General features: G+C 66.6%; 102 protein-coding genes, 1 tRNA gene, 1 rRNA gene and 1 pseudogene (1 of these 105 cut by a window edge). 71 read left to right on the plus strand and 34 right to left on the minus strand.

From position 1 onward, the window contains the following. Window positions 1-10 precede the first annotated feature (10 nt). From rrf to CFB46_RS06530, 3 genes are all read left to right on the plus strand, one after another. Window positions 11-123 (plus strand): 5S ribosomal RNA (gene rrf / locus CFB46_RS06520). A gap of 375 nt (window positions 124-498) precedes the next feature. After that, entirely contained in the window at window positions 499-2,574 is a 2,076-nt protein-coding gene (locus tag CFB46_RS06525) for a molybdopterin-containing oxidoreductase family protein (RefSeq protein ID WP_089499567.1), read from the plus strand. Between the two features lie 136 nt (window positions 2,575-2,710). Continuing rightward, window positions 2,711-4,384, plus strand: coding sequence for a long-chain fatty acid--CoA ligase (locus CFB46_RS06530; RefSeq protein WP_089499568.1), 1,674 nt, complete (start codon window positions 2,711-2,713; stop codon window positions 4,382-4,384). Window positions 4,385-5,097: 713 nt separating this feature from the next. Here CFB46_RS06530 and CFB46_RS06545 read toward each other — a convergent pair. Further along, complete coding sequence (locus CFB46_RS06545) at window positions 5,098-6,249, minus strand: porin (protein ID WP_089499569.1); 1,152 nt, start codon at window positions 6,247-6,249, stop codon at window positions 5,098-5,100. Between the two features lie 276 nt (window positions 6,250-6,525). On the opposite strand from CFB46_RS06545, the gene coq7 reads away from it, so the two are divergent. The 18 genes from coq7 (at window position 6,526) to lpxC (ending at window position 26,858) form a co-directional block, all read left to right on the plus strand. Then, complete coding sequence (gene coq7, locus CFB46_RS06550) at window positions 6,526-7,152, plus strand: 2-polyprenyl-3-methyl-6-methoxy-1,4-benzoquinone monooxygenase (protein ID WP_089499570.1); 627 nt, start codon at window positions 6,526-6,528, stop codon at window positions 7,150-7,152. A 386-nt stretch (window positions 7,153-7,538) separates the two neighbouring features. Then, window positions 7,539-7,967: a division/cell wall cluster transcriptional repressor MraZ gene (gene mraZ, locus CFB46_RS06555; protein ID WP_006487094.1), complete on the plus strand. Its 429-nt coding sequence runs from the start codon at window positions 7,539-7,541 to the stop codon at window positions 7,965-7,967. Between the two features lie 23 nt (window positions 7,968-7,990). Further along, window positions 7,991-8,932, plus strand: a complete 942-nt coding sequence (gene rsmH / locus CFB46_RS06560; RefSeq protein WP_027783449.1) for a 16S rRNA (cytosine(1402)-N(4))-methyltransferase RsmH — start codon at window positions 7,991-7,993, stop codon at window positions 8,930-8,932. Further along, window positions 8,929-9,270, plus strand: coding sequence for a cell division protein FtsL (ftsL, locus tag CFB46_RS06565; RefSeq protein WP_006487110.1), 342 nt, complete (start codon window positions 8,929-8,931; stop codon window positions 9,268-9,270). Before rsmH ends, ftsL begins: the two co-directional genes overlap by 4 nt. Next, window positions 9,267-11,114 (plus strand): peptidoglycan D,D-transpeptidase FtsI family protein, encoded by a 1,848-nt coding sequence (locus CFB46_RS06570; RefSeq protein ID WP_089499571.1) that lies wholly within the window; start codon window positions 9,267-9,269, stop codon window positions 11,112-11,114. Before ftsL ends, CFB46_RS06570 begins: the two co-directional genes overlap by 4 nt. Further along, complete coding sequence (locus CFB46_RS06575; RefSeq protein WP_089499572.1) at window positions 11,111-12,658, plus strand: UDP-N-acetylmuramoyl-L-alanyl-D-glutamate--2,6-diaminopimelate ligase; 1,548 nt, start codon at window positions 11,111-11,113, stop codon at window positions 12,656-12,658. The genes CFB46_RS06570 and CFB46_RS06575 overlap by 4 nt, the downstream gene beginning before the upstream one ends. Then, window positions 12,655-14,061: a UDP-N-acetylmuramoyl-tripeptide--D-alanyl-D-alanine ligase gene (locus CFB46_RS06580; protein WP_089499573.1), complete on the plus strand. Its 1,407-nt coding sequence runs from the start codon at window positions 12,655-12,657 to the stop codon at window positions 14,059-14,061. Before CFB46_RS06575 ends, CFB46_RS06580 begins: the two co-directional genes overlap by 4 nt. A gap of 16 nt (window positions 14,062-14,077) precedes the next feature. Continuing rightward, window positions 14,078-15,247 carry a phospho-N-acetylmuramoyl-pentapeptide-transferase gene (mraY, locus tag CFB46_RS06585; RefSeq protein ID WP_006477019.1) on the plus strand — a complete coding sequence of 390 codons (1,170 nt, stop codon included), beginning with the start codon at window positions 14,078-14,080 and terminating at the stop codon, window positions 15,245-15,247. A 28-nt stretch (window positions 15,248-15,275) separates the two neighbouring features. Then, complete coding sequence (gene murD, locus CFB46_RS06590; RefSeq protein ID WP_089499574.1) at window positions 15,276-16,787, plus strand: UDP-N-acetylmuramoyl-L-alanine--D-glutamate ligase; 1,512 nt, start codon at window positions 15,276-15,278, stop codon at window positions 16,785-16,787. After that, on the plus strand, window positions 16,784-18,067 hold the full coding sequence (gene ftsW / locus CFB46_RS06595) for a putative lipid II flippase FtsW (RefSeq protein ID WP_027783454.1): 1,284 nt from the start codon (window positions 16,784-16,786) through the stop codon (window positions 18,065-18,067). Before murD ends, ftsW begins: the two co-directional genes overlap by 4 nt. Next, window positions 18,064-19,167, plus strand: a complete 1,104-nt coding sequence (murG, locus tag CFB46_RS06600; protein ID WP_089499575.1) for an undecaprenyldiphospho-muramoylpentapeptide beta-N-acetylglucosaminyltransferase — start codon at window positions 18,064-18,066, stop codon at window positions 19,165-19,167. Before ftsW ends, murG begins: the two co-directional genes overlap by 4 nt. Continuing rightward, entirely contained in the window at window positions 19,164-20,561 is a 1,398-nt protein-coding gene (gene murC / locus CFB46_RS06605; protein ID WP_089499576.1) for a UDP-N-acetylmuramate--L-alanine ligase, read from the plus strand. Before murG ends, murC begins: the two co-directional genes overlap by 4 nt. Window positions 20,562-20,642: 81 nt before the next feature. Then, entirely contained in the window at window positions 20,643-21,584 is a 942-nt protein-coding gene (locus tag CFB46_RS06610; RefSeq protein WP_027783457.1) for a D-alanine--D-alanine ligase, read from the plus strand. Between the two features lie 19 nt (window positions 21,585-21,603). Further along, window positions 21,604-22,356 carry a cell division protein FtsQ/DivIB gene (locus tag CFB46_RS06615; protein WP_006477014.1) on the plus strand — a complete coding sequence of 251 codons (753 nt, stop codon included), beginning with the start codon at window positions 21,604-21,606 and terminating at the stop codon, window positions 22,354-22,356. 26 nt (window positions 22,357-22,382) lie between these two features. Beyond that, entirely contained in the window at window positions 22,383-23,615 is a 1,233-nt protein-coding gene (gene ftsA, locus CFB46_RS06620; protein WP_006487138.1) for a cell division protein FtsA, read from the plus strand. Window positions 23,616-23,807: 192 nt separating this feature from the next. After that, window positions 23,808-25,004: a cell division protein FtsZ gene (ftsZ, locus tag CFB46_RS06630; RefSeq protein WP_006477012.1), complete on the plus strand. Its 1,197-nt coding sequence runs from the start codon at window positions 23,808-23,810 to the stop codon at window positions 25,002-25,004. A gap of 188 nt (window positions 25,005-25,192) precedes the next feature. After that, complete coding sequence (locus tag CFB46_RS06635) at window positions 25,193-25,699, plus strand: peroxiredoxin (RefSeq protein WP_089499577.1); 507 nt, start codon at window positions 25,193-25,195, stop codon at window positions 25,697-25,699. A 241-nt stretch (window positions 25,700-25,940) separates the two neighbouring features. Continuing rightward, window positions 25,941-26,858, plus strand: coding sequence for a UDP-3-O-acyl-N-acetylglucosamine deacetylase (lpxC, locus tag CFB46_RS06640; RefSeq protein WP_006487145.1), 918 nt, complete (start codon window positions 25,941-25,943; stop codon window positions 26,856-26,858). An 80-nt stretch (window positions 26,859-26,938) separates the two neighbouring features. Here the strand turns inward: lpxC and CFB46_RS06645 are convergent, their stop codons facing one another. Then, window positions 26,939-27,415, minus strand: a complete 477-nt coding sequence (locus tag CFB46_RS06645) for a DUF721 domain-containing protein (protein WP_027783459.1) — start codon at window positions 27,413-27,415, stop codon at window positions 26,939-26,941. A 256-nt stretch (window positions 27,416-27,671) separates the two neighbouring features. Here CFB46_RS06645 and secA point away from each other — a divergent pair, with 256 nt between their 5' ends. From secA to CFB46_RS06670, 4 genes are all read left to right on the plus strand, one after another. After that, on the plus strand, window positions 27,672-30,470 hold the full coding sequence (secA, locus tag CFB46_RS06650) for a preprotein translocase subunit SecA (protein ID WP_027783460.1): 2,799 nt from the start codon (window positions 27,672-27,674) through the stop codon (window positions 30,468-30,470). A gap of 144 nt (window positions 30,471-30,614) precedes the next feature. Next, window positions 30,615-31,856, plus strand: a complete 1,242-nt coding sequence (gene argJ, locus CFB46_RS06660) for a bifunctional glutamate N-acetyltransferase/amino-acid acetyltransferase ArgJ (protein WP_027783461.1) — start codon at window positions 30,615-30,617, stop codon at window positions 31,854-31,856. Window positions 31,857-31,875: 19 nt separating this feature from the next. After that, window positions 31,876-32,745 carry an ATP-binding protein gene (locus tag CFB46_RS06665; RefSeq protein ID WP_027783462.1) on the plus strand — a complete coding sequence of 290 codons (870 nt, stop codon included), beginning with the start codon at window positions 31,876-31,878 and terminating at the stop codon, window positions 32,743-32,745. Beyond that, window positions 32,742-33,185: an NUDIX domain-containing protein gene (locus CFB46_RS06670; RefSeq protein WP_089499578.1), complete on the plus strand. Its 444-nt coding sequence runs from the start codon at window positions 32,742-32,744 to the stop codon at window positions 33,183-33,185. The genes CFB46_RS06665 and CFB46_RS06670 overlap by 4 nt, the downstream gene beginning before the upstream one ends. A 58-nt stretch (window positions 33,186-33,243) precedes the next feature. On the opposite strand, the gene CFB46_RS06675 is transcribed toward CFB46_RS06670, so the two are convergent. From CFB46_RS06675 to CFB46_RS06715, 9 genes are all read right to left on the minus strand, one after another. Further along, complete coding sequence (locus CFB46_RS06675) at window positions 33,244-33,444, minus strand: DNA gyrase inhibitor YacG (protein ID WP_089499579.1); 201 nt, start codon at window positions 33,442-33,444, stop codon at window positions 33,244-33,246. Window positions 33,445-33,472: 28 nt separating this feature from the next. Further along, the gene (gene zapD, locus CFB46_RS06680) at window positions 33,473-34,228 is read right to left on the minus strand and encodes a cell division protein ZapD (RefSeq protein WP_027783465.1); all 756 of its coding nucleotides are present in this window, start codon (window positions 34,226-34,228) and stop codon (window positions 33,473-33,475) included. 109 nt (window positions 34,229-34,337) lie between these two features. Then, window positions 34,338-34,946 (minus strand): dephospho-CoA kinase, encoded by a 609-nt coding sequence (gene coaE / locus CFB46_RS06685; RefSeq protein WP_089499580.1) that lies wholly within the window; start codon window positions 34,944-34,946, stop codon window positions 34,338-34,340. A gap of 1 nt (window position 34,947) precedes the next feature. Further along, window positions 34,948-35,859 (minus strand): prepilin peptidase, encoded by a 912-nt coding sequence (locus CFB46_RS06690; RefSeq protein WP_089499581.1) that lies wholly within the window; start codon window positions 35,857-35,859, stop codon window positions 34,948-34,950. Between the two features lie 45 nt (window positions 35,860-35,904). Then, entirely contained in the window at window positions 35,905-37,116 is a 1,212-nt protein-coding gene (locus tag CFB46_RS06695; protein ID WP_089499582.1) for a type II secretion system F family protein, read from the minus strand. Next, a complete protein-coding gene (locus CFB46_RS06700) occupies window positions 37,113-38,390 on the minus strand; it encodes a GspE/PulE family protein (RefSeq protein WP_089499583.1) in 1,278 nt (425 codons plus the stop codon). The genes CFB46_RS06695 and CFB46_RS06700 overlap by 4 nt, the downstream gene beginning before the upstream one ends. Before the next feature lie 122 nt (window positions 38,391-38,512). Continuing rightward, window positions 38,513-39,805 (minus strand): HlyC/CorC family transporter, encoded by a 1,293-nt coding sequence (locus CFB46_RS06705; protein WP_089499584.1) that lies wholly within the window; start codon window positions 39,803-39,805, stop codon window positions 38,513-38,515. A gap of 139 nt (window positions 39,806-39,944) precedes the next feature. Further along, window positions 39,945-40,021: transfer RNA gene (locus CFB46_RS06710), tRNA-Pro, on the minus strand. A gap of 149 nt (window positions 40,022-40,170) precedes the next feature. Then, window positions 40,171-41,166 (minus strand): polyprenyl synthetase family protein, encoded by a 996-nt coding sequence (locus CFB46_RS06715; RefSeq protein WP_059500917.1) that lies wholly within the window; start codon window positions 41,164-41,166, stop codon window positions 40,171-40,173. Window positions 41,167-41,376: 210 nt separating this feature from the next. On the opposite strand from CFB46_RS06715, the gene rplU reads away from it, so the two are divergent. The 4 genes from rplU to proB all read left to right on the plus strand — a co-directional run bounded on the left by rplU (window position 41,377) and on the right by proB (window position 44,484). Continuing rightward, on the plus strand, window positions 41,377-41,688 hold the full coding sequence (gene rplU, locus CFB46_RS06720; protein ID WP_027783472.1) for a 50S ribosomal protein L21: 312 nt from the start codon (window positions 41,377-41,379) through the stop codon (window positions 41,686-41,688). A gap of 24 nt (window positions 41,689-41,712) precedes the next feature. Further along, on the plus strand, window positions 41,713-41,976 hold the full coding sequence (gene rpmA, locus CFB46_RS06725) for a 50S ribosomal protein L27 (protein ID WP_027783473.1): 264 nt from the start codon (window positions 41,713-41,715) through the stop codon (window positions 41,974-41,976). A 187-nt stretch (window positions 41,977-42,163) separates the two neighbouring features. Then, entirely contained in the window at window positions 42,164-43,276 is a 1,113-nt protein-coding gene (gene cgtA / locus CFB46_RS06730; RefSeq protein ID WP_089499585.1) for an Obg family GTPase CgtA, read from the plus strand. 89 nt (window positions 43,277-43,365) lie between these two features. Continuing rightward, complete coding sequence (gene proB, locus CFB46_RS06735; RefSeq protein WP_027783475.1) at window positions 43,366-44,484, plus strand: glutamate 5-kinase; 1,119 nt, start codon at window positions 43,366-43,368, stop codon at window positions 44,482-44,484. Between the two features lie 95 nt (window positions 44,485-44,579). On the opposite strand, the gene CFB46_RS06740 is transcribed toward proB, so the two are convergent. Further along, window positions 44,580-45,188: a CNP1-like family protein gene (locus tag CFB46_RS06740; protein WP_089499586.1), complete on the minus strand. Its 609-nt coding sequence runs from the start codon at window positions 45,186-45,188 to the stop codon at window positions 44,580-44,582. A 13-nt stretch (window positions 45,189-45,201) separates the two neighbouring features. Then, window positions 45,202-45,846, minus strand: a complete 645-nt coding sequence (locus CFB46_RS06745; protein ID WP_027783477.1) for an RNA pyrophosphohydrolase — start codon at window positions 45,844-45,846, stop codon at window positions 45,202-45,204. A 218-nt stretch (window positions 45,847-46,064) separates the two neighbouring features. Between CFB46_RS06745 and CFB46_RS06755 the strand changes: the two genes are divergently transcribed. Beyond that, window positions 46,065-47,801, plus strand: coding sequence for a proline--tRNA ligase (locus tag CFB46_RS06755; RefSeq protein ID WP_089499587.1), 1,737 nt, complete (start codon window positions 46,065-46,067; stop codon window positions 47,799-47,801). 21 nt (window positions 47,802-47,822) lie between these two features. Next, entirely contained in the window at window positions 47,823-48,425 is a 603-nt protein-coding gene (locus CFB46_RS06760; RefSeq protein ID WP_027783479.1) for a MarC family protein, read from the plus strand. 81 nt (window positions 48,426-48,506) lie between these two features. On the opposite strand, the gene CFB46_RS06765 is transcribed toward CFB46_RS06760, so the two are convergent. After that, window positions 48,507-49,058, minus strand: coding sequence for a hypoxanthine-guanine phosphoribosyltransferase (locus CFB46_RS06765; protein WP_006489240.1), 552 nt, complete (start codon window positions 49,056-49,058; stop codon window positions 48,507-48,509). A gap of 94 nt (window positions 49,059-49,152) precedes the next feature. Continuing rightward, window positions 49,153-50,520 carry a signal recognition particle protein gene (gene ffh, locus CFB46_RS06770; protein ID WP_027783480.1) on the minus strand — a complete coding sequence of 456 codons (1,368 nt, stop codon included), beginning with the start codon at window positions 50,518-50,520 and terminating at the stop codon, window positions 49,153-49,155. Window positions 50,521-50,609: 89 nt separating this feature from the next. Here ffh and CFB46_RS06775 point away from each other — a divergent pair, with 89 nt between their 5' ends. The 7 genes from CFB46_RS06775 (at window position 50,610) to CFB46_RS06815 (ending at window position 58,544) form a co-directional block, all read left to right on the plus strand. Then, window positions 50,610-51,503: a cytochrome C assembly family protein gene (locus CFB46_RS06775; protein WP_027783481.1), complete on the plus strand. Its 894-nt coding sequence runs from the start codon at window positions 50,610-50,612 to the stop codon at window positions 51,501-51,503. Window positions 51,504-51,516: 13 nt separating this feature from the next. Beyond that, window positions 51,517-51,837, plus strand: a complete 321-nt coding sequence (locus tag CFB46_RS06780) for a PP0621 family protein (protein WP_089499588.1) — start codon at window positions 51,517-51,519, stop codon at window positions 51,835-51,837. After that, window positions 51,834-52,424: a 1,6-anhydro-N-acetylmuramyl-L-alanine amidase AmpD gene (gene ampD / locus CFB46_RS06785; protein WP_089499589.1), complete on the plus strand. Its 591-nt coding sequence runs from the start codon at window positions 51,834-51,836 to the stop codon at window positions 52,422-52,424. The genes CFB46_RS06780 and ampD overlap by 4 nt, the downstream gene beginning before the upstream one ends. Window positions 52,425-52,876: 452 nt before the next feature. Then, the gene (locus CFB46_RS06795) at window positions 52,877-55,882 is read left to right on the plus strand and encodes a ribonucleoside-diphosphate reductase subunit alpha (protein ID WP_089499590.1); all 3,006 of its coding nucleotides are present in this window, start codon (window positions 52,877-52,879) and stop codon (window positions 55,880-55,882) included. A 365-nt stretch (window positions 55,883-56,247) separates the two neighbouring features. Then, window positions 56,248-57,459: a ribonucleotide-diphosphate reductase subunit beta gene (locus CFB46_RS06805; RefSeq protein WP_089499592.1), complete on the plus strand. Its 1,212-nt coding sequence runs from the start codon at window positions 56,248-56,250 to the stop codon at window positions 57,457-57,459. A gap of 82 nt (window positions 57,460-57,541) precedes the next feature. Further along, the gene (locus CFB46_RS06810; RefSeq protein WP_011544525.1) at window positions 57,542-57,868 is read left to right on the plus strand and encodes a hypothetical protein; all 327 of its coding nucleotides are present in this window, start codon (window positions 57,542-57,544) and stop codon (window positions 57,866-57,868) included. A gap of 28 nt (window positions 57,869-57,896) precedes the next feature. Further along, a complete protein-coding gene (locus CFB46_RS06815) occupies window positions 57,897-58,544 on the plus strand; it encodes a histone H1-like DNA-binding protein (RefSeq protein WP_011544526.1) in 648 nt (215 codons plus the stop codon). Between the two features lie 240 nt (window positions 58,545-58,784). Here the strand turns inward: CFB46_RS06815 and CFB46_RS06820 are convergent, their stop codons facing one another. The 10 genes from CFB46_RS06820 to CFB46_RS06865 all read right to left on the minus strand — a co-directional run bounded on the left by CFB46_RS06820 (window position 58,785) and on the right by CFB46_RS06865 (window position 67,090). Continuing rightward, window positions 58,785-59,258 (minus strand): glycine zipper 2TM domain-containing protein, encoded by a 474-nt coding sequence (locus tag CFB46_RS06820; RefSeq protein ID WP_027783487.1) that lies wholly within the window; start codon window positions 59,256-59,258, stop codon window positions 58,785-58,787. 19 nt (window positions 59,259-59,277) lie between these two features. Continuing rightward, the gene (locus CFB46_RS06825) at window positions 59,278-60,216 is read right to left on the minus strand and encodes a carbohydrate kinase family protein (protein WP_006490717.1); all 939 of its coding nucleotides are present in this window, start codon (window positions 60,214-60,216) and stop codon (window positions 59,278-59,280) included. An 85-nt stretch (window positions 60,217-60,301) separates the two neighbouring features. Further along, window positions 60,302-60,805 carry a thiol peroxidase gene (gene tpx, locus CFB46_RS06830; protein ID WP_027783488.1) on the minus strand — a complete coding sequence of 168 codons (504 nt, stop codon included), beginning with the start codon at window positions 60,803-60,805 and terminating at the stop codon, window positions 60,302-60,304. 69 nt (window positions 60,806-60,874) lie between these two features. Next, window positions 60,875-62,299, minus strand: coding sequence for a zinc-ribbon and DUF3426 domain-containing protein (locus tag CFB46_RS06835; protein ID WP_089499593.1), 1,425 nt, complete (start codon window positions 62,297-62,299; stop codon window positions 60,875-60,877). Between the two features lie 45 nt (window positions 62,300-62,344). Further along, complete coding sequence (gene prmA / locus CFB46_RS06840; protein ID WP_089499594.1) at window positions 62,345-63,247, minus strand: 50S ribosomal protein L11 methyltransferase; 903 nt, start codon at window positions 63,245-63,247, stop codon at window positions 62,345-62,347. Window positions 63,248-63,249: 2 nt separating this feature from the next. Beyond that, window positions 63,250-64,617 carry an acetyl-CoA carboxylase biotin carboxylase subunit gene (gene accC, locus CFB46_RS06845; protein WP_027783491.1) on the minus strand — a complete coding sequence of 456 codons (1,368 nt, stop codon included), beginning with the start codon at window positions 64,615-64,617 and terminating at the stop codon, window positions 63,250-63,252. 85 nt (window positions 64,618-64,702) lie between these two features. After that, the gene (accB, locus tag CFB46_RS06850) at window positions 64,703-65,173 is read right to left on the minus strand and encodes an acetyl-CoA carboxylase biotin carboxyl carrier protein (RefSeq protein WP_027783492.1); all 471 of its coding nucleotides are present in this window, start codon (window positions 65,171-65,173) and stop codon (window positions 64,703-64,705) included. Window positions 65,174-65,239: 66 nt separating this feature from the next. After that, window positions 65,240-65,692: a type II 3-dehydroquinate dehydratase gene (aroQ, locus tag CFB46_RS06855; protein ID WP_027783493.1), complete on the minus strand. Its 453-nt coding sequence runs from the start codon at window positions 65,690-65,692 to the stop codon at window positions 65,240-65,242. A gap of 194 nt (window positions 65,693-65,886) precedes the next feature. Beyond that, the gene (locus CFB46_RS06860) at window positions 65,887-66,438 is read right to left on the minus strand and encodes a TlpA family protein disulfide reductase (protein ID WP_089499595.1); all 552 of its coding nucleotides are present in this window, start codon (window positions 66,436-66,438) and stop codon (window positions 65,887-65,889) included. A 7-nt stretch (window positions 66,439-66,445) separates the two neighbouring features. Further along, complete coding sequence (locus tag CFB46_RS06865; RefSeq protein WP_027783495.1) at window positions 66,446-67,090, minus strand: UDP-N-acetylmuramate--alanine ligase; 645 nt, start codon at window positions 67,088-67,090, stop codon at window positions 66,446-66,448. A 246-nt stretch (window positions 67,091-67,336) separates the two neighbouring features. Between CFB46_RS06865 and mpl the strand changes: the two genes are divergently transcribed. The 18 genes from mpl to CFB46_RS06960 all read left to right on the plus strand — a co-directional run bounded on the left by mpl (window position 67,337) and on the right by CFB46_RS06960 (window position 87,245). Then, entirely contained in the window at window positions 67,337-68,722 is a 1,386-nt protein-coding gene (mpl, locus tag CFB46_RS06870; protein WP_089499596.1) for a UDP-N-acetylmuramate:L-alanyl-gamma-D-glutamyl-meso-diaminopimelate ligase, read from the plus strand. After that, a complete protein-coding gene (locus CFB46_RS06875) occupies window positions 68,719-69,288 on the plus strand; it encodes a YqiA/YcfP family alpha/beta fold hydrolase (protein WP_089499597.1) in 570 nt (189 codons plus the stop codon). Before mpl ends, CFB46_RS06875 begins: the two co-directional genes overlap by 4 nt. A gap of 80 nt (window positions 69,289-69,368) precedes the next feature. Continuing rightward, a complete protein-coding gene (locus CFB46_RS06880) occupies window positions 69,369-71,462 on the plus strand; it encodes an RNB domain-containing ribonuclease (RefSeq protein ID WP_089499598.1) in 2,094 nt (697 codons plus the stop codon). Continuing rightward, window positions 71,459-72,325, plus strand: coding sequence for a shikimate dehydrogenase (aroE, locus tag CFB46_RS06885; protein ID WP_027783499.1), 867 nt, complete (start codon window positions 71,459-71,461; stop codon window positions 72,323-72,325). Before CFB46_RS06880 ends, aroE begins: the two co-directional genes overlap by 4 nt. Window positions 72,326-72,339: 14 nt before the next feature. After that, window positions 72,340-73,077 carry a monofunctional biosynthetic peptidoglycan transglycosylase gene (mtgA, locus tag CFB46_RS06890; RefSeq protein WP_089499599.1) on the plus strand — a complete coding sequence of 246 codons (738 nt, stop codon included), beginning with the start codon at window positions 72,340-72,342 and terminating at the stop codon, window positions 73,075-73,077. Between the two features lie 426 nt (window positions 73,078-73,503). Beyond that, window positions 73,504-75,114: a S10 family peptidase gene (locus CFB46_RS06895; RefSeq protein WP_027783501.1), complete on the plus strand. Its 1,611-nt coding sequence runs from the start codon at window positions 73,504-73,506 to the stop codon at window positions 75,112-75,114. Between the two features lie 74 nt (window positions 75,115-75,188). Further along, on the plus strand, window positions 75,189-75,581 hold the full coding sequence (locus CFB46_RS06900) for an EF-hand domain-containing protein (RefSeq protein ID WP_089499600.1): 393 nt from the start codon (window positions 75,189-75,191) through the stop codon (window positions 75,579-75,581). 350 nt (window positions 75,582-75,931) lie between these two features. Continuing rightward, on the plus strand, window positions 75,932-76,831 hold the full coding sequence (locus tag CFB46_RS06910) for an IclR family transcriptional regulator (RefSeq protein WP_027783503.1): 900 nt from the start codon (window positions 75,932-75,934) through the stop codon (window positions 76,829-76,831). After that, window positions 76,828-77,853, plus strand: a complete 1,026-nt coding sequence (locus CFB46_RS06915; RefSeq protein ID WP_089499601.1) for a 2-dehydro-3-deoxygalactonokinase — start codon at window positions 76,828-76,830, stop codon at window positions 77,851-77,853. The genes CFB46_RS06910 and CFB46_RS06915 overlap by 4 nt, the downstream gene beginning before the upstream one ends. A gap of 22 nt (window positions 77,854-77,875) precedes the next feature. Then, complete coding sequence (locus CFB46_RS06920) at window positions 77,876-78,553, plus strand: 2-dehydro-3-deoxy-6-phosphogalactonate aldolase (RefSeq protein ID WP_027783505.1); 678 nt, start codon at window positions 77,876-77,878, stop codon at window positions 78,551-78,553. After that, window positions 78,553-79,332: an SDR family oxidoreductase gene (locus tag CFB46_RS06925; RefSeq protein ID WP_059791982.1), complete on the plus strand. Its 780-nt coding sequence runs from the start codon at window positions 78,553-78,555 to the stop codon at window positions 79,330-79,332. Before CFB46_RS06920 ends, CFB46_RS06925 begins: the two co-directional genes overlap by 1 nt. A 111-nt stretch (window positions 79,333-79,443) precedes the next feature. Continuing rightward, a complete protein-coding gene (locus CFB46_RS06930; RefSeq protein ID WP_027783507.1) occupies window positions 79,444-80,439 on the plus strand; it encodes an arabinose ABC transporter substrate-binding protein in 996 nt (331 codons plus the stop codon). A 67-nt stretch (window positions 80,440-80,506) separates the two neighbouring features. Beyond that, window positions 80,507-82,018, plus strand: a complete 1,512-nt coding sequence (araG, locus tag CFB46_RS06935) for an L-arabinose ABC transporter ATP-binding protein AraG (protein ID WP_089499602.1) — start codon at window positions 80,507-80,509, stop codon at window positions 82,016-82,018. Window positions 82,019-82,087: 69 nt separating this feature from the next. Next, a complete protein-coding gene (gene araH / locus CFB46_RS06940; protein ID WP_089499603.1) occupies window positions 82,088-83,104 on the plus strand; it encodes an L-arabinose ABC transporter permease AraH in 1,017 nt (338 codons plus the stop codon). A gap of 28 nt (window positions 83,105-83,132) precedes the next feature. Further along, the gene (locus CFB46_RS06945) at window positions 83,133-83,939 is read left to right on the plus strand and encodes an SDR family NAD(P)-dependent oxidoreductase (RefSeq protein WP_089499604.1); all 807 of its coding nucleotides are present in this window, start codon (window positions 83,133-83,135) and stop codon (window positions 83,937-83,939) included. Between the two features lie 49 nt (window positions 83,940-83,988). Continuing rightward, window positions 83,989-85,050, plus strand: coding sequence for an aldose 1-epimerase (locus CFB46_RS06950; RefSeq protein ID WP_027783511.1), 1,062 nt, complete (start codon window positions 83,989-83,991; stop codon window positions 85,048-85,050). 39 nt (window positions 85,051-85,089) lie between these two features. After that, window positions 85,090-85,932: an orotidine-5'-phosphate decarboxylase gene (gene pyrF / locus CFB46_RS06955; RefSeq protein ID WP_027783512.1), complete on the plus strand. Its 843-nt coding sequence runs from the start codon at window positions 85,090-85,092 to the stop codon at window positions 85,930-85,932. A 254-nt stretch (window positions 85,933-86,186) separates the two neighbouring features. Then, the gene (locus tag CFB46_RS06960; RefSeq protein ID WP_027783513.1) at window positions 86,187-87,245 is read left to right on the plus strand and encodes a hypothetical protein; all 1,059 of its coding nucleotides are present in this window, start codon (window positions 86,187-86,189) and stop codon (window positions 87,243-87,245) included. Between the two features lie 33 nt (window positions 87,246-87,278). On the opposite strand, the gene CFB46_RS06965 is transcribed toward CFB46_RS06960, so the two are convergent. From CFB46_RS06965 to thiL, 3 genes are read right to left on the minus strand one after another with little or no spacing between them, the layout of a single operon-like run. Then, window positions 87,279-87,779 carry a CinA family protein gene (locus CFB46_RS06965; protein WP_027783514.1) on the minus strand — a complete coding sequence of 167 codons (501 nt, stop codon included), beginning with the start codon at window positions 87,777-87,779 and terminating at the stop codon, window positions 87,279-87,281. A 40-nt stretch (window positions 87,780-87,819) separates the two neighbouring features. Beyond that, window positions 87,820-88,365 (minus strand): phosphatidylglycerophosphatase A family protein, encoded by a 546-nt coding sequence (locus tag CFB46_RS06970; RefSeq protein WP_089499605.1) that lies wholly within the window; start codon window positions 88,363-88,365, stop codon window positions 87,820-87,822. Then, complete coding sequence (gene thiL, locus CFB46_RS06975) at window positions 88,355-89,353, minus strand: thiamine-phosphate kinase (RefSeq protein ID WP_089499606.1); 999 nt, start codon at window positions 89,351-89,353, stop codon at window positions 88,355-88,357. Before thiL ends, CFB46_RS06970 begins: the two co-directional genes overlap by 11 nt. A 134-nt stretch (window positions 89,354-89,487) precedes the next feature. On the opposite strand from thiL, the gene CFB46_RS06985 reads away from it, so the two are divergent. The 3 genes from CFB46_RS06985 to CFB46_RS06995 all read left to right on the plus strand — a co-directional run bounded on the left by CFB46_RS06985 (window position 89,488) and on the right by CFB46_RS06995 (window position 93,219). Further along, the gene (locus CFB46_RS06985; protein WP_027783517.1) at window positions 89,488-91,830 is read left to right on the plus strand and encodes an NADP-dependent malic enzyme; all 2,343 of its coding nucleotides are present in this window, start codon (window positions 89,488-89,490) and stop codon (window positions 91,828-91,830) included. Between the two features lie 377 nt (window positions 91,831-92,207). Then, window positions 92,208-92,639 (plus strand): ribonuclease domain-containing protein, encoded by a 432-nt coding sequence (locus CFB46_RS06990; protein ID WP_031398890.1) that lies wholly within the window; start codon window positions 92,208-92,210, stop codon window positions 92,637-92,639. A 16-nt stretch (window positions 92,640-92,655) separates the two neighbouring features. Then, complete coding sequence (locus CFB46_RS06995; protein ID WP_027783519.1) at window positions 92,656-93,219, plus strand: barstar family protein; 564 nt, start codon at window positions 92,656-92,658, stop codon at window positions 93,217-93,219. A 230-nt stretch (window positions 93,220-93,449) separates the two neighbouring features. On the opposite strand, the gene CFB46_RS07000 is transcribed toward CFB46_RS06995, so the two are convergent. The 3 genes from CFB46_RS07000 to speE form a co-directional block, all read right to left on the minus strand. Further along, on the minus strand, window positions 93,450-94,217 hold the full coding sequence (locus CFB46_RS07000; RefSeq protein ID WP_089499607.1) for a 16S rRNA (uracil(1498)-N(3))-methyltransferase: 768 nt from the start codon (window positions 94,215-94,217) through the stop codon (window positions 93,450-93,452). A gap of 17 nt (window positions 94,218-94,234) precedes the next feature. After that, the gene (locus CFB46_RS07005; RefSeq protein ID WP_027783521.1) at window positions 94,235-94,651 is read right to left on the minus strand and encodes a VOC family protein; all 417 of its coding nucleotides are present in this window, start codon (window positions 94,649-94,651) and stop codon (window positions 94,235-94,237) included. Between the two features lie 84 nt (window positions 94,652-94,735). Continuing rightward, window positions 94,736-95,593, minus strand: a complete 858-nt coding sequence (speE, locus tag CFB46_RS07010; protein ID WP_089499608.1) for a polyamine aminopropyltransferase — start codon at window positions 95,591-95,593, stop codon at window positions 94,736-94,738. A gap of 215 nt (window positions 95,594-95,808) precedes the next feature. Between speE and tkt the strand changes: the two genes are divergently transcribed. The 6 genes and pseudogenes from tkt (at window position 95,809) to CFB46_RS07040 (ending at window position 105,240) form a co-directional block, all read left to right on the plus strand. Beyond that, the gene (tkt, locus tag CFB46_RS07015) at window positions 95,809-97,881 is read left to right on the plus strand and encodes a transketolase (protein WP_089499609.1); all 2,073 of its coding nucleotides are present in this window, start codon (window positions 95,809-95,811) and stop codon (window positions 97,879-97,881) included. 87 nt (window positions 97,882-97,968) lie between these two features. Beyond that, the gene (gap, locus tag CFB46_RS07020) at window positions 97,969-98,979 is read left to right on the plus strand and encodes a type I glyceraldehyde-3-phosphate dehydrogenase (protein WP_027783524.1); all 1,011 of its coding nucleotides are present in this window, start codon (window positions 97,969-97,971) and stop codon (window positions 98,977-98,979) included. Window positions 98,980-99,279: 300 nt separating this feature from the next. Continuing rightward, window positions 99,280-101,757, plus strand: a pseudogene (locus tag CFB46_RS07025) (type VI secretion system Vgr family protein); the annotation flags it as partial. A gap of 1,075 nt (window positions 101,758-102,832) precedes the next feature. After that, on the plus strand, window positions 102,833-103,168 hold the full coding sequence (locus tag CFB46_RS07030) for a hypothetical protein (protein WP_143751593.1): 336 nt from the start codon (window positions 102,833-102,835) through the stop codon (window positions 103,166-103,168). 36 nt (window positions 103,169-103,204) lie between these two features. Then, window positions 103,205-104,608, plus strand: coding sequence for a LysM peptidoglycan-binding domain-containing protein (locus CFB46_RS07035; protein ID WP_179235048.1), 1,404 nt, complete (start codon window positions 103,205-103,207; stop codon window positions 104,606-104,608). Continuing rightward, window positions 104,608-105,240 (plus strand): hypothetical protein, encoded by a 633-nt coding sequence (locus CFB46_RS07040; RefSeq protein WP_089499613.1) that lies wholly within the window; start codon window positions 104,608-104,610, stop codon window positions 105,238-105,240. Before CFB46_RS07035 ends, CFB46_RS07040 begins: the two co-directional genes overlap by 1 nt. 92 nt (window positions 105,241-105,332) lie before the next feature. On the opposite strand, the gene CFB46_RS07045 is transcribed toward CFB46_RS07040, so the two are convergent. Beyond that, the gene (locus CFB46_RS07045; protein ID WP_089499614.1) at window positions 105,333-106,241 is read right to left on the minus strand and encodes a LysR family transcriptional regulator; all 909 of its coding nucleotides are present in this window, start codon (window positions 106,239-106,241) and stop codon (window positions 105,333-105,335) included. Window positions 106,242-106,391: 150 nt separating this feature from the next. On the opposite strand from CFB46_RS07045, the gene CFB46_RS07050 reads away from it, so the two are divergent. Both CFB46_RS07050 and CFB46_RS07055 read left to right on the plus strand, forming a co-directional pair. Beyond that, window positions 106,392-107,165, plus strand: coding sequence for an SDR family NAD(P)-dependent oxidoreductase (locus CFB46_RS07050; protein ID WP_089500364.1), 774 nt, complete (start codon window positions 106,392-106,394; stop codon window positions 107,163-107,165). Between the two features lie 13 nt (window positions 107,166-107,178). Beyond that, complete coding sequence (locus CFB46_RS07055) at window positions 107,179-108,237, plus strand: L-idonate 5-dehydrogenase (protein ID WP_089499615.1); 1,059 nt, start codon at window positions 107,179-107,181, stop codon at window positions 108,235-108,237. A 117-nt stretch (window positions 108,238-108,354) separates the two neighbouring features. Here CFB46_RS07055 and CFB46_RS07060 read toward each other — a convergent pair whose 3' ends face one another. Continuing rightward, window positions 108,355-109,554, minus strand: a complete 1,200-nt coding sequence (locus CFB46_RS07060; RefSeq protein WP_089499616.1) for an MFS transporter — start codon at window positions 109,552-109,554, stop codon at window positions 108,355-108,357. Window positions 109,555-109,866: 312 nt separating this feature from the next. On the opposite strand from CFB46_RS07060, the gene cynR reads away from it, so the two are divergent. Beyond that, window positions 109,867-110,757 (plus strand): transcriptional regulator CynR, encoded by an 891-nt coding sequence (gene cynR, locus CFB46_RS07065; protein WP_089500365.1) that lies wholly within the window; start codon window positions 109,867-109,869, stop codon window positions 110,755-110,757. A gap of 39 nt (window positions 110,758-110,796) precedes the next feature. Here cynR and CFB46_RS07070 read toward each other — a convergent pair whose 3' ends face one another. After that, the gene (locus CFB46_RS07070; protein ID WP_027783530.1) at window positions 110,797-111,519 is read right to left on the minus strand and encodes a FadR/GntR family transcriptional regulator; all 723 of its coding nucleotides are present in this window, start codon (window positions 111,517-111,519) and stop codon (window positions 110,797-110,799) included. A gap of 210 nt (window positions 111,520-111,729) precedes the next feature. Here CFB46_RS07070 and CFB46_RS07075 point away from each other — a divergent pair, with 210 nt between their 5' ends. The 3 genes from CFB46_RS07075 to CFB46_RS07085 form a co-directional block, all read left to right on the plus strand. After that, on the plus strand, window positions 111,730-113,049 hold the full coding sequence (locus tag CFB46_RS07075) for a C4-dicarboxylate transporter DctA (protein ID WP_027783531.1): 1,320 nt from the start codon (window positions 111,730-111,732) through the stop codon (window positions 113,047-113,049). A 105-nt stretch (window positions 113,050-113,154) separates the two neighbouring features. After that, on the plus strand, window positions 113,155-114,162 hold the full coding sequence (gene alc, locus CFB46_RS07080; RefSeq protein WP_089499617.1) for an allantoicase: 1,008 nt from the start codon (window positions 113,155-113,157) through the stop codon (window positions 114,160-114,162). Window positions 114,163-114,176: 14 nt separating this feature from the next. Continuing rightward, on the plus strand, window positions 114,177-114,688 hold the 5' portion of the coding sequence (locus tag CFB46_RS07085; protein ID WP_027783533.1) for an ureidoglycolate lyase. The gene runs 22 nt beyond the window's last position; 512 of the gene's 534 nt are visible here — the first part of the coding sequence; the start codon lies at window positions 114,177-114,179; its stop codon lies off the right edge, out of view.

Genomic DNA, 114,688 nt, shown 5'->3' on the forward strand with positions numbered 1-114,688 from the left:
ACCCTCTTTGCCTGATGACCATAGCGAGTCGGTCCCACCCCTTCCCATCCCGAACAGGACCGTGAAACGACTCTACGCCGATGATAGTGCGGATTCCCGTGTGAAAGTAGGTAATCGTCAGGCTCCCTAAGCCAGAAACCCCCGCCCGACAAGGCGGGGGTTTTTGCATTGGCGCGGCGGAAATGTGCGCGCGAGCGGAAGAGCATTACCCCGCCTATCTGCGTTAGCACTTCACCCACGTAATCAATTGCCGCATCAAATTCCCTCAATCGGTTGCATCTCCAGCGATTCAATCGATTATTGATCGTATCTTCGACCAAGGCCGCAACTTGCTTTCCCCAGCGTGTCGACAAGCGGGATTGTGCGACCAGCTTTCTGCTTGCTGAAGCCCCCACCTCGCCCTTCTTCGGTCAGGTAATCCAAAATCGGTGCGAAATGGGCGCTTTATTCGGCGTGTCCACGTAAAATTTGCGAATCCCCATCTCCGCATTCAAAACGATGAACGCCGCCACCCAGGTAGCCCGGGCAGTTTGCCCGCATGATTGTCCGGACACGTGCGCAATGCGGGTGACCGTCGAGAACGGCAAGGCAATCAAGGTCACGGGCGATCCCGACCATCCGCCGACGCAGGGAGTGTTGTGTACGAAGGTCAGCCGATACGCGGATCGCGTTCATCACCCCGATCGCCTCACTGTCCCGCTCAAGCGTGTCGGCACGAAGGGGGAAGGGCGCTTCGTGCCGATCAGCTGGCGCGAGGCCTTCGACGAGATCGGGCGTCGCCTCGGTGAAATCGCCGCGCGCGCGCCGGAAGCGATCGTGCCGTACAGCTATGCGGGAACGATGGGGCTAGTGCAAGGCGAGGGCATCGCCCAGCGCTTCTTTCACAAACTCGGCGCCTCGCGGCTGGAGCGGACGATCTGCTCGGCAGCCGGTGCAGCGGGGCTGCGATACACATACGGCGGCAGTGTCGGCATGCACCTCGAACACTTCGAGGAAAGCGAGCTGATTCTGATATGGGGCGCGAACCCGATTGCATCGAGCCTGCACTTCTGGACCCGCGCGCAGGAAGCGAAGCGCCGTGGCGCGCGTCTTGTCGCGATCGACCCATATCGCTCGCTGACCGCGGAGAAATGCCATCAGCACATCGCACTGAAGCCCGGTACCGATGGCGCGTTCGCGCTCGGCATGATGCATGTGTTGATGACCGAAAACCTGCTCGATCACGATTACATCGCCGACCATACGCTCGGCTTCGACGCGCTCAAGGCGCGCGCGATGTCCTATCCGCCGGAACGCGTGGCGCAGATCTGCGGCATCGATGCGTCGGAACTGGTCGATCTTGCGCGTCGCTACGGCGCCACCCGTAAGGCATCGATCCGCCTCAACTACGGCATGCAGCGCGTTCGCGGCGGCGGCAATGCCGTCCGCGCGATTGCCGGCCTGCCGGCGCTGACGGGGGCGTGGCGCGATCGGGCAGGCGGCCTGCTGCTCTCGTCGTCGGAATCGGCGCCCGTCAATCAGGCGGCGCTGCTGCGTCCGGACCTGATGCCGGGGTGGCCGCACAAGCTGCCTCGCATCATCAACATGAACGCGATCGGCGACGCGCTGCTGCATCCGGGGGACGCGACGTTCGGGCCGAAAGTCGAAGCGGTGATCGTGTACAACTCGAATCCGGCGGCGGTTGCGCCGGACTCGTCGAAGGTCGCCGCGGGCTTCGCACGCGACGATTTGTTCACGGTCGTTCTCGAGCACTTCAAGACAGATACGGTCGATTTCGCCGACATTGTATTGCCGGCGACCACGCAGCTCGAACATCTGGATGTCCACAAATCGTATGGCCATACCTACGTGATGGCGAACCTGCCGGCGATTCCGCCGGTGGGAGATGCGCGGCCGAACACGGAGATCTTTCGTGGGATCGCGCGCAGCATGGGACTCGACGAGCCCGCGCTCTATCACAGCGACGAAGAGGTCGCGCGCGCGGCGCTTCGCTGGGACGATCCGGCGCTCGACAGCGACTGGGACACGCTGAAGCGAGCCGGCTGGCTGAAGCTCAAGCTGCCGGAGGCGCCGTTCGCGAACGGCGGTTTCCGCACGCCCTCCGGCAAGTGCGAGTTCTACAGCCCGCGGCTCGAACAGATGGGCATGGACCCCGTCCCCGACTACCTGCCGCCGTTCGAATCGGCCGAAGCCGCGCCCGAGCTCGCCGCACGCTATCCGTTGGCGATGATTTCGCCGCCGGCCCGCCACTTCCTGAACAGCACTTTCGTGAACGTCGACAGCCTGCGTTCGACCGAAGGCGAGCCGCACCTCGACATGCATCCGTCCGACGCCGGCGCCCGCGGCATCGCAGAGGGTGACGCCGTCCGCATCTTCAACGACCGCGGCTCGATGCAGGCGCTGGCGCGAATTACCGACCGCGCGCGTGCCGGACTCGTCGTCGGGCTGTCGATCTGGTGGAAGAAATTGTCGCCGGACGGCAGGAACGCGAACGAGGTGACGAGCCAGGCGCTGACCGATCTGGGCAATTCGGCGACGTTTTACGATTGTCTTGTGGAAGTTGAGCGGATTTGATCGAATATCGCCGTATGATCAGACGAAATTGAGATCAAGTTCGAAGTGGACATCTAACCCTGTTGTCTCGGGGCGGGGGAGCCGTTACGATGCCTTTTAGCACGACCATTCGAAAATCAGTGAGGAGACGCGCGGTATGGACAAAATTTGGCTGAAATCGTACCCACCCGGCGTTCCAGCCGAAATTGACCCCTCTCCTTATCCGTCCGTCCCGGACCTGCTCGACGAGAGCTTCCGGCAGTATCGCGACCGTACCGCGTTCGTCTGCATGGGCAAGGGCATCACGTACGGCGAACTCGACACGCTGTCGCGCCAGTTCGGCGCGTGGCTGCAGTCCCGCGGCCTGGCTCGCGGGGCGCGCGTCGCGATCATGATGCCGAACGTGCTGCAGTACCCGGTGACGATCGCCGCGGTCCTGCGCGCCGGCTATACCGTCGTCAACGTCAATCCGCTCTATACGCCGCGCGAGCTCGAGCATCAGCTGAAGGACAGCGGTGCGGAGGCGATCGTCATCCTCGAGAATTTCGCGTCGACGTTGCAGGCCGTCATCGCCAATACGGCCGTCAAGCACGTGGTCGTCGCATCGATGGGCGACCTGCTGGGCATCAAGGGGTGGCTCGTCAACTACGTCGTGCGGAACGTGAAGAAGATGGTGCCCGCGTGGCAACTGCCCTCGTTCACGCGCTTCAAGGCGGCGCTCTCGGAGGGCGCGCGACAGGCGTTCAAGCCGCAGAAGATCGGCCCCGACGACGTCGCGTTCCTGCAGTACACGGGCGGCACGACCGGCGTTGCGAAGGGCGCGACGCTGCTGCACCGGAACATCGTGTCGAACGTGCTGCAGGCCGGCGCCTGGCATCAGCCGGCTCACGACAAGTATCCCGACGTGAAACAATTCGTGACGGTCGTCGCGCTGCCGCTGTATCACGTGTTCGCGCTGACCGTCTGCGGTTTCCTGACGATGCGTACCGGCGGCATGGGCATCCTGATCCCGAATCCGCGCGACATCGCCGGCATGATCAAGGAACTGAAGGGTTACCAGATCTCGACGATTCCCGCCGTCAACACGCTGTACAACGCGCTGCTCAACCATCCCGAATTCGGTCAGCTCGACCTGTCGAAGCTCGTGATCGCCAACGGCGGCGGCATGGCGATCCAGGAAGGCGTCGCGAAGCGGTGGTATGAAAAGACCCGCACCGCGATCATCGAAGGATACGGGCTGTCCGAAACGTCGCCGGTGGCGACCTGCAACCCCGTAACGGCCACCGAATACAGCGGGACGATCGGCTTGCCGCTGCCGTCGACCGAGGTCGCGATCCGCGACGATGCCGGCAATGACGTCGCGCTCGGCGAGCCCGGCGAGATCTGCATCCGCGGGCCGCAGGTGATGGCCGGCTACTGGAACCGGCCGGACGAGACCGCGAAGGTCATGTTCGCGGACGGCTTCTTCAAGACGGGCGACGTCGGCGTGATGGATGCGCGCGGCTACGTGAAGATCGTCGATCGCAAGAAGGACATGATTCTCGTGTCCGGCTTCAACGTGTATCCGAACGAAGTGGAGGACGTGGTGGCGTCGCATCCGGGTGTGTTCGAGGTGGCGGCAGTCGGCGTGCCGGACGAGCATTCCGGCGAAGCCGTGAAGCTGTTCGTCGTGAAAAAGGATCCGGCGCTGACCGACAAGGACATCCTTGCTTACTGCAAGGAGCGGCTCACCGGATACAAGCGGCCGAAGCTGGTCGAGTTCCGCACGGAACTGCCGAAGACGAACGTCGGCAAGATCCTGCGGCGCGAACTGCGCGACGGACGAGCGTAACGCGCGACGATACGGTTGAACGCAAAGCCCGGCCCGTGCCGGGTTTTTTGTTTGCGGCTGCGGGTAGATGAGCGCAAGCGCTTGTTTCGTGCGGGAGGTGGCGGCAATCCTTGTTTCCAACTGATGGCTCGGGGCGGCGCACGCGACGCGCGTCTACCGCCATCCGCTAGCCGCTAGCCGCTAGCCGCCAGCCGCCAGCCGCCAGCCGCCAGCCACCAGCCACCAGCCACCAGCCACCAGCCACCAGCCACCAGCCACCAGCCACCAGCCGCCGACCGCCGCCCGCCGCCCGCCGACCGCCCGCCGACCGCCCGCCGACCGCCAGCCGCCAGCCGCCAGCCGCCAGCCGCCAGCCGCCAGCCACCAGCCACCAGCCACCAGCCACCAGCCACCAGCCGCCGACCGCCGACCGCCGACCGCCGACCGACCGCCGACCGCCGACCGACCGCCGACCGCCGACCGCCGACCGACCGCCGACCGCCGACCGACCGCCGACCGCCGACCGCCGACCGACCGCCGACCGCCGACCGCCGACCGACCGCCGACCGACCGACCGACCGACCGACCGACCAACCGACCAACCGACCAACCGACCAACCGACCAACCGACCAACCGACCAACCGACCGACCGACCGACCACCCCCGTCTCCCCAGAAAAGAAAAAGGCGCCCGAAGGCGCCTTCAATATGCTGCGGCTTGTCAGGCAAGCTGGTTAGAACTTGTGACGGATACCGACGCGTGCCGCGACCTGGTTGCTGGTGCTCGACCCGGCCAGACCGTTGATCGCTGCCGTTGCCTTCAGGACGTTGCCGTTCGAATCGAGCACGTTGCCCGTTGCGTGCTGGTACACGCCGATCGCGTAGACGTCGGTGCGCTTCGACAGGAAGTAATCGACGCCCAGCGAGCCCTGGTGGTACTTGGCTGCCGAATTGCCGTCGATCTTGCTGCCTTGCGTGTAGTCGTACGCTGCGCCGAGGATCAACGCCGGGGTCAACTGGTACTTGAAGTTGATTTCGCCGTTGTTGAACGTCGCGGTCTGGTTCACGAACGGGCCTGCCGAGAAGCCCTTGAACTTCGTGTTCGAGTACGTCGCGCCGATCGTCGCTGCGCCGAACGTGTACGCGCCGCCTGCACCGATGACCTGGTACGTGTTCGCGTTGTTGGCGTACGCGCCGTAGACCGGCGACGAGACCGACGACGACGTCGACCCGTTGTTGAACATGCCGCCGAACTGGTTCGGCGTGCGTGCGTTCAAGTAACCGACGCCAAGGACCAACGGGCCGTTGTTGTAGCCTGCGCCGAGCGACCAGACCTGGTTCTTCGAGAACTGGCCTGCCTGACCGCCGAAGCTGTACAGGCCGCCGAACGTGAAGCCGCCGTAGCTCTGGCTCGTGAACTTGACCGCGTTGTTCACGCGATACGCGTTGTTGAAGTTGTCGAGGTCGCCCGGGTGAGCGGCGATGTAGCCGCCCCACTGGTCGCCTGCCTCGAGCGGGCCGACGAAGTCGACGACGGAGTCGTACTGACGACCCAGCGTGACCGTACCGTACTGGCTCGACAGGCCGACGTAAGCCTGACGACCGAACATCAGGCCGCCCTGACCGAGCTTGCCGCTGTTCACGTCGAAACCGTTTTCGAGGGTGAAGATCGCCTTCAGGCCGCCACCGAGATCCTCGGTGCCGCGCAGGCCGAAGCGGCTGCCTTGCATCACGCCGCTGGCCATGCTGTACAGGTGCTTGCCGCCTGCGTTGTTGTTGAAGAGCAGGCCTTCATCGATGATGCCGTAAAGCGTCACGCTGCTTTGCGCGTGGGCCGCGCCAGCGAACGCACCCAGCGCGACGAGCGCGAGAAGCGACTTTTTCATTAACGGATCTCCAAGAATCACTGAATTTTTTTGGCGGGGCGGATAGTTATGTTCTGTTGACGGGCCCCATCAACTTCGCAAGAAGTCGCACGTAATGTAGCAAAGCCGTTTTTTGCCACAAAGCGAAATACTGCAGCTCAACGCCGCCATGTTTCCTTTATGCAACAATGGTTAAAATCACGGGTTAACCGCAATTTCCGCTGAATAATCAAGTCGGTTACGCGGCGGACCCATGCCCTTGCCGCGCGCAGCGGTACCTGCAGCCAGGAGAACAGGATGGTGTTGGATGAACTGATCAGCGAATTCGATCGCGGCCTGCGATCGCTGACCGGCATTAGCCGGATGAGCCGGCCGGTGCCCGTGCCGGCCGATACGCCCGACGTCGAACTGACGCCCGCCGAGCGCAAGCACGCGGCCGGGCTGATGCGCGTGAATCACGTCGGAGAGGTCTGCGCGCAGGCGCTCTACCAGGCGCAGAAGCTCACCGCGCGCACGGCGTCGGCGAAGGCGATGTTCGAGGAGGCCGCGCGCGAGGAGGAGGATCACCTCGCGTGGACCGCGCACCGCCTGAAGGAACTCGATTCGCGCCCGAGCCTGCTGAACCCGCTTTGGTATGCGGGCGCGCTCGCGATCGGCGTGGCGACCGGCACGCTCGGTGACAAGGTCAGCCTCGGCTTCATGGCCGAGACGGAGCGACAGGTCGAGAGCCACCTCGAAGGCCACATGTCCGAGTTGCCTCCGACCGACACCGCGTCGCGCGCGATCGTCGACCAGATGCGCATCGACGAGGTAAAGCACGGCAAGGCCGCGACCGACGCCGGCGGAATCGAGCTGCCGCTGCCTGCGCGGATGCTGATGCGCGCCGCGTCGAAAGTCATGACGAGCACTGCGTACCATCTCTGAGATTTGGGCCGGGGTGGCGTGGGACGCCGCCCCGGTTCACCGCCCCCGATACCACCCGCTCACTCCTCGTTTTCCCGCCCCCGAAAGCCCCGTCCGCACGCCCGTCTGGCCCATCTTTCTCACGTATCACCTTCACAAGTTGCACTAGCTCTTTCATTTATAACGGTTTTTGGAATGAGGGGCCGCATGAGCATGTGCGCGTAAGTCCTTGTTCTAACTAACAAAATTCGTCAAAAAAGCGGGCCGCTCCCTTGACCGTGCCACACCCTTCCTCTAAAGTGGGAGACAGTGTGAGAAAGTGTATTTTTGTGTGATTTAGCAGGCTGTTCCGGCTAAATTCTCAGCATTGAGCGGGTGCTTCGGTGCCCTGAACGGGAGAGCGGAAAGTGTTCCAAGGGGCGTCGGCGCTGACGCTCGATGCGAAAGGCCGGATGTCGGTGCCGGCTCGCTATCGCGAAGCGCTGCAAGGACAGGCAGAAGGACGGGTGACTGTGACCAAGCACCCGGACGGCTGCCTGTTGCTGTTTCCGCGCCCCGAATGGGAAGTGTTCCGCGCCAAGATCGCCGCGCTGCCGATGGACGCGCACTGGTGGCGGCGAATTTTTCTCGGCAATGCGATGGACGTCGATCTCGACAGCGCGGGCCGGATTCTTGTATCGCCCGAGCTGCGCATGGCAGCCGGACTGGAAAAGGAAGTCATGTTGTTGGGAATGGGTAGTCACTTCGAGCTGTGGGATTCGCAGACCTACAACGCGAAGGAGCAGGCAGCGATGGCGCAGGGCATGCCCGACGCGCTGAAGAATTTCACGTTCTGATTGCGGTGACGGAGACGCCCGCGATGGGAAATGAATTGCGGCATCGGACGGTGCTGTTGGATGAGGCGGTCGAGTCGCTCGTGACGCGGCCGGACGGCGTGTATGTCGACGGCACGTTCGGGCGCGGCGGCCATAGCCGCGCGGTGCTCGCGCGGCTGGCGGCGGCCGGGCGGCTGATTGCGTTCGACAAGGATCCGAGGGCGATCGAGACGGCGCAGGGCATCGAGGATGCGCGCTTCTCGATCGTGCATGACAGCTTTGCATCGATGCGCGACGCGCTTGCGGCGCGCGGCGTCGAGAAGGTGTCGGGGGTGTTGCTGGACCTGGGCGTGTCCTCGCCGCAGGTGGACGATCCGGCGCGCGGCTTCAGCTTCCGCGCCGATGGTCCGCTGGACATGCGAATGGATCCGACGCGTGGCGAGTCGGCGGCCGAATGGCTCGCGCGGGCTTCGGTGCAGGAATTGACGGAGGTGATACGGGATTATGGGGAAGAACGGTTTGCTTTTCAGATTGCAAAGGCGCTTGTTGCTCGCCGGGCAGAGTCCGACCGTCTTGGGCCTCTCGACACCACGGGCGAGCTTGCCCAAATCGTGGGTCACGTCGTCAAAACCCGTGAGAAGGGCAAGGATCCGGCAACCCGCACCTTTCAGGCTATACGGATTCACGTCAATCAAGAGCTTGCGGACCTGCAAGTCGTACTAGACGCGGCACTGTCGTTGCTGGAGCAAGGGGGGCGGCTGGTGGTCATCAGCTTTCATTCACTCGAGGACCGGATCGTCAAGCGATTCATGCAGGCGCACGCGAGTGCGCCCGCGGTCGATCGTCGTCTGCCGATCCGCGCCGTCGACCTCCCGAGCCCGCCGCTCAAGATCATCAGCCGCCAGTTTCCGAGCGAAGCGGAAGTCGCCGCGAATCCGCGCGCCCGCTCGGCCGTGATGCGCATCGCGGAGCGCGTCACGCCATGAGCCGCCTCAACATCTTCCTGCTGATCATCGTGATGGGTTGCGCGCTGTCGGTCGTCAACTCGACGAACCAGCAACGCCAGATATTCATCCAGCTGCAGCGCGCGCAGTCGCAGGAGCGTCAGCTCCAGCAGGACTATGCGCAGCTTCAATATCAGCAGAGCGCGCTGTCGAAGACGTCGCGCATCGAGCAGCTCGCGAACGATTCGCTGAAAATGCAGCCGATCTCGACCGGCCGCACGCAATACCTGACGCTGCCGCCGGGCGCCGCGAAGGCGATCGACGCGCCGATCCCTGCTTCGGCCGATACGGCCGGCAAGGGCAAGGGAGGCGCGCGATGAAACCGTCCCCGAAGCGCCAGAACGTGAAATTCTCGTCGAGCCCCGTGCTGGGCGTGCATCTGCCGATGTGGCGCTCGAAGCTCGTCGTGTTCATGCTGTTCATGGCGTTCGTCGCGCTGGCCGCGCGGGCATTCTGGATCCAGGGGCCCGGCAACGCGTTCTACCAGAAGCAGGGCGAAAGCCGCTACCAGCGCACGCTGGAGCTGCCGGCCACGCGCGGCAAGATTCTCGACCGTAACGGGCTCGTGCTCGCGACGAGCTTGCCGGTGCGCGCGATCTGGGCAATTCCCGACGCGGTGCCGGACGATCTCGGCGCCGACAAGATCAACCAGCTCGGCAAGCTCCTCGGCACGACGCCGAAGGAACTGCGCGTGAAGTTGTCGGAAGACAAGGGTTTCGTCTACGTGAAGCGCCAGGTGCCGATCGACGTCGCCGACAAGGTCGCCGCGCTCGACATTCCCGGTATCTATCAGCGCAACGAATATAAGCGCTTCTATCCGGAAGGCGAGATCACCGCTCACCTGATCGGCTTCACGAACGTCGAGGACGAAGGGCAGGAAGGCGTCGAACTGGGCGACCAGAAGATGCTGTCCGGCACGTCGGGCATGCGCCGCGTGATCAAGGACCGGATGGGGCACATCATCGAGGACGTCGCCGAGCAGATTCCGCCGCACAACGGCACCGATGTCGACCTGTCGATCGACAGCAAGATCCAGTACATCGCGTACGCGAACCTGAAGGCTGCCGTCGAGAAGTTCAAGGCGAAGGCCGGCGCGGCGATGGTCGTCGACGTGCGTACCGGCGAAGTGCTCGCGCTCGTCAACTACCCGACGTACAACCCGAACGACCGCTCGCGCATGACCGGCGAGCAGTTGCGCAACCGGATCATGACCGACGTGTTCGAGCCGGGCTCGATCATGAAGCCGTTCACCGTGTCGCTCGCGCTCGATCTGCACCGCGTGACGCCGAACACGCTCGTCGAAACGGGCAACGGGCATTTCGTGCTCGACGGCGCGCCGATCACCGACGACGCGGGTTTCGGCACGCTGACGGTCGGCGGCGTGATCCAGAAGTCGAGCAACATCGGCGCGACGAAAATCGCGATGACGATGCGGCCCGAGGAAATGTGGAATATGTATACGAGCATCGGCCTCGGCCAGGCGCCGAAGGTCGGGTTTCCGGGCGCGGTGGCTGGTCGTCTGCGTCCGTGGAAGAGCTGGCGCCGCATCGAGCAGGCGACGATGTCGTACGGCTACGGCTTGTCGGTGTCGCTGTTCCAGCTCGCACGGGCGTACACGGCGATCGCGCACGACGGCGAGCTGATGCCCGTGACCATTTTCAAGACTGACCCCAATCAGCCGATCGCGGGCACGCAAGTGTTCAACCCGACCACCGCGCGCGAAGTGCGTGCGATGCTCGAGACGGTGGTCGCGCCGGGCGGCACGTCGCCGGACGCGGCCGTGCCGGGCTACCGCGTCGGCGGCAAGAGCGGTACCGCGTACAAGCATGAAGGTCACGGCTACACGCGCAAGTACCGCGCGTCGTTCGTCGGGATGGCGCCGATGCCGAATCCGCGCATCGTCGTCGCGGTGTCGGTCGACGAGCCGACCGCCGGCAGCCACTTCGGCGGTCAGGTGTCCGGCCCCGTATTCTCGGCGATCGCCGGCGACACGATGCGTGCGCTGAACGTCCCGCCGAACATGCCGATCAAGCAGCTCGTCGTGTCCGATGATTCGCCGGAATCGGCTGCCGCAAAGGGCCCGCAAAAGCTGGCCGCGGGGAGCGGCGCGAAGCATATGATCGTGTCCAGCACGACGCGTAATTCACCAGGAGTTGTTCGATGAGCGCCGCCCGCAGTTCCCATCCGGCGCATCAGCAGATCGCAGCCGCGCTCGCGTGGCTGCGCCAGCATGTGGCCCCCGCGGCGCAACTGCATGCCGATACGCGCAGCCTCAAGGCCGGCGACGTGTTCGTCGCGTATGCGGTCGACGGGGCGGATAACCGCGCTTTCATGTCCGATGCCGTTGCGCGCGGTGCGGCCGCCGTGCTGTATCAGCCGGAAGGGCTGACCGACGCACCGGCCGCGCCGGCCGTGCCCGTCGCGCTCGCGGTGCCGGCGCTCGACCAGCTCGCCGGCGAGATCGCCAGCGGCTGGTGCGGCGATCCGAGCGACAGCCTGCTCGCGATCGGTGTCACGGGCACGAACGGCAAGACGTCGTGCACGCAGTGGATCGCCACCGCGCTGACGGCGCTGCACCAACCGTGCGCGGTGATCGGCACGCTCGGCAGCGGGATGCCCGGCCAGCTCGTGCCGACCGGCTTCACGACGCCCGACGCGCCGCAACTTCAGCGCAGCCTCGCGCAATTGCACGAGGCGGGCGCGCAGGCCGTGGCGATGGAAGTGTCGTCGCACGCGCTGCACCAGGGGCGCGTGAACGGGACGGCGTTCGACATCGCGGTGTTTACGAATCTCACGCAGGATCACCTCGACTATCACGGCACGTTCGATGCGTACGAGGCCGCGAAGGCGAAGCTGTTCGCGTGGCGCGGCCTGCGCGCGGCGGTGATCAACCGCGACGACGCAGCGGGCCGCCGCCTGCTGGAGAAGCTGGCCGGCCGCGTGCGCACGATCGCGTACGGGATCGGCGACGCACCGGCGCCCGACGCCGATCGCGAACTGGTCGCGCTCGACGTGCGCGCGACCGCGACGGGTACCGCATTCCGCCTGCATTCGTCGTGGGGCGACGCGGACGTCGAGGTCGGCACGCTCGGCACGTTCAACGTCAGCAACCTGCTCGCCGTGCTCGGCTCGCTGCTCGCGGCCGACGTGCCGTTTGCGGCGGCCCTCGCCGAGATCGGGCGGCTCGAGTCGGTCAACGGCCGGATGCAGCGGCTCGGCGGCAGGCTGCAGAACGACGAGCCGCTCGTCGTGATCGACTACGCGCATACGCCCGACGCGCTCGAAAAGACGCTCGACGCGCTGCGCCCGATCGCCGCGGCGCGCGGCGGCCGGCTCGTCTGCATGTTCGGCTGCGGCGGCGATCGCGATGCGACGAAGCGTCCGCTGATGGGCGCGATCGCGGAGCGGCTCGCCGACGAAGTCGTCGTCACGAGCGACAACCCGCGCAGCGAGGATCCGCAGCACATCATCGACCAGATCGTCGCGGGCATGACCGCATCCGATCGCGCACGCCGTATCGAGGATCGCGCGAGCGCGATCCTGCAGGCGGTGCGTGGCGCCGCACGCGAGGACGTCGTCGTGCTGGCCGGCAAGGGCCACGAGGCCACGCAGGAAATCATGGGCAAGAAGCGGGCGTTCTCCGATCAGGATCACGCGCGGCTCGCGCTCGCAGCGCGCGCGACGCACGGCAAGGGAGGCGCGGAATGACGATGCTCAGCCTCGGCGAAGCCGCCCGCCTGATTCCCGGCGCCACCGTCCGCGGCGACGCGGGCATCACCTTCGACCGCGTGTCGACCGACAGCCGCACGGCCGGCCCGGGCGACCTGTTCGTCGCGCTGAAGGGCGAGCGCTTCGACGCGCACGACTTCCTCGGCGACGTCGCCGCGCGCGGGGCTGCCGCGGCGCTCGTCGCGCATGCGCCGGCAGGCGTCGCGATGCCGATGATCGAAGGCGGCGAAACGCGCGCCGCGCTCGGCGCGCTCGCGCACGGCTGGCGGATGCGATTCCCGCTGCCGCTCGTCGCGGTGACGGGCAGCAACGGCAAGACGACCGTCAAGGAAATGATCGCGTCCATCTTCGCGGCGGCGGTCGGCGCCGACGCGCGGCTCGCGACGGCCGGTAACCTGAACAACGATGTCGGCTTGCCGCTGACGCTGCTGCGCCTGTCGGCCACGCATCGTCTGGCGGTGATCGAGATCGGCATGAACCACCCGGGCGAAACCGAAGTCCTCGCGCGCCTCACCGCGCCGACGGTCGCGCTCGTCAACAACGCGCAGCGCGAGCACCAGGAATTCATGGCGACGGTCGAGGCCGTCGCGCTCGAACACGCGGCGGTGATCCACGCGCTGCCGCCGGACGGCGTCGCGGTGTTCCCGGCCGACGACGCGTACGCGGGCATCTGGCGGGTCGCGTCGACCGGCAACCGGATCCTCGATTTCGCGCTGCACGACGCCGAACGTCAGAACGACGCGCAGGTCGTCGGGCGCGTGCACGGCGGCGAACTCGCGATCGACACGCCGGTCGGCGCCGTCACGGTGCGGCTGCGTGCACTCGGCGAGCACAACGCGCGTAACGCGCTGGCCGCGACGGCTGCGGCGCTCGGCGCCGGCGTCGCGCTGTCCGCGATCCGGCAGGGTCTCGAATCGTTCGAGCCGGTCAAGGGCCGGTTGCAGGTGAAGCAGGCGAGTGTCGGCAGCCTCGCGGGCGCGACGGTCGTCGACGATACGTACAACGCGAACCCCGATTCGATGCGTGCCGCGATCGACGTGCTCGCCGCGCATCCGGCGCCGCGCGTGCTGGTGATCGGCGACATGGGCGAAGTCGGCGACGAAGGGCCGGCATTCCACCGCGAGATCGGTGCGTACGCGCGCGAACGCGGGATTGACGCGCTGTTCGCGCTCGGCGACGCGTCGCGCGACGCGTGCACCGCATACGGCGACACGGCGCGCCATTTCGACGACGTCGGCGCGCTCGTGTCGGCGCTGCTCGCGGCCGGTCACGGCGCGCAGGCGACGGTGCTCGTGAAGGGCTCGCGGTACATGAAGATGGAGCGCGTGATCGACGCGCTGACGAACCAACCCGCGGCGGGCACCGTGCCCGCCGCACACTGAGTAGAAGGAAGGAAGCATGCTGCTGGCGCTGGCGCAATGGCTGCAGGGCGACGCAAGCTTTTTGCGCTTGTTCACGTACCTCACGTTCCGTGCGGTGATGGCCACCATCACCGCGCTCGGGATCGGGCTCGTGTGCGGACCGTGGGTGATCCGCAAGCTGACGCAAATGAAGGTCGGGCAGGCCGTGCGCAAGGACGGCCCGCAGACCCACCTCGTCAAGTCCGGCACGCCGACGATGGGCGGCGTGCTGATCCTGATCGGCATCGCGGTCGCGACGCTGCTGTGGGGCGACCTGACGAACCGTTTCATCTGGATCGTGATGCTCGTCACGTTCGGTTTCGGCGTGATCGGCTGGGTCGACGATTACCGCAAGGTCGTCCACAAGGACCCGCGCGGGATGTCGTCGCGCGAAAAGTATTTCTGGCAGTCGGTGATCGGGCTGTTCGCGGCCGTCTATCTCGCGTTCAGCGTGTCCGAGGCGAACAACGTGCGCGTGTTCGACCTGTTCATGGCGTGGGTGAGGAGCGGCCTGTCGATGGGGCTGCCGGCGCGCGCCGACCTGATGCTGCCGTTCCTGAAGTCGATCAGCTACCCGCTCGGCGTCTGGGGCTTCATCGTGCTGACCTACTTCGTGATCGTCGGGGCGAGCAACGCGGTGAACCTGACCGACGGCCTCGACGGCCTCGTGATCATGCCGGTCGTGCTGGTCGGCGCGTCGCTCGGTGTGTTCGCGTACGTGATGGGCAGCGCGGTCTATTCAAAATATCTGCTGTTCCCGCACATCCCGGGCGCGGGCGAGCTGCTGATCTTCTGTTCCGCGATGGGCGGGGCAGGGCTCGCGTTCCTCTGGTACAACACGCACCCCGCGCAGGTATTCATGGGCGACGTCGGCGCGCTGGCGCTGGGCGGCGCGCTCGGCACGGTCGCGGTGATCGTGCGCCAGGAAATCGTGCTGTTCATCATGGGCGGCATCTTCGTCGCGGAAACGCTGTCGGTGATGCTGCAGGTTTCGTGGTTCAAGTACACGAAGAAGCGTTACGGCGAAGGGCGACGCCTGCTGAAGATGGCGCCGCTGCATCATCATTTCGAATTGTCCGGCTGGAAGGAAACGCAGGTGGTGGTGCGTTTCTGGATCATCACGCTGATGCTGTGCCTGTTCGGTCTGACCACCCTCAAGCTGCGGTAAAGGAAAGGTAACAAGGATGTCTGGCGAGATGTTTGGAGATCGGCAACGGCCGATGGTGCTCGTACTGGGGCTCGGGGAATCGGGTCTCGCGATCGCGCGATGGTGCGCGAGGCACGGGTGCCGGCTGCGCATTGCCGATACTCGCGAGGCGCCGCCGAACCTTGCCGCGCTGCAGGCCGAAGGCATCGACGCGGAATTCGTCGGCGGCGCGTTCACGCCCGCGCTGCTCGACGGCGGCATCGAGATCGTCGGGCTGAGCCCCGGGCTGTCGCCGCTGGAGCCGGCACTCGCGGCGCTGGTCGCGGCCGCGAACGAGCGCGGCGTCGCGGTGTGGGGCGAGCTGGAATTCTTCGCGCAGGCGCTGCGCGCGCTCGGCACGAGCGGCTACCAGCCGAAGGTGCTCGCGATTACCGGCACCAACGGCAAGACCACGACGACGAGCCTCACGGGCCTGCTGTGCCAGCGCTCGGGCAAGAAGGTCGCCGTCGCGGGCAACATCAGCCCGGCGATGCTCGACCGGCTCGCGAGCGCGATCGACGAAACCGCGCTGCCCGACGTATGGGTGCTCGAACTGTCGAGCTTCCAGCTCGAGACCGCGCGCACGTTTGCGCCCGATGCCGCGGCGATCCTCAACATCACGCAGGACCACCTCGACTGGCACGGCAGCTTCGGCGCATACGCGCAGGCAAAGGGCCGGATCTTCGGCGCGACGACGACGCGCGTGCTGAACCGCGACGACGCGGCCGTGATGAAGTTCGCGCCGGCAGCCGGCGCGGCCGACGCGCCGCGCACGGTCACGTTCGGCCTGAACGAACCGACGCAGGACGGCGACTACGGGCTGTCGCGCGACAACGGTATCGCATGGCTGGTGGAAGCCGTCGATCGCGACGCGCCGGATGAAGCGATGCCGACTCGCCGGCGCAAACGCGACGCCGCGCATACGCCCGATATCGCGCAGAAGCGCCTGATGCCGGCCGACGCGCTGCGCATCCGCGGGCTGCACAACGCGGCGAACGCGCTGGCCGCGTTCGCGCTCGCGCGTGCGATCGACTTGGCCGCAGCGCCGCTGCTGCACGCGCTGCGCGAATACCGCGGCGAAGCGCATCGCGTCGAAGTGATCGCGACGATCGACGACGTGGATTACGTCGACGACAGCAAGGGCACGAACGTCGGCGCGACGGTGGCCGCGCTCGACGGGCTCGCGCAGAAGATCGTGCTGATCGCCGGCGGCGACGGCAAGGGGCAGGATTTCGCGCCGCTGGTCGCGCCGGTCGCGCGCTGGTGCCGCGCGGTGATGCTGATCGGTCGCGACGCGCCGGCGATCCGCGACACGCTCGCCGAAACGGGCGTGCCGCTCGCCGACCACGCGACGCTCGAAAGCGCGGTGCACGCGGCGGCCGACCTGGCCGAGCCGGGCGATGCGGTGCTGCTGTCGCCCGCCTGCGCGAGCCTCGACATGTTCCGGAACTACGCCCATCGCGCGGATGTGTTCCGCGCGGCGGTCGACGAAATCGCCATCGACAAAGGAGCGACGCCATGAGCTGGTCCGATCGCCTCGTCTCCCGTTTCAACGACCGGCGCGATGCCGGCGGCAACGCCGCGGGCGGCCGCGTCGCGTCGGCCACGCGCGCCGCGACGGGCGGCCTCGCGAGCGTCGTCAACGGCGTGCGCCCGAGCCGTTCGCGGATGCTCGATTTCGACTATTCGCTGCTGTGGGTCGCGATCGCGCTGCTCGGGCTCGGCGTCGTGATGGTGTATTCGGCGTCGATCGCGATGCCCGATTCGCCGAAATACGCGTCGTATCACGATTACGCGTTCCTGATGCGCCACTGCGTGTCGCTCGCCGTCGCATTCGTCGCGGCGGTGATCGCGTTCCGCGTGCCCGTGTCGACCTGGGACAAATACGCGCCGCATCTTTTCCTGATCGCGCTGGTCGGCCTCGTGATCGTGCTGATCCCGCACGTCGGCAAGGGCGTGAACGGTGCGCGCCGCTGGATTCCGCTCGGCATCACGAACATGCAGCCGTCGGAAATCATGAAGCTCGCGGTGACGATCTACGCCGCGAACTACACGGTGCGCAAGCAGGAATACATGCAGAGCTTCGCGAAGGGCTTCCTGCCGATGGCGTTCGCGGTCGGCCTGGTCGGCGCGTTGCTGCTGCTCGAGCCCGACATGGGCGCGTTCATGGTGGTCGCCGCGATCGCGATGGGCGTGCTGTTCCTCGGCGGCGTGAACGGCAAGCTGTTCGGCGGCCTCGTCGCGACGGCGGTCGGCACCTTCACGATGCTCGTGTGGCTGTCGCCGTGGCGTCGCGAGCGGATCTTCGCGTATCTCGATCCGTGGGACGAGCGCTACGCGCAGGGCAAGGCTTACCAGCTCACGCACTCGCTGATCGCGTTCGGCCGCGGCGAGTGGTTCGGCGTCGGCCTCGGCGGCAGCGTCGAGAAGCTGAACTACCTGCCGGAAGCGCATACCGACTTCATCCTCGCGGTGATCGGCGAGGAACTCGGCTTCGTCGGCGTGCTGGTCGTGATCCTGCTGTTCTACTGGATCGTGCGCCGCGCGTTCGAGATCGGCCGCCAGGCGCTCGCGCTCGATCGCACGTTCGCGGGCCTGATGGCGAAGGGCATCGGCATCTGGTTCGGCGCGCAGACGTTCATCAACATGGGCGTGAACCTCGGGCTGCTGCCGACCAAGGGCTTGACGCTGCCGCTCGTGAGCTACGGCGGTTCCGGCATCCTGCTGAACTGCGTCGCGCTCGCGGTGCTGCTGCGGGTCGATTACGAAAACCGGGTGCTGATGCGCGGAGGGAAGGTATGACCGCGTCGCAACGCACGCTGATGGTGATGGCAGGCGGCACCGGGGGCCACGTGTTCCCCGGCCTCGCGGTCGCGCACCGGATGGAAGCGGCGGGCTGGCGCGTCGTATGGCTCGGCAATCCGGCCGGGATGGAAGCGACGCTCGTGCCGAAGCACGGCATTCCGATGGAGTACGTGCGGTTCGGCGGGCTGCGCGGCAAGGGCCTGAAGACCAAGCTGACGCTGCCGGTCAACCTGCTGCGTGCATGCTGGCAGAGCCTCGGCGCGCTGCGCCGCGTGCGACCGGACGTCGTGCTCGGGATGGGTGGCTACATCACGTTCCCGGCGGGCGTGATGACCGCGTTGTCGGGGCGCCCGCTCGTGCTGCATGAACAGAATTCGATCGCGGGCCTGACGAACAAGGTGCTCGCGAAACTCGCGAAGCGCGTGCTCGTGGCGTTCCCCGGCGCGCTGCCGCACGCGGAATGGACGGGTAACCCGATTCGCGCGGAACTTGCGCACACCGAACCGCCCCAAGCACGCTATGCGTCGCGCAGCGGCGCGCTGAACGTACTGGTCGTCGGCGGCAGCCTCGGGGCGGCCGCACTGAACGAAGTCGTGCCGCGCGCGCTGGCGCTGCTGGCGCCGGGCGAGCGCCCGCGCGTCGTGCACCAGGCCGGCGTGAAGCACATCGAGGCATTGAAGGCGAATTACGAAGCGGCCGGTTTCGCGGCCGGCGAAGACGTGCGGCTCGTGCCGTTCATCGACGACATGGCGGCCGCGTATGCGGCGGCGGATCTGGTGATCTGCCGGTCGGGCGCGATGACGGTGTCGGAGATCGCGGCGGTGGGCGTGGCGGCGCTGTTCGTGCCGTTCCCGTACGCGGTCGACGATCACCAGACGACCAACGCCGCGTTCCTCGCCGATGCGGGCGCGGCCGTGCTGGTGCAACAACGCGACCTGTCGGCGGAACTGCTCGCCGACTGGCTGCGCGGCCAGTCGCGGGCATCGCTCGCGGCCATGGCGGAACGTTCGCGCTCGCTCGCGAAGCCCGAGGCCACCGACGAAGTCGCGCGCGTCTGCGCGAAGGCGGCCGGCGCGAACCTGGAACAACTGCAATGAAACACATCGTCAAACACATTCATTTCGTCGGGATCGGCGGCGCGGGCATGAGCGGCATCGCCGAAGTGCTCGTCAACCTCGGCTACGCGGTCAGCGGCTCGGACCTGTCGCGCAATGCGGTGACCGATCGCCTCGCGGCGCTGGGTGCGCGGATCGCGATCGGCCACGACGCGGCGAACATCGAGGGCGCGAACGCGGTCGTCGTGTCGACGGCCGTGCGTTCGGACAACCCGGAAGTGCTGGCCGCGCGTCACGGCGGCGTGCCGATCGTGCAGCGCGCGGTGATGCTGGCGGAACTGATGCGGCTGAAGCAGGGCATCGCGATCGCCGGCACGCACGGCAAGACCACGACGACGAGCCTCGTCGCGAGCGTGCTCGCGGCGGGCGGCCTGGACCCGACCTTCGTGATCGGCGGCCGGCTGATCAGCGCCGGTGCGAACGCGCGACTCGGCACGGGCGATTTCATCGTCGCCGAGGCCGACGAGTCGGATGCGTCGTTCCTGAACCTGTATCCGGTGATCGAAGTCATCACGAACATCGACGCCGACCACATGGACACCTACGGCCACGATTTCGCGCGGCTCAAGCAGGCGTTCATCGAATTCACGCAGCGCCTGCCGTTCTACGGCAGCGCGGTCGTGTGCGTCGACGATCCGAACGTGCGGCAGATCATCCCGTTCATCTCGAAGCCGGTCGTGCGCTACGGCCTGTCGCCGGACGCGCAGGTGCGCGCGGAAGACATCGACGCGCGCGACGGCCGGATGCATTTCACGGTGATCCGCGAAGGGCGTGCGCCGCTCGCGGTCGTGCTGAACATGCCGGGCCTGCACAACGTGCAGAACGCGCTCGCGGCGATCGCGATCGCGACCGACCTCGGCGTGTCGGACGACGCGATCCAGCAGGCGCTGGCGGAATTCAACGGCGTCGGCCGACGCTTCCAGCGTTACGGCGAAGTGCCGAGCGCGGACGGCGGCCAGTACACGCTGATCGACGATTACGGTCATCACCCGGTCGAGATGGCGGCGACGATCGCGGCCGCGCGCGGCGCGTTCCCGGGCCGCCGCCTCGTGCTGGCGTTCCAGCCGCACCGCTACACGCGCACGCGCGACTGCTTCGACGATTTCGTCAACGTGCTCTCGATGGTCGATGCGCTGGTGCTGACGGAAGTCTATGCGGCCGGCGAGGCCGCGATCCCGACGGCCAGCGGCGATGCGCTGTCGCGTGCGCTGCGCGCGGCGGGCAAGGTCGACCCGGTGTTCGTCGCGACGGTCGACGACGTGCCGGATGCATTGGCGAAGGTCGCGCAGAGCGGCGACGTGGTGATCACGATGGGCGCGGGTTCGATCGGCGGCGTGCCGGCGAAGCTCGTGCAACACATTCAACAGAAGGCATGACATGAAACTACCCCCACGCTCACTTCGTTCGCTGCCCCCCGCGGGGGCGGTCAGCCTCCTTGGGGCGGCCCGGAGGCTGACATGAGCGGGATCGATCCGAAACGTTTCGGCAAGGTGGCGGTGTTGTTCGGCGGCGAATCCGCCGAGCGCGAGGTGTCGCTCACCTCGGGCCGCCTCGTGCTGCAGGGCCTGCGTGACGCGGGCATCGACGCGCATCCGTTCGACCCGGCCGAGCGGCCGCTGTCGGCGCTGAAGGACGAAGGCTTCGTGCGCGCGTTCAATGCGCTGCACGGCGGCTACGGCGAGAACGGCCAGATTCAGGGCGCGCTCGATTTCTACGGCATTCGCTACACGGGCAGCGGCGTGCTCGGCTCGGCGCTCGGCCTCGACAAGTTCCGCACGAAGCTCGTGTGGCAGCAGACGGGCGTGCCGACGCCGCCGTTCGAGACGGTGATGCGCGGCGACGACCTGGCCGCGCGCGCGACCGACATCGTCGCGAAGCTCGGCCTGCCGCTGTTCGTGAAGCCGGCGAGCGAAGGCTCGAGCGTCGCGGTGCTGAAGGTGAAGACGGCCGACGCGCTGCCGGCCGCGCTCGAGGAAGCCGCGACGCACGACAAGATCGTGATCGTCGAGAAGAGCATCGAAGGCGGCGGCGAATACACCGCGTGCATCGCCGGCGATCTCGACCTGCCGCTGATCAAGATCGTGCCGGCCGGCGAGTTCTACGACTACCACGCGAAGTACGTCGCCGACGATACGCAGTACCTGATCCCGTGCGGCTTGCCGGCGCAACAGGAAGCGGAACTGAAGCGCATCGCGCGCCGCGCGTTCGACGTGCTCGGCTGCACCGACTGGGGCCGCGCGGATTTCATGCTCGACGCGGCCGGCAATGCGTATTTCCTGGAAGTGAACACGGCCCCCGGGATGACCGACCACTCGCTGCCGCCGAAGGCCGCGCGCGCGGTCGGCATCGGCTATTCGGAGCTGGTCGTGAAGGTGCTGTCGCTCACCCTCAACGACTGACGCAGGAACGGAACGACGTATGTGGAACAACGTTCGCCAACTCAACCTTGCCGCCAGCGCGCTGTACGCGCTGCTGCTGCTCGTGTTGGCGGCGGCCGGCTGCTACTGGCTGATCCAGCGCCCGACGTTCGCGCTGCGGGAAATCCGGATCGACGGCGACACCGAGCACATCAATTCGCCGACGGTGCGCGCGGGCGTGGTCGGCCGGCTGAAGGGCAATTTCTTCACGGTCGATCTCGATACGGCGCGCGCGGCGTTCGAGCAGATGCCGTGGGTGCGTCACGCGAGCGTGCGCCGGGTGTGGCCGAATGCGCTGGCTGTCACGCTCGAGGAGTACAAACCGCTCGGGACCTGGGGCAGCGATCAGCTCGTGAGCGTGGACGGCGAACTGTTCACCGCGAACCAGGGCGAGCTGGAGCAGGAACTGCCGGCGTTCGACGGCCCGGAGGGGAGTGCGAAGGAAGTCGTCACGCGGTATCGCGACTTCGGGAAATGGTTTGCGCCGCTGAAGGCGGCGCCGGAAGAAGTGACGCTGTCGGCGCGGTACGCGTGGACGGTGAAGCTGTCGAACGGCATGCAGGTGGAGCTGGGCAAGGAGCGTAACAGCGACACGCTGCATGACCGGAGCCAGCGCCTGGTCGCCGCGTGGCCGGCCGTCACGGAGCGTTGGGGCAACGACATCGAGTACGCGGATCTGCGTTATCCGAACGGATTCGCGATTCGCGCGGCAGGCATGCGGTTCCTGACCGATACCGACAAGCGCAAGAAGTAACGAGAGATCACACGCAAGAGCACTTTATGAGCAAAGACTACAAGGATCTGCTGGTTTCCCTCGACATCGGCACGTCGAAGGTGGTGGCCATCGTCGCCGAGCTGAAGGGCGAGGGTCACTACGAGGTGATCGGTCTCGGCCAGAGCGAGTCGAAGGGTCTGAAGAAAGGCGTGGTGGTGAACATCGAGGCCACCGTGCAGTCGATCCAGCGCGCGCTCGAGGAAGCCGAGCTGATGGCCGACTGCAAGATCACCAACGTGTTCACGGGGATCGCGGGCAGCCACATCCGCAGCTTCAACTCGAGCGGGATGGTCGCGATCAAGGACAAGGAAGTCACGCAGACGGACGTCGCGCGCGTGATCGAGACCGCGAAGGCGATCAACATCCCGACCGACCAGCAGGTGCTGCACATCCTCACGCAGGAATTCATCATCGACGGCCAGGAAGACGTGCGCGAGCCGATCGGGATGAGCGGCATCCGGCTGGAAGTGAAGGTGCACATCGTGACGGGCGCGGTGAGCGCCGCACAGAACATCGTCAAGTGCGTGCGCCGCTGCGGGCTGGAAGTGAACGACCTGATCCTGCAGCCGCTCGCGTCGTCGCTCGCGGTGCTGACCGAAGACGAGAAGGATCTCGGCGTGGTGCTGGTCGACATCGGCGGCGGCACGACGGACATCGCGATCTTCGCCGAAGGCGCGATCCGCCACACGGCGGTGATTCCGATCGCCGGCGACCAGATCACGAGCGACATCGCGATGGCGCTGCGCACGCCGACGCCGGATGCGGAAGACATCAAGGTCGGCTACGGGATCGCGAAGCAGGCGCTCGCCGATCCGGACGAAATGGTGGAAGTGCCGGGCCTCGGCGAACGCGGCCCGCGCACGCTGTCGCGTCAGGCGCTCGCGGCCGTGATCGAGCCGCGCGTCGAGGAACTGTTCTCGCTCGTGCAGCAGGTCGTGCGCGAATCGGGTTACGAAGAACTCCTGAGCTCCGGCGTGGTCATTACCGGCGGCGCGTCGATGATGCCGGGCATGGTCGAGCTCGGCGAGGACATTTTCCTGAAGCCGGTGCGCATCGGTGCGCCGGAATATGCGGGCGGTCTTTCCGACGTCGTGCGCAATCCGCGCTACTCGACGGCGATGGGGCTGCTCGTCGAAGGCAGTGCGCAGCGCATGCGCGGCCGCAAGGTCGCCGTGCAGTCCGGCAACGCGGGGCAGGTGTTCTCGCGGATGAAGGAATGGTTCCTGAGCAATTTTTAAGTATCCCCACGGCTCGGCATGCCGAGCCTGCCCCCTGAGGGGCCAGGAAAACCTGGGGCGGCCCGGCGTTTTCTTGGGGACAAATCGAATCGAAATTCGCGCTGGTGCCGGCGGCTGGCGCGCGACAGGGGGTTGCCCGATCTCCTGCCGAATAACGGCCGAGTAGCAGTCATTCTCTTGACGGAGGCAACAATGGAATTCGAAATGCTGGAAACCGAAACCAACGGCACCATCATTAAGGTGGTCGGCGTTGGCGGCGCTGGCGGCAATGCCGTCCAGCACATGATCAATCGCGGCGTGCAGGGCGTCGACTTCATCGTGATGAACACGGACGCCCAGGCGCTGTCGCGTTCGCGCGCATCGTCGGTGATCCAGCTCGGCAACACGGGTCTTGGCGCCGGTGCGAAGCCGGAAATGGGGCGTGCGGCAGCGGAGGAAGCGCGTGAGCGCATCGCCGACGCACTGCGCGGCGCGCACATGGTGTTCATCACGGCCGGCATGGGTGGCGGCACGGGCACGGGCGCGGCACCGGTGGTCGCGCAGATCGCGAAGGAGATGGGCATTCTGACGGTCGGTGTCGTCAGCAAGCCGTTCGAGTTCGAAGGCGGCAAGCGCATGCGCGTCGCCGAAGCAGGCTCGCAGCAACTGGAGGATCACGTCGACTCGCTGATCGTCGTGCTGAACGACAAGCTGTTCGACGTGATGGGCGACGACGCCGAGATGGACAAGTGCTTCCAGTGCGCGGACGACGTGTTGAACAACGCGGTGGCAGGTATCGCGGAAATCATCAACGTCGACGGCCTCGTGAACGTCGACTTCGAAGACGTGAAGACGGTGATGGGCGAGCAGGGCAAGGCGATGATGGGCACGGCGACGGTCGCCGGCGTCGATCGCGCGCGCCTCGCGGCGGAACAGGCCGTGGCGAGCCCGCTGCTCGAAGGCGTCGATCTGTCGGGTGCGCGCGGCGTGCTGGTCAACATCACGTCGAGCCGTTCGCTGCGCCTGTCGGAAACGCGCGAAGTGATGAACACGATCAAGAGCTACGCGGCGGAAGATGCGACGGTGATCTTCGGTGCGGTGTACGACGACGCGATGGGCGATGCACTGCGCGTGACGGTCGTGGCGACGGGTCTGGGCCGTGCGGCGAAGAAGCAGCAGTCGGCTCCGATGACGCTGCTGCGCACGGGTACGGACAATCAGCCGGTCAGCGCGGTGTCGCACGGCTATGCGCAGCCGCATCACGTCAGCACGGCCGACTACGGCGCGCTCGATACGCCGGCGGTGTGGCGCAATTCGCGCGAAACCGCGGCATCGCACGTGCAGGCGCTGCAGGAGAAGGGTGTCGACACGTACGACATCCCGGCTTTCCTGCGCAAGCAGGCTGACTGACGCAAACACAGGCGAAGCCGCGGCGAAACTGCCGCGGTATCGCCGGCGTGACGGATGCTACGGACCACGACAGGCCGCGTCGGATGCGACGCCGGGCCGGGAAAGGTGCCCTCTTCGCTCGAGCGAGGCGGGATGGGCCGCGCTGTCCGCAACACGCTGAAAAACCGTATCGCTATGAGGGACCAGCCATGATTCAAGTGGGCGACGCGCTGCCCGACGCGCAATTGTTCGAGTTCATCGACGAGGCGCGCGAAGGGTGCACGCTGGGGCCGAACGCCTGCAGCGTGCGCGACCAGGTTGCGGGAAAGCGGGTGGTGATCTTCGGATTGCCGGGCGCTTTCACGCCGACCTGCTCGGCGCAGCATGTACCGGGCTACGTCGAGCACGCCGAGCAACTGCGCGCGGCGGGGATCGACGAGATCTGGTGCGTGTCCGTCAACGACGCATTCGTGATGGGCGCATGGGGACGTGATCTGCACACCGCGGGCAAGGTGCGCATGATGGCGGACGGTAGCGCGGCTTTCACTCATGCGCTGGGGCTGACGCAGGATTTGTCCGCGCGTGGCATGGGAATTCGTTCCCTGCGCTACGCGATGGTGATCGACGGCGGTGTGGTCAAGACGCTGGCCGTCGAGGCGCCGGGCAAATTCGAAGTGAGCGATGCGGCGAGTGTTCTCGCGACGTTGACGTCCTGATCGTGCGGTGCGCCGTTGCCTTCCGGCAACGTTGCTCGCCAAGCCTCAGGGCAGTTGTAACACGGGCCGATGACCGGAAACGCCTCCGTTCCGGGCATCGGCCCGTCCCGTATCGGCGCGGGTAAACTGTCGAAACAGATTGATACGCAGTTTCAGACAGCGTTGAATAGGGAATTACGCTATAATCTCGTCTATCGAATATAACTCCTGATTGATATCTTCAATCAAGACGAAGAAGACCATGTTGAAGCAGCGCACCATCAAATCCATCGTGAAGACCGTGGGTATCGGTGTCCACTCGGGCCGCAAGATCGAGTTGACGCTCCGTCCCGCCGCCCCCGGCACGGGCATCGTTTTTTCACGCGTCGACCTGCCCACGCCGGTCGACATTCCCGCATCGGCGATGTCGATCGGCGACACGCGGCTCGCGTCGGTGCTGCAGAAGGATGGCGTGCGCGTGTCGACGGTCGAACACCTGATGTCCGCGTGTGCGGGTCTCGGCATCGACAACCTGTATGTCGACGTGACGGCCGAGGAAATCCCGATCATGGACGGCAGCGCCGCCACGTTCGTGTTCCTGATCCAGTCCGCCGGCATCGAGGAGCAGAACGCGCCGAAGCGCTTCATCAAGGTGAAGAAGCCGGTCGAAATCCGCGATGGCGACAAGTTCGCGCGTCTCGATCCGTATTTCGGCTTCAAGCTGAAGTTCTCGATCGACTTCCGCCACCCGGCCGTCGACAAGACGGGCCAGGAGCTCGAAGTCGATTTCGCGACGACGTCGTACGTGCGCGAGATCGCGCGCGCGCGCACGTTCGGCTTCGCGCACGAGGCCGAGATGCTGCGCGAGATCGGCCTGGCGCGCGGCGGCAGCATGGACAACGCGATCGTGCTCGACGAGTACCGGATCCTGAACAACGACGGGCTGCGCTACGACGACGAGTTCGTGAAGCACAAGATGCTCGACGCGATCGGCGACCTGTACGTGATCGGCCACCCGCTGCTGGCCTCGTACACCGCGTACAAGTCGGGCCACGGCCTGAACAACGCGTTGCTGCGCGAGTTGCTCGCACACGAGGACGCGTACGAGATCGTGACGTTCGACGATCCGCAGGCTGCGCCGAAAGGCTTTGCGTTCGACGCGCAGACGGCCTTCGCGTGACCGGCGTTCAGCGCAAGCGATAAAAAAGCGACCCTCGGGTCGCTTTTTTGTTGGCTGGGGGCCGCCCGCGGCCCGTGCGGTCAACGCGGCTTCGCGCCGTGCCGTGCCGCCATCCGCGCGAGCGCGGCCTGCAGCGGCGACGGTTCGAGGTGGTCGGCGAGGTCGCGCAGCGCGGCGGCGCCGGTCGAGGTCATCCGCGCCTGCTTCACCTGCGGCGGCTCCGGCGCGTCCTTCGGCCGCACGCGCACGCGCAGCGTCGTCACGGGCCAGCCGCGCTTCTGGAGATCGCCGAGCAGCCGCACTTCGACCTGTCGCAATCGGGCGGCCAGCGCATTGTGCGCGGCAAAGAGGGTCAGGGTGCCATCCTTGATGAAGCCCGGTTCGACGTGATTCGCGAGATAGTCGGGCAGGCACGCGCCCAGGTCGCGCTGCAGCGACGCGATCTGCTCGACGCCGGCGCGCAGCGCCGCGAATGCGTCGGTACGACCGAGCACTTCGGACACGGGTTGCGGGCGATAGGCGGCGAGCGGGCCGAAACGCTTGGAAAATCGGTTCATCGAGGCTTTCTTCGAGCGCGCACGCGCGCGGACGTTGCAGCCGATTGTACCCGCGCCGGCCCGCGCACGGGCGGCTTTCGCCCCCGTGCGCCCGGCTTGGGCGCGCAATGCCCGGCTGGCCGGGACGCAGGCGCACGCGTCCCCGCGTGCTAAAATTCGACGTTTGAGTCCACTAATTCGCTAAGCCGCCGAGGCTCGGGCGCCGGGGCGCGCAACACGCGCCGGGCGCCGGTGCTGCGACGCAGGATCCGATCCGATGACAACCGGTTTTCTCCAGAAAATTTTTGGCAGCCGCAACCAGCGGCTCGTCAAGCAATACCAAAAGACCGTCACGACGATCAATGCGCTCGAAACGCAGATCGAGAAGCTGACGGACGACCAGTTGCGCGGCAAGACGGACGAATTCCGCCAGCGGGTCGCGGCCGGCGAGTCGCTCGACAAGCTGCTGCCCGAGGCCTTCGCGGTCTGTCGCGAGGCGAGCCGACGCGTGCTGAAGATGCGGCACTTCGACGTGCAGATGATCGGCGGCATGGTGCTCCACTACGGCAAGATCGCGGAAATGCGCACCGGCGAGGGCAAGACGCTCGTCGCGACGCTGCCCGTGTACCTGAATGCGCTGGCCGGCCGCGGCGTGCACGTCGTGACCGTCAACGATTACCTCGCGCAGCGCGACGCCGAATGGATGGCGCGCCTGTACAACTTCCTCGGTCTGTCGGTCGGCATCAACCTGTCCGGCATGGAGCACGACCAGAAGCAGCAGGCGTACGCGGCGGACATCACGTACGGCACGAACAACGAATTCGGCTTCGACTACCTGCGCGACAACATGGTCTACGAGACCGACGCGCGCGTGCAGCGGGCCCTGAACTTCGCGGTTGTCGACGAAGTGGACTCGATCCTGATCGACGAAGCGCGTACGCCGCTGATCATTTCGGGCCAGGCCGAGGATCACACCGAGCTGTACGTGCGGATGAACGCGCTGCCGCCGCTGCTCGAGCGCCAGATCGGCGAAGAGAAGGCCGACGGCACGGGCGTCGAGAAGCCGGGCGACTACACGCTCGACGAGAAGGCGCGCCAGGTGTTCCTGACGGAATCGGGCCACGAGAAGGCCGAGCGCCTGCTCGCCGAGTGGGGCCTGATCGGCGAGGGCGAGAGCCTCTACGCGCCGCAGAACATCACGCTGATGCACCACGTATACGCGGCGCTGCGCGCCCACACGCTGTTCCACAAGGATCAGCACTACGTCGTGCAGAACGGCGAAGTGGTCATCGTCGACGAATTCACGGGCCGCCTGATGGCCGGTCGCCGCTGGTCCGACGGGCTGCACCAGGCCGTCGAGGCGAAGGAGCACGTGAAGATCCAGAGCGAGAACCAGACGCTCGCGTCGATCACGTTCCAGAACTACTTCCGGATGTACGCGAAGCTGGCCGGCATGACCGGTACCGCGGACACCGAAGCATACGAATTCAACGAGATCTACGGCCTCGAGACGGTCGTGATCCCGACCAACCGCCCGCCGAAACGGATCGACAAGCAGGACCAGATCTACAAGACGGCCAAGGAGCGCTACGACGCGGTGATCCGCGATATCCGCGACTGCTACGAGCGCGGCCAGCCGGTGCTGGTCGGCACGACGTCGATCGAGAACTCCGAACTGCTGTCGCACCTGCTGAAGCAGGCCGGGTTGCCGCACGAAGTGCTGAACGCGAAGCAGCACGAGCGTGAAGCGGCGATCGTCGCGGAAGCCGGTCGTCCGAACCGCGTGACGATCGCGACCAACATGGCCGGTCGCGGCACCGACATCGTGCTCGGCGGCAATGCCGAGAAGCAGGCTGCGTTCATCGAGGCCGACGATGCGATCCCGGCCGACGAAAAGGCGCGTCGCATCCAGAAGCTGCACGACGAGTGGGAAACGCTGCACGAGCAGGTGAAGGCCGCGGGCGGCCTGCACATCATCGGCACCGAGCGCCACGAATCGCGCCGCATCGACAACCAGCTGCGCGGCCGTGCGGGCCGTCAGGGCGATCCGGGCTCGTCGCGCTTCTACCTGTCGCTCGACGATCCGCTGCTGCGCATCTTCGCGGGCGACCGCGTGCGCTCGATCATGGATCGCCTGAAGATGCCGGAAGGCGAGGCGATCGAGGCGGGCATCGTCACGCGGTCGATCGAATCGGCGCAGCGCAAGGTCGAAGCGCGCAACTTCGACATCCGCAAGCAGCTGCTCGAATACGACGACGTGTCGAACGACCAGCGCAAGGTGATTTACCAGCAGCGCAACGAACTGCTCGAAGCGCACGACATCACCGAGACGATCACCGCGATGCGTCACGGCGTGGTTACCGAAGTCGTCCGCCAGTTCGTGCCGGAAGGCAGCATCGAAGAGCAGTGGGACGTGCCCGAGCTCGAGGAAGCGCTGCGCAACGACTGGCAGCTCGACCTCGCGATCCAGGAAATGGTGAACGAGTCGTCGTCGATCACGGCCGAGGAGATCCTCGACGCGGTGATGACGGCCGCCGACGAGCAGTACGAGTCGAAGGTCGCGATGGTCGGCCGCGAATCGTTCAGCGCGTTCGAGCGTTCGGTGATGCTGCAGACGGTCGACCGCCTGTGGCGCGAGCACCTCGCGGCGCTCGACCACCTGCGCCAGGGCATCCACCTGCGCGGCTATGCGCAGAAGAACCCGAAGCAGGAATACAAGCGCGAGGCGTTCGAGCTGTTCGCCGCGATGCTCGACGCGATCAAGCAGGAAGTCACGCGCATCGTGATGAACGTGCAGATCCAGTCGCCGGAGCAGCTCGAGGAAGCGGCCGAGCAGATCGAGGAGCGCGGCGGTCATCTCGAGAACGTCGAATACCAGCACGCCGACTACGCGGACGGCGGCGCGCCGGTGGCGAACGTCACGGCGGCCGCGGCGGCCACGGCGACGGCCGACATGGTCGGCAGCGCGATGACGCACAGCGGCCCCGGCGGCGAAATGCCGAAGGTCGGCCGCAACGACCCGTGCCCGTGCGGCAGCGGCAAGAAGTACAAACAATGTCACGGGAAGCTGTCATGATCGGCGGCGGCGCGCGTCACGCGTGCCGCGTCGTTCGCAGCTTCGAGTCAGTGATGTGAGTTGCGGCGGCCCGCGCGTGCGGCCGCCGGTTCTTCCAATCGATGCCGGCGCGTGCCGGCATTTTCCATCCGGCAGGTGTGCCCCATGGCTGTCAATTTTCCGTCGATCGATCCCGCCCAACTGCATCCCGTCGCCGGCGTCACGCTCGGCTGGGCGGAAGCGAACATCCGCAAGCCGAATCGCAAGGACGTGCTGGTCATCTCCGTCGACGAAGGTGCGACGGTCGCGGGCGTATTCACCGAAAACCGTTTCTGCGCGGCGCCGGTCACCGTTTGCCGCGAGCACCTGGCGAAGGTACGGGCCGGCGGCGCGGGCATCCGCGCGCTGGTCGTGAATACGGGCAATGCGAACGCGGGCACCGGCGAGCCGGGCCTCGTGAACACACGCGAGACCTGCACGGAACTCGCGCGTCTCGCGGGCATCGAGCCGGCGCAGGTGCTGCCGTTCTCGACCGGCGTGATCCTCGAGCCGCTGCCGATCGACCGCCTGAAGGCCGGCCTGCCGGCCGCGCTCGCGAACCGCAAGGCCGCGAACTGGTTCGACGCCGCGCAGGCGATCATGACGACCGACACGCTGCCGAAGGCGACGTCGCGCCAGGTGACGATCGACGGTCACACGGTCACGCTCACGGGCATCAGCAAGGGCGCGGGCATGATCAAGCCGAACATGGCGACGATGCTCGGCTTCCTCGCGTTCGATGCGAACGTCGCGCAGCCGGTGCTCGACACGCTCGTGAAGGAAGTGGCCGACCGCTCGTTCAACTGCATCACGATCGACGGCGACACGTCGACGAACGACTCGTTCATCCTGATCGCGTCGGGCAAGAGCACGCTGCCCGCGATCACGTCGACCGATTCGCCGGCCTATGCGGCGCTGCGCGACGCGGTGACGGACGTCGCGCAGGTGCTGTCGCAGCTGATCGTGCGCGACGGCGAAGGCGCGACGAAATTCATGACGGTGCAGGTCGAAGGCGGCAAGAGCGTCGCCGAATGCCGCCAGATCGCGTACGCGATCGGCCATTCGCCGCTCGTGAAGACGGCCTTCTACGCATCCGACCCCAACCTCGGCCGGATTCTCGCGGCGATCGGCTATGCGGGCGTCGCGGATCTCGACGTCGGCAAGATCGACCTCTATCTCGACGACGTGCTCGTCGCGAAGGCAGGCGGCCGCAACCCGGCCTACCAGGAAGAGGACGGCCAGCGCGTGATGAAGCAGAGCGAGATCACGATCCGCGTGCTGCTCGGCCGTGGCGACGCGCAGGCTACCGTCTGGACGTGCGACCTGTCGCACGATTACGTGAGTATCAACGCGGATTACCGCTCCTGATCGGGAGCGCTCGAACGACATGGACAAGCTTGAACAGTTTCTGACGCGCGCGGAAGCGCTGCTCGGCCGTCTCGAAGGGATGCTGCCGCCTGCACCGGCGGCCATCGACTGGAACGCGGCCCACGCGTTCCGCTGGCGCAAGCGTCAGGGGCGCGGTTACCTGCAGCCGGTGCCGGCCGTGTCGTCGATCACGCTCGGCGACCTGCACAACATCGATCGCCAGAAAGCGCTGATCGACCAGAACACGCGGCAGTTCGTGCAGCGCAAGCCGGCCAACAACGTGCTGTTGACCGGCGCACGCGGTACCGGCAAGTCGTCGCTGATCAAGGCGTGCCTGAATGCGTACGCGAACGACGGGCTGCGCCTGATCGAAGTCGACAAGGACGACCTGCACGATCTCGGCGATATCGTCGACCTGATCTCGCAGCGTCCGGAGCGATTCATCGTGTTTTGCGACGACCTGTCGTTCGAGGATGGCGAATCGGGCTACAAGGCGCTGAAGGTCGCGCTCGACGGGTCGATCGCCGCGCAATCGGACAACGTGCTGATCTACGCGACGTCGAACCGCCGCCATCTGCTGCCCGAGTACATGAGCGACAACGAGTCGTACAAGCATCTCCCGGACGGCGAGATTCACCCCGGCGAAGTCGTCGAGGAGAAGATCTCGCTGTCGGAGCGCTTCGGCCTGTGGGTCAGCTTCTATCCGTTCAAGCAGGACGACTACCTCGACATCGTCGCGCACTGGCTGCGTCACTTCGGCTGCCCGGATGCGGAGATCGAGACGGCACGCGGCGACGCGCTCGTATGGGCGCTCGAGCGCGGTTCGCGCTCGGGCCGCGTCGCATGGCAGTTCGCGCGTGACTGGTCGGGTCGCAAGGAGCAGGCATGAGCGCGAACTTGGCACAGGGCGCCGTGCGGGCGCCGGACGGCCGCAAGGTGACGGAAGTCGCGGTCGGCGTAATGGTGCAGCCGGACGGCCGTTATCTGCTCGCGCAACGCCTGCAGGGCAAGCCGTATGAAGGCTACTGGGAGTTTCCGGGCGGCAAGCTGGAGGCCGGCGAAAGCGTCGAGGACGCGCTTGCCCGCGAGCTCCATGAGGAACTCGGCATCGAAGTCACGGCCAGCCACCGCTGGCACACGCTCGAGCACGATTATCCGCACGCGTACGTGCGGCTCTATTTCTGCAAGGTGACGGGCTGGACGGGCGAGCCGCACAGCAAGGAAGGGCAGGCGTTCGTATGGCAGCGACTGCCGGTCGAAGTCGCGCCGCTGCTGCCGGCTGCGCTGCCGGTGCTGGCACTGCTCGAGAAGGAAGCGGCGTCGCACTGACGCCGCGGCGGCCTGCCGGAAAGGCGGGCCATATCGCGGGGGGCCGGCGTGGTGCCGGTCAGCTGTCGCGACGGCCGTCGGTGCCGTCTTCTTCCGACGACGGACCCTCGTCGGCGGCGCCCCCGATCCGGTACTTTTCCGCGGCCCATGCGCCGAGGTCGAGCTGCTTGCAGCGGGCCGAACAGAACGGACGGAACTGATTTTCAGGCGTCCAGCGCACTTCGGCGCCGCACGACGGACATTTCACGACGGTAGTCATACGAAAGCATTGATCCGGCACGCGGCCGTTACAGATTACACAGTGTCAGATGGAACGGCACGTCGATGTCCACCGCGCGCGGCCGTACATCGCCGTCCTGCATGGTGAACCGTACCCACAACATGTATTTGTTGGCGCTCGCTTCGGGAATGACGCGCAGCTCCGGCGGCACCCGTACCTGCATCAGCTGGTAGGTGCGGCCGGACAGCATCTGCTGGTAGCTGCCCTGCATCGCCATGACCTTCGACGCCTGACCCGATTCGCGCGCGAGCCGTAGCACGATCGCCGCGGCGTCACGCAACGGCAGCATCGGCAGGATCCACTTCGCGATGTCCTGGCGCCGCTGCTCGGCGGGCCATTGCTGCCACGCGTAGTACGACGGCAGGTCGAACTTGCACGTACCGCCCGGAATCACCGCGCGGCTGCGGATGCTGGCGAGCCACTCGTTGTCGACGAGGTGCTGGCCGGTCTTGCCCTGCATCTGCGCGAGATTCGCGAGCGTCTGCTCGATTTCACCGAGCACGGCCTCGAGCGCGTTCTGCTCGATGCCCGGATTGCCGCGAAAGGGGGCGAGCGTCTGGCGTTGACGTTCGAGCTCCTTCATCAGATCCGATTTCAGGTCCGCGCGGCCCGTTACCTCGGCGATTTCGAACAGCGTCGTCAACGCGACGTGGTGTTCACGCGGGTCCTCCTGAGCCAAAAAGAACGCGAAGCGCTCGAACAGATCCTCGAGACGCAACAGCGTGCGAATTCGCTCGTTGAACGGATACTCGTAAAGAATCAAGCGCGCTCGCCTCTTCGGTAGGGATTGAAACAATGAAGGACATTCTAATGCCCCCTCTCTACCCTAGCAACGCGCCAATTTCGTACACCATCACGATTGCACGCGACGCTCAGTGGGCGGCGGCCGCGAATCCGACGTAGCGTTGGTGCAGTGCATCGACCTGCGCGGCGAGCGCGGCGGGCGTGACCGTGTCATTGACGATCACGTCGTCGGCCGCCGCGAGGCGTGCTTCGCGCGTCGCCTGCCGTGCGATGATCGCTTCGACCTGTTCGCGCGTGAAACCGTTGCGCCGCATCACGCGCGCAATTTGCGTTTCGACCGGGCAGTCGACGACGAGCACGCGATCGCTGCGCGCCTTCCAGGTACCCGACTCGACGAGCAGCGGCACGACGAACATCACGTACGGGCCCCGTGCTTCGCGTGCCTCGCGATCGGTTTCCGCGCGGATCAACGGGTGCGTGATCGCTTCGAGGCGCCGGCGCGCGTCGTCGTCGCTGAAGATCAGCGTGCGCATCTTCGCGCGATCGAGCGAGCCGTCGGCGGCCACGAAGCCGCGACCGAAAGCTTGTTCGATCGCCGGCATCGCGAGGCCGCCCGGTGCGGTGATGCGATGGGCAATCAGATCGGTATCGACGAGCGATGCGCCACGGGCGCCGAACAGGTCGGCGACGGTCGTCTTGCCGCTGCCGATGCCGCCCGTGAGTCCTACGGAAAACATGTCAGCCTCCGAGCGCCGCATAGAAAGGGGTGCCGAAAAACAACGTGGCGACGCCGCCGGCCGCGAGGAACGGGCCGAACGGAATCGGCTCCTCGAAGCGCATGCGGCCGCGCCAGGTCGCGACGAGCCCGACGATCGCGCCGGTCACCGCCGCGAACAGCACGACCTGCGGCAGCGCGGCCCAGCCCATCCACGCGCCGAGCGCGGCAAGCAGCTTCAGGTCGCCGAAACCGATGCCCTCGATGCCGCGCAGCCATTTGAACAGCCAGTAGATCGACCACAGGAACAGGTAGCCGGCCATCGCGCCGATCACGGCCGAGCGCAGCGACGTGAAGGTGCCGCCGAGATTCAGCACGAGCCCGGCCCACAGCAGCGGCAGCGTCATCGAGTCGGGCAGGTAGCCGGTCCGGATATCGATCGCGCTCATCGCGAGCAGCGCCGCGCACAGCGCGAACGCGGCAAGCGCGGCGACGCTCGGGCCGAACGCCGCGAGCGAGGCGGCGGCGAGCAGTGCGCACGCGAGTTCGACGAGCACGTAACGGACGCCGATCGCATGGCCGCAGCGCCGGCAGCGCCCGCGCAGCATCAGGTAGCTGACGACCGGGATATTCTCCCAGGCGCGCAATACGTGGCCGCAATGCGGGCAGGCGCTGCGGGGGCGCCACAGATCGTAGCGCGGCGGATAGCCGTCGTCGGGCGGGGCGCTCGCGGCGCCCGTCGCCTCGGCGATCTCGGCCTGCCATGCGCGCTGCATCATCACGGGCAGCCGGTGCACGACCACGTTCAGGAAGCTGCCGATGCAAAGGCCGATGGCGACCGCGAACGCATACTGCAGCGCGGGCGGCAGCATCGCCAGCGCGAGCAGCGTGCCCTCGGGCGAATCGGAAACGGCGGACAGGTGCGCTGGCGTCATGAGGCTCAAGGTTCGGACTAAAAGGCGACAGAATCGGTTGCGATGCTACACCACGTTGCCGAGTTGAAGGATCGGCAGGTACATCGCGATCACGAGGCCGCCGACGAGGGCGCCCAGGACGATCACGATCAACGGTTCGCCGAGCGCCGCGAGCGCATCGAGGCGCGCATCGAGCTGGCGTTCGCACGACGCGGCGATGTCGGCGAGCATCGTGTCGAGCGCACCGGATTCCTCGGCGACGGCGATCGGTTGCACGACGTCGTCCGGAAAGCAGCCGGCTGAATGCATCGCATCGGCCAGACGCGCGCCGCGCAACACGCGTGCGGCGATGTGCGCGGTGGCGTGCGCGAACACCGGATGGCCGGCCGTGCGCTCGAGCGTGGCGAATGCATCGGCGAGCGGCACGCCGGCGCCGAGCAGGGTCGCCAGCGAGCGGCACCAGCGTGCGGCCGCGAACCGCTCCAGCGCGCTGCCCGCGAGCGGGGCGCGCAGCAGGCGCCGTGCGAGCGCATGACGCAGCGCGGCCGAGCGCCGAAGCGCGTGCCGTGCGACGAGCCCCGCGGCGGCCGCGCCGGCCAGCAGCACGCCACCCCATGCCGACAGCGCTGAGGACAGCGCGAGCAGTGCGCGGGTCGGTGCGGGCAGGGCGGCGCCGAAACCGTCGAAGGTCTGCCGGAAGGTTGGCACGACCCACACCATCAATGCCGCCGAGATCGCGAGCGCGAACAGGATGACGGCGGCCGGATACGCGAGTGCCGCGCGCAGCTTGCGCCATTGCGCATCGGCGCGCTCGCGGTGTTCCGCGATCCGCGTCAGCACGATGCCGAGCGAACCGGACGCCTCACCGACCTCGATCAACTGGCGATACAGCGTGCCGAACTGCGATGGATAGCGTGCGAGCGCATCGGCGAAGCGCCGGCCGCCGACGATCTCGCGCGCGAGCCCCGCGGCGATGCGCGGCACACCGTCGCGCGTGCGGGTGCGCGCGAGCATCTCGAGCGACGGCGCAAGCGGCAGGCCGGCTTGCAGCAGGCTCGCGAGCTGGCGCGTGAAGCGCGTGATGTCGCGTGCGGCCGCCACGGGCGGACGGGCCGGCCCGCGGACGTCGAGCGACAGTACCGCGATGCCGTCGCGCGCGAGCGTGGCGTGCGCGGTCGCGGCGTCGAAGGCGATGACGATTCCGCGGCGCGGCGAGCCGTCGCGATGGCGGCCGCGCCATGCAAAGCGGGTTTCGCGCGGCGGCGTGCGCATGTTCATGCCGCGGGTGTGGCGGCGACGGCTTCCGCGATGCTCGTCGTGCCGTCCATGACGCGCGCGAATGCCGCGTCGCGCAGGGTGCGCACGCCCTCGGCCGCCACGCATCGCGCGAGTTCGCCGACGCTCGCCCGCGCGACGATGCGCTCGGCCAGCCCGGGCGATACCGGCATCGTCTGGTGTAGACCGATGCGGCCGCGATAGCCGATCCCGTGACAGGCGGAGCAGCCGCGCGCGACGAACGGCCGCCATCCGGCCGCCAGCGCCGCCGGGTCGCAGCCGGCTTCCCGCAGCGCGCGTGCCGATGCGTCCGAATGCACGCGGCAGGCGACGCACAGGCGCCGGACGAGACGCTGCGCGGTGACGAGGTGCAGCGCGGCGGCGAGGTTGTACGGCGCGACGCCGATGTCGAGCAGCCGCGCGACGGCGGCCGGTGCGTCGTTCGTGTGCAGCGTCGACAGCACGAGATGACCGGTCTGCGCGGCCTTGATCGCGACATCGGCCGTCTCCGCATCGCGAATCTCGCCGACCATGATGACGTCCGGATCCTGCCGCAGCAGCGCGCGCAGCGCCGTCGCGAACGTGAGCCCCGCCTTGTCGGCGACCCCGACCTGGTTGATCCCGTCGAGCTGGATCTCGGCGGGATCCTCGACCGTGCAGACGTTGTGCGCGTCGCGATCGAGCATCTGCAGCGCGCAGTAGAGCGATAGGGTCTTGCCGCTGCCGGTCGGGCCCGTGACGAGCACGAGGCCATGCGGCGCGCGGATCGCGGCCTCCATCGCCGCCGCCTGCCGCGCGTCGAAGCCGAGGTTGGCAAGCGTGAGATCGGGCGGCAGCGTTTCGAGCCGCCGCAGCACGAGCTTTTCGCCGAACAGCGTGGGCAGCGAACTGACGCGGTAGTCGCCGCGCGTGCCGCCGTCGATCGCGATGCGCAGCCGGCCGTCCTGCGGAAGCCGCCGCTCGGCGATGTCCATGCGCGAGAGCACCTTGATCCGCGTGACGAGCGCATCGCGCAGGTGCAGCGGCGGTCGCGCCTGTTCATGCAGCACGCCGTCGACGCGCAGACGGATGCGCCAGCCGGCTTCGAACGGCTCGACGTGGATGTCCGACGCGTCGCGCACGCGCGCCGCATGGAGCGTGTCCGTCAGCAGGCGTACGGCGGGGGCATCGTCGAGCTGGGCCGCATCGAGTGCAGGGGGCGCGGCGGCGGGCGGCGCGTCGGAATGCGCGGGCGACGACTGCGTGCGCAGCGGCGCCCCGGGGGAAGGGAAATGCATGTGAGCCGGCACGCTGGCCGCCTGTTGACCGTGATGCGCAGATGATCGCGCGTCGCGGACGGCGCCGGCAGTCGGCCGTTCGGTTAGGGCCAGCGCAAGCCCGTTATCAGCGTGAACAGGCCCTAGCGCGAGGCGGCGCGTCCGGTGCGTGTGCCGCGCGGCTTGAAGAGCTTGACGGTGCGTACTGCCTGATCGTCGCTGCGCATCACTTCGAGCATCACGTCGCCGATTTTCACGCACACGTCGTCTTCCGGAATTTCCTCGAGGATCTCGAGTACCAGTCCGTTCAGCGTCTTCGGCCCGTCGGTCGGCAGTTTCAGGTGCAGCCAGCGGTTCAGTTCGCGCAGCGGCATGCTGGCCGAGACGATGCATTCGCCGTTCTCGTCCCAGCCGCCCGCGCGTTCGCTGCGCGGCATCGACGTCGTGAATTCGCCGATCAGTTCCTCGATGATGTCCTCGGGCGTGACGAGCCCTTCGAGTTCGCCGTACTCGTTGACGACGAGCGCGGTGCGCTGCCGGATTTCCTGGAAGAACTGGAGCTGCTGGACCACCGGCGTGCCCGACGGCACGTAGTACGGTTCGGCGAGCAGCGCGCGCAGCGTCTCGCGATCGAAATCCTGGTTGTGCAGCGCGGTGAGCGTCTTGCGCACGTGCAGCACACCGAGCACCTTGTCGATGTCGCCTTCGTAGACGACCAGCCGGTTGTGATAGCAGGTTTCGAGCTGATGCAGGATGTCGTCGAGCGGCGCGTAGAAGTTGAGCGACTCGATCTGGCGGCGCGGCACCATCACGTCGTCGACCGTGATGTTCTCGAGGTCGAACAGGTTGAGCAGGATGCTGCGGTGCTTGGTCGGCATGAAACTGCTCGACTCGAGCACGATGGCCCGCAGCTCGTCGGCCGACATCCGCTGGTCGCGACCCTTCTTCGTGTTGATGCGCAGCACCCACAGCACGCCGTTTGCGAGCGCATTGACGAACCAGACGACGGGCTTGAACACGCGCATCAGCGGGGCGATCACCAGGCTCGCGGGCAGCGCGATACGTTCGGGGAACGTCGCGCCGACGATCTTCGGCGCGATTTCCGCGAACACGATGATCAGGAACGCGACGATGCCGGTCGCGATCGACAGCGCGAGGTTGTTGCGGCCGAACGTGTGGAGCGCGAGCGACGTCGTGAGGACCGGGATGATCGTGTTGAACAGGTTGTTGCCGATCAGGATCACGCTGAGCAGCAAGTCAGTGCGCGTGAGCAGCCCCTGCGTGGTTTTCGCGCCGAGGGCGCCCTGGCCGGCGAGATGCTTCAGCCGATGGCGATTGAGCGCCATCATCGCGGTCTCGGAAATGGAAAAGAAGCTGGAACAGAGGAGAAGCAGGAAGACGGCGCCGATTTGCGCCCATAAGGGAATTTGGTCCACGCGTTGGAAAGGGCAGTGAAGGACAGGGATGGGGGAAATATAGCAGAGGCCGGCGACCGCGATGTGTCGCGCGCGACACGGGGCTCGCGGCGGCCGGACGAAAAAAAACCGTGCACGCGGTGCACGGTTTTTTTAAATCTGGTCGGGGTGAGAGGATTCGAACCTCCGGCCTCTACGTCCCGAACGTAGCGCTCTACCAGGCTAAGCTACACCCCGATTTTTGCTCCTCGGACTTCGCCGTCTTCGTGAAGATTTTCTGCGTCGTCTCAAGCAAGAACGTAACTATAACGATGTTTTTTCTAAAAGGGAATACTTGGACGAAGAAAATTTTCGAGACAAGACATCGCTTCCCGTTCGCGGCGTGTTTACGATTGACGCGACGTCGAATACGAGCACAACCCGAGCAGGCTTTCCTTGTAGATCGAATCGGGAAACGCGGCAATCGCCGCGGCCGCCGCCTGCGCTTCCTGGCGTGCGCATTCGAGCGTGTGATCGAGTGCGCCCGAGCGCGTGATCGCTTCGAAAATCGTGTCGAAGCGATCGGTGCCGCCCTGTTCGATCGCCTCGCGTGCGAGCGCCGACTGTTCGGGCGTGCCGCGCTCGATCAGATAGATGAGCGGCAGCGTCGGCTTGCCTTCGCGGAGATCGTCGCCGGCATTCTTGCCCATCGCCTCGGCGGTACCTGCATAGTCGAGCCAGTCGTCCATGATCTGGAACGCGGTGCCGATCCGGCGGCCGTATTCGGCGGCGGCGGCCTCGGTCGGCGCATCGGCGCCCGCGAGCACCGCACCCAGCCGCGCCGACGCCTCGAACAGCTTCGCCGTCTTGTAGCGGATCACCTGCATGTAGCGCGCCTCGTCGACGTCCGCGTCGTGCATGTTGAGGAGCTGCAGCACCTCGCCTTCCGAAATGATCGTCGTCGCTTCGGACAGGATTTCCATCACGCGCATCTTGCCGACGCCGACCATCATCTCGAACGAGCGCGAGTAGAGGTAATCGCCCACCAGCACGCTCGCCGCGTTGCCGAACAGCGCATTGGCAGTCTGGCGGCCGCGGCGCAGCTCGGATTCGTCGACGACGTCGTCATGCAGCAGCGTGGCCGTGTGGATGAACTCGACGACGGCGGCCAGCACGTGCCGCTGGTGCGACGTTTCGCCGAGCGCGCCGGCGACGAGCAGCAGCAGCGCCGGACGCAGCCGCTTGCCGCCCGCACCGATGATGTACTCGGCGATCTGGTTGATCAGCAGCACGTCGGACGCGAGGCTTTGCCGGATAACGCGATTCACCTGCTCCATGTCGCTGGCGATCGGGGCGAGCAGGTGGGCGGCGCTGAGGGTGGGGGAGGCGGTGGACGACGACATGATGATGGAATTGGGTGATGCCGCGGATTATAAGTCGAATCCGCGATATGCCGGTCTGTCAGACGCGCCGCGGCGCGATTTTTGGCCGTCCGGCCGAGGCCCGCGCGCGGCAATCGTCGATCGGCTTTGACTTGGGTGCTAAGCCCATGTATAATCACGTGTTTTCCGCGCGTGGTGTGCGGAAAAATTGGATCCAGAGTGAGGTTCTCAATGTACGCGGTCATAAAAACCGGCGGCAAGCAGTACAAGGTTGCCGTTGGCGAAAAACTCAAAGTAGAACAGATACCGGCTGACATTGACGCTGAAATCACGCTCGACCAGGTTCTCGCAGTGGGCGAAGGCGAATCGATTAAGTTCGGTGCGCCGCTGGTCAGTGGGGCTTCCGTCAAGGCCACCGTTGTGTCGCACGGTCGTCATGCCAAGGTCACCATCTTCAAGATGCGTCGCCGGAAGCACTACCAAAAGCATGGCGGCCACCGCCAGAACTACACTGAGCTGCGCATCGACGCGATCAATGCGTAAGCGCCTCGGTTAAGGAGCAATCAGATGGCACACAAAAAGGCAGGCGGCTCTTCCCGGAACGGCCGCGACTCCGAGTCGAAACGTCTCGGCGTGAAAGTGTACGGCGGCCAGGCGATCAATGCCGGCGGCATCATCGTGCGTCAGCGCGGTACGCGCATGCACGCTGGCGAGAACGTCGGCATGGGCAAGGATCACACCCTGTTCGCGCTGATCGACGGTCACGTCAAGTTCGCGACGAAGGGCGCGGACAAGAAGCATCTGGTCATCGTCGTCCCGGCGGCTGCCTAAGTTTAGGCACTCACGGGCTTCGTAGCCGAAAGGCCCCGCAGTCTTCGCGGGGCCTTTTTTATTGGGTCGCCGGGCGCATTTGCGTGCCGGCGACCCTCGCGCAACCGGCATGCGATCGGCCGAACGGCAGATTGTTCAAGCGTGCCGGCGCGCGGCACAATAGCGGAAATACTGGGCGGAGTGACGAATGAAGTTCATTGACGAAGCACGAATCGAAGTCATCGCCGGCGACGGAGGCGATGGCAGCGCGTCGATGCGCCGCGAGAAATTCGTCCCGTTCGGCGGGCCGGACGGTGGCGACGGCGGCCGGGGCGGCAGCGTTTACGCGATCGCCGACCGCAACATCAACACGCTGATCGACTACCGTTACGCGAAGAAGCACCTCGCGCGCAACGGCGAAAACGGTCGCGGCTCGGATTGCTACGGCAAGGGCGGCGACGATGTCACGCTGCGCATGCCGGTCGGCACGGTCATCAGCGACATGGATACGGGCGAGCTGATCGCCGATCTGACCGAGCACGACCAGCAGGTGATGCTCGCGCAGGGCGGCGCCGGCGGTCTCGGCAACCTGCATTTCAAGTCGAGTACGAACCGCGCGCCGCGCCAGAAGACGGACGGCAAGCCGGGCGAGCGGCGCATGCTGAAGCTCGAGCTGAAGGTACTCGCCGACGTCGGCCTGCTCGGCATGCCGAACGCGGGCAAGTCGACCTTCATCTCGTCGGTGTCGAACGCGAAGCCGAAGATCGCCGACTACCCGTTCACGACGCTCGCGCCGAATCTCGGCGTGGTGCGTGTCGGCCCGAGCAAGAGCTTCGTGATCGCCGATATCCCGGGGCTGATCGAAGGTGCCGCCGAAGGCGCGGGCCTCGGGCACCAATTCCTGCGTCACCTGCAGCGTACCGGCGTGCTGCTGCATCTGGTCGATCTCGCGCCGTTCGACGAAAGCGTCGATCCGGTCGCGGAAGCGACGGCGATCGTCGGCGAACTGCGCAAGTACGACGAGGCGCTCTACGAGAAGCCGCGCTGGCTCGTGCTCAACAAGCTTGACATGGTGCCGGAAGACGAGCGCGAGGCGCGCGTCGCCGATTTCCTCGACCGCTTTGGTTGGGACGGCCCCGTGTTCGAGATCTCGGCGCTGACGGGCCAGGGCTGCGAAGCGCTGTGCTACGCGATCTACGACTACCTCTCCGAACATTCGGACGCGCATCGCGCGGCGGAAGAGGAGGATCTCGCGGCGGACGTGCGTTTCCGCGATGCGCCGCCGGCGAAGGGCGGTGCGGCGCCGGACGACGACGCCTGAACGGTGCGTAACGCGCCGGGCGTGCCGCCCGGCGTTGGCGTTCAATCGCGCCCGGCCGGGCAGGCATCAGATACAGGAGACAGTGCAGGATGCGTTCGATCATCGCGGATTCGAAGCGATTGGTGGTGAAGGTGGGCTCCAGCCTCGTGACCAACGACGGCAAGGGGCTCGATCATGCTGCAATCGGCCGCTGGGCCGCTCAGATCGCTGCGCTGCGTGCGCAGGGTAAGGAAGTCGTGCTGGTCAGTTCGGGCGCGATTGCCGAAGGCATGCAGCGGCTCGGCTGGAGCAAGCGCCCGCGGGAAATCGATGAACTGCAGGCTGCGGCCGCGGTCGGCCAGATGGGGCTCGCGCAAGTCTACGAAAGCCGCTTCACCGAGCACGGCATCCGCACCGCGCAGATCCTGCTCACGCACGCCGATCTGGCCGATCGCGAGCGCTACCTGAATGCGCGATCGACGCTGCTCACGCTGCTGCGGCTCGGCGTCGTGCCGATCATCAACGAGAACGACACGGTCGTCACCGACGAAATCAAGTTCGGCGACAACGACACGCTTGGCGCACTCGTCGCGAACCTGATCGAAGGCGATGCACTGATCATCCTCACGGACCAGACCGGGCTGTTCACGGCCGATCCGCGCAAGGACCCGAACGCGACGCTCGTCGGCGAAGCCAATGCGGGCGCACCGGAGCTCGAGGCGATGGCGGGCGGGGCCGGTTCGAGTCTCGGTCGCGGCGGGATGCTGACGAAGATCCTCGCGGCGAAGCGTGCGGCGCACAGCGGCGCGAATACCGTGATCGCGAGCGGCCGGGAGGCCGACGTGCTCGTGCGTCTGGCGGCCGGCGAGGCGATCGGCACGCAACTGATCGCACGTACCGCGCGGATGGCGGCACGCAAGCAATGGATGGCCGACCACCTGCAGGTGCGCGGCCACGTCGTGATCGACGCGGGCGCGGTCGAGAAGCTGACGGCCGGCGGCAAGAGCCTGCTGCCGATCGGCGTGATCGACGTGCAGGGCGCGTTCGCGCGCGGCGAGGTCATCGCGTGTGTCGGCCCGGACGGGCGCGAGGTCGCGCGCGGGCTCACGAACTACAGCAGCGCGGAAACGAAGCTGATTCACCGCAAGCCGAGCGGCGAGATCGAGACCGTGCTCGGCTACATGCTGGAGCCCGAACTGATTCATCGCGACAACCTCGTGCTGGTGTGATCGCCGGCCGAATGCCATCGTTCAAATGAAAAAGCCCGCGCGATGCGGGCTTTTTTGTGCGGCGGGACGATACGGGCGGCCCGCATCGCGTGCCATCAGCGCAACTGCGTCATCGCGGTGCGGTGGAACCGGATGTTTTCGAGAATCTGCCGGGTCGAGCCCTGCGGCATCTTGTTCGAGCAGAAATAGTCCTGGTAGAGCGCGGAGTGGTAGGCGTTCAGCTCGCCGTTCTCGATGCGCCGCCAGTCGTTCTCGACCGTGCGATCCCAGCCGTTGTGGTCGGAGTTCAGGCCGGCGTACTGGCGCCATTCGTAGGTGTCGCAGCGGATGCCTTCGTAGTTCACGTTGCGCGCACCGGCCGGGCTCGTGATGACGACTGCGTAGCGCACGACGCCGTCGGTGCCGACTTCGAGCGACTTCGCATCGACGAAGAACTTGAGCGGCGTGTTCTGCGACACGTTGAACGGCAGCAGATCGCCCGTTTGCGGCAGCGGGGGCAGCGTGTCGACGGCGTTTTCCTTCCAGGTTCCCTGACGGTCGAGCAGGTACACGAACTCGCTGTCATCCTTGTTGGACGGCGCTTTCGAGTTCGCGCAGCCGGCCAGGGCGGCCACCGCGGCGATCGATGCGAGCGCGAGAGCAATCGCTTTCAATATGCATTCCTCGTAAAAAAAGGGCGCGACACCAAGGTCGCGCCCGGTCATGCAGTCCGACTCGTCATTTGCCGACGATCACCTGGGGCGGCATCTCGTCGAGCGTGCTCGCCTCCATTTCAATCTCCGAACAGACCACCGATGTGTCGACAATCGTCAGCGTCTGGGCCTGTGCGCCAATGACGCGCGGATAGCGCGACACACGCGGCCCGCGCGGCTTCTCGGCTCGCTGCGCCGGGCGGCGCAGGAAGCGCGACAGTTCCGTCAGCGCCAACTGATAGACATCCCGCTTGAACTCGATCACCGCATCGAGCGGCACCCAGTACTCGTTCCAGCGCCACGCATCGAACTCCGGGTGGTCGGTCGCGCGCAAGCAAATGTCGCAATCGCGTCCAACCATCCGCAGCAGGAACCAGATCTGCTTCTGGCCGCGGTAATGACCGCGTACTTCGCGTTTGATGAACTTGTCAGGCACCTCGTAACGCAACCAGTCGCGGGTGCGGCCGATTATCTTGACGTGTTCCGGATGCAGGCCCGTTTCCTCGTGCAGCTCCCGGTACATCGCCTGCATGGGGGTCTCGCCGTACTTGATCCCACCTTGAGGAAACTGCCAGGAATGCTCGCGGAGCCGCTTGCCCCAAAACACCTCGTTGCGCGCGTTCAAGAGGATGATGCCGACGTTCGGGCGAAAGCCTTCACGATCCAGCATACAACCACCTTCGAATCCTTTAAAATTGCTTTGATTATAAACAGATAACGGGCGCTGCGCACCGTGACGGAGCGAATCCGCACGGGGTACACCGGCTGAATTGTCCCTGATTAGTCTGCTACGTCATCTGCGCCATCGTTGTTCGCGGCGCGCAGCTTTTTCACCTTGAAACTTTTTCGGGCGCCCCGCGTTGGGGCGCCGTTTTTGGAACCGTCCGCATGAAAGCTTCCCGTTTCTTTATCGGCACCCTGAAAGAGGCACCCGCCGACGCAGAGATCGTCAGCCACAAGCTGATGGTCCGCGCCGGCATGATCCGTCGCGTCGCCGGCGGCATCTACAACTACCTGCCGGTCGGCCTGCGTTCGATTCGCAAGGTCGAGGCGATCGTGCGCGAGGAAATGAACCGGGCGGGCGCCATCGAGCTGCTGATGCCGGCCGTGCAGCCGGCCGAGCTGTGGCAGGAGTCGGGCCGCTGGGAGCAGTACGGCCCCGAGCTGCTGCGCTTCAAGGACCGCAAGGACAACGATTTCGTGATCGGGCCGACGCACGAGGAAGTCGTCACCGACATCGCGCGCAACCAGATCAAGAGCTACCGGCAGATGCCGGTGAACTTCTACCAGATCCAGACGAAGTTCCGCGACGAGATCCGTCCGCGCTTCGGCGTGATGCGCGGCCGCGAATTCATCATGAAGGACGCGTATTCGTTCGACAAGGATGCGGCGGCCCTGAACGAGTCGTACCGCAAGATGTACGACGCGTACGTGCGCATCTTCACGCGCCTCGGCCTCGAGTTCCGGGCGGTCGCGGCCGACAGCGGCTCGATCGGCGGCAACTTCTCGCACGAGTTCCACGTGATCGCCGACACCGGCGAGGACGCGATCGCGTACTGCCCGACCTCCGAATTCGCGGCGAACGTCGAGGCGGCCGAAGCGCTGCCGCTGATTGCCGAGCGCGCGGCGCCGGCCGAAGCGATGGAAAAGGTCGCGACGCCCGGCAAGGCGAAGTGCGAGGCCGTCGCCGAACTGCTGGCCATCCCGCTCGAGCGCACGATCAAGTCGATCGTGCTCGCGACCGACAACGAAGGCGCCGAGCCGACCATCTGGCTCGTGATGCTGCGCGGCGATCACGACCTGAACGAGATCAAGGTATCGAAGCTGCCGGGCCTGCAGAACCACCGCTTCGCGACCGAGCAGGAAATCGTCGAGTGGTTCGGCACGCCGCCGGGCTACCTCGGCCCGGTGGGCACGAAGAAGCCCGTGAAGGTGATCGCGGACCGCACGGTCGCGAACATGAGCGACTTCGTCGTCGGTGCGAACGAGGTCGACTATCACATCGCCGGCGTGAACTGGGGCCGCGACCTGCCGGAGCCGGAAGTCGCCGACGTGCGCAACGTGAAGAAGGGCGACCCGTCGCCGGACGGCAAGGGCGCGATCGACATCTGCCGCGGCATCGAAGTCGGCCACGTGTTCCAGCTCGGCACCAAGTACTCGGAAGCGATGGGCGCGACGTTCCTCGACGAGTCGGGCAAGCCGCAGCCGATGCTGATGGGCTGCTACGGCGTCGGCATCACGCGTATTCTCGGCGCGGCGATCGAACAGAACTTCGACGATCGCGGCATCATCTGGCCCGAGTCGATCGCGCCGTTCGAGGTCGTGCTGTGCCCGATGGGCTATGACCGCAGCGACATGGTGCGCGAGACGGCCGACAAGCTGTACGCGGAACTCGTCGCGGCCGGCATCGACGTGATCCTCGACGATCGCGGCGAACGCCCGGGCGTGATGTTTGCGGACTGGGAACTGATCGGCGTGCCGCATCGCCTCGTGATCGGCGAGCGCGGCCTGAAGGAAGGCAAGATCGAGTACCAGGGCCGCCGCGACGCCGAAGCGACGCTGCTGCCGGCCGACACGGCCGCGGCGACGGTCGCGGAGAAGATCCGCGCCGCGCTCGCGCACTAAGCGCGGCGACCGGCGGACACGATGGAATACACGTTCCTGTCGGCCACCGTGCTGCTCGTACTGATCACGGATCCGCTCGGCAACATCCCGCTGTTCATTACGGCGATGCGGGATGTGCCGCGCGAGCGGCGCGTGAAGCTGATCCTGCGTGAAGTGGGAATTGCGTTCGTGATCCTGCTGTTCTTCATGCTGGTCGGCGACCGCTTCCTGCGGATGATGAGCCTCACCGACCTGTCGCTGCGGCTCGGCGGCGGGATCGTGCTGTTCCTGATCGCGCTGCGGATGATCTTCCCGCATCCGGACGGCGCGCTCGGCAGCGATCCGCGCGCGGGCGGCGAGCCGTTCATCGTGCCGCTCGCGATTCCGGCGCTGGCCGGGCCGTCCGCGCTCGCGACGGTGATGCTGATGACGTCGCAGGCGCCCGGCAAGATGCTCGAGTGGGTCGGCGCGCTGACGGTCACGATGATCGTCTGCGCGATCACGCTGGTGCTGGCCGAACGGATCCAGCAGTGGCTCGGCGAACGGACGGTCGCGGCGTTCGAGCGGCTGATGGGCCTCGTGCTGGTCGCGATCTCGGTCGAGATGCTGCTGGCCGGCATCCGGGCGTTCGTGCGCCAGTTGTAAGGCAGGCGGCGCGCGCACAAAAAAGCGGCGCTCCGGGAAACCGGAGCGCCGCTTTCTTTTATATGGCGGGCAGGGCGGCTGTCAGACGTTCGCGGTCAGCGCACGGATCGTCGGCAGGTTGCGCCAGTAGCCCTTCGCGTCCATCCCGCAGCCGAACACATAGCGGTCCGGCACCGAGAAGCCGCAGAAGTCGGGGTGCAGCGGTTTCGCCTTCGCGAGCGTCTTCTCGCACAGCACGGCAGACATGAAGCGCTGCGCGCCCATGTCGAGGATGCGGTCGCGGATCGCGGCCATCGTCTCGCCTTCGTCGAGGATGTCGTCGAGTACGAGCACGATGCGGTCCTTCACCGATTCGCGCGGCGCGACGCGCCAGTGCATCTCCGGGCTGCCCTGCGTCGTGTTGCGGTAGCGGGTCAGGTGGATGTAGTCGAATTCGAGCGGGAAATCGAGATGCGGCAGCAGCATCCCGGTAAACACCGCGGCGCCGCCCATCACCGAGAGAACGAGCGGGAACGCGTCGCCGATTTCGGCGCGGATCGCGTCGGCCATCTTCGAGATCGACGCATTGACGGCGTCGGCCGAGACGATCTCTTCGGAGTGGTCGAAAATGTGGAGGGCTTCTTCGCGGTTCATGTGTTCTGGCGGGCAGTCGGTATACAAATAAGGATGAAGCAGAACGGCAGGCGCGCGCTACGGCAAAAACCCGCGCGCCGGCCGGCGGGCGAAATCAGCGCATGCCGGGCATCATGCCCTTCAGGCCGCGCATCATCTTCTGCATGTTGCCGCCCTTCAGCTTCTTCATCATCGTACGCATCTGGTCGTACTGGTTCAGCATCCGGTTGACTTCCTGCACCGGCACGCCCGCGCCGGCTGCAATGCGGCGCTTGCGCGTCGCCTTGATGATTTCGGGTTTCGCGCGCTCGGCGGGCGTCATCGAGCTGATGATGCCTTCCATCCGGCGAATCGACTTCTCGGCCTGGCCCATGTCGGCGCCGGCCGCCGCCTGCTGGAACTGCGCGGGGAGTTTATCCATCAGCGACGACAGGCCGCCCATGTTCTTCATCTGCGAGATCTGGGCGCGGAAATCGTTCAGGTCGAAATCGCCGCCCTTCTTGACCTTGTCGGCGAGCTTCTGCGCGGCCTGGACATCGACGCCGCGCTGCGCTTCCTCGACGAGCGCGAGGATGTCGCCCATGCCGAGGATCCGGTTCGCCATCCGGTCGGGGTGGAACACCTCGAGGCCGTCGAGCTTCTCGGCGACGCCGACGAACTTGATCGGCTTGCCCGTGATGTGGCGCACCGACAGCGCGGCGCCGCCGCGCGAATCGCCGTCGAGCTTGGTCAGCACGACGCCGGTGAGCGGCAGCGTGTCGTTGAACGCCTTCGCGGTGTTGACCGCGTCCTGGCCGAGCATCGCGTCGACGACGAACAGCGTTTCGGCCGGCTTGAGCGTGCCGTGCAGCGCGGCGATTTCCTGCATCATCGCTTCGTCGATGCCGAGGCGGCCGGCCGTGTCGACGATCAGCACGTCATGGTAGTGGCGTTTCGCCCAGTCGACGGCCGCGACCGCGATGTCGACGGGCTTTTGATCCGGCGTGGACGGGAAGAAGTCGGCGCCGACCTGTTCGCTCACCGTTTTCAGCTGCATGATCGCGGCCGGGCGATACACGTCGCACGACACGGTCAGCACCTTCTTCTTGTGCTTCTCGCGCAGCAGCTTCGCGAGCTTGCCAACGGTCGTGGTCTTGCCGGCGCCCTGCAGGCCGGCCATCAGGATCACGGCGGGCGGCGTGACCGCGAGGTTCAGCTCGGCGGCCTTGCCTTCGTAGTCGCCGCCGATCACGGCGGTCAGTTCCTTCTGGACCACGCCGACGAGCGCCTGGCCCGGTGACAGGCTGCTGATCACTTCTTCGCCGAGCGCCTTTTCCTTGACCTTGGCGATGAATTCGCGGACGACCGGCAGCGAGACGTCGGCCTCCAGCAGCGCGAGACGCACCTCGCGGAGCATCTCCTGGGTGTTCGCCTCGGTGAGCCGGGCCTCGCCGCGCAGCGTCTTGACGACGCGGGCCATCCGTTGAGTGAGATTGTCGAGCATGGGGAGCGGTGGACAGTGGGGCCCGAAGGCGCGGCGGAACCGAACAAAGGGAGCCGTCGCGGGAAGGGGGCCTAGTGTAAACTTCGAACATGGATATTGTACTGTATGCCCTCACCGCATTCCTGTACGGCGGCCTCGCCGTCGCAGGCTGGCGCACGCATCGGCAGGGCGCGACGCCGCTCGTCGCGAGCGTGCCGGCCGTGCCGGTCCCCGCGTCGGCCGCGTCCGGGATGAGCGGGGCCGGCCGCGCGCTGCTTTTCGCCGCGCTGGTCGCGCACGGCGTGCTGCTCCACATGACGATCTTTCCGAACGACGCGATGGTGTTCGGTTTCGCGTTCGCGCTGTCCGCGATGTTCTGGCTCGGCGCCGGCATCTACTGGATCGAGAGCTTCTTCTTCCCGCTCGACAGCCTGCGCCTGCTGGTGCTGCCGCTCGCGTGCGGCGCGTCGCTGCTGCCGCTCGTGTTCGGCGGCGTGCGGGTGCTTCCTTATGCCGCGGCGCCGCTGTTCAAGCTGCATTTCCTGATCGCGAACATCGCCTACGGGCTGTTCGCGATCGCCGCGCTGCACGCGGTCCTGATGCTGATGGTCGAGCGGCGCCTGCAGTCGCTGCGCAGCGGCGGGCGCGACGGCTCGACGGGCTGGATCGCGAGCTGGCTCGAAACGCTGCCGCCGCTGCTCACGCTCGAGAAGCTGCTGTTCCGCCTGATCGGCGCCGGCTTCGTGCTGCTGACGCTGACGCTCGCGTCGGGCATCCTGTTCAGCGAGCAGGTCGACGCGCGCGCGTTGCGGCTCGACCACAAGACGGTGTTCGCGATCCTGTCGTGGCTGATGTTCGGCGGGCTGCTGGTGGCCCGCAAGACGTCGGGCTGGCGCGGCCGTGGCGCCGCGCGCTGGGTGCTCGTGTCGTTCGCCGCGCTGCTGCTCGCGTATGTCGGCAGCCGGTTCGTTTTCGAGGTGCTGCTGCACCGCTCCGTGGTTTGACCGCAGGTTTCCGATGCGACAGATTCTTCTCCTGATTCTTCTCTTCTTCGCGGGTTCGTGGCTCGCGCGCAAGCTGCGCCATGCACAGGAACAGGCGCAGGCGCGCGCCGGCCGCGGCGCCGGTTACGACGGTGCGCCCGGCGCGGGTGCCGCCGGCGGTGCCGCGCGCCCGAACGGCGACGCGCGGTCGCTGCCCGAGCCGATGGTGCGCTGCGCCGAATGCGGCGTGCATGCGCCGAAGGGCGACGCCGTCGCCGCGAGCGGCGAATACTTCTGCAGCGCCGAGCATGCGCGGCGCCACGCCGCGCGCGTGGACGGCCGCGACGCGCGATGAGCGACGCGCCGGTGTTGTCGGTCGACGCGAACGGCTGGGTGCGCGAAGCGCGTCATGCGCCGTCGCCGAACTTCGAGGTGCGGCCCGCGGGTGCGGTGCCGACGCTCGTGGTCGTCCACAACATCAGCCTGCCGCCCGGCGAATTCGGCGGCGACGCGATCGAGGCGCTGTTCCTGAATCGCCTCGACTGCGATGCGCACCCCTATTACCAGAGCCACCTGCGCGGCGTGCGCGTGTCCGCCCATTTCCTGATTCGGCGCGGCGGCGAGCTCGTGCAGTTCGTATCGTGCGACGAGCGCGCGTGGCACGCGGGCTCGTCCGAGTTCTTCGGCCGCACGCGCTGCAACGACTTCTCGATCGGCATCGAGCTCGAAGGCGCGGACGACGTGCCGTTCGACGATGCGCAATACGCGGTGCTCGCCGCGCTCTCCCGCGCGCTCGCCGCGCGCTACCCGGTCGAGGCGTTCGCGGGGCACTCGGACGTCGCGCCGGGTCGCAAGACCGACCCGGGCCCGCACTTCGATTGGCAACGCTTCGCGAGCGATGCCGGTTTTTCCGCCGAATACTTTCCTTTCCGTCAGCACTGATCGCGGGGTTTTTTGATCGGAGAAAGTTTTTTCTCCGATCAATGCCTTGCCGTGTCTGCGCGTGAGCGATGTCAAGACCTCTATCGCAAATTATCCGTTTGGACGTCCTCCGAATGTCCACTATACTTGGTGCCAGTTGAGCAGTTTTGTACTAGATATAGTGTGTGTCGCAGGGGAAAACCCGAGCGGCACCGGCCGGCGGGCAACGCCGGCGGACGGGGTTCTCAAGGCGGCGCGTCAGGCCGGGCGGTCAGGGCGTCGCGATCAGCGCAGCGAATATCGACGGGGCAGGGTATACATGACGAAGCACACGACCGGCTGGGTTGTCGCGCATCGACCGAACCGGCTTCCCCGGCGCATCGCTCGCCTCTTACCGCTCGCGCACCACATTGCGCGGCGTTCGTTTTAATCCGCGGTTCTCTCCGCACCATCCAACACCAGGAGCTTTGCACATGCAAACCACCGACAACGCGACGTCCCAGTACGAGAGCGCCTCGAGCCGTCCGCTCGGCGGGACCGAACAGGGCGCGAAGGCGCTCGCGCCGCAGGCCACGTTCGCCGACTACAAGGTGATCCGCCGCAACGGCAGCGTGGTGTCGTTCGAACCTTCGAAGATCGCGATCGCGGTGACCAAGGCTTTCCTGGCCGTCAATGGCGGGCAGGGCGCGGCATCGGCGCGCGTACGCGAGCAGGTCGAACAACTGACGCACAACGTCGTGCGCGCGCTCGTGCGCAGCCGCCCGAACGGCGGTACGTTCCATATCGAAGACATCCAGGACCAGGTCGAACTCGCGCTGATGCGCGGCGGCGAGCACAACGTCGCGCGTGCGTACGTGCTGTATCGCGAGAAGCGTCACCTCGAGCGCCAGCATGCGGGCGAGGAAGCGGCGGCCGCGGGCGGCGAGTCGACCACCGGCATCAACGTCGTCGACAACGGCGTGTCGCGCCCGCTCGACCTGAACGCGCTGCGCTCGCTGATCGTGTCGGCGTGCGACGGCCTCGGCGCTGCGGTTAACCCTGACCCGATCGTCGCGGAGACGGTGAAGAACCTGTACGACGGCGTGCCGATGAGCCAGGTCTACGACTCGGCGATCCTCGCGGCACGCACGATGATCGAAAAGGATCCGGCATACAGCCAGGTCACGGCCCGCATCCTGCTGCATACGATCCGTCGCGAGATCCTCGGCGAGGAAGTGCTCCAGTCCGAGATGTCGGCCCGCTACGCCGAATACTTCCCGCAGTTCCTGAAGCGCGGCGTCGACGCCGGCCTGCTCGACGACAAGCTGCTGCAGTTCGACCTGAAGCGCCTCGGCGAAGCGCTCGACGCGAACCGCGACCTGCAGTTCGGCTACCTCGGCCTGCAGACGCTGTACGACCGCTACTTCCTGCACGTCGAAGGCACCCGCATCGAAATGCCGCAGGCATTCTTCATGCGCGTCGCGATGGGCCTGTCGCTGAACGAGATCGACCGCGAAACGCGCGCGATCGAGTTCTACAACGTGCTGTCGAGCTTCGACTTCATGAGCTCGACGCCGACGCTGTTCAACTCGGGCACGCACCGCTCGCAGTTGTCGTCGTGCTACCTGACGACGGTCGCGGACGACCTCGACGGCATCTATGAAGCGCTGAAGGAAAACGCGCTGCTGTCGAAGTTCGCCGGCGGCCTCGGCAACGACTGGACGCGCGTGCGCGCACTCGGCTCGCATATCAAGGGCACGAACGGCAAGTCGCAAGGCGTGGTCCCGTTCCTGAAGGTCGTGAACGACACGGCCGTCGCGGTGAACCAGGGCGGCAAGCGCAAGGGCGCGGTCTGCGCGTACCTCGAATCGTGGCACCTCGACATCGAGGAGTTCCTGGAGCTGCGCAAGAACACCGGTGACGACCGTCGCCGTACGCACGACATGAACACGGCGAACTGGATTCCCGACCTGTTCATGAAGCGCGTGATGGAAGGCGGCGACTGGACGCTGTTCTCGCCGTCGACCTGCCCGGACCTGCACGACAAGTTCGGCGCGGAATTCGAGGCGGCTTACACGGCTTACGAAGACAAGGTCGCGCGCGGCGAGATCAAGCTGTTCAAGAAGATCCCGGCGGCGCAGCTGTGGCGCAAGATGCTCGGCATGCTGTTCGAGACGGGCCACCCGTGGATCACGTTCAAGGATCCGTGCAACATCCGCTCGCCGCAGCAGCACGTCGGCGTCGTCCACTCGTCGAACCTGTGCACGGAAATCACGCTGAACACGAGCGACACCGAAATCGCGGTGTGCAACCTCGGCTCGGTGAACCTCGTCGCCCACCTGGTGAAGCAGGCGGACGGCAGCTATGCGCTCGACCACGACAAGCTGAAGCGCACGATCAGCGTCGCGATGCGCATGCTCGACAACGTGATCGACATCAACTACTACGCGGTGCCGAAGGCGCGTAACTCGAACCTGAAGCACCGCCCGGTCGGCATGGGCATCATGGGCTTCCAGGACTGCCTGCATCTGCTGCGCACGCCGTACGCGTCGGAAGCGGCGGTCGAGTTCGCCGACCGTTCGATGGAAGCCGTCTGCTACTACGCGTACTACGCGTCGACCGAGCTGGCCGAAGAACGCGGCCGCTACTCGAGCTACCGCGGCTCGCTGTGGGATCGCGGCATCCTCCCGCAGGACACGCTGAAGCTGCTGGCCGAAGCGCGCGGCGGCTACGTCGAGGTCGACACGTCGGAATCGCTCGACTGGACGACGCTGCGTTCGCGGATCGCCTCGCACGGCATGCGCAACTCGAACTGCGTCGCGATCGCGCCGACGGCGACGATCTCGAACATCATCGGCGTGTCGGCCTGTATCGAGCCGACCTTCCAGAACCTGTACGTGAAGTCGAACCTGTCGGGCGAATTCACGGTGGTAAACGAGTATCTCGTCCGCGACCTGAAGGAGCGCGGCCTGTGGGACGAAGTGATGGTCTCCGACCTGAAGTACTTCGACGGCATGCTGTCGCGCATCGATCGCATCCCGGCCGACCTGCGCGCGATCTACGCGACCGCGTTCGAAGTCGACCCGACGTGGCTGGTCGAAGCGGCCTCGCGTCGCCAGAAGTGGATCGACCAGGCGCAGTCGCTGAACATCTACATGGGCGGCGCATCGGGCAAGAAGCTCGACGAGGTCTACAAGCTCGCATGGCTGCGCGGCCTGAAGACGACCTACTACCTGCGCACGATGGCGGCGACGCACGTCGAGAAGTCGACGGTTGCGCACGGCGCGCTGAACGCGGTGCCGACGGGCGGTGCGGGTAGCGGTGGTTCGAGCAGCGGCGGCGCGCAAGGCGCGGCGGGCGGCTTCGGTGCGGCAGGCGGCAATGCATCGTCGGGCGCGGTCAACGCGGCGCCGGCACTCGCGCCGGTCGAAGCAGACGGTCCGGTGTGCACGATGCGTCCGGGCGATCCCGGCTTCGACGAATGCGAAGCGTGCCAGTAACGCAGTGCGCCTGACCTGAGAAGCAGGCGAGGGCGGCGCACACGGCGACCGATCGAGGTTGAAGTGTGCGCCGCTCTCAACTAAAAAAATGATAAGGAATCTGTAACGCGACACCTGCGTTGCAGGCAATGACAAGCGATCGAAACATCCCCGACGGCGTCGCGTTTCGATCAGCGTTCGATGCGTCGAGCGCACCTCGCGATACAAGCGCGACTCACATCGCGCGCTGCATGAACGACGATGCGTTGCTCAAAGTGTTGTATCGAGGTCGCAACGCGAATCGAAAAAAGGATTTTTCGTGAGCGAACCCTTTTATCGCTCAGGAAAAGATGGTACAAACCGTTCTAAATTGATGGTGAGAATTTATGCTCAACTGGGATGACGAGAAGACTGCCGTAACTCCCGCGAGCGGAGCGCAGCACAACGCGATGCGCGCCCCCGCCGGAGTGGCTGTCGGAATGCAGGCTGCGTCGCCTGCCGCCCATCAGGTCCGCGACATTTTCGAAGGCGATCTTGCGGTGCCGCCGCAAGCATCGGCTGTTCCCGCCGGCGGTACGGAAGCGCGGGTCAATGTCGCCGACAAGCGCATCATCAACGGCCAGACTGACGTCAATCAGCTGGTGCCGTTCAAATACAAGTGGGCGTGGGAAAAGTATCTGGCCGGTTGCGCGAACCACTGGATGCCGCAGGAAATCAACATGTCCCGCGACATCGCACTGTGGAAGGACCCGAACGGTCTGACCGAGGACGAGCGCCGCATCGTGAAGCGCAACCTCGGCTTCTTCGTGACGGCCGATTCGCTCGCGGCGAACAACATCGTGCTCGGCACGTACCGCCACATCACGGCGCCCGAGTGCCGGCAGTTCCTGCTGCGCCAGGCGTTCGAGGAAGCGATCCACACGCACGCGTACCAATACATCGTCGAATCGCTCGGTCTCGACGAAGGCGAGATCTTCAACGCGTATCACGAGGTCACGTCGATCCGCGCGAAGGACGAATTCCTGATCCCGTTCATTCATACGCTGACGGACCCGGCCTTCAAGACCGGCACGCTCGAAGCGGATCAGAAGCTGCTGAAGTCGCTGATCGTGTTCGCCTGCATCATGGAAGGCCTTTTCTTCTATGTCGGGTTTACGCAGATCCTCGCACTCGGCCGCCAGAACAAGATGACGGGTGCTGCAGAGCAATATCAGTACATCCTGCGCGACGAGTCGATGCACTGCAACTTCGGCATCGACCTGATCAACCAGATCAAGCTCGAGAATCCGCATCTCTGGACCGCGGAATTCCGCGCCGAGATCCGCGAGCTGTTCAAGCAGGCTGTCGAACTCGAATACCGCTACGCCGAAGACACGATGCCGCGCGGCGTGCTGGGTTTGAACGCGTCGATGTTCAAGAGCTATCTGCGCTTCATCAGCAACCGCCGTTGCCAGCAGATCGGCCTCGACCCGCTGTATCCGAACGAGGAAAACCCGTTCCCGTGGATGAGCGAGATGATCGACCTGAAGAAGGAACGCAACTTCTTCGAGACGCGTGTGATCGAGTATCAGACGGGGGGCGCGCTGTCCTGGGAATAACCCGCAGCAGCGAACCCGTTACATGATGGAGCAGCCGGTGGCCTCTCGGCCCCGGCCCAAGGTTTAGGAGCAAGAACGCCTGATGCAAAGCATGCCCGGTGCCTTAACGGCCCAACGATACGACAGGCACTTTGCGAACCCTTCAGTGGGATGGGCAAACTTCCCTCCGGAAAAAGCGGACGGCCGTGTGGCGGTCCGCTTGATCAAGCGATTAGGGGTAGCGGCGCGAGGTGCGCCGGCTACCGACTTGATTTGGCGCGCGAGGCCGAGTGGTCACGCGCGCCATACCGTATTCATTAGCGTAAGCGCGCGGTACCTGCGTACGCCGATGAATAGCCCGCTTCGAAGCGCACGTCCTGAACAGCGTCCGCGGGAAGCGGGTTTTGACGAAGGGTGTAGTTTGAACTGACTCTCATCTGAACCTGAAGGAGAACAACATGGCTACTGCCAAGAAGAAACCGGCTGCTAAGAAGGTTGCTGCCAAGAAGACCGTTGCGAAGAAGGCTGCTGCTCCGGCGAAGAAGGCCGCGGTGAAGAAGGTTGCTGCGAAGAAGGTCGCGGTGAAGAAGGTTGCCGCGAAGAAGGCAGCACCGGCGAAGAAGGCCGCTGCAAAGAAGGTCGCAGCCAAGAAGGTCGCAACGAAGAAGGTTGCAGCCAAGAAGGTCGCAGCGAAGAAAGTCGCGGTGAAGAAGGTTGCTGCGAAGAAGGCAGCACCGGCGAAGAAGGCCGCCGCGAAGAAGGTTGCAGCCAAGAAAGTCGCAGTGAAGAAGGTTGCTGCGAAGAAGGCCGCACCGGCGAAGAAGGCTGCTGCCAAGAAGGCTGCGCCGGCGAAGAAGGCTGCTGCGAAGAAGGCCGCGCCTGCGAAGAAGGCTGCCGCGAAGAAGGCTGCGCCCGCCAAGAAGGCTGCCCCTGCGAAGAAGGCTGCCGCACCGGCGAAGAAGGCTGCTGCGCCGAAGAAGGCCGTCGTGAAGAAGGCTGCGCCGGCAACGACCGCGTCGACCGCATCGGTTGCGCCGGCATCGGGCGTGAAGACCGCGCTCAACCCGGCAGCAGCATGGCCGTTCCCGACCGGCAGCCGTCCGTAATCGCGGCTGAGCAGCATCACCCGGACACTCACGTGGTGTCCGTGGGTTGAGTAGCGCTACTCAATCAGTCCCGCCATCTGGCTCAGGTGGCGGGATTTTTTTCGTCCGTATGGGGCGCCGACGGGGCGCCGGTCGGCTCGCCGCCGCGAGCGCGGACAAGAACGGGCGGACGAAAAAAAACGCATGTGCGGCTTCGCACATGCGTTCGACCGCGGCTTGCGCCGCGTGCTGAGGTACCTGTTAGTGCGTGACGCGCGTGACGCCGCCGCTCGACAGCAGGCGTACGCGCTCGCCGGCGCGGAACGCTTCGCCGTTTGCCGCCTGCGTGATCGAGCGCAGATCGCCGTTGTCGAGGCGCACGGTGATTTCGACACCGTTCGCCGTGCTGAGGTTTTCGCCGACCGCGTTACCCGCGACCGCACCGACGAGGCCGCCGGCGATCGCCGTCAGGATCGAGCCCTTGCCGCCGCCGATCGCGCTGCCCGCGACCGCGCCGAGTGCGCCGCCACCGAGCGTGCCGATCGCGCTGCCGCCGCCGTCGGACTGGATGCGCACCGCACGGACGCTTTCGACCGTGCCCATGCGGACCGTCTGTTCGCGCTGCGCCTGGCCGACGCTATAGACATCCGCCGAACCGGGCGCCGTGAAGCAGCCGGCGAGCGTCAGCGTGGCCGTCAGCATGGCCGCGAGCGTGAGGGTTTTTTTCGTCAACATCTTTGCTCTCCCACAATATTCATTTGAGACTGTAACCGAATGCAGTCTCGAAGCGTGCGTCGATTTCGGCGCGCGTCAGTACATAAGTCTGGGGCCCTTGATGGGCGATCTTGAGCGAGCCCATCAGGCTCGCGAGACGGCCGGTGGTGGCCCAGTCGAGGCCATGCTCGATGCCGTACAGCAGGCCGCCCCGGAAGGCGTCGCCGCAGCCCGTCGGATCGGCGATGCGCTCGGCCGGCACGACCGGAATCTGCTCCGCACCCTGCTTGTGGCGGATGGTCGCGCCGTGCTCGCCACGCGTGATGACGAGGGCGTCGACCCGGCTGGCGATTTCATCTTCGGACCATCCCGTCTTGTCGCTCACCAGCTTGGCCTCGTAGTCGTTGACCGCTACGTAGGTCGCAAGTTCAATGCTGCGGCGCAGCGTCGCACCATCGAACAGCGGCAGGCCCTGGCCCGGGTCGAACACGAACGGCACACCGGCCTTGGCGAGCTCTTCCACGTGCTGCACCATCCCGTCGAAGCCGTCCGGGCCGACGATCGCGAGCTTGATGTCCGGCGCGTCGCCCGCGTGGTTCAGGTGCGATTGCATCATCGCGCCCGGGTGGAACGCCGCGATCTGGTTGTTGTCGAGATCGGTCGTGATCATCGCCTGCGCGGTGTACGTATCGGGCAGCACGCGAACGTGATCGCGGCGCAGGCCGAGCTGGTCGAGCCGGTCGAGATACGGCTGCGCATCCAGCGCGCCCATCGTGCCCATGATGCGCGCGTCGCCGCCGAGCAGGTGCAGCGCGTACCCGATGTTGCCCGCGCAGCCGCCGAATTCGCGGCGCATCGTCGGCACGAGGAAGCTCAGGTTGATGAGGTGCACCTGGTCGGGCAGGATGTGCTCGCGGAACCGCCCTTCGAAGGTCATGATGGAGTCGTAGGCGATCGAGCCGCAAATCAGCGTAGCCAAGGTGTGCGTTCCTGTAGAAATGAGGGGCCCTGCGCGACAACGCCGCGCGAAGGGCGCGGCGCGGCAGGGGAAAGCGGAAGAAAGCTTACTTCAGTGCGGCGAGCGCTGCATCGTAGTTCGGCTCGTCCTTGATTTCGCCGACGAGTTCCGCATGGATCACCTTGTCCTGCGCGTCGAGCACGACCACCGCGCGTGCGGTCAGGCCGTTCAGCGGGCCGCTCGTCACGTCGACGCCGTACGCGTTCGCGAACGCGCGGCCGGTGCGGAACGTCGATGCCGTCACGACGTTCTCGAGGCCTTCGGTCGTGCAGAAGCGCGTGGCGGCGAACGGCAGGTCGGCGGACACGACGACCACCACCGTGTTGTCGAGCGACGACGCGGCTTCGTTGAACTTGCGGGTCGACGTCGCGCAGGTCGGCGTGTCGAGGCTCGGCACGATGTTCAGCACCTTGCGCTTGCCGGCGAAGCTGGCGAGCGACAGGTCGGCGAGGTCCTTGCCGACCAGCTTGAAATCGGCGGCTTGTGCACCGACGGCCGGGAACGTGCCGGCGAGATCGATCGGGTTGCCACCCAGCGTAACTTTGCTCATGTTCGTGCTCCGAAATAGCGCGCCGCTCGGCGCGCGGGTTGAGACGGCGCGCAAGCGCGCCGCGGTGCGTCACGGATAGAAGATCTGGACGCGGAAATTCGAGGCGGGCGTGCCGTTCGTTTCGAGGCGGACGACCATCGTCTGCGTCGTGCCGGGCGGCAGCCCGGCGTCGATCGGCGTGCCCGGGCGCACGTAGTCGCGCGGCGCGAGCACACGGCGCACGGTGACGTGATTGGTGTCGTCGAGCAGCGTGAGTTCGAGCGACGGGTACGCGAGCGCGACGCGGTAGCGGTTCGTCAGCGGCACCTTCAGTTCGAGTTCGCGCGGGCCGTCGAGCTGGCGCAGGTCGGTCGCGTCGAGTCGCAGGCCGTCGATCGCGCGCGGCGGCGTGACCGTGCAGCCGAGCGGCGCACAGGCCTGCCGGAACCAGTTCTGCGTGACGGGCCAGTAGATCATCAGCGTTTCGCGCTGCCACCACGCCAGTTGCACGACGAGCAGCCCGACCAGCGCGGCCGCGACGAGGCCGCCGAGAAAGCCGCCGAGCATCCCGCGGCGCTGCGGCGCGCGCGTCTCGCGCGTGACGGCGAAGGGCGGGCGATCGTCGTCGGTCAGTGCGGCGGGGAACGGGACGGCCGGTTGGACGGCCGGTTGGGCGGCCGATTCGATGACCGGTTCGACGGCCGGTTCATCGGTTGCCGCCGCGGCCGGGGCCCTGTCGTGTCGGGCGAAGGTGTCGGATTCCGATGCGGTTTCGGCTTCGGTGACGGCCGGTGCGGGCGTGAACGCAAAGCGCGGTTCGCGCGGCGCGCGTTCGTCGTCCGGTACGGCGAAGTGCGCGTGGCCGACGGGTTCGGCCGGTTCGGCCGCGATTTCCGGTTCCGACGGAAGGTGGGCGACGAAGCGGGGCTCGCGCGGGTCGCGCTCGACGGGCGCGGGAGCGGGCGAGGGCGACGGCGCGGCTTCTTCGATTTCGCGCGGTTCGTGCGGCGTTTGCGGCGAATGCGGTTCGGCCGGTTGCTCGACGGCAGCCGATGAATCGAGCTCGGCCGGAGAGGTCGCGAACGGCGCGGGCGTACCCGACAGATGGACGACGCCGGCTTCCGTGGACGGGAGCGCGAGCGGTATCAGCGGCTCGGTGCGCACGGTTTCGACGCTGTGCTGCAGCGTCGGATCGACGCCTGCGTCGAGCCACGGCGCCCACATGTCCCAGCCTTCCGGCTTGTAATCGGTGCCGGTCGGCAGTCCGGCCGGCGCGTCGGCGGTAAACAGCCGAACCGGAGCGGCCTGCTGGTGTGCATCGCCGCCATGCGGCGCGGCAGCCGGTTCCGTCAAGGCCGGCTCGGGCGCCCGCGCGTATTCGGGAACGAGCGATTCGGAAGCGTTGAAGACTTCGTGGCAATGCCCGCAGCGCACGAGCCCCTGATGCAGCGAGAGCTGTTCCTGCTGCAGCCGGAAGACGGTTTCGCAATGAGGGCAGCGCGTCGCAAGAAGCATGTCGAGGCGGGCGGCCTGCTGGCCAGAGTGAAGGACAGCGCTATTCTAATGGCTTTCGCGGCGGGTTCCGGCGAGGCATACCCAACCTTCGTGTTCGCGCCAGACCGAGATGTCGACGTAGCGCGCATAAACGGCCGCGACCTCGTCCGCCTGGCGCGCGAGCACGCCCGACAGCGCGATGCGCCCGCCCGGCTTGACCTTCGACGCGAGCATCGATGCCATCAGCTTCAGCGGGTTCGACAGGATGTTCGCGACGACGATGTCGAATTCGCCGTCCGGGCATGCATCGGGCAGCCCGTACGTGACTTCGGCCCGGTTGCGTTCGCTGTTCTGGCGCGCCGATTCGACCGCCTGCGGATCGATGTCGATGCCGATCACGGGGTTCGCCCCGCATTTCTTCGCGAGAATCGCGAGGATGCCCGAGCCGCAGCCGTAGTCGAGCACCGACTGGCCGGGCTTCACCGACTGTTCGAGCCACTCCATGCACAGACGGGTGGTGGGGTGGCTGCCGGTGCCGAACGCGAGGCCGGGGTCGAGCTCGAGGACGAGTGCATCGGGATCGGGCGCATCGTGCCACGACGGCACCACCCAGATCCGTTCGCCGATCGGGATCGGCTCGAACTGCGACTGCGTGAGCCGCACCCAGTCCTGCTCCTCGACTTCGCGCACGACGAACGTCGGCGTCTCGGCGATGCCGATTTCGTTCGCGGCCGCCGCGAGCAGCACGGCCGGCTCATGGTCGGCCGACAGCAGCGCGACCACGCGCGAGCGCTGCCACGCGGTGCGGTCGGGCACGAGGCCCGGCTCGCCGAAGAGCGGCTGTTCGTCGGGCGTGTCGGCGTCGGCGTCCTCGACGGACACCGACAGCGCGCCGAGATCGAGCAGTGCGTCGGACAGGGCCTCCGCATGCTCGCGGGCCAGTTCGACGACGAGTTCGCGATAACTCATGCTTACGCTTCTTCCGGTGCGACCTGCAGCTTCTGCGCGAGCCGGTTTTCGAGGTAATGGATGCTGGTGCCGCCTTCGACGAACTTCGAGTCGATCATCAGCTCGCGGTGCAGCGGGATGTTGGTCTGGATGCCTTCGACGACCATTTCCGACAGCGCGATGCGCATCCGGCTGATCGCCTGCTCGCGCGTCGCGCCGTAGGTGATCAGCTTGCCGATCATCGAATCATAGTTCGGCGGCACGAAATAGCCATTGTAGGCGTGCGAGTCGACGCGCACGCCGGGGCCGCCCGGCGTATGCCACGACGTGATCCGGCCCGGCGAAGGCGTGAACTTGAACGGATCCTCGGCGTTGATCCGGCACTCGATCGCATGTCCGCGGAACTGGATGTCGCGCTGGCGCAGCGCGAGCTTCTCGCCGGCCGCGATGCGGATCTGTTCCTGCACGATGTCGACGCCGGTGATCAGTTCCGATACCGGGTGCTCGACCTGCACGCGCGTGTTCATCTCGATGAAGTAGAACTCGCCGTTTTCGTACAGGAATTCGAAGGTGCCCGCGCCGAGGTAGCCCATTTTCTTGCACGCGTCCGCGCAGCGGTCGCCGATGCGGTCGATCAGGCGGCGCGGAATGCCGGGCGCCGGCGCTTCCTCGATCACCTTCTGGTGGCGGCGCTGCATCGAGCAGTCGCGCTCGCCGAGCCAGATGGCGTTCTTGTACGCGTCCGACAGCACCTGGATCTCGATGTGGCGCGGGTTCTCGAGGAACTTCTCCATGTACACCTGCGGGTTGCCGAACGCGCGGCCGGCTTCCTCGCGGGTCATGTTGACCGCGTTGACGAGCGCGGCCTCGGTGTGCACGACGCGCATCCCGCGTCCGCCGCCGCCGCCCGCCGCCTTGATGATGACCGGATAGCCGATCGCGCGCGCAATCTTGACGATCTCCTTCGGATCGTCCGGCAACGCGCCTTCCGACCCCGGCACGCACGGCACGCCGGTCTTGATCATCGTCTGCTTCGCGGTGACCTTGTCACCCATCATGCGGATCGTTTCCGGGCGCGGGCCGATGAACGTGAAGCCCGACTGCTCGACGCGCTCCGCGAAATCGGCGTTCTCCGACAGGAAGCCGTAGCCGGGGTGGATCGCCTCGGCATCGGTGACTTCCGCGGCGCTGATCAGCGCCGGCATGTTCAGGTAGCTCAGGTTCGACGGGGCCGGGCCGATACAGACGGCTTCGTCCGCGAGGCGCACGTACTTGGCTTCCTTGTCGGCTTCCGAGTAGACGACCACCGTCTTGACGCCGAGTTCGCGGCACGCGCGCTGGATGCGCAGCGCGATTTCACCGCGGTTGGCAATGAGGATTTTTTCAAACATAGCGAGTATTCGTCTCTTCGAGGGGCGCGCGAACGGCGCCTGGCGAGCATCGGCGGCGCGCGGCCGGCAGGGCCGCGCGGCGGGCTTAGCCGATCACGAAAAGCGGCTGGCCGTATTCGACGGCCTGGCCGTTCTCGACGAGGACTTCCTTGATCACGCCGGCCTTGTCCGACTCGATCTCGTTGAGCAGCTTCATCGCTTCGATGATGCAGATCGTCTGGCCTTCCTTGACCGTGTCGCCGGCCTGCACGAACGGGTCGGCGCCCGGCGACGGCGCGCGGTAGAACGTGCCGACCATCGGCGACGTCACGACGTGGCCCTGCGGGACGGCCGGTGCGGCCGCGGCGCCGGCTGCCGGCGCGGCGCCGTCGGTCGGCAGCGCGGCCGACGGAGGCGGCGCGCTGACTTGCGGGGCATACCCAGCCGTCGGCTGCACGTAGACCGGCGGCGCGTTCTTGACGATGCGCACCTTGCCTTCGCCTTCCGTCACTTCCAGCTCGGAGATGCCGGATTCGGAAACGAGGTCGATCAGAGTTTTCAGCTTACGAAGATCCATCGGGAATTCCCCTTTCAATACGTGAAAGCGCCGGTTAGGGGCCGGCGCTGAATCTAGATCGCGAAATCAGCCGCGCGACGCGCCTTGCAGCTTGTCCAGCGCGTACTCGAGCGCGTACAGATAACCTTTCCAGCCGAGCCCGCAGATCACGCCTTCGGCCTGGTCGGAAAAGTAGGAGTGGTGCCTGAACGCTTCGCGGCGATGCACGTTCGACAAGTGAACCTCGACGAACGGGATGCCAACGCCGGCGATCGCGTCCCGGATCGCAACGCTCGTATGCGTGTACGCGGCCGGATTGATCAGGATGAAATCGGTCTGTTCCTCCCGCGCGGCCTGGATGCGGTCGACCAGCGCGCCTTCATGGTTGCTCTGGAACGACGACAGTTCGGCGCCGGCTTCCCGGGCGCGCGCGGCAAGCGCCTGATCGATCTGCGCGAGCGTGACGCGGCCATACACCTCCGGTTCCCGGGTGCCGAGAAGGTTCAGGTTGGGGCCGTGCAACACCAGCAATCGTGTCATGGTCGCTTCTATTTCTGCGGAATTGCGCGAACTTTAGCGCTATTTAGAGAAATTTGTCTAGTTTTGCCGAACGGCCAGGTTCGTCGGACCTGCAAGAATTACCGGTGCGGATGCAAAGTATCGGCGAATTCACGCGAAATCGCGGCGATCGACGGACAAATTGCTGCGAACGTGCGGGCCGGTGTTCGGGCAGCTTACAGCGCGTCGAGTGTCTTTTTCAGCTCGGCCGGCTGGATTTGTCCCAATTTTGTCTCGCGAATCTTGCCGGTTTCGTCGATGACGACCGTAAACGGCAGCGCGCCGGCGGTATTTCCAAAATTACGGGCCAGATCCGCGCCCGCATAACCGCTGACGAAAACCGGATAGTCGACCTTCACTTTCTGCAGGAAGTTCTTCACGTTCTGCTCGGAATCGACGCCGATCCCGATGAAACGGATGCCTTTCTGCTTGTATTGATGCGACAGCGCGACGAGCTCGGGCATCTCCTCGACGCACGGGCCGCACCACGACGCCCAGAAATTGACGACGACCTTCTGGCCCTTGAAGGCGGCCAGCGTGGCTGGCTTGCCGTCGACGCCAGTGAGCGATGACGCCCATAGCTGGTCGACCGGGTTGCCGTGGGCGGACGGCGCGGCGACGGCGACGCCGTCGCCGTCCGTGCCGCGGAACCAGTGGCCGGCGGCGACCCCGCCGGCGACGGCGGCGGCCGCGACCACCGCGAGCGCCAACATGCGTTTCATCATCATCGTTGAATCATTTGGGTTCGGAAGGGGCCTGGCTTGCGTCGACGAGCGCGCGCAGCGCGGCGGCGTCCGCGCGGGCGACGCGACCGCGCGCGTCGGCCTTCACCGCGCCTCGCAGGTCGTCGCTCGCATAGAGCGCGAGATGAATGCCTATGGCGTCCACGTCGCGCCGCGGGCGCCACAGGAAACTGAGCGTCTCGACGTCGCCGCGGCCCGCGAAATGCCGCGTCTCCGACACGTCGTACTGGACGTTCTGGTTCAGCAGGTAGATCGCGACGTCCTTCGGGTTGTCGGTGAATGCCTGCAAATGGATATCCGAATGCGCGTTCGCGGTGCCGTTCAGCACGGCGCCCGTCACATAAGGATGGAACTCGGCGAGCCGGCGCATCCAGTCGAGCGCGATCTCGCGCAGGCGGCGCAGTTCGTCCGGCTGCGTGTCGCTCTGGAACAGCGCGAGGTACTCGCGCAGTTCTTCCTCGATCTGGTCGTTATCCGGCAGCCATTCGCCGGCAACGCGCGAATCGCCCAGCAACTGGCGCGCCGCCTTGCGCTTCGCGCCGGCATAGTCCTGACCATCCTCCGCGATCAGACGGGCGGCGGACTGGGCGATTTCCTCGCGGACGCGCCGCGGGTCGACAAGAGGTTTGCGAGACATGATCCGGCCATCATACTCGATCGTCGCGGCGCCCGAGCACGGGTGCGGCGGCCTGCCGCCCGAGGGTGCCGGCGCCGTTCGCGCGCATCGTGCGGGCCGCCGGGCATCGCAGGCCGTCAGTTACAATACTGTCCTTTGTGTCGCGGCCAGGTCGTTGGCCGGGCGCCGGCCGCACGGCCTCGCCGGTGCGCCGCACACGCATCCTTTCCGAATCGACGGCGCCCGGCGGCGCGAAAGCATTCATCTATGCACATCCACATTCTTGGCATCTGCGGCACCTTCATGGGCGGTCTCGCCGTACTCGCACGCGAGGCGGGCCACACGGTGACGGGTTGCGACGCGGGCGTCTATCCGCCGATGAGCACGCAGCTCGAGGCGCAGGGCATCACGCTGACCGAGGGCTACGGCGCCGAGCAGATCGACCTGAATCCGGACCTGTTCGTGATCGGCAACGTCGTCACGCGCGGCAATCCGTTGATGGAGGCGATCCTCGATCGCGGCCTGCCGTACGTGTCCGGCCCGCAGTGGCTGGGCGAGCACGTACTCGCCGGCAAATGGGTGCTCGCGGTCGCGGGCACGCACGGCAAGACGACCACGTCGTCGATGCTCGCATGGCTGCTGGAAGACGCGGGGCTGAACCCGGGCTTCCTGATCGGCGGCGTGCCGCTGAACTTCGGCGTGTCCGCGCGGCTCACCGATTCGAGCTTCTTCGTGATCGAGGCCGACGAGTACGACACGGCATTCTTCGACAAGCGCTCGAAGTTCGTGCACTACCGGCCGCGCACCGCGGTGCTGAACAACCTCGAATTCGATCACGCCGATATCTTCCCCGATCTCGCCGCGATCGAAACGCAATTCCATCATCTCGTGCGCACCGTCCCCGGCGTCGGGCGGATCGTCACGAACGGTCGCTCGGACGCGCTCGAGCGCGTGCTGGCGCGCGGCTGCTGGAGCGAGGTCGAGCGCTTCGGCGTCGACGGCGGCTGGCAGGCGCTGCCGGCGGAGGACGGGGTGCCGGTCGACGAACGCTTCGCGGTGTATTCGCACGCCGAGCGCGTCGGCGAAGTCGCGTGGCAGGTGCAGGGCGACCACAACCGGATGAACGCGCTCGCGGCGATCGCCGCCGCGCGCCACGTCGGCGTGCCGCCCGCGCAGGCCGCGGAGTCGCTCGCATCGTTCCGCAACGTGAAGCGCCGCATGGAAGTGCGCGGCAGCGTGGACGGCGTGACCGTCTATGACGATTTCGCACACCATCCGACCGCGATCGACACCACGATCGCCGGCCTTCGTGCGCGCATCGGCCGCGAGAATGCCCGCATCCTCGCCGTACTCGAGCCGCGTTCGAACACGATGAAGCTCGGCGTGATGAAGTCGCAATTGCCGGCAAGTCTCGCCGATGCCGATCTCGTGTTCGGCTACGGCGCGCCCGCCGGGCGCGACGCGCTCGGCTGGAATCTCGCCGAAGCGCTCGCGCCGCTGGGCGACCGCGCGCGCGCATTCGACGATCTGCATCTGCTGGTGAAGGCGGTGGTCGAGGCCGCGCGTCCGGGCGACCACGTGCTCGTGATGAGCAACGGCGGCTTCGGCGGCGTGCACCAGAAGCTGCTCGACGCGCTCGGGAGCCGCACGTGATCCTGTATCTGCACGGCTTCCGGTCGTCGCCGGAATCGCAGAAGTCGCGGCTGCTCGCCGCGCGCATGGCCGAACTCGGCCGCACCGGCGAGTGGCGGTGCCCGTCGCTGTCGGTGTCGCCGCTCGAGGCGATCGCCGTCGCGGAGTCGGAGGTCGCGGGCGCCCGCGAGGTCACCGTGATCGGCAGCTCGCTCGGCGGTTATTACGCGACGTGGCTCGCCGAAAAGCATGGCTGGAAGGCCGTGCTGCTGAATCCGGCGATCGTGCCGCAGCGCGATCTCGAGCAGCATCTGGGCGAACAGCCGCTGTGGCACGGCGGCGGCACGATCGTCGTCGAGCGCCGTCACCTGCACGAGCTCGACGCGCTGCGCGTGCCGGCGATCACGCGCGCCGACCGCTACTATCTGTTCGCGGCGACCGGCGACGAAGTGCTCGACTATCGCGAGATGCTCGCCCATTACCCGGGCGCGAAAACCCGCGTGATCGACGGCAGCGATCACGGAATCAGCGAATTTGCCGACTATGTCGACGACGTTCTCGCGTTTTGCGACGGAAAGACGTCATAAACCGGCCACGTGCCGATCGAATTCCCATCATCATGCGGCGCCGCCGATGCGGCGCCCGGCAGTCTGAACGAGAGTACTGAGTGAACGTTTTCTTCGAGGAATCGGGCAGTTTCAAGGCGGGCAGCGTGCTGTCGCGCCAGGGCGACGCATTTCAGGTCGAGTTGCCCGGCGGGCGGCGCGCGAAGGTACGCGCGAAAGACGTGCTGATCGAATTCGACAAGCCGGCCGCCGGCGATCTGATGCACGAGGCCGATACGGCCGCGCAGCAGATCGATCTGGACTTCCTGTGGGAATGCGCGCCGGCCGACGAGTTCGCGTACACGGCGCTCGCCGCCGAATACTTCGGCGCGACGTATGGCCCGGTCGAGCGCGCGGCGCTCGTGTTGCGGCTGCACGGCTCGCCCGTCTATTTCCGCCGCAAGGGGCGCGGCCAGTACCAGCGCGCGCCGGAAGAGCAGCTCAAGATGGCGCTCGCGTCGCTCGAGCGCAAGCGCCAGCAGGCGCTCGTGCAGGCGCAGTATGAAGAGGAACTGAAGGCCGGCAAGTTGCCGGAAGCGTTCGCGGGCAAGGTGCTCGGGCTGCTGACGCGCCCGGACAAGAATTCGATCGAGTACAAGGCGATGGAAGCGGCGGCCGGCGCGCGCGGCGTGTCGCCGGCGCGGCTGATGCTCGACTGCGGCGGCATCGAGTCGCCGCGCGCGCTGCACGAAGCGCGCTTCCTCGCGGAATTCTTCCCGCACGGCACGGGCTTCCCGCCCGTCACGGTCGGCCCGCTGCCGGACGACCTGCCGCGCGCGAACGTCGAGGCGTTCTCGATCGACGACATCACGACCACCGAAATCGACGACGCATTTTCGGTCGAGCACCTGTCCGACGGCCGGGTGCGGATCGGGGTGCACATCGCGGCGCCGGCGCTCGGCATCGTGCGCGGCGACGCGGTCGATGCGATCGCGCGCGCGCGCCTGTCGACCGTCTACATGCCGGGCGACAAGATCACGATGCTGCCGGACGACGTCGTCGACGTGTTCACGCTGAAAGAGGGCGATTACCGCCCGGCGCTGTCGCTGTACATCATCGTCAACCGCGAGACGCAGGACATCGTCGCGAACGAGACGCGCGCCGAGCTCGTGTTCGTGAAGAACAACCTGCGCCACAACACGCTCGACGAGCTCGTCAACGAAGAGACGCTCGCGGCCGGCACCGGCGACTATCCGCACAAGGACGACATCGCCGTGCTGTGGCCGCTCGCGCAGGCGCTGTTCGAGAAGCGCCAGGTCGCGCGCGCGGGCTACGGCCTGAAGCGCGAGGTGCAGCGCAACACCGACTACAACTTCTACGTCGAAGGCGAGCACGTGACGATCACGCCGCGCCGCCGCGGCTCGCCGCTCGACCTGATCGTGTCGGAGCTCGCGATTCTCGCGAACTCGACCTGGGGCGCGTTCCTGCACGACCACACGGTGCCGGGCATCTACCGTTCGCAGCGCGGCTTCGGCGCGCCGGGGCCGAAGCGCACGCGGATGCAGACGACGGCCGCGCCGCACGAAGGCCTCGGCGTCGCGCAGTACGCGTGGAGCACGTCGCCGCTGCGCCGCTACGTCGACCTCGTGAACCAGTGGCAACTGCTCGCGTGCGTGCAGCACGGCGTCACCGCGAAGCTCGCCGCGCCGTTCAAGCCGAAGGACGCGGACCTGTACGCGGTCGTGCAGGGCTTCGACGATACGTATACGGCCTACGCCGACTACCAGCGCCGGATGGAGTACTTCTGGTGCCTGCGCTGGCTCAAGCAGGAACAGAAGAAGCAGGTCGTCGCGAGCGTCGTGAAGGGTGATCTCGTGCGCCTCGAGGACATTCCGCTGCTGCTGCACGTGCCGGGGCTCGGCGTGCATGCGCGCGGCACGCGCGTGCTGCTCGACGTGATGTCGCTCGACGAGCTGACGATCGAGGCGTCGGTGCGCCTGCTCAACGTGCTCGACGCGCCGACCGTGACGAGCGGCGACGCGGCCGACGAAGAGGACGACGCCGAAGGCGGCGACGATACGCTGGTCGACGCGCAAGACGCGTCGGCGCAGGCCGAGGCCGAAGCGCTGGCCGAATCGGGCGACGCGGCGGACGCGGCGGCAGAAGGCGGCGAAGCCGCGAGCGGCAACGACGGCGAAGAGGGGCGCGCATCATGAACGCAGTTGCGTCGACGAGCGGCGCCGACCGCTATGTCGTGTTCGGCAACCCGGTGGCGCACAGCAAGTCGCCGTTCATCCACGCGCAATTCGCCGCGCAGACCGGCGAGCCGATCGAGTACACGCACCGGCTCGCGCCGGTCGACGGTTTCGAGGCCGCCGTGCGCGCGTTCGTCGCCGAAGGCGGTCGCGGCGCGAACGTGACGGTGCCGTTCAAGCTCGATGCGCATGCGCTCGCCGATACGCTGTCGCCGCGCGCGGCGGCGGCAGGCGCGGTGAACACGTTGCGTATCGACGCCGACGGCCGCCTCCACGGCGACAACACCGACGGCGTCGGCCTCGTGCGCGACATCGAAGCGAATCTCGGCGTGTCGCTGGCGGGCGCGCGCATCCTGCTGCTCGGCGCGGGCGGCGCCGCGCGCGGCGTCGTGCTGCCGCTGCTCGACCGCGCGCCGCTGTCGATCACGATCGTGAACCGCACCGCGAGCAAGGCCGAAGCGCTCGTCGGCCAGTTCATGCAGGCCGCGCACGATGCGGGCTGCACGTTCGCGGGGGGCGGCCCCGGCGTCGTGCGGGCCGAACCGTACGACGTGGTGATCAATGCGACGGCCGGCAGCCTCGACGCCGCGCTGCCGGAATGCGACGCTGCCGCATTCGGCGCCGGCACGCTCGCGTACGACATGATGTACGGCGCGCAGCCGACCGTGTTCATGCAGCACGCGGCGTCGCTCGGCGCGCGCACGGCCGACGGGCTCGGGATGCTGGTCGAGCAGGCGGCCGAATCGTTCTTCATCTGGCGCGGCGTGCGGCCGGACGGTGCGCCGGTGCTGGCCGCGCTGCGCCAGGCGCTCGCGGCGAGCTGAACGGAGCGCGGCACGTGGTGGCGGTGAGCGGCACGCAGCGCACGCGGACGACGAGCCTCGCTCGCTGGATCGTCTACGCGGGATCGGTATTCGCGGGCGCATGGCTCGCGACGCAACTGTTCTATCTCGGGCAGATCGCGCTGTGGTCGTTCGTGAACCCGGGCTCGACCGCGTTCATGCGCACCGACGCGTGGTGGCTGTCGCGCGACACGCCGCCCGCGCAGATCCGGCACCAGTGGGTGCCGTACGACCAGATCTCGCGCAACCTGAAGCGTGCGCTGATCGCCTCCGAAGATTCGACCTTCGCGACCAACAACGGCTACGACGTCGACGCGATCCTTCAGGCGTGGGAGAAGAACAAGGCGCGCGGCAGGATCGTCGCGGGCGGCTCGACGATCACGCAGCAGCTCGCGCGCAACCTGTTCCTGTCGCGCGAGAAGAGCTACATCCGCAAGGGGCAGGAGCTGATCATCACGTGGATGCTCGAAACGGTGCTCGACAAGGAGCGCATCTTCGAGATCTACCTGAATTCGGTCGAATGGGGGCGCGGCGTGTACGGCGCCGAAGCGGCCGCACGCTATTACTACAAGATTCCGGCGAGCCGGCTCGGCGCGTGGCAGTCGGCGCGTCTCGCGGTGATGCTGCCGAAGCCGCGCTGGTTCGATGCGCATCGCGGCTCGGCCTACCAGGCGCAGCGTGCGGCAGTCATCGCGCGCCGGATGGGCGCGGCCGAGCTCCCGCAATCCGAGTAAGCGGCGCGCCCGCGCCGCTGCATTGTCCGTTGCGCCGTCGACGCGCGATTGACGCGCTGCAGCGGATTCGTGTCGCCGCCATTTCGGGCCACATCCTTTAGACGAATCCGTCTATTTCGCTTTGCTGAGCAATGCCGGCGACCGCGCGATTTTGTTGGTGGGCAGCGCGTGAAATCCGTGCTTTTTTAGTCCGCACGGCTAAACGCGAAAGCCGATGAAAGCGACGTGAAATGCAACGTTTCGCGAATCGAAGCATTCCTGAAAGGTGTGCGCTGCACCGCCGGCGCGCCAAATATTTCCAAATTTTTCAAAGCTGACGGGCTCGCGTATATTGGCCAGCGCCTCGGCTTATCGGCCGCAATCGAGGCGGGGGGTGGCTTATCCGGCTGCTCGACACGAAAAACATCCGAGAGAAGGAACGCAACGATGCCAGCGAGCAAAGCGAAGCTGTTGTTGGGGGTGGTGTGTTCTTCGCTGATTCTGACGGCCTGCAACGACGACGTGACGTCGTCCGCCGCTGCGAGCGCCGCCGATTCAGCCGATCCCGCCGGTCAGGTCGACCGTGCGTACAACGATCCCAACAGTTATTCGTCGAGCGCGACCGCGTCGCTCGACGCGTCCGCCGCGGTCGAAAAAGCCGCCGTCACGCACCACCAGATCACGCTGAACGGCAAGACGATCCGGTACACGGCCACCGCCGGCCACCTCGTCGCACGCAATCCGCAGACGGGCGCGCCCGAAGCATCGTTCTTCTATGTCGCGTACACGGCCGACAACCAGCCCGCGGCGAAGCGGCCCGTCACGTTCCTGTACAACGGCGGTCCGGGCTCGGCCTCGGTGTGGCTGCACCTCGGCTCGTTCGGCCCGCGCCGGATCCAGACCGGCGACCCGAACGCGAACACGTCGACGTTCCCGTTCGTCGACAACCAGGAAACGCTGCTCGACACGACCGACCTCGTGTTCGTCGATGCGATCGGCACCGGCTTCTCGGAAGCGGTCGCGCCGAACACGAACCAGACGTTCTGGGGCGTCGACCAGGACGCCGGCGCGTTCCGCGATTTCGTGACGCGCTACCTGAGCGTGAACCAGCGCAACGATTCGCCGAAATACCTGTTCGGCGAATCGTACGGCACGCCGCGCACCGACGTGCTCGCGAACCTGCTCGAGACGGCTGGCGTGAAGCTCGACGGCATCGTGCTGCAATCGTCGATCCTGAACTACAACACGAACTGCGACATGGCGAGCGACTATGTCGGCAACTCGAACAACGGCGCGAGCCCGGTGAGCTGCGCCGGCTTCGTGCCGTCGTACGGCACGGTCGGCGCGTATTACCAGCTCGACAACCCCAATCCGTCGAACCTGCCGCAGTATGCGGACCAGATGCGCCTGCTGACGGCCGGCAGCTACGCGCCCGCCGTGAACGCGTATCTGGCGAGCCATACGCCGCCGCCGCCGAATCTCGTCACGACGATGGCGAATTCGACCGGCGTGAAGCAGGCGCTGTGGAATGCCGACTTCAACGTGGTCCCGACCTTCTTCGACAACAGCTTCCAGCTGTCGCTGGTCCCGGGCACGCTGATCGGCCGCTACGACGCACGCGTGAACGTGCCCGTGTCGAGCCCGCTCGCGGCCGACGGCGATCCGTCCAGCTCGTTTATCACGAAGCCGTTCACCGACACGATCGGCAGCTACCTGCCGAACGAACTGAAGTACACCGCGCAGTCGGCCTACTCGGTGAGCAGCAACGCGATCAACACGTGGGACTGGACGCACGACGGCCTGGCGATGCCCGACACGATCCCCGATCTGGCCGCGGCGCTGACGCTGAACCCGGCGTTGAAGGTGCTGTCGCTGAACGGGTATCACGACATCGCGACGCCGTTCTACCAGACCGAACTCGACCTCGCGCGGCTCGGGACACAACCGAACCTGACGATCAAGGACTATCAGGGCGGGCACATGGTCTATCTCGACGATACGTCGCGTCCGCAGGAGAAAGCCGACCTCGTGACCTTCTACGGCGCGGCCGCGCATTGATTGCGCCACGCCGGCGACAGGCGCCCCCGGCGCCGCTCGCCGGCCGTCGATCCCATTCCAGACTGGAGCCTGACATGAAGAATCGTTTCATCGTCGTTGCCGCGGCGCTCGCATGCGTCGGCGCCGCAGCATCCCTTTCCGCGCAGGCGAGCGACGCCGCCGCGCCGGCGCGTGCGCGCCAGGCGCAGCTCGGCGACCCGTACGTGCCGCCGGCCGCGCGCCACGTGACCGCCGGCACGCAAACGACCGGCGCCGCGCTGCACGCGCAGGTGGTGCGCAAGCTCGCGCGGCAGTTCAGTGCGGCCGACACGCAGAACACGGGTTCGATCACCGAGTCGCAGGCGCGCGCGGCCGGCCTCGGCTATGTCGCGAACCACTTCCGGCAGATCGACGCGGGCGGCAGCGGTCGCGTGTCGTTCGCCGACGTCCAGCGCTACATGCAGGCGCGCAGCACGAGCCAGCAGTAAGCGCGGGACGCGTTGAACAAACGGGGGCGGAACCTGCGACACGGCGGGTTCCGCCCCCGTGCGCATGGCGCAGCCGTCGCGTCGAGCCTGCGGGCGATTTCGCCGTCATTCTCATTATCTGGACAACGCATTCAAATATTGGAGACGAGTGCGTGCGCTCCTACAATCCGAAGCACATCGACAGCTTCGGACCCACGCATCGCGCGGCGCCCGTCGCACACGGAGACACCTTCCATGAAGTTTGCCGGGCGCTTTACTCGGTGCATCGACCGCCGCCACGCCGCAGCACCGGACGCAGTTCCGGCGCTGCGCGAGCGGCTTCACCGATTCCGTTGAAGAAGCCCCGCCCCATGACCAAGATGCCAGATTCCCTTGCCCTCGACGCCCGGCGCGCGATGCCGGTCAATGCGTCGCTGACCGACAGCATCGGCGCGACCAGCACGCCGCTCGACCTCGCCGCGCAGCAGGCCGGCACGCAGACGCTGCTGCGCGGCCTCGCGATTCTCGAAGCGATCGCCAACGGCGCGCGCGACATGCGCGCGATCGGCGCCGCGCTCGGCACGACGCGCAGCACGACGCACCGGCTCGTCAGCAGCCTCGTCCAGGCGCGCTATCTGCGCCAGGTGCAGGGCGGCTACCTGCTCGGCCCGAAGCTGATCGAGCTCGGCACGATCGCGCTCGAGCAGATGCCGCTCACCGCGGTGGCGCGTCCGCATCTCGAGGCGCTCGCGGAAGCGACGCTCGACACGATCCATCTCGGCGTGCGCGACGGCGACGACGTGTTGTACATCGACAAGATTCCCGGCACGCGCGGCCTCGAGATGCGCTCGCGCGTCGGCCACCGGATGCCGCTCGCGTCGACCGGCATCGGCAAGGCGATGATGCTCGACCTCGATCCCGACCTGTGGCGCTCGCTGTTCGAAGCCGCGCGGCGCGCGCTGGCCGGCGTCAATTTCAAGCCCGACAACCGGCCCGAGACGAGCGCGTTCCTGCAGCGCATGGCCCATTACGCGGCCGGCGGCTATACGTTCGATCTCGAGGAAAACGAGGCGTCGATCCGCTGCGTGGCCGCGCCGATCCGCGACGCGTCGGGCGCGGTCGTCGCGGCGGTGTCGGTGGCGAGCACGATTCCGTACATGCCGCACGACCGCATGGACGAACTGATTCCGCTCGTGCAGCGCGAAGCGCGAGCCATTTCCGCGGAACTGGGCTGGAGCCCGCCGCAGGGTACCCGCAGGATCAAACGATGACGACTTCGACCCGGCTCGTTCCGGATGCCAGTTCCGCTTCCCCGTCGCTGATCGCGCTCGACTGGGGCACCACGTCGCTGCGCGCGTATTTGTACGACGCGCACGGCGTGCCGATCGACACGCGCAGCCGGGCGGCCGGCGTGATGCACGTACCGGGCGGCGGCGCGCGTGCGTTCGACGCGGTGTTCGAGGAAGCGTGCGGCGACTGGCTCGACCGTGCGCCCGGCCTGCCGGTGCTCGCCGCCGGAATGGTCGGCAGCGCGCAGGGCTGGCGCGAGGCGCCGTACGTCGCGGTGCCGGCCGGGGCCGACGCGCTCGTCGCGGGCCTCATCACGGTGACGACGTCGCGCGGCGCGACCGTTTCGATCGTGCCGGGCGTGATCGCGACGGGCGAATTGCCCGACGTGATGCGCGGCGAAGAAACGCAGATCGTCGGCGCACTCGCGAGCGATCCGACGCTTGGCGCCGATCGTTCAGGGGTACTGATCGGCTTGCCGGGCACGCATGCGAAATGGGCGTGGGTGAAGGACGGGCTGATCGAGCGCTTCCAGACCTTCATGACCGGCGAGCTGTTCGCGGTGCTGCGCGATCACACGATCCTCGGCCGCACGATGCGAACGGGTGCGTCGCCCGACCGCGCCGCGTTCGTCCGCGGCGTAGCGGTCGCACGCGGCGCGCAGCACACGGGGCTGCTCGCGACGATTTTCAGCACGCGCACGCTGGGGCTGACCGACCGGCTCGCACCCGACGCGCAGGGCGACTACCTGTCCGGCCTGCTGATCGGCCACGAACTCAATGCGCTCGACGCGATGCTCGCGGAGCGCGGCATCGCGCTCGCGGACCAGCCGCTGCTGCTGATCGGCGACGGCGGCTTGTGTTCGCGCTACGTCGATGCGCTCCAGGTATTCGGCCATGCGCATGCGCGTGTCGCCGCGCATGCGACCGAGCTTGGCCTGTGGCGGATCGCGTCGCGCGCCGGGCTCGTGCGCGCGGACGGCGAGCCCGTCTGCGCCGACCACTGAACTGCTTGCAGAGGAATCCTCGATGCCGACCGACCTGACATTGCCCGCGCCGTACACGCCCCACGCCGCACTGATGCGCGCGTTCGATGCGTGTCCGCTGATCGCGATCATGCGCGGCATCGCGCCCGCCGAAGCGGCCGATCACGGCCGCGCGCTCTACGAAGCCGGCTTCCGGATCGTCGAGGTGCCGCTCAACTCGCCGGACCCGTTCGACAGCATCGCGGCGTTGCGGCGCGCGTTGCCCGACGACGCGATCGTCGGCGCGGGCACCGTGCTGCGCGCCGAGTACGTCGATCGCGTGCAGGACGCGGGCGGCGCGCTGATCGTGATGCCGCACAGCGACGCGGCCGTGATCCGCCGCGCACGCGAGCGCGGGCTGGCGAGCGCGCCGGGCGTCGCGACGCCGACCGAAGCGTTCGCGGCGCTGACGAACGGCGCCGACGTGCTGAAGATGTTCCCGGCCGAGCAACTCGGCGTGACGGTCGTGAAGGCATGGCGCGCGGTGATCGACCGCGCGGTGCCGCTGATTCCGGTCGGCGGGATCGCGCCGGACAACATGCGGCCGTTCCTCGACGCCGGCGCGAACGGCTTCGGGCTGGGTTCGGCGCTGTACCGCCCCGGCCAGTCGGCCGACACGACCGCGGCGAATGCGCGCGCGTTCCAGGCCGGCTTGCGCGTCGCGCGCGGCGGAGCCGCATGATGGGCCGCCTCGCGGGCAAGGTCGCGATGGTGACGGGCGCGGGCCGCGGCATCGGCGCCGCGATCGCGCGCGCGTTCGTGCGCGAAGGCGCGGCCGTCGCGCTCGTCGATCTCGACTTCCCGCAGGCGCAGCACACGGCCGCCGCGATTGCACACGAATGCGACGGCGCGCGCGTGCTGCCGCTGCAGGCGGATGTCGCGCGGCAGCAGGCGGTGCGCGATGCGCTCGCGCAGACCGAAGCGGCGTTCGGCCCGCTCGACGTGCTCGTGAACAACGCGGGCATCAACGTGTTCGCCGATCCGCTGACGATGACCGACGACGACTGGCGGCGCTGCTTCGCGGTCGATCTCGACGGCGTGTGGCATGGCTGCCGCGCCGCGCTGGAGGGCATGGTCGAGCGCGGGCGCGGCAGCATCGTGAACATCGCGTCGACGCATGCATTCAGGATCATCCCGGGCTGCTTTCCGTACCCGGTCGCGAAGCACGGCGTGCTCGGCCTCACGCGTGCGCTCGGCATCGAATACGCGGCGCGCAACGTGCGCGTGAACGCGATCGCGCCGGGCTACATCGAGACGCAGCTCACGCGCGACTGGTGGGACGCGCAGCCCGATCCGGCCGCCGCGCGCGCCGAGACGCTCGCGCTGCAGCCGATGAAGCGGATCGGCCGCCCCGAGGAGGTCGCGATGACGGCCGTGTTCCTGGCGTCCGACGAGGCGCCGTTCATCAATGCCGCGTGCATCACCGTCGATGGCGGGCGCGCGGCGCTGTATCACGACTGACACGATTGACGTAGCGATTCGAAAGACCGCACGTGCGACGGCCGCGCGCACGCTGCGTCGAAACCAACAAGCGGCTGCATCCTGTTCGATGAAAACAAGGAGACTCTGGAGATGAAACGCAGAACGTTCGTAACGCTGGCCGCTGCGGCCGCGGTGGTGATGGGCAGCCCGGTCGCGCACGCGGCCGACCCGGTCAAGATCGGCTTCCTGGTGAAGCAGCCTGAGGAACCGTGGTTCCAGGACGAATGGAAATTCGCCGAGATCGCCGCGAAGCAGAAGGGCTTCACGCTCGTGAAGATCGGTGCGCCGTCCGGCGAGAAGGTGATGAGCGCGATCGACAACCTGTCCGCACAGAAGGCGCAGGGCTTCATCATCTGCACGCCCGACGTGAAGCTCGGGCCGGGCATCGTCGCGAAGGCGAAGTCGCACAACCTGAAGATGATGACGGTCGACGACCGCCTCGTCGACGGCGCGGGCAAGCCGATCGAGGCGGTGCCGCACATGGGGATCTCCGCGTACAACATCGGCAAGCAGGTCGGCGACGGCATCGCGGCCGAGATCAAGAAGCGCGGCTGGGACATGAAGGACGTCGGCGCGATCGACATCACCTACGAGCAGTTGCCGACCGCGCACGACCGCACGAGCGGCGCGACCGACGCGCTGGTCGCCGCCGGCTTCCCGAAGGCGAACGTGATCGCGGCGCCGCAGGCGAAGACCGATACGGAAAACGCGTTCAACGCGGCGAACATCGCGCTCACGAAGAACCCGCAGTTCAAGCACTGGGTCGCCTACGGCCTGAACGACGAGGCCGTGCTCGGCGCGGTGCGCGCGGCCGAAGGGCGCGGCTTCAAGGCCGACAACATGATCGGCATCGGCATCGGCGGTTCCGATTCGGCGCTCAACGAGTTCAAGAAGCCGCAGCCGACGGGCTTCTACGGGACCGTGATCATCAGCCCGAAGCGCCACGGCGAGGAAACCTCGGACCTGATGTACACGTGGATCACGCAGGGCAAGGCGCCGCCGCCGCTGACGCTGACGACGGGCATGCTCGCCACGCGCGACAACGTGGCGAAGGTGCGCGAGGAGATGGGGCTCGCGTCGAAGTAAGCGGCCCGCCGGCTGCCGCGGCGACGCGGCGGCCGGCGGTCGATCGATCTGGAAGTGGGGAGACGACGTGTCAGCGGCACTGCGTTTTGACAATATCGGCAAGGTATTTCCCGGCGTGCGCGCACTCGACGGCATTTCGTTCGACGTGCATGCGGGCGAGGTGCATGGCCTGATGGGCGAGAACGGCGCGGGCAAGTCGACGCTGTTGAAGATTCTCGGCGGCGAATACCAGCCCGATGCGGGCAGCGTGCTGGTCGACGGCCAGCCCGTGCAGTTCGCGAGTGCGGCCGCGTCGATCGCGGCCGGCATCGCGGTGATTCACCAGGAATTGCAGTACGTGCCCGATCTGACGGTCGCGGAAAACCTGTTGCTCGGCCGCCTGCCGAACGCGTTCGGCTGGGTGAGAAAGCGCGAGGCGAAGCGTTACGTGCGCGAGCGGCTCGCCGAGATGGGCGTCGATCTCGATCCGGACGCGCGGCTCGGGCGGCTGTCGATCGCGCAGCGGCAGATGGTCGAGATCTGCAAGGCGCTGATGCGCAACGCGCGCGTGATCGCGCTCGACGAACCGACGAGCTCGCTGTCGCATCGCGAGACCGAGGTGCTGTTCAAACTGGTCGACGATCTGCGTGCGCAAGGCCGCGCGCTGATCTACATCTCGCACCGGATGGACGAGATCTACCGGCTGTGCGATGCGTGCACGATCTTTCGCGACGGGCGCAAGATCGCGTCGCACCAATCGCTGGCCGACGTGCCGCGCGAGCGGCTCGTCGCCGAGATGGTCGGGCGCGAGATTTCGGACATCTACCATTACGCGCCGCGTGCGCTCGGCGACGTGCGGTTTTCCGCCGACGGCGTCGAAGGCCCGGCATTGCGCGAACGCGCGAGCTTCTCGGTGCGCGCGGGCGAGATCGTCGGCTTCTTCGGGCTCGTCGGCGCGGGTCGCAGCGAGCTGATGCGGCTCGTGTACGGCGCGGACCGCCGGCGCGCGGGCGTGCTGACGCTCGACGGTGCGCGCATCGACGTGAAGCGCACCGGCGACGCGATTCGTCACGGCATCGTGCTGTGCCCCGAGGATCGCAAGGAAGAAGGGATCATCGCGATCGCGTCGGTCGCCGAGAACATCAACATCAGCTGCCGCCGTCATTCGCTGCGCGCGGGGCTCTTCATCAACGGCAAGACCGAAAGCGAAACGGCCGACCGCTTCATCCAGCGGCTGAAGATCAAGACGCCGAACCGGCGCCAGAAGATCCGCTTCCTGTCGGGCGGCAACCAGCAGAAGGCGATCCTGTCGCGCTGGCTCGCGGAGCCCGACCTGAAGGTCGTGATCCTCGACGAACCGACGCGCGGGATCGACGTCGGCGCGAAGCACGAGATCTACGACGTGATCTACCGGCTCGCGGAGCGCGGCTGCGCGATCGTGATGGTGTCGTCGGAACTGCCGGAAGTGCTCGGCGTGTCCGACCGCATCGTCGTGATGCGCGAAGGCCGGATCGCCGGCGAACTGCCGCGCGCCGAGGCGAACGAGCACGCGGTGCTGAATCTCGCGCTGCCGCAGACGAGCGCGGTCGAGGCGGCCTGACGCGACATACGACATTCGAATCGAACACGCGCGGCGCGGGTCGCGCGATGCAGGAGCAGGAGATACACCATGCAAGTCAACGAAAACCTTGGCAGCGCCGCCGTGAAGCCGTCGGCCGACGCGCTGGTTCCACAGCAGAGCGACCGCCAGAAGTGGTGGCAGCATCTGACCGAATACAGCCTGATCGCGATCTTCGCGGTGATGTTCATCACGATGTCGCTGACCGTCGATCACTTCTTCTCGATCGACAACATGCTCGGCCTGGCGCTGTCGATCTCGCAGATCGGCATGGTCGCGTGCACGATGATGTTCTGTCTCGCGTCGCGCGACTTCGACCTGTCGATCGGCTCGACCGTCGCGTTCTCCGGCGTGCTGTGCGCGATGGTGCTGAACGCGACCGACAACACGTTCGTCGCGATCATCGCGGCGGTCGCGGCCGGCGCCGCGATCGGCTTCGTGAACGGCGCGGTGATCGCGTACCTGCGCATCAACGCGCTGATCACGACGCTCGCGACGATGGAGATCGTGCGCGGGCTCGGCTTCATCGTGTCGAAAGGGCAGGCGGTCGGCGTGTCGTCGGACACGTTCATCGCGCTCGGCGGGCTGTCGATGTTCGGCGTGTCGCTGCCGATCTGGGTCACGCTGGTGTGCTTCATCGGGTTCGGCGTGCTGCTGAACCAGACCGTCTACGGCCGCAACACGCTGGCGATCGGCGGCAATCCGGAAGCGTCGCGGCTCGCGGGGATCAACGTCGAACGCACGCGCGTATACATCTTCCTGATCCAGGGCGCGGTGACGGCGCTCGCGGGCGTGATTCTCGCGTCGCGCATCACGTCGGGCCAGCCGAACGCCGCGCAGGGTTTCGAGCTGAACGTGATCTCCGCGTGCGTGCTGGGCGGCGTGTCGCTGATGGGCGGTCGCGCGACGATCTCGGGCGTCGTGATCGGCGTGCTGATCATGGGCACCGTCGAGAACGTGATGAACCTGCTGAACATCGACGCGTTCTACCAGTACCTCGTGCGCGGCGCGATCCTGCTCGCGGCCGTGCTGCTCGACCAGCTCAAGAACCGCGGCGTACGCGACTGACCGACCTGTTTACACGGAGACGATCCGCATGACCATCGACACTTCCGCGCCCGATCCGCACGCCGCGAGCGACGCGCGCTTCGCGCGCTACCCGAGCCTCGAGGATCGCGCGGTGCTGATCACGGGCGGCGCGACCGGCATCGGCGCGTCGTTCGTCGAGCACTTCGTCGAACAGGGCGCACGCGTCGCGTTCGTCGATCTCGACGCGGCGGCCGGCGCCGCACTCGCGGAGCGCCTCGCGCATGCGCGGCATGCGCCGCTGTTCCTGTCGTGCGACCTGACCGACGTCGAGGCGCTGCGCCGGGCGATCGACGCGATCCGCGCACGCATCGGCGCGATCGCGGTGCTCGTGAACAACGCGGCGAACGACACGCGCCATGCGATCGGCGACGTGACGCCCGCGTCGTTCGACGCGGGCATCGCGGTGAACCTGCGTCACCAGTTCTTCGCCGCGCAGGCGGTGATCGACGACATGAAGCGGCAGGGCGGCGGCGCGATCATCAATCTCGGCTCGATCAGCTGGATGCTGAAGAACGGCGGCTATCCCGTCTACGTGATGGCGAAGGCGGCCGTGCAGGGCCTGACGCGCGGGCTCGCGCGCGATCTCGGCCCGTTCGGCATCCGCGTGAATTCGCTGGTGCCCGGCTGGGTGCTGACCGACAAGCAGCGCCGGCTGTGGCTCGACGACGCGGGCCGCGCGGCGATCAAGGCCGGCCAGTGCATCGATGCCGAACTGCTGCCGGCCGATCTTGCACGGATGGCGCTGTTTCTCGCGGCCGACGACAGCCGGATGATCACCGCGCAGGACGTGATCGTCGACGGCGGCTGGGCCTGACCGTTCGCACGACCTGCATCGTTTCTTCGACGAAGGAAAGGAGCTCACCATGACCGCCACGTCCTCGCGCGCATCGTCGTCCACCAGCCAGTCGCGCCGCGCGCGCCTGGCCGCCGCCGCCCAGCCGGTCAGCCCCGGCCCGCAGACGGCCGCATTCGCGCAGGGCGTCGGCGCCGCGCATGCGGCGGCCGTCACGCTGTCGAACGCGTCGCTGCGGCTCGACGTGCTGCCGCACCTCGGCGGCGGCATCGCGCGCTTCGACTGGCGCGGCGACAACGGCGTGCTGATGCCGGTGTTCCGCCGCTGCGAGCACCCGGAGACGGCGACGGACCCGAACGAGCTCGCGTGCTATCCGCTGCTGCCGTACTCGAACCGGATCGGCGACGGGCGCTTCGAATGCGACGGGCGCAAGGTCGCGGTGCCGCGCAACCGCCGCGACGAGCCGCTGCCGATCCACGGCGACGGCTGGCTCGCGCCGTGGCAGGTGGACGATGCGACCGACACGTCGCTGCAACTGTCGCTCGACCGTGCCGCCGGCGCGCCGTACGCGTTCCGCGCGATCCAGTCGTTCGAGCTCGACGACGCGACGCTGTCGATCGCGCTGACGATCGAGAACGCGGGGCGCGCGCGGCTGCCGTTCGGGCTCGGCGTGCATCCGTTCCTCGTGCGCGATGCGGTGACCGAGCTGGCCGCGGCGGCGGGCGGCCTGTGGCTGTCGGGCGCCGATTTCCTGCCGGTGCGGCACGTCAGCGTGCCGCCGGCCTGGCAGTTCGGCGTCGCGTATCCGCTGCCGGCCACGCTCGTCAATCACGCGTTCACCGGCTGGGGCGGCCACGCGACGGTGAGCTGGCCGCGCCGCCGGCTGTCGCTGACCGTCGCGGCCGACGCCGACGCGTACGTGCTCTATACGCCGCCGGGCGAGGATTTCTTCTGCTTCGAGCCGGTCGATCATCCGATCAACGCGATGAACCTGCCGGGCGGCGCGACCGCGCACGGGATGACGCTGCTCGCGCCCGGCGAGCGGCTCACGCGGCGTTTCGCGTTCACCGTCGAGCGCGCCGATGCGCGCGGCAACGCCGCGGCACGCGAGGGCCGCCCGCGACGCGGGTAAAATACGCGGTCTACCAACGGTTTGCCGCGAGTACCCGCCATGTCTTCCCCGCTTACTTTCATTGAATCGCTGCGCGCCGCGTGGCTGCGCACGAATTCGCTGCTGTGCGTCGGCCTCGATCCCGAGCCGTCGCGCTTTCCCGTGCAGTTCGACGGCCAGCCCGACGCGATCTTCGAGTTCTGCCGGCAGATCGTCGACGCGACCGCGCAGTATGCGAGCGCGTTCAAGCCGCAGATCGCGTACTTCGCCGCGCATCGCGCGGAAGACCAGCTCGAGCGCCTGATCGCGCACATCCATCTGCAGCATCCGGGCCTGCCCGTGATCCTCGACGCGAAGCGCGGCGACATCGGCAGCACCGCCGAGCAGTACGCGCGCGAAGCGTTCGAGCGCTATCGCGCGGACGCCGTCACGGTGAACCCGTACATGGGCTACGACTCGGTCGAGCCGTACTTCGAGCATGAAGGCAAGGGCGTGATCGTGCTGTGCCGCACGTCGAATCCGGGCGGTTCGGACCTGCAGTTCCTCGAAACGAACGGGGCCGGGCAGCCGGGCCGGCCGCTGTACCAGGTCGTCGCCGATCTCGCGGCGAACAAGTGGAATGCGAGGAACGGCCAGCTCGGCCTCGTGGTCGGCGCGACGTTCCCGAAGGAAATCGAGGTCGTGCGCGGGATCGTCGGCGACATGCCGCTGCTGATCCCCGGCATCGGCGCGCAGGGCGGCGACGTGCAGGCGACCGTCAACGCGGGCCGCACGGCCGGCGGCACCGGGATGATGATCAACTCGTCGCGCGCGATCCTGTACGCGAGCAAGGGCGAGGATTTCGCCGAAGCCGCGGCGCTCGCCGCGCAGAAGACGCGCGACACGATCAACGCGCATCGCTGATCGACTCGCACGACACCGTCTCGCACCACGCTGTCTCTCACCACACCGCCCAGCCGGCACGCTGGGCGGTGGGTGCCGGCCCCGCGCTCGCGGGCTCGCGCCGCATCCTCCCGTCCCCTTCGCTTTCCTCGATCCTCCCTGGCGCGCGCCGACAACTTCCCGTCGCTTCCGCATTGCATGTCGGCAATTTATTCGCGCGATCCTGCCTCTTGTCATCGATCCGTCACGAAAATGTCAAGAAAAGGAGCGACGCCATGCCCAAGCTGTCCCGCCGTCTTCTGAGCGCGTTCGCCGCGTCGCTGTGCGTGACGTTCGCCCATGCGGCGGATCTCTCGCACTGGCCGGCCGATAGCGCGAAGGCGCTGAACGCGATGATCGCCGCGCATGCGAACCGCGGCGACTACGCGGTGTTCGACGCCGACAACACGACCTACCGCTACGACCTCGAGGAATCGCTGCTGCCGTATCTCGAGAACCGCGGCGTGCTGACGCGCGATTCGCTCGACCCTTCGCTGAAGCTGATCCCGTTCAAGGATTCCGCCGACTACAAGGAATCGCTGACGAGCTACTACTACCGGCTGTGCGAGATCGACGATCTGGTCTGCTATCCGTGGATCGCGCAGGCGTTCGCCGGGCAGTCGCTCGCCGACCTGAAGCGCCACGTCGACGCGATGCTCGCCGACGGCAAGCCGATCCCGATCCGCTACTGGCAGGGCGACAAGGTGGTCGACGGCACGGTGAACCCGCCGCGCTTCTTCCGCGGGATGCAGGAGCTGTACAACGCGCTGCGCGAGAACGGCATCGATGTCTACGTGATGACGGCCGCACACGAGGAGCTCGCGCGGCTCGTGCTGTCCGACCCGAAGTACGGCTACAACGTGAAGCCGCAGAACGTGATCGGCGTGACGACGCTGCTGCGCAACCCGGCGACCGGCGCGCTGACGACGTCGCGGCTGCAGATCAAGGCCGGCAAGTACGACGAGGCCGCGAACCGCAACCTCGTGATCACGCCGTTCCTGATGAACCCGATGACGTGGTACGAAGGCAAGCTCGGTTCGATCGTCGGCTGGATCGACCAGTGGAAGAAGCCGGTGCTCGTCGCGGGCGACACGCCGACGTCCGACGGCTACATGCTGCTGAACGCGACCGACGTCGCGCGCGGCGGCGTGCGCGTGTGGGTCAACAAGAAGGACAAGCAGATGGCGCAGATCCGCGCGTGGTCGGACGAATCGGCCGCGAAGCAGAAGTCGCTCGGCCTGCCGGTGACGGCGGACAAGAACTGGATCGTCGTGAAGCCCGACGCGATTCAGTAAGCGCGCGGCGGGCGCGGCACGCCGCCGGCCCGCTCAGCGTTCGCGCTCGTCGAGCAGCTTCAGCAGCCCGCGCAGCGCATGCGCGGCCGCCTGCGTGCGGATCTGTTCGCGATCGCCCTTGAACACGAGCGTTTCGACGTCGGTATGCAGCCGGTTGCTCCAGCCGAACGACACGGTGCCGACCGGCTTCTTCTCGCTGCCGCCGGCCGGCCCCGCGATGCCGGTGACGGACAGCGCGACCTGCGCGCGGCTGTTGCGCAGCGCGCCTTCGGCCATCGCCCGCGCGACGGGCTCGCTGACCGCGCCGTGCTTGTCGATCAGGTCGGCCGGCACGCCGATCATCTCGATCTTGGCCTGGTTCGAGTACGTGACGAAGCCGCGCTCGAACCACTGGCTGCTGCCGGAGATGTCGGTGATCGCCGCGGCGATCATGCCGCCGGTGCAGGATTCGGCGGTGGCGAGCGTGAGGTGCTCGTCACGCAGCTTGTTGCCTGCGCGGATCGCAAGCTGATGAACGACGGAATCGGTTGGCATGCGCGTCGGGAAACAGTCGGGGAAACGGTCGGGAAATCGGTCAGCCGGCGACGGAGCGCCACAGGGCGATCACGAGCAGCGTCATGAACGCGGCGACGAGGTCGTCGACCATGATGCCGAGCCCGCCTTTCAGGCGGCGCTCGAAGTAGCGGATCGGCGGCGGCTTGAGCATGTCGAAGAAGCGGAACGCGACGAACGCCCACAGCTGGCCGACGAAGGTCGCGGGCGTGACGAACAGCATCACGAGCCAGATCGCGACGATCTCGTCCCAGACGACGGCGCCCGGATCGGCCATCCCGGCCTTCTTCGCGGTGAAACCGGTGACCCACGTGCCCGCCACGAAGCCGACGGCGATCAGCGCCCACCATTCGGGCACCGTCAGGTAGCGGTTGAGCACGACGAACGCGAGCCAGCCGAACAGCGAGCCGAAGGTGCCGGGCATGATCGGCGCGAGCCCGCTGCCGAAGCCGAGCGACACGATATGCGCCGGATGCGACAGCATGAAGCGGGCCGTCACGCGTGTCGGCGCGGGCTGCGCGGCGCCGGGCTCGGCCGCGGCGCGCGCGGGCGTCGGATCAGTCTGCATGGAAGTGGTCGAAGCCGTGCAACGTGAGAGCGAGGGGCGCGCCGGCGGCGTCGCGCCACGCGATGGCGGGTTGCGCCGACGGCGCGGACAACGCGCGTATTGTACCGATTCGCGTGACCGGCACGCCGGCCGTGGCGCCCGCTGCGGCGACCGCCGCGCGCGCCGCAACCGGCGCCGTGAAGCAGAGTTCGTAGTCGTCGCCGCCGGCCAGCGTGCAGCGGCGCTGCACGTCGGCCGGCAGCGTCGCGAGCGCGGCCGAGCGCGGCACCGCATCGGCGTCGATCTCGGCGCGCACGTTCGAGCGCGTCAGGATGTGCTGGAGGTCGCCGGCGAGGCCGTCCGAAAGATCGAGCGCCGCGTGCGCGACGCCCGCGAGCGCCAGGCCGAGCGCGACGCGCGGTTCGGGCCGCTCGAGCGCGCGCCGGAACGCGGCGGCTTCATCCGCGCCGGCCGTCCATTCGCCGCGGGCGACGCCGAGGCCCGCGCGCGCATCGCCGAGCGTGCCGGATACCCACACGTCGTCGCCGTCGCGCGCGGCATCGCGCCGCAGCGCCGCGTCGGGTGCGACTTCGCCGAACACGGTCACGCACAGGTTCAGCGGCCCGCTCGTCGTGTCGCCGCCGATCAGCTCGCAGCCGTATCGCTCGGCCAGCGCGAAGAGACCGTCGCTGAACGCCTCGAGCCACGCCGCGTCGGCACGCGGCAGCGCGCACGCGAGCGTGAAGGCGCGCGGCTCGGCGCCCATCGCCGCGAGGTCCGACAGGTTGACCGCGAGCGTCTTGTGGCCGAGCGCGTCGGGCGCGACATCGGGGAAGAAGTGGCGGCCTTCCACCAGCATGTCCGTCGAAATGGCCAGCAATTTCCCGGATCGGGGCGCAATGAGTGCGCAATCGTCGCCGATGCCGAGCGTCGACGCGCGGGCACCCTGCGCGGCGCGGCGCGTGAAGAAGCGTTCGATCAGCGAAAACTCGGAGAGGGCGGCTGGCACGGCGGGCGATCCGAAACGGTTGAAGGAACGGCATTGTACGAGGCGAGCGGCGGCGCGCCTGCACCATCCAGTACATTTTGGTCGCGGCTGTCGCACCCGAATCGCCGGTCTGGCGGCCGATGATTGGCGCTACAATGCCGTCGAACAGTTATTCTAATCCGCACGTCACGAGACACATGTCCACCCAAGCCTCCTCCAAAGCCAAGCTCCGCGAAGCCGCGCTCGACTATCACGAATTTCCGACCCCCGGCAAAATCGCGATCGCCCCGACCAAGCAGATGATCAACCAGCGCGACCTCGCGCTCGCGTATTCGCCGGGTGTCGCGTACGCGTGCGAGGAGATCGTCGAGAACCCGCTGAACGCGGCGCGTTTCACCGCCCGCAGCAACCTCGTCGGTGTCGTGACGAACGGCACGGCGGTGCTCGGTCTCGGCAACATCGGCCCGCTCGCGTCGAAGCCGGTGATGGAAGGCAAGGCGGTGCTGTTCAAGAAGTTCGCGGGTATCGACGTGTTCGACATCGAGCTGAACGAATCGGACCCGCACAAGCTCGTCGACGTGATCGCCGCGCTGGAGCCGACCTTCGGCGGGATCAACCTCGAAGACATCAAGGCGCCCGACTGCTTCATCGTCGAGCGCGAAGCGCGCAAGCGGATGAAGATTCCGGTGTTCCACGACGACCAGCACGGCACCGCGATCGTCGTGGCCGCGGCGGTCACGAACGGCCTGAAGGTCGTCAACAAGGACATCAAGAAGGTCAAGCTCGTCGCGTCCGGCGCGGGCGCGGCCGCGCTCGCGTGTCTCGACCTGCTGGTCGACATCGGCCTGCCGCTCGAGAACATCACGGTGACCGACCTGGCCGGCGTGGTCTACAAGGGCCGCACCGAGCTGATGGATCCGGACAAGGAGCGTTTCGCGCGCGAAACCGACGCCCGCACGCTGGCCGAGGTGATCGACGGCGCGGACATCTTCCTCGGCCTGTCGGCCGCGGGCGTGCTGAAGCAGGAGATGGTGAAGGGCATGGCCGAGCGCCCGCTGATCCTCGCGCTCGCGAACCCGACGCCGGAAATCCTGCCGGAAGCGGCGCTCGAAGTCCGCCCCGACGCGATTCTCGCGACCGGCCGCACCGACTATCCGAATCAGGTCAACAACGTCCTGTGCTTCCCGTTCATCTTCCGCGGCGCGCTCGACGTCGGCGCGACGACGATCACGCGCGAAATGGAGATCGCGGCCGTCAATGCGATCGCCGAACTCGCGCAGCACGAGCAGAGCGACATCGTCGCGACCGCGTACGGCATCCAGGACCTGTCGTTCGGGCCCGAATACCTGATTCCGAAGCCGTTCGATCCGCGCCTGATCGTGAAGATCGCACCGGCCGTCGCGCAGGCCGCGATGGACGGCGGCGTCGCGACGCGCCCGATCGAGGACATGGAGGCGTATCGCGTCCATCTGCAGCAGTTCGTGTATCACAGCGGCACGACGATGAAGCCGATCTTCCAGATCGCGCGCGCCGCGCCGGAAGCGAAGAAGCGCGTCGTGTTCGCGGAAGGTGAAGAAGAGCGCGTGTTGCGCGCCGTTCAGATCATCGTCGACGAAAAACTCGCGAAGCCGATCCTGATCGGCCGCCCGTCGGTGATCGAGCACCGGATCCAGCGCTACGGCCTGCGCCTCACGCCCGGCACCGATTTCACGGTCGTCAACACCGAGCACGACGAGCGCTACCGCGACTTCTGGCAGACGTACCACAAGATGATGGCGCGCAAGGGTATCAGCGAGCAGCTCGCGCGCGTCGAAATGCGCCGGCGCACGACGCTGATCGGCTCGATGCTGGTAAAGAAGGGCGAGGCGGACGGGATGATCTGCGGCACGATCAGCACCACGCATCGCCACCTGCACTTCATCGACCAGGTGATCGGCAAGCGCCCGGGTTGCAGCGTGTACGCGGCGATGAACGGCCTCGTGCTGCCGGGGCGCCAGATTTTCCTCGTCGATACGCACGTGAACGTCGATCCGACCCCGGAGGAACTGGCCGAGATCACGATCATGGCCGCGGAAGAAGTGCGCCGCTTCGGCATCGAGCCGAAGGTCGCGCTGCTGTCGCACTCGAATTTCGGCACGAGCAATGCCCCTTCGGCGAAGAAGATGCGCGATACGCTCGCGATCCTGCAGGAAACCGCGCCGGAACTGAAGGTCGACGGCGAGATGCACGGCGACGTCGCGCTCGACGCGGCGCTGCGCAAGGAAATCCTGCCGGAATCGACGCTGGAAGGCGACGCGAACCTGCTGGTCCTCCCGAACATCGACGCCGCGAACATTGCGTACAACCTGCTGAAGACGGCCGCCGGCAACAACATCGCGATCGGGCCGATCCTGTTGGGCGCCGCGGAGCCGGTGCACGTGCTGACCGAATCGGCGACCGTTCGTCGCATCGTCAACATGGCGGCGCTGCTGGTCGCCGACGTCAACGCCGCCCGCTGAGCCGGAACGAACGCGCGGCGCCGGTCGAACCGGTGCCGCACGTCGGGCGAAATTGTAAACAAAAGCAAAAAGAGGCGTGCCCGCAATGGGCACGCCGCGGGCAGGGCGCAAACGCGCTTCCCTCAAAGCAACAGCAGCATCTCTCCACTCCAGGCAGCGAGTGTGGCGAGGAGGCAGGGACTCGCCATACGAAAGATGCCGGCCGTATTTTATCCTATGTAAGTTAAATGTAGTGCAAATTCGGTAAGAAATACGCATATCCGCGCGTCGTCGGGCTTTCGATTCCCAAACGGACATTGATTCGCGCGGCCAATAACGCTACGCTAACGCCTTTGTTGGTCGTCAACTACTTGATTTAACAGCGGGAACCCTGGTTCATGGCACGCAAGTGGCTCCGCAACGGCGCGCTCGCGTCCGTCTTCGCGATGTTCGCGATGGGTATCGTCGGCACGCCGACGGGCAGTCTGGTTTCCGCCGCTTACGCACGGGAGGCCGTTCCGGCCGACGTGGCCGCGAGCGGGCTCGATACGATCCCGACCGCCCGTCTTCCGCGCGAGGCCGTGACCACGCTGGGACTGATCGGCGCCGGCGGCCCCTATCCGTACGAGAAAGACGGCGTCGTGTTCGGCAACCGCGAGCGGATTTTGCCGAAGGCGAAGCGCGGCTACTACCATGAGTACACGGTACCGACGCCGCGTGCGCGCAATCGCGGCGCGCGTCGGATCGTCTGTGGCGGGCCGTTGCGCCGGATCGACAACTGTTATTACACGGGCGACCACTACAACAGTTTTAAACGTATTGTTGAATGACTTCGGGACGAATGGCATGAGCGACTCCATCTACGCGCACGATTCGGCGGCGGCGGAACTGTTCGCGGCCGGCGACGGCAATCTGTTTCAGCGCGTGATTCAACTGAACGCGGCGGCACAGGCCGTCGGCGCGCCGGAACAACAGGAAGCCGAGCCCGGGCTTTCATCGAACGAGGAGCCTATGAGCCTTTTCACGACCGTGCGACCCAATCTCGTGCAGTCGATCCGCGCGTTCCGCGTGCAGGATCTCGCCGACGAAGCCGGTCGGCTCGGCCAGCACTTTCTGTACGCGTATTGCGGCGCCGCGCAGTCGAAGCAGGAAGTAATGGAAACGATCGCGACGTCGTTCCTGTTCCCGAAGCATTTCGGGAAGAACTACGACGCGCTGTACGACTGCCTGACCGACCTCGTCGCGAAGGCCGGCGCGCAGCCCGGTTTCGTGATCGTCCTCGAAGGGCTGCCGATCGCGCAGAAGTTCGACAAGGAAGGGCGCGAGACGCTGCTCGACGTGTTCCGCGAGGCAGCCGAGTTCTGGGCCGAGCGCAAGGTCGCGTTCCGCGTGTTCTACTCGTTCGCGTAAGTTTGCATCGACGGCCCGGCACGCAGCGTCATCGCAGCTTCCGGTCGCGTACGCCGCCGGCACCGGAATCAGGTCCGCAATTTCTCCAAAACCCGCCTTCGTGCGGGTTTTTTTACGCTTGGCGACAAAATCCGCAGGCACGCCGGCACCCACGGACCGTGCTTCGCGTCATCGCGGCCGTGCCGGCGACAAGCACATCGACGCAATAGCACCACGCAGCTTTTTGCTTGTCACCACCCGCCCCAGCGCGCCGCCAACGCCGCCAGCACCGCCGCGCCCGCAGTCTCCGTGCGCAGCACACGCGGCCCGAGCGACAGCGCGGTGAACCCGCGTGCGCGCGCCGCGTTTTCCTCGTCGGGCGACAACCCGCCTTCAGGCCCGATCAGCAATGTGACGTGCGCAGTCGGTGGCGCATCGGGCAGCGACGAAAACGGAACGCTCGCGCGCGGCGACAGCAGCAGCCGCAGCTCGCCGTCGGCCGGCGCCGCCGGCAGCATATCGAGCCACGCCCCGAAGCCGGATACCGGCGCGACCTCGGGCACACGGTTGCGCCCGCACTGCTCGCACGACGCGCGTACGACACCGCGCCAGTGCGCGACGCGCTTGTCCGCCCGTTCGCCGGCGAGCTTCACGACGCCGCGCGCGGTCGACAGCGGCACGACCGCCGCGACGCCGAGCTCGACGGCCTTCTCGATCACCCAGTCCATCTTGTCGCCGCCGGCGATCCCCTGCGCGAGCGTCACGCGATAGGGCGGCTCGGCCTCGGCGGGCTCGAACGTCTCGACCTGCACGAGCGCGTTGCGCTTGTCGACTTCGACGAGCCGTGCGCGGTACTGGCCGCCCGTGCCGTCGAACAGCGCGAGCACGTCGCCGGGCTGCAGGCGCAGCACCTGCACGTGGCGCGCGACGTCGGCCGGCAGCGCGAGCGTGGCGTCGGCGCACAGCGCGGCGTCGACGAAAAAGCGCGGCACGGCCGCGGTGGTGGTGGCTTCGTTCATGCGTGTGGGGGTTTCGGTCATGCGTCGAGACGGCACCCGAGCGCCCAGCGGTAGCCGTCGAGATCCTCGATCTGCGCGAACCGGTCGCCCCAGAACTGATCCTGCGGCGCGCTCAGCGATTTCGCGCCCGCATCGAGCGCGCGCTGCCAGGTGGCGTCGACGTCGTCGACATACAGATAAAACGATTGCGGCGCGGTGGCGTTCGCGCGCTTCGGCGTGAGCGCGGGCGAGCCGAACGCGCCTTCGGGCGCGAACATCACGATCAGCTGGCCGCGATAGGCCATCTCGACGTGCATGATCGCGCCGTCCTCGTCGTGCATGTCGCGCACCGTGAAGCCGAATGCGGCCTGGAAGAAATCGATGGCCGCGCGCGCGTTGCGTACGGCCAGGTAGGGTGTCAACCAAGGCACGTTGGCCGGACGTGGATCGGTCATGAAATCTCCTGTTGCAGTGTCGGCGCGTCGGCGCCTGCGCCGGTCTCATGCTGGAACAACGGAACGTTGCGGCCGTCCGGAGGTTCAGCGGCGAACGCCCAGTGTATCGCGCAGCGCGCGAGGCAGGGCAAAGAGGGACGCATGCAGCCGTGCATCGTAGTAGCGCAAGCCGTCGACCCGGCGGGCCACGAGCCGTTCGTCGACGTCGTGCGAGAACAGTGCGGCCGCATCGAGCGTGTCGCTCGCGATCGCCATCAGCCACTGCGAGCCGTACAGCGGCACGTGCGCGGACAGCGGATCGACGACCGCGAAGCTCGCGCGCAGGTCGCCGAGCAGCGCGACGATGCGTGCGGCATGGAACACCGGCGAGCCGAGATGCATCGAGATCGCGCCGCAGCGCGTGAGGATCCGCTTGAGTCGCGTGTAGAACGCGCGCGTGTAGAGGCCGGCCGCCGGCGAATCGGGCGGCGTGAGGTCGAACACGACGAGATCGAAATGTTCGACCGTCGAATCGACGAAATGCGCGGCGTCGCCGATCACGACCTCGACACGCGGGTCGTCGAGCGCGCCCTGGTGCACGTCGTCGAGATAGCGGCGCGCCATCCCGACCACCTCGTCGTCGAGTTCGGCGATCACGATCCGCTCGATGCACGCGTGCTTGAGCAACTGGCGCGCCGCGCCGCCGTCGCCGCCGCCGAGCACGAGCGCCTTGCGCGGCGACGGATGCGCGAGCGCGGCCGGGTGCGTCATGCACTCGTGATAGACGTATTCGTCGCCGACCGACGTCATCGGTCGGCCGTCCAGCGTGAACAGGCGGCCGAGCTGCGGGGTTTCCCAGACTTCGATCCGCTGGTGCGGGGACGCGACGTGCGCGAGCCGCCGGGCATTCGGGAAGCCGTAGGTGGCGTCGGGCGTCGGGTGAAAGAGAAGGGTGGTGCTCACGGGCAGGCCGCTGGGGCAGGCAGTTCCGACGCCTGAATTATAGGAGGCGGGCGGTTTCGCGGAAAACCGTGCCGGAACACCATGCGCCGACAAGGGAAATGCCGGCCCATCTGTTAAAATGACGAGCTTTGCAGCCCCGTCCGTAGGCTCCGTCCGCTTCGCGTCCGTCAGGCGCCGCACCGCGCGCCGGGAACGATTGACGCTCGAGCTTCCGGATGCCGCCGTGCTCCCGTTTCCTCGACTCGTTCTCCGGACTCGACATGACGACTTCGTCTCCCGCCTCCACCACCCTGATGGCCAACGCGATCCGTGCGCTCGCGATGGACGCCGTCCAGCAAGCGAACTCCGGCCACCCCGGCATGCCGATGGGCATGGCCGAAATCGGCGTCGCGCTCTGGTCGCGCCATCTGAAGCACAATCCGACGAACCCGCACTGGGCCGACCGCGACCGTTTCGTGCTGTCGAACGGCCATGGCTCGATGCTGCTGTACTCGCTGCTGCACCTGACCGGCTACGACCTGCCGATCGAGGAGCTGAAGAACTTCCGCCAGCTGCACTCGAAGACGCCGGGCCATCCGGAATACGGGATCACGCCGGGCGTCGAGACGACCACCGGCCCGCTCGGTCAGGGGCTGGCGAACGCGGTCGGCATGGCGCTCGGCGAAGCGCTGATGGCCGACGAGTTCAACCGTGACGGCGCGAAGATCGTCGATCACCACACGTACGTGTTCCTCGGCGACGGCTGCCTGATGGAAGGCATCTCGCACGAAGCCTGCTCGCTCGCCGGCACGCTGAAGCTGAACAAGCTGATCGCGCTGTACGACGACAACGGCATCTCGATCGACGGCGACGTCGTCAACTGGTTCCACGACGATACCCCGAAGCGCTTCGAAGCCTACGGCTGGAACGTGATCCCGAACGTGAACGGCCATGACGTCGACGCGGTCGACGCGGCCATCGCGAAGGCGAAGCTGTCGGACAAGCCGACGCTGATCTGCTGCAAGACGGTGATCGGCAAGGGCGCGGCGACCAAGGCCGGCGGCCACGACGTGCACGGCGCCGCGCTCGGCGCGGAAGAAATCGCGAAGACGCGCGAAGCGCTCGGCTGGAAGTGGGAGCCGTTCGTGATTCCGCAGGAAGTCTATGCGGCATGGGACGCGAAGGAAGCCGGCAAGCGCGCCGAGACCGAATGGGACGCGACGTTCGCGGCCTATCGCGCGAAGTTCCCGGCAGAAGCCGCCGAATTCGAGCGCCGGATGGCCAACAAGCTGCCGGCCGACTGGGCCGAGAAGGCTGCCGCGATCATCGCCGGCGCGAACGAGCGCGCCGAGACGGTCGCGACCCGCAAGGCGTCGCAGCAGGCGATCGAAGGGCTGGCCGCCGCGCTGCCCGAGCTGCTCGGCGGCTCGGCCGACCTGACCGGCTCGAACCTGACCAACTGGAAGGCGTCGAAGGCCGTGCGCGCGAATCCGGAAGGCGCGGGCGTGCTGCTCGGCAACCACATCAACTACGGCGTGCGCGAATTCGGCATGAGCGCCGCGATCAACGGCCTCGCGCTGCACGGCGGCCACAAGCCGTTCGGCGGCACGTTCCTGACGTTCTCCGACTACAGCCGCAACGCGCTGCGCGTGGCCGCGCTGATGAAGCTGCCGTCGATCTTCGTGTTCACGCACGACTCGATCGGCCTCGGCGAAGACGGCCCGACGCACCAGTCGATCGAGCACGTGTCGAGCCTGCGTCTGATCCCGAACCACGACGTCTGGCGCCCGGCCGACACGGTCGAGACGGCCGTCGCCTGGACCCGCGCGATTGCCGCAGACCGTCCGTCGAGCCTGATCTTCAGCCGCCAGAACCTCGCATTCAACCCGCGTACCGATGCGCAGATCGCCAACATCGAGAAGGGCGGTTACGTGCTGAAGGACTGGGACGAGGAAATCGTCGCGCGCAAGATCATCCTGATCGCGACGGGCTCGGAAGTCGAACTCGCGATGAAGGCCGTCGAGCCGCTCGCGCAGCAGGGCATCGCGGCACGCGTCGTGTCGATGCCGTCGACCAACGTGTTCGACCGCCAGGACGCCGAATACCGCGAACGCGTGCTGCCGCACGGCGTGCGCCGCGTCGCGATCGAAGCGGGCGTGACGAGCTTCTGGCACAAGTACGTCGGCCTCGACGGCGGCGTCGTCGGGATCGACACGTTCGGCGAATCGGCGCCGGCCGGCGTGCTGTTCAAGTACTTCGGCTTCACCGTCGAGCACGTCGTCGAAACCGCGAAGGCCGTGCTGGCCTGAAAGCATACGCGACGCGCGCCACCCGTTGCGCGCGTCGCACCGTGAAGCTGCACGAACCGAATTTTTTCAGCCATCAGGAGATAGACCATGACGATTCGCGTCGCAATCAACGGCTACGGCCGTATCGGCCGCAACACGCTGCGCGCGTTTTATGAAAACGGCAAGAAGCACGATCTCGAGATCGTCGCGATCAACGATCTGGGCGATGCGAAGACCAACGCGCACCTGACCCAGTACGACACCGCGCACGGCAAGTTCCCGGGCGAAGTGTCGGTCGACGGCGACTACCTTGTCGTGAACGGCGACAAGATCCGCGTGCTGGCGAACCGCAACCCGGCCGAACTGCCGTGGGGCGAGCTGGGCGTCGACGTCGTGATGGAATGCACGGGCTTCTTCACGACGAAGGAAAAGGCGAGCGCGCACCTGAAGGGCGGCGCGAAGAAGGTGATCATCTCGGCGCCGGGCGGCAAGGACGTCGACGCGACGATCGTCTACGGCGTGAACCACAACGTGCTGAAGGCCGAGCACACGGTCATCTCGAACGCATCGTGCACGACGAACTGCCTCGCGCCGCTCGTCAAGCCGCTGAACGACCGAATCGGCCTCGAAACCGGCCTGATGACGACGATCCACGCGTACACGAACGACCAGGTGCTGACGGACGTCTATCACGAAGACCTGCGCCGCGCGCGTTCGGCCACGCACAGCCAGATCCCGACGAAGACGGGTGCGGCTTCCGCCGTCGGCCTGGTGCTGCCGGAACTGAACGGCAAGCTCGACGGCTACGCGATCCGCGTCCCGACGATCAACGTGTCGATCGTCGACCTGTCGTTCATCGCGAAGCGCGACACGACGGTCGAGGAAGTCAACGCGATCATGAAGGAAGCGTCGGAAGGCACGCTGAAGGGCATCCTCGGCTACAACGACGCACCGCTGGTGTCGATCGACTTCAACCACAACCCGGCTTCGTCGACGTTCGACGCAACGCTGACCAAGGTGTCGGGCCGCCTTGTGAAGGTGTCGAGCTGGTACGACAACGAGTGGGGTTTCTCGAACCGCATGCTGGATACGGCTGTCGCATTCGCGAACGCGAAGTAATCCCGCACGTCGCGCGGCCGCTGGAAGGCGGCCGGCGTGGCGAACGAACCCGGCCCGGGGCTTCCCGGCCGGGTTTTTTTATCGTCTGGTGTGAATTGCCGGAACAGGCGTCATCGATTTTGGGAACCGGCAGGCGCTGTGAACATAGCCGCAGGCCATGCGCTTCACGACTTCGAACCGATGGTGCGCATCAGCGCGCGTGCTCGATGACATTTTTCTACCCTTCTGAGAGACAGGTTACAATCGCCGACGTTCGTCAGACGCTATCCGAAGCGCTGTAATAATAACGAAGGGCATGCCATGCAAACGCGTGACATCATCGCCGCGATTCGTGGCGGAGTGATTCAGCAGGATCGATTGCTGAAGCTCGATACCCCGTTGGGGGCGAATACCCTGGTAGTTCAGCGTGCCGTCGGCCGGTCGAAGATCGGCCGAGACTACTCGTTTACGCTCGACGTGTTGTCGCTGAACGGCAGTATTGAGCTGAAGAAGCTGATTGCCCAGCCCGTCACATTGTGGATTCAACAGGCCGACCGATCGTATCGCGCCGTCAATGGGTACGTGTACACGGCCCGCCGCCTCGGCGCTGACGGAGGGCTGACAACCTATCAGATCACGTTGCAAGCCTGGATGCACGTGCTGAGGTTCCGCCGGGATCAGAAGATCTGGATCGACAGGTCGATCGAGGACATTGTGTCCGATGTGCTGAACGAGCATCCTGAGGCGCGCGGCCATTTCAGGTTCGAGCTGTCGCAACCCTCGTCGAACCGCTCATACACCCGTCAGAGCGAAACCGACTGGAACTTCGTGCACCGGCTGCTGGAGACCGAAGGGTTGTTTGGCTACTGGGAGCAGGCTGACGACGGCAAGTCGCACACGCTGGTCATCACGGATCGGATGGACACGTTTCCGAAGCTGTCGCCCGAGGTGATCTCGTTCTCTCGGGCTGGCACGGGTGGAGCGGTTGACGCCTTCACCCAGTGGGCCGGCACACGGACGTTGCAAAGCGTTTCCCTGACAACCCGCACGTTCGATTACAAAAACCCTGCCACACCGATGAATCCGAAGGGCACGATGTTGCCAACGGTCGGGAATCAGGGCGATTTGCCTGGTCAACTCGAAGTCTACGAATACACGGGTCCGTACACATACTTCGAGCAGCAGCGGGGCGACCAGTTGACGAGGATCCGCATGGAGGAGCAGGAATCCCGTGCAAAGCGCTTTCATGGCGTCGGCGGGGTTCGTGCAATCGACGCAGGTCGGCGATTTACGCTGGCGGACCATCCCGCCCACGATGGCGATTCGCCCAGCCACCGGGATTTTGCGGCGATCGAGGTCGCGTGGTGGATTGAGAATAATCTGCCGGTAAGCAGCTCGTTGAATTTCCCGCATGGTCTGCAACGGGAGATCGCCGCGGTGCGTGCGAACCGGTCAGACGCAGCTGCGGTCCAGGTTCCGCATGCGGACGGCTCCGTCGGCTGTTATCTCGTTGAGGTCGAAGCACAGCGAGCGAGCATTCCGTATCGCAGTCCGTTCGAGCATGAGAAGCCGACGATGCATCTTGAGACGGCGATCGTTGTCGGGCCGAAAGGCGAAGAAGTTTATACCGACGAACTGAACCGAATCCGCGTGATGTTCATCTGGGATCGAATCAATCCAGGCGACCACGGGGCATCATGCTGGTTGCGTGTGGTTCAGTCCGATACCGGGGGGGGCTACGGTGGTGTGCATATTCCCCGTGTTGGCGAAGAGGTGCTTGTCAGTCACATTGGGGGCGATTGCGACCGACCGCTGGCCATCGCCCGCGTGTATAACGGAGCAGCTCGGCCGCAGTGGCACAGCAACGGCATTCTGTCGGGATACCGATCGAAGGAGTATTCCGGCAGCGGGTTCAACCAGATGGTGATGGACGACGCAACTGGGCAGAACCGTGTGCAACTGATGAGCAGTACCGGGAACAGCATGCTGCATCTCGGCTACCTGATTGATCAGAGCGGCAATTCGCGGGGGGCGTATCTTGGTAGCGGCTTTGACTTGAAAACCGACCGCTATGGTGCGGTGCGGGCAAGTCGTGGACTTTACGTGAGCACGCATCCGAAGCAGTCAAACAGCCAGGTACTGGATGCGCGCGAGACGCAACAGCAGCTCGCCAATGCCGACAGTCTGATGGAGGCGTTGTCGGAGGTCAGTGCCCAGCAGCACGCGGAAAACCTGAGCTCAGGCCGTGATGCGCTCAAGTCATTTGTGGACTGGACTCAGCAAAGCGAGTCGGGACTGGCCTCGGGCGGACGGACGGCGGGCGGCGGGATGGGTAGCGCCAATGTGTTCAAGGAGCCGGTGATGCTATTCGGGAGTCCAGCAGGCATCGGTTTGTCCACTCAGCAATCCGCGCAGATCAATGCCGATCGACACGTCAATGTCGTGACCGGCCAAAGCATGCATATCGCCGCCGGGCGCTCGCTGCTCGCGAGCGTGACGGAAAAGATCAGTCTGTTCGTGCAGGGTGCGGGGATGAAGCTGTTCGCTGGCAAGGGCAAGGTCGAGATTCAGGCGCATTCGGACAACATCGAACTGACCGCGCAAAAGAGCGTCAAGTTGTTGTCGGCGACCGAAAAGGTCGAAATGGCCGCGGAGAAGGAAATCCTGCTGACATCTGGCGGCGCCTACATACGAATCGCGGGAGGGAATATCCAGATTCATGCGCCGGGCAAGATAGACGTTAAGGGTAGTACGCATGCATTCAGCGGTCCGGCTCAACGCTCGTATCCGCTGACATCGCTGCCGATCCCGGCTGACATGAAGCAATTCAGCAACCGGCTCGATTTGTCGGGCCTCGACGCCATTGCCGATTCGGACGGTGCAACGCACCTGTGGGCGCACACGCCCTATTATGTGACGACAGCCACCGGCACGGTGATCGCGCGTGGCGTGACTGACCGGTTCGGCCAAGGCGAACGATTCTTTACGCGCGAGTCGGAGCCGGTCCACATCTGGATCGAGAAAGACGAGTGGTTGAGCAGCGAGGAAGTGGAGGTGGCATCCGCTTCGCTAGCGCCTGGGCCAGCGCCTGCGATGCCTGACTGCTCTTACCTTGACGGGACGAAGGGCCGCATCGATGCGCCGCGTGATTTCTATACGAAAAAGAACGTGGTTTCGCTCGAGCCCGGCAAGGAGACGAAATTCAGCTTTCCCGGTGGCGGCGAGAGAAAGGCGACCCTGTATCGGGCGAAAGTCAACGACCATCCATTCGATATTCTGGTGCCCAACGACGGTGCGCCTGCGGGTACCGCATTACCGGACCAGAACGCTATTGCGAAAGCGCTGGAAGCCACGCCGCCGAAACAGCTCGAGCAGTTGAGTCGCGTGTCGATCAATCCTGCGCCGAACCCGCAGGATGCCGTCTGGCAGAAGATCTACAACAAGCCGGACTTCTCTTCGGCGGCGACTGCGAGTATCAATCAGGGCGTCGCATTTTATCCGTGGAAGGACTGGAAGGCGATTCCGCAGGAGTACATCGACAGTACGATGATTCACGAAACGGGCCATCTGTGGAGCGAGACGCTTTGGAAGGATGATGCGTTGAAGAAGTCGTATCTGGACGCGATCGCGAAGGATGGCAAGGCACCGTCGCTGTATGGCGCCAGCAATCCGACAGAGGATTTCGCCGAATCCGCCAACATGTACTGGTCCAGCAAAGGCACGCCTTGCGAGCAGGAAGGACGAAAACGCTACCCCGCCCGTTATGAATATTTCGACAAGATCGCCAAATAATTTCTGCCGCACGTCGGCGGCCGTCATCGTGTCCACGTTGCTGGCGTGCGGTTGTGCGTCAGGTGCATTGGGAGCAAGCAGCATGTCAAAGCCATTTCCGCCGGGGGCGCAGGATCCGCACGCGCCTCATCCTGGTTTGATCTCCGTGAAGTACGCATGGAACGGTTCGACGGAGACCTGGAAGGCCGCCGAATTGCCGGAGTCGTTCGTCTTTCGCTGCAGCGATGCGGACGGCCATTCCGTCGCGCGGGATCAGGCCGCGTGGTGTATTCCCGTCGTCGAAATCGAGACCGTTTCGGTCGATCAGGCAGGTCGGCCGGTCGAGCCGAAGGTCGCCTATTCGATTACGAGCTCGGTCTACGGACCCGGTCATACCTTTCTCGAGCGGGTGACGTCGGGCCCCTCGAGCAAGCAATGACTCCAGGCGAAATGATGCATGTCTGCGGGAATCCCCATGACCGATGATCCCTCCATCTACACGGTTCAACCGAACGACACGCTGAGCGCGATCGGGCAAAAGAAAGGCGTACCTTGGAAAGAGATTGCCCGGCTCAACGAGATCCACGACGCGCGGACACTGCGGCCGGGACAGCGACTGAAGATCCCGAAGAAGGCTGGGAAGATAGATACCCATACACTCGATGCGGAGCATAACCCACTGCCAGATGCCCCTTACAAGATCCGTAGCGCTGACAAGGAGGTGTCCGGGCGCACGACCAAGGGCGGCCGGCTCGCGGAGTTCTGGCCGGATTTCGAAGGTCAGACCGTCGAGATATTCTTTCAGAAGCTGAATGGCGAATGGAAGAAGGTCTATGAAACGGTTGCCGAGGAGGCGAACAAGCTGGTGACGCTTGTGAGCCCACGTCTCAAGATCTCGACGGAAACCCATCCGCATCCTCAGGGCGCGGACGGTGAGCGCAAACCGCCGAAGCCTGCTGGCAAAGCGTCGCCGTCGGGCGATCAGACCGATTCGTCGTTCGGGCCGGACAAGGGCGTCAAGAAGAAGCAGACCAGCGATCCGGGCGGGGCACCCGATCTCAATGTCACGAGCGACGACGCGTCGCTGGACGAATTCCTCGACAAGTATACGGGTGATCCGATCACCGAGAAGGATTTCGAGGATGCCGCGAAGGAAATCGGCTGCAAAGTCAATGTGATCAAGGCCGTTCACCAGACCGAGGTGGGCGGCGGCAGTTTCACCAAGGTCGACGGGCGAATCGTGCCGAAGATCCTTTACGAGCGCCACTATTTCTACAGGCTGTCCGGCGGCAAGCATTGGGACACCAACCCGGATCTGTCCTACCCGGTCGGCTATTACCGCCTCAACACGAAGTACATCAAGAAGACGATGAAGCTCAAGGGTGAAGACGGGCAGATGCATGACGTCGACGTCTGGGTGCGCTACGACAAGAAAAAGGACAAGGAGCACGCGAAGGAGGCGGAGACTGCGCGGCAATTGCTAGACGAAGGGGTGTTGACGAAGGATCGCGACACATATGGTTCGCTCAGCTATCGCCGCTTGCGCAAGGCATACCGCCTTGACGCATCAGCCGCGTTGCAGGCGTGTTCGTGGGGGGCGTTCCAGATCATGGGTGCCAACTACAAGACGCTCGGCTATGGCAGCGTGCAGGCGATGGTCAAGGACATGTCTAAATCGGAGCGTGCGCACCTCAAGGGATTCGTGAGTTTCGTCAAGGCCGATCCGGTACTGGTGAAGGCTGCGAAGAACGAGGATTTCTCCACGTTTGCCTCTCGCTACAATGGTCCGACCTACAAGGAAAACGACTACGACGGCAAGATGAAGCACAATTTCGACGCATTCGAAAAGGCGGATGCCGACAAGAAAAAGGGAAAGTAATGAAGCGACTCTTGTTGGGATGGGCGACGGCATTTGCTTTGATGGCGGCGGGGTGCGCAGGCGCCGACGAATTGCGCGCGGGTGTCTACGAATTGCGTAGCGTGCCGGGTACGCAGCTTGACTACCGAAAGGTCTATGTCGCGGTCGACAACGGGGCGGTGGCCGGCTACTTCGACAACCCGTTCACGGCGCCGGCCGTGAACAATCCGGATCGGGATCCGACTTGCCGTTTCCTGCTGAAAGGGGGGGCGGAGAAGAGTGGTGCGGTCGGTCTCACCACGTATTTTGCGGGTGAGCGGGGTGGGCGGATAAGTGTTTCGCCGGGCAATCGCGGCGTATGGAACGTGCGAGTCGACGGCGATCTGCCCAATTGTGAAGTGCCGACGATCGAAAGCGGGGATATCCTGACGTTCAAGTCGAGTCGAAACTGGATCGGCTTCGCGACGGTCGCTAGCAAGCGGGCGCCGCTCTATGCGACTGCGCGGGATTCCTCACGGAGCAAGGCCTATGTCGTGAGCGGCGACGTCGTCGCCGTGCTCGCGAGGCAAGGCGATTGGGTTCAGATCGATTACTTCGCGCGCGGCAGCGACGTGATCCGCTGGGTCAAGCGGGGCGACCTGCGCGACGATTGATCGGCGCAATTCGTGTCTCGCCGTCGGGAGGTGCCTCGACAGCACGCGCCGTTCGGGGCGTCATCTCGACGCGAAGTCGTGAAGCATGCGCGTCATCGCGCCTCCCAATGCGCGTCCGGCGGCGCGAACGCAACCTGCTCGATCGCATCGACGAACGCCCGCTTCAGCGGGCTGTCGAGATCGGTCCACGCGAGCCCGATGCCGCTGCGGTGACCGGCCAGATCGAGCGGCCGCGCGAGCACGTTCGGCGGCAGCGCGCTGGCCGCCTGCGCCGGGATCAGCCCGATCCCCATTCCCGCCGCGACGAGCGCGAGCATCGTCGTGAATTCGCCGAACTCCTGCGCGATCTCGAGCGTCGTGCCCGCGCGGCTCAATGCGAGCAGCATGTCGTCGTGAAAGCCGGGCGCGTAGCGGCGCGCGAGCACGAACGCGGGGTGGCCGCGCAATGCGGTGGGCGAAATCGCATCGTGCGCGGCCAGCGGATGGTCGAGCGGCAGCGCGACGACGAAGCCTTCCTCGAGCACCACACGTAGGGCGATGCCCGGATACGCGGCCGGCAGCCGGATCATTCCGAAGTCGATCCGGCGCTCGCGCAGCGCGGCGATCTGGTCGGGCGTCGGCATGTCCTTCAGTTCGAGCGCGATCAATGGATAGCGCTCGCGCATCGTGCGCAGCACGGCCGGCAGCAGCGCCGGCAATACCGACGACACGAACGCGATCCGCAGCGTGCCGATTTCGCCGCGGCTCGACAGTCGCGCCATCTGTTCCGCGCGTGCGGCCTGCTGCAGCGTCGCCCGCGCTTCCGGCAGGAACACGCACCCCGTGTCGCTCAGTTCGACCTTGTGCCGGTCGCGCTCGAACAGGCGCGCGCCGAGTTGCGCCTCGAGCGCCTTGATCTGCATGCTCAGCGCCGGCTGCACGATGCACAGGCGCTGCGCGGCGCGCCCGAAATGCAGCTCTTCCGCGAGCGTGACGAAGGCGCGTAATTGCTTGAGTTCCATGGGCGGCGGACACGAGAGGGCGGTAATCAGTTTTCATGATAACCGGATCAAGAAAGACCATTGGCGGAGCACCCGGTTGCAGCGGAAGATAGCGTCGACGCGAGACCGGCCGCGACGGGCAGCCGGCTCGACCGGCACGAGGAGACATTCATGACTAACGCGCTTGACCGGTTCCGCCTCGACGGCCGCCGCGCACTGATTACCGGTTCCGGCCGCGGGATCGGGCTGACGCTCGCCCGCGGGCTCGCGGAGGCCGGTGCGGCAATCGTCATCAACGATCGCAATGAGGAGAAGGCCGCGACGCTCGCGCGCCGTTTCCGCGACGAAGGCTTCGCGGCCGACCATGCGGTGTTCGACGTGACCGAGCACGCGCAGGTGCGCGCGGCGATCGACGATGTCGAGACGCGCGTCGGCGCGATCGACATCCTCGTGAACAACGCGGGCATCCAGCGCCGCGCGCCGCTCGATGCATTCGACCCGGACGACTGGCATGCACTGATGCGCGTGAATCTCGACGGCGTGTTCAACGTCGCGCAGGCCGTCGCGCGGCACATGATCGCGCGCGGCCGCGGGAAGATCATCAACATCTGTTCGGTGCAGAGCGAACTCGCGCGGCCGACGATCGCACCGTATGCGGCGACCAAGGGCGCGGTGCGGATGCTGACCAAAGGGATGTGCGCCGACTGGGCGCGCCACGGCATCCAGGCGAACGGCCTCGCGCCCGGCTATTTCGAAACCGAACTGAATCGCGCGCTGGTCGACGATGCGGCGTTTTCGGACTGGCTGTGCAAGCGCACGCCGGCCGGCCGCTGGGGGCAGGTCGACGAGCTGTGCGGCGCGGCGATCTTCCTCGCGTCGGCCGCGTCCGATTTCGTGAACGGCCAGACGCTGTTCGTGGATGGCGGGCTGACCAGTGCCGTCTGACAAGGAGCGTGTCATGCGTATGCGTTGCATGTGTGTCGTGATCCACGGGCCGAACGACCTGCGGGTCGAGGAGCAGGACGCGGGCGAGATCGGCCCGGGCCAGGTGCGTGTCGACGTCGCGATGGGCGGCATCTGCGGCTCCGATCTGCATTACTTCCGGCATGGCGGCTTCGGCGCGATCCGGCTGCAGCAGCCGATGGTGCTCGGCCACGAGGTCGCCGGCACGGTCGCGGAAGTGGCGCCGGACGTGACGTCGGTGAAGGCCGGCGATCGCGTCGCGGTCAATCCGAGCCGGCCGTGCGGCGCGTGCCGCTACTGTCTCGAAGGGCTGCCGAACCAGTGTCTCGACATGCGCTTCTACGGCAGCGCGATGCGGATGCCGCACGTGCAGGGTGCGTTCCGCAACGCGCTCGTGTGCGACGCGGCGCAGTGCGTGAAGGTCGCCGATCACGTGCCGCTGTCGCTCGCGGCGCTCGCCGAGCCGTTCGCGGTCGGGCTGCATGCGGTGTCGCGCGCGGGCTCGCTGATCGGCAAGCGCGTGCTCGTGTCGGGCTGCGGGCCGATCGGCGTGCTGGCGGTCGCGGCGGCGCGCGTGCACGGCGCGGCGGAGATCGTCGCGACCGACGTCGTCGACGCGCCGCTGGAAGTGGCGCGCGCGCTCGGCGCGGACCGCACGATCAACGCGGCGGCCGATGCCGGCTGGGTCGAACGGTACGGCGCCGACAAGGGCACGTTCGACGTGATGATCGAGTGTTCGGGCAATGCGCGCGCGCTGCGCGACGGGCTGGACGTGATGCGTCCGCGCGGCGTCGTCGTGCAGCTCGGGCTCGGCGGCGACGTGAGCCTGCCGCAGAACGTCGTGGTCGCGAAGGAGTTGTCGATCTGCGGCTCGTTCCGCTTTCATGCGGAATTCGCGCTGGCCGTGCAGCTGATCAACGCGGGGCGCGTCGACCTGCGGCCGGCCGTCACGCGCGTGTTCCCGATGCGCGACGCGAACCTCGCGTTCGAACTGGCGGGCGATCGCCAGCGGGCGATGAAGGTGCTGATCGATTTCGCGAACGAGGCCGCGTGACGGTGCGGCGTCAGCGCGTCGCGCCGGCCGCGGCACCCTTGGCAAAAAGGCACGCCCGCGATGCGCGGCACGTGCCTTTTTCGTCGTGCGGCGCAAACGAATTGCCGGCCCGCGGCATCACTGCGTGACCCGCCGCGTGCCGACACGTTGCGATGCGAGCCACAGCGCGATCAGCGCGCCCGCCAGCGCGGCACCCGCGACGCACACGCCGCGCCAGCCGTCGAGGCCGTACGCGACGCTCGCCGCGAACGACCCGAGCGCGCCGCCGATGAAATAACTCGTCAGGTAGATCGTCGTCACGCGGCTGCGTGCGTTGCCCGCGAGCGCATAGATCACGCTCTGGTTCGAGATGTGCATGCCCTGCACGCCGACGTCGAGCAGCAGGATGCCCGCGATCAACGCCGCGAGCGAATGCGAGCCGGTCGCGATCAGCGCGAACGACGCGAGCACGGCCGCCGCGAACAGGCCGGTGGCCGCATTGCCGTGGCCGCGATCGACGAGCCGGCCGGCCGACGTCGCCGCGAGCGCGCCGACCGCGCCGACGATCCCGAACAGGCCGATCTGCCCTTCCGAATAGCTGTACGGCGGTTGGCTCAGCAAAAACGTGAGGCCCGTCCACAGCAGGCTGAAGCACGCGAACACGAGCGCGCCGTAGGTCGAGCGCAGCGCGATCGGCGGCTGCGCGCGCACCAGCGCGACGAGCGACTTCATCAGCGCCGCATAGTCGACGCGCGCGTCGCGGCGATCCTTCGGCAGCTTCACGGCGAGCACGGCGGTCAGTGCGAGCACCATCGCCGCGGCGATGCCGTACACCGCGCGCCAGCCGAACCAGTCGGCGATCGCGCCGGCCGCGACGCGCGCGAGCAGGATACCGAGCAGGAGCCCGCTCATCACGGTGCCGACCGCGCGGCCGCGCGAGCGCGCGTCGGCGAGCGACGCCGCGAACGGCACGAGCAGCTGTGTCGAACAGGTGACGAAGCCGACCGCGACGTTCGCGACGACGAACATCGTGAAGTTCGTGCTGAACGTGACCGCGATCAGTGCGACGACGTTGAGCATCAGCAGCCGCACGATCAGCGTATGGCGATTGACCGCGTCGCCCAGCGGGACGATCAGCAGCAGGCTGGCCGCATAGCCGAGCTGCGTCAGCGTGACGAGATAGCCGAGCTCGGTCGGCGCGCGCCCGAAGCTGTGCGCGATCGCGGCGAGGAGCGGCTGCGCGTAATAGATGTTGCCGATGACGACGCCGCACGCGCAGGCGAACAGCAGCGTCATGCCGCGGGTAAGGGGAGGGTGGTTGTCGTGGTGCGGTTCCATGGTCGCGAAAAACAGCGGCGCCGACCGGCGGCACGGGGCCGTCGGTTGCGCGGGGTGACGGAAATCGGGGCCGGCGTCGACGGATCGGCGGTGAGCCGACGCGTGCCGGGCGGTTCGCGCCCGGGCCCGGATCGGGCGGGCGGCGGACCGCCGTGCGGCGGGCGGAGCCAGGGCGGCCCTGGGCGTGCTGCTCCGGTGCGGCGACAGCGGCACTGCACGGAAGCGGATGTGCGTATGATGCGGGAATCGACCCATAGCGTCCAAGACTGGATCGTTATGGTCTCTATTGGCAAAACCAATACGTTGGCCGCGATGCTTCTCCGCCACATCCGCTATTTCCTGGCCGTCGCCGAACAGCGCAGTTTCACGCGCGCGGCCGATGCGCTGCACGTGTCGCAGCCGACGCTGTCGCAGCAGGTGCGCCAGCTCGAGGAAACGCTCGGCGTGCAGTTGTTCGACCGTTCGGGCCGCACGGTGCAGCTCACCGAATTCGGCGAGGTCTATGTGCGCCATGCGCGCGCCGCACTGCACGCGCTCGATACCGGGCAGCGCGCGCTGCACGACGTCGCCGATCTCGGCAGCGGCTCGCTGCGGCTCGCGATGATGCCGACTTTCGCGGCCTACCTGAGCGGCTCGCTGATCGACGCATTCCATGCCGACCATCCGAACATCGCACTGACGATCGACGCGATGCCGCAGGCGCGCATCGAGGCGCTGCTCGCCGACGACCAGCTCGACGCCGGTTTCGCCTTCATGCCGCCGCGCGCGCCGGAGATCGACGCGCTGCCGCTGTGGGACGAGCCGCTTGCACTGGTGACGGGCCGCACGCACCGCCTCGCGCGCCGCCGCCGCGCGCTGACGCCGGCCGAGCTCGGCGGCGAGCCGCTGGTGCTGCTGAGCCGTGCGTTCGCGACGCGCGAGCGCATCGACCGGTATTTCGTCGAGCACGGCGCGCAGCCGTTGATCGCGATCGAGACGAATACGGTCAGCGCGGTGCTGGAGCTCGTGCGGCGCGGCCGGCTCGCGACGGTGCTGCCCGACGCGGTCGCGCGCGAGAGCGCCGACCTGTGCGCGCTGGAGATCGATCCGCCGCTGCCGACGCGAACGGCCGCGCTGCTCACGCGCAAGGGTGCGTACCGCAGCGTCGCGGCGCGCGCATTCATCGAGCGCGTGCTCGCGTATCGCGCTCCGTCGGAACGGTGACCGGTAAGGCCGGGCGCAGGGCCAGGCGGCGCGGGAGGGTTACGCGCCGGGCGTCGGGAAGAAGACGCCCGCGCGCTGCGCGGCGTTCGCGATGTGCGTTTCGATCGCGGTGCCGGCGGCGCCCGCGTCGCGCGCGATCAGCGCGTCGACGATCGCACGATGCTCGTGCCACGTCGACAGCAGCAGTTCGCGCCGGTAGAACGGCATGCGCTGGCTTTCCTTCATGATGTCCGCGCTGCTGCGCAGGATGGACTCGATCGCCGCGTTGCCGGCCAGATGGATGATCCGCATGTGGAAGTCGAAGTCGAGCCGCGATGCTTCGTCGAGCGCGTTCTCCGTCAGCGCGACGTGCAGGTCGGCGAGGTTGTCCTCGAACCACGCGATGTCGGCGTCGCTGACCACGCGCGCGGCCATCTGCGCGGCGAAGCCTTCGAGCGCATAGCGCATCTGGTAGGTATCGGGCGGCGACGACTGTTCGGCGAATTGCCACGGGTGCGCGGCCGACGCCTGCGCGCTTTCGACGTACACGCCCTTGCCCGCGCGGATGCGCAGCATCCCGAGCGCCTCGAGCGTCGACAGTGCCTCGCGCAGCGACGCGCGGCTGATTTCCAGCTCCTCCGAGAGCTGGCGCTGGGCCGGCAGCAGGCTGCCGACCGGGTACACGCCCGTCTCGATCCGGTCGCGGATCGTCGCGATGGCGGTGTCGGTCACGGTATGCGGAACATTTTTCATGATGTGAACGATGGCCGGTCTGACCGGCATTGTAATCCGCACGCAGCCGGTGCACGACAGCCTACGGGAAAGCCACGACCGCCCCCTCATGGGGCACCGCCAGCGCACGCGCAGGGGCGGGAAATCCCTATTTTGTCCGTCCTTGACGTCACTATATCGGCTTCCTACTATCCACCATAACATCACTGGTCTTACCAGTATGAACAGACGAAACTGCAACCGTTGGATCGGGAGAGCGCCGTGTCGAAATTCCTCAATTCGCTGTTTGGCCGGGTAGTCGTCGCATTAATCCTGGGGGTCGCGCTCGGCGCGTTCTTCCCGCACTTCGCCGAGTCGCTCCGTCCGCTCGGCGACGGCTTCCTGAAGCTCATCAAGATGGTCATCGGCCCGATCGTGTTCTGCGTCGTGGTCAGCGGGATGGCCAATGCGGGCGACCTGAAGAAGGTCGGCCGGGTCGGCCTGAAGGCCATCGTCTACTTCGAGGTGATGACGACGCTTGCGCTCGGTATCGGGCTCGTCCTCGCATGGGTCACGCGCCCGGGCGTCGGGATGAACATCGACCTGCGCTCGCTCGACGCGGCGTCGCTGTCGACGTACGCGAAGAACGCCGAAAGCCTGAAGGACACGGCCGGCTACCTGATGAAGATCATCCCCGAGACCGCGATCGACGCGTTCGCGAAGGGCGACATCCTGCAGATCCTCGTGTTCGCGGTGCTGTTCGGCTCCGCGCTGTCGCTGCTCGGCGACAAGGCGCAGCGCGTCAATTCGCTGATCGAGGAACTGTCACACGTGTTCTTCCGGATCATCGGCTTCATCATCAAGCTCGCGCCGCTCGGCGTGCTCGGCGCGATCGCGTTCACGACCGGCAAGTACGGCGTCGCGTCGCTCAAGCAGCTCGGCTACCTGGTCGCGGTGTTCTACCTGAGCTGCTTCGTGTTCGTCACGGTCGTGCTCGGCACGGTGATGCGGCTCGCGGGCTTCTCGGTGTTCAAGCTGATCCGCTACCTGCGCGAGGAACTGTCGATCGTGCTCGGCACGGCGTCGTCGGACGCGGTGCTGCCGCAGGTGATGAGCAAGCTCGAATACATGGGCATCAAGGATTCGACCGTCGGCCTCGTGATTCCGACCGGCTATTCGTTCAACCTCGACGGCTTCTCGATCTACCTGACGCTCGCGGTGCTGTTCATCGCGCAGGCCACCAACACGCCGCTGTCCACGCACGACCTGATCGTCGTGCTGCTCGTGTCGCTCGTCACGTCGAAAGGCGCGCACGGCATCCCCGGCTCGGCGATCGTGATTCTCGCGGCGACGCTGTCGGCGATTCCCGCGATTCCGGTGCTCGGCCTCGTGCTGATCCTGCCGGTCGACTGGTTCGTCGGCATCGCCCGCGCGCTGACCAACCTGATCGGCAACTGCGTCGCGACGGTGGTGGTCGCGGTGTGGGAGAACGACATCGACCGTGCCCGCGCGAAGCGCGTGCTGAACCGCGAGCTGCGCTACGTGGCCGATGTGCCGGGCAGCGCCGCGCCGGTCGCCGGCGACCAGGCTCACGCACTCTGAACACGACACTCGCGCGGCGCGGCTTCCCCGGCCGCACCGCGCGAGCGAACTTCATGCGACCGGCGCGCCGACGCGTCGGCGCTTGCCAAAAAAAGTGGAGACGACATGGCAGCCCCCATCCTCGATCCGAACGCGCCGGCTTTCACGCGGCGCTACATGAACCTCGCCGACCCGCGCCTGGGCGCGCAGGCGCTCTTCGCCAGCGACGAATTCTTCGCGCCGAAGGAGCGCATGCTCGATCCCGAGCCGGCCGTGTTCGTTCCCGGCAAGTACGACGACCACGGCAAGTGGATGGACGGCTGGGAAACCCGCCGCAAGCGCACGACCGGCCACGACTTCTGCGTGGTCCGGCTCGCGCGGCCGGGCGTGATCCACGGCGTCGATCTCGATACGAGCCACTTCACCGGCAACTTTCCGCCGGCCGCGTCGATCGAGGCCTGCGCGGTGGACGGCGACACGCCGCCCGACGACGCCGCATGGCGCACGATCGTTCCCGCGACGACGCTGCAGGGCAATTCGCATCACTACGTGAGCGTCGACGATGCGCGGCCGGTCACGCACCTGCGCGTGAACCTGTATCCGGACGGCGGGCTCGCGCGGCTGCGCGTGTACGGCCAGCCGCAGCGCGACTGGCGCCACGTGCCGGCCGGCGAACTCGTCGATCTCGCGGCGATCGAGAACGGCGGCTACCTGGTGGCCGCGAACAACCAGCACTTCGGCCCGGCCTCGCAGATGCTGATGCCGGGGCGCGGCGCGAACATGGGTGACGGCTGGGAAACGCGGCGCCGCCGCGAACCCGGCAACGACTGGGCGATCGTCGCGCTCGCGCGGCCGGGCATCATCCGGCGCGTCGAGGTCGATACAGCGTTCTTCAAGGGCAATTTCCCCGATCGCTGCTCGCTGCAGGCCGCGCACGTGACGGGCGGCACCGACGATTCGCTCGTCACGCAGGCGATGTTCTGGGCCGAACTGCTCGGCGAGCAGAAGCTGCAGATGGACCACGTGCACACGTTCGACTCGCTCGCGGCGCTCGGCCCCGTCACGCACGTGCGGTTCAACATCTTCCCGGACGGCGGCGTGTCGCGCCTGCGTCTGTGGGGCGAGCCGGCTTGACGGAGGGCAACGGCATGAGCGGAACTCCCATCCTGCGCGTCGAGCGCCTGACCCGCGAAGCGTTCGCGCCGTTCGGCGACGTGATCGAGCTCGAAGGCGCGCGGCATTTCCCGATCAACGGCGGCACGACCGAGCGCTTTCACGATCTCGCGACGATCGACGTCTGCGCGGACGGCGGCCGGCCGCTCGTCAGCGTGTTTCGCGCGCAGCCGCGTGCGCTGCCGGTCGCGATCACGCTGATGGAGCGTCATCCGCACGGCAGCCAGGCGTTCATCCCGCTCGCGGCGGTGTCGCGCTACGCGATCGTCGTCGCGCCGGCCGGCGAATTCCGGCCCGACGCGATGCGCGCGTTCCTGGCCGAAGGCTGGCAGGGCGTCAATTATGCGAAGGGAGTCTGGCACCATCCGCTGCTCGCGCTCGACGCGGTCAGCGATTTCGTGATCGTCGATCGCGGCGGCCCGCAGCCGAACTGCGACGAGATCCCGCTGGAACGCGCGTGGGCGCTCGATTTCGAGCCGGCCTGCGC

This window comes from Burkholderia sp. HI2761 (genome assembly GCF_002223355.1).
Lineage (GTDB): Bacteria > Pseudomonadota > Gammaproteobacteria > Burkholderiales > Burkholderiaceae > Burkholderia.

Excerpts from the sequence above, each read along its gene's own strand:
- CFB46_RS06635 (WP_089499577.1), top strand. The coding sequence starts at position 25,193 with ATGATTCAAGTGGGCGACGCGCTGCCCGACGCGCAATTGTTCGAGTTC.
- CFB46_RS06715 (WP_059500917.1), bottom strand. The coding sequence starts at position 41,166 with ATGTCGTCGTCCACCGCCTCCCCCACCCTCAGCGCCGCCCACCTGCTC.
- CFB46_RS06745 (WP_027783477.1), bottom strand. The coding sequence starts at position 45,846 with ATGCTGGATCGTGAAGGCTTTCGCCCGAACGTCGGCATCATCCTCTTG.
- pyrF (WP_027783512.1), top strand. The coding sequence starts at position 85,090 with ATGTCTTCCCCGCTTACTTTCATTGAATCGCTGCGCGCCGCGTGGCTG.
- ftsZ (WP_006477012.1), top strand. The coding sequence starts at position 23,808 with ATGGAATTCGAAATGCTGGAAACCGAAACCAACGGCACCATCATTAAG.
- CFB46_RS06860 (WP_089499595.1), bottom strand. The coding sequence starts at position 66,438 with ATGATGATGAAACGCATGTTGGCGCTCGCGGTGGTCGCGGCCGCCGCC.
- CFB46_RS06675 (WP_089499579.1), bottom strand. The coding sequence starts at position 33,444 with ATGACTACCGTCGTGAAATGTCCGTCGTGCGGCGCCGAAGTGCGCTGG.
- CFB46_RS07045 (WP_089499614.1), bottom strand. The coding sequence starts at position 106,241 with ATGGAACTCAAGCAATTACGCGCCTTCGTCACGCTCGCGGAAGAGCTG.
- CFB46_RS06690 (WP_089499581.1), bottom strand. The coding sequence starts at position 35,859 with ATGACGCCAGCGCACCTGTCCGCCGTTTCCGATTCGCCCGAGGGCACG.
- aroE (WP_027783499.1), top strand. The coding sequence starts at position 71,459 with ATGAACGCAGTTGCGTCGACGAGCGGCGCCGACCGCTATGTCGTGTTC.
- CFB46_RS06945 (WP_089499604.1), top strand. The coding sequence starts at position 83,133 with ATGACCATCGACACTTCCGCGCCCGATCCGCACGCCGCGAGCGACGCG.
- CFB46_RS06930 (WP_027783507.1), top strand. The coding sequence starts at position 79,444 with ATGAAACGCAGAACGTTCGTAACGCTGGCCGCTGCGGCCGCGGTGGTG.
- CFB46_RS06925 (WP_059791982.1), top strand. The coding sequence starts at position 78,553 with ATGGGCCGCCTCGCGGGCAAGGTCGCGATGGTGACGGGCGCGGGCCGC.
- CFB46_RS07030 (WP_143751593.1), top strand. The coding sequence starts at position 102,833 with ATGTCAAAGCCATTTCCGCCGGGGGCGCAGGATCCGCACGCGCCTCAT.
- murC (WP_089499576.1), top strand. The coding sequence starts at position 19,164 with ATGAAACACATCGTCAAACACATTCATTTCGTCGGGATCGGCGGCGCG.
- rsmH (WP_027783449.1), top strand. The coding sequence starts at position 7,991 with ATGGGAAATGAATTGCGGCATCGGACGGTGCTGTTGGATGAGGCGGTC.
- CFB46_RS06530 (WP_089499568.1), top strand. The coding sequence starts at position 2,711 with ATGGACAAAATTTGGCTGAAATCGTACCCACCCGGCGTTCCAGCCGAA.
- CFB46_RS07040 (WP_089499613.1), top strand. The coding sequence starts at position 104,608 with ATGAAGCGACTCTTGTTGGGATGGGCGACGGCATTTGCTTTGATGGCG.
- ftsL (WP_006487110.1), top strand. The coding sequence starts at position 8,929 with ATGAGCCGCCTCAACATCTTCCTGCTGATCATCGTGATGGGTTGCGCG.
- CFB46_RS06900 (WP_089499600.1), top strand. The coding sequence starts at position 75,189 with ATGAAGAATCGTTTCATCGTCGTTGCCGCGGCGCTCGCATGCGTCGGC.
- CFB46_RS06645 (WP_027783459.1), bottom strand. The coding sequence starts at position 27,415 with ATGAACCGATTTTCCAAGCGTTTCGGCCCGCTCGCCGCCTATCGCCCG.
- CFB46_RS06700 (WP_089499583.1), bottom strand. The coding sequence starts at position 38,390 with ATGCATTTCCCTTCCCCCGGGGCGCCGCTGCGCACGCAGTCGTCGCCC.
- CFB46_RS06835 (WP_089499593.1), bottom strand. The coding sequence starts at position 62,299 with ATGCTTCTTGCGACGCGCTGCCCTCATTGCGAAACCGTCTTCCGGCTG.
- ampD (WP_089499589.1), top strand. The coding sequence starts at position 51,834 with ATGAGCGACGCGCCGGTGTTGTCGGTCGACGCGAACGGCTGGGTGCGC.
- CFB46_RS07070 (WP_027783530.1), bottom strand. The coding sequence starts at position 111,519 with ATGCCGGTCAGACCGGCCATCGTTCACATCATGAAAAATGTTCCGCAT.
- CFB46_RS06570 (WP_089499571.1), top strand. The coding sequence starts at position 9,267 with ATGAAACCGTCCCCGAAGCGCCAGAACGTGAAATTCTCGTCGAGCCCC.
- cynR (WP_089500365.1), top strand. The coding sequence starts at position 109,867 with ATGCTTCTCCGCCACATCCGCTATTTCCTGGCCGTCGCCGAACAGCGC.
- CFB46_RS06810 (WP_011544525.1), top strand. The coding sequence starts at position 57,542 with ATGCAAAGCATGCCCGGTGCCTTAACGGCCCAACGATACGACAGGCAC.
- CFB46_RS06910 (WP_027783503.1), top strand. The coding sequence starts at position 75,932 with ATGACCAAGATGCCAGATTCCCTTGCCCTCGACGCCCGGCGCGCGATG.
- CFB46_RS06990 (WP_031398890.1), top strand. The coding sequence starts at position 92,208 with ATGGCACGCAAGTGGCTCCGCAACGGCGCGCTCGCGTCCGTCTTCGCG.
- CFB46_RS06795 (WP_089499590.1), top strand. The coding sequence starts at position 52,877 with ATGCAAACCACCGACAACGCGACGTCCCAGTACGAGAGCGCCTCGAGC.
- murD (WP_089499574.1), top strand. The coding sequence starts at position 15,276 with ATGTTTGGAGATCGGCAACGGCCGATGGTGCTCGTACTGGGGCTCGGG.
- CFB46_RS06575 (WP_089499572.1), top strand. The coding sequence starts at position 11,111 with ATGAGCGCCGCCCGCAGTTCCCATCCGGCGCATCAGCAGATCGCAGCC.
- CFB46_RS07035 (WP_179235048.1), top strand. The coding sequence starts at position 103,205 with ATGACCGATGATCCCTCCATCTACACGGTTCAACCGAACGACACGCTG.
- CFB46_RS06765 (WP_006489240.1), bottom strand. The coding sequence starts at position 49,058 with ATGAACCGCGAAGAAGCCCTCCACATTTTCGACCACTCCGAAGAGATC.
- CFB46_RS06965 (WP_027783514.1), bottom strand. The coding sequence starts at position 87,779 with ATGCCAACCGATTCCGTCGTTCATCAGCTTGCGATCCGCGCAGGCAAC.
- proB (WP_027783475.1), top strand. The coding sequence starts at position 43,366 with ATGCGTTCGATCATCGCGGATTCGAAGCGATTGGTGGTGAAGGTGGGC.
- CFB46_RS07060 (WP_089499616.1), bottom strand. The coding sequence starts at position 109,554 with ATGGAACCGCACCACGACAACCACCCTCCCCTTACCCGCGGCATGACG.
- coaE (WP_089499580.1), bottom strand. The coding sequence starts at position 34,946 with ATGTTTTCCGTAGGACTCACGGGCGGCATCGGCAGCGGCAAGACGACC.
- CFB46_RS06915 (WP_089499601.1), top strand. The coding sequence starts at position 76,828 with ATGACGACTTCGACCCGGCTCGTTCCGGATGCCAGTTCCGCTTCCCCG.
- tkt (WP_089499609.1), top strand. The coding sequence starts at position 95,809 with ATGCCGCCGTGCTCCCGTTTCCTCGACTCGTTCTCCGGACTCGACATG.
- aroQ (WP_027783493.1), bottom strand. The coding sequence starts at position 65,692 with ATGACACGATTGCTGGTGTTGCACGGCCCCAACCTGAACCTTCTCGGC.
- accB (WP_027783492.1), bottom strand. The coding sequence starts at position 65,173 with ATGGATCTTCGTAAGCTGAAAACTCTGATCGACCTCGTTTCCGAATCC.
- CFB46_RS06820 (WP_027783487.1), bottom strand. The coding sequence starts at position 59,258 with ATGTTGACGAAAAAAACCCTCACGCTCGCGGCCATGCTGACGGCCACG.
- accC (WP_027783491.1), bottom strand. The coding sequence starts at position 64,617 with ATGTTTGAAAAAATCCTCATTGCCAACCGCGGTGAAATCGCGCTGCGC.
- CFB46_RS06580 (WP_089499573.1), top strand. The coding sequence starts at position 12,655 with ATGACGATGCTCAGCCTCGGCGAAGCCGCCCGCCTGATTCCCGGCGCC.
- ffh (WP_027783480.1), bottom strand. The coding sequence starts at position 50,520 with ATGCTCGACAATCTCACTCAACGGATGGCCCGCGTCGTCAAGACGCTG.
- CFB46_RS07000 (WP_089499607.1), bottom strand. The coding sequence starts at position 94,217 with ATGAACGAAGCCACCACCACCGCGGCCGTGCCGCGCTTTTTCGTCGAC.
- CFB46_RS06760 (WP_027783479.1), top strand. The coding sequence starts at position 47,823 with ATGGAATACACGTTCCTGTCGGCCACCGTGCTGCTCGTACTGATCACG.
- CFB46_RS06995 (WP_027783519.1), top strand. The coding sequence starts at position 92,656 with ATGAGCGACTCCATCTACGCGCACGATTCGGCGGCGGCGGAACTGTTC.
- cgtA (WP_089499585.1), top strand. The coding sequence starts at position 42,164 with ATGAAGTTCATTGACGAAGCACGAATCGAAGTCATCGCCGGCGACGGA.
- CFB46_RS06970 (WP_089499605.1), bottom strand. The coding sequence starts at position 88,365 with ATGCAGACTGATCCGACGCCCGCGCGCGCCGCGGCCGAGCCCGGCGCC.
- CFB46_RS06865 (WP_027783495.1), bottom strand. The coding sequence starts at position 67,090 with ATGTCTCGCAAACCTCTTGTCGACCCGCGGCGCGTCCGCGAGGAAATC.
- murG (WP_089499575.1), top strand. The coding sequence starts at position 18,064 with ATGACCGCGTCGCAACGCACGCTGATGGTGATGGCAGGCGGCACCGGG.
- mpl (WP_089499596.1), top strand. The coding sequence starts at position 67,337 with ATGCACATCCACATTCTTGGCATCTGCGGCACCTTCATGGGCGGTCTC.
- gap (WP_027783524.1), top strand. The coding sequence starts at position 97,969 with ATGACGATTCGCGTCGCAATCAACGGCTACGGCCGTATCGGCCGCAAC.
- CFB46_RS06755 (WP_089499587.1), top strand. The coding sequence starts at position 46,065 with ATGAAAGCTTCCCGTTTCTTTATCGGCACCCTGAAAGAGGCACCCGCC.
- CFB46_RS06805 (WP_089499592.1), top strand. The coding sequence starts at position 56,248 with ATGCTCAACTGGGATGACGAGAAGACTGCCGTAACTCCCGCGAGCGGA.
- CFB46_RS06815 (WP_011544526.1), top strand. The coding sequence starts at position 57,897 with ATGGCTACTGCCAAGAAGAAACCGGCTGCTAAGAAGGTTGCTGCCAAG.
- CFB46_RS07050 (WP_089500364.1), top strand. The coding sequence starts at position 106,392 with ATGACTAACGCGCTTGACCGGTTCCGCCTCGACGGCCGCCGCGCACTG.
- alc (WP_089499617.1), top strand. The coding sequence starts at position 113,155 with ATGGCAGCCCCCATCCTCGATCCGAACGCGCCGGCTTTCACGCGGCGC.
- CFB46_RS06740 (WP_089499586.1), bottom strand. The coding sequence starts at position 45,188 with ATGACCGGGCGCGACCTTGGTGTCGCGCCCTTTTTTTACGAGGAATGC.
- CFB46_RS07005 (WP_027783521.1), bottom strand. The coding sequence starts at position 94,651 with ATGACCGATCCACGTCCGGCCAACGTGCCTTGGTTGACACCCTACCTG.
- CFB46_RS06670 (WP_089499578.1), top strand. The coding sequence starts at position 32,742 with ATGAGCGCGAACTTGGCACAGGGCGCCGTGCGGGCGCCGGACGGCCGC.
- rplU (WP_027783472.1), top strand. The coding sequence starts at position 41,377 with ATGTACGCGGTCATAAAAACCGGCGGCAAGCAGTACAAGGTTGCCGTT.
- CFB46_RS06545 (WP_089499569.1), bottom strand. The coding sequence starts at position 6,249 with ATGAAAAAGTCGCTTCTCGCGCTCGTCGCGCTGGGTGCGTTCGCTGGC.
- tpx (WP_027783488.1), bottom strand. The coding sequence starts at position 60,805 with ATGAGCAAAGTTACGCTGGGTGGCAACCCGATCGATCTCGCCGGCACG.
- ftsW (WP_027783454.1), top strand. The coding sequence starts at position 16,784 with ATGAGCTGGTCCGATCGCCTCGTCTCCCGTTTCAACGACCGGCGCGAT.
- CFB46_RS06985 (WP_027783517.1), top strand. The coding sequence starts at position 89,488 with ATGCCGTCGAACAGTTATTCTAATCCGCACGTCACGAGACACATGTCC.
- ftsA (WP_006487138.1), top strand. The coding sequence starts at position 22,383 with ATGAGCAAAGACTACAAGGATCTGCTGGTTTCCCTCGACATCGGCACG.
- CFB46_RS06610 (WP_027783457.1), top strand. The coding sequence starts at position 20,643 with ATGAGCGGGATCGATCCGAAACGTTTCGGCAAGGTGGCGGTGTTGTTC.
- argJ (WP_027783461.1), top strand. The coding sequence starts at position 30,615 with ATGGCTGTCAATTTTCCGTCGATCGATCCCGCCCAACTGCATCCCGTC.
- CFB46_RS06695 (WP_089499582.1), bottom strand. The coding sequence starts at position 37,116 with ATGAACATGCGCACGCCGCCGCGCGAAACCCGCTTTGCATGGCGCGGC.
- CFB46_RS06780 (WP_089499588.1), top strand. The coding sequence starts at position 51,517 with ATGCGACAGATTCTTCTCCTGATTCTTCTCTTCTTCGCGGGTTCGTGG.
- CFB46_RS06960 (WP_027783513.1), top strand. The coding sequence starts at position 86,187 with ATGCCCAAGCTGTCCCGCCGTCTTCTGAGCGCGTTCGCCGCGTCGCTG.
- lpxC (WP_006487145.1), top strand. The coding sequence starts at position 25,941 with ATGTTGAAGCAGCGCACCATCAAATCCATCGTGAAGACCGTGGGTATC.
- CFB46_RS06775 (WP_027783481.1), top strand. The coding sequence starts at position 50,610 with ATGGATATTGTACTGTATGCCCTCACCGCATTCCTGTACGGCGGCCTC.
- CFB46_RS06950 (WP_027783511.1), top strand. The coding sequence starts at position 83,989 with ATGACCGCCACGTCCTCGCGCGCATCGTCGTCCACCAGCCAGTCGCGC.
- CFB46_RS06895 (WP_027783501.1), top strand. The coding sequence starts at position 73,504 with ATGCCAGCGAGCAAAGCGAAGCTGTTGTTGGGGGTGGTGTGTTCTTCG.
- secA (WP_027783460.1), top strand. The coding sequence starts at position 27,672 with ATGACAACCGGTTTTCTCCAGAAAATTTTTGGCAGCCGCAACCAGCGG.
- araH (WP_089499603.1), top strand. The coding sequence starts at position 82,088 with ATGCAAGTCAACGAAAACCTTGGCAGCGCCGCCGTGAAGCCGTCGGCC.
- prmA (WP_089499594.1), bottom strand. The coding sequence starts at position 63,247 with ATGAGTTATCGCGAACTCGTCGTCGAACTGGCCCGCGAGCATGCGGAG.
- mraY (WP_006477019.1), top strand. The coding sequence starts at position 14,078 with ATGCTGCTGGCGCTGGCGCAATGGCTGCAGGGCGACGCAAGCTTTTTG.
- CFB46_RS07055 (WP_089499615.1), top strand. The coding sequence starts at position 107,179 with ATGCGTATGCGTTGCATGTGTGTCGTGATCCACGGGCCGAACGACCTG.
- CFB46_RS06525 (WP_089499567.1), top strand. The coding sequence starts at position 499 with ATGAACGCCGCCACCCAGGTAGCCCGGGCAGTTTGCCCGCATGATTGT.
- CFB46_RS06665 (WP_027783462.1), top strand. The coding sequence starts at position 31,876 with ATGGACAAGCTTGAACAGTTTCTGACGCGCGCGGAAGCGCTGCTCGGC.
- CFB46_RS06615 (WP_006477014.1), top strand. The coding sequence starts at position 21,604 with ATGTGGAACAACGTTCGCCAACTCAACCTTGCCGCCAGCGCGCTGTAC.
- rpmA (WP_027783473.1), top strand. The coding sequence starts at position 41,713 with ATGGCACACAAAAAGGCAGGCGGCTCTTCCCGGAACGGCCGCGACTCC.
- CFB46_RS06920 (WP_027783505.1), top strand. The coding sequence starts at position 77,876 with ATGCCGACCGACCTGACATTGCCCGCGCCGTACACGCCCCACGCCGCA.
- coq7 (WP_089499570.1), top strand. The coding sequence starts at position 6,526 with ATGGTGTTGGATGAACTGATCAGCGAATTCGATCGCGGCCTGCGATCG.